Annotated in this window: 98 protein-coding genes and 2 pseudogenes (2 of these 100 cut by a window edge); 48 read left to right on the forward strand and 52 right to left on the reverse strand. The window is 38.5% G+C overall.

Annotated features, from left to right (window positions below; translation table 11 throughout):
• The 3 genes from AC1M9F_RS05705 to AC1M9F_RS05715 form a co-directional block, all read left to right on the forward strand.
• Positions 1–674: the 3' portion of an iron-containing alcohol dehydrogenase gene (locus AC1M9F_RS05705; RefSeq protein WP_180027957.1), read on the forward strand. Its footprint begins 511 nt before the window's first position; the window shows 674 of its 1,185 coding nt (coding positions 512–1,185); its start codon lies off the left edge, out of view; it ends in the stop codon at positions 672–674.
• Positions 675–941: 267 nt separating this feature from the next.
• On the forward strand, positions 942–2,336 hold the full coding sequence (locus AC1M9F_RS05710; RefSeq protein WP_481597271.1) for an APC family permease: 1,395 nt from the start codon (positions 942–944) through the stop codon (positions 2,334–2,336).
• 305 nt (positions 2,337–2,641) lie between these two features.
• Entirely contained in the window at positions 2,642–4,183 is a 1,542-nt protein-coding gene (locus tag AC1M9F_RS05715) for an outer membrane protein transport protein (protein WP_481591776.1), read from the forward strand.
• A 35-nt stretch (positions 4,184–4,218) separates the two neighbouring features.
• On the opposite strand, the gene AC1M9F_RS05720 is transcribed toward AC1M9F_RS05715, so the two are convergent.
• Positions 4,219–4,671 (reverse strand): hypothetical protein, encoded by a 453-nt coding sequence (locus AC1M9F_RS05720; protein ID WP_481597272.1) that lies wholly within the window; start codon positions 4,669–4,671, stop codon positions 4,219–4,221.
• A 167-nt stretch (positions 4,672–4,838) separates the two neighbouring features.
• Between AC1M9F_RS05720 and AC1M9F_RS05725 the strand changes: the two genes are divergently transcribed.
• Entirely contained in the window at positions 4,839–5,918 is a 1,080-nt protein-coding gene (locus AC1M9F_RS05725) for a hypothetical protein (RefSeq protein ID WP_481597273.1), read from the forward strand.
• 61 nt (positions 5,919–5,979) lie between these two features.
• On the opposite strand, the gene AC1M9F_RS05730 is transcribed toward AC1M9F_RS05725, so the two are convergent.
• The 4 genes from AC1M9F_RS05730 to cysG form a co-directional block, all read right to left on the reverse strand.
• Positions 5,980–6,954, reverse strand: a complete 975-nt coding sequence (locus AC1M9F_RS05730; RefSeq protein ID WP_035267882.1) for an isopenicillin N synthase family dioxygenase — start codon at positions 6,952–6,954, stop codon at positions 5,980–5,982.
• Between the two features lie 108 nt (positions 6,955–7,062).
• A complete protein-coding gene (locus tag AC1M9F_RS05735; protein ID WP_481597327.1) occupies positions 7,063–8,397 on the reverse strand; it encodes a solute carrier family 23 protein in 1,335 nt (444 codons plus the stop codon).
• Between the two features lie 450 nt (positions 8,398–8,847).
• Positions 8,848–9,327, reverse strand: coding sequence for a tRNA (cytidine(34)-2'-O)-methyltransferase (locus tag AC1M9F_RS05740; protein WP_035267879.1), 480 nt, complete (start codon positions 9,325–9,327; stop codon positions 8,848–8,850).
• A gap of 28 nt (positions 9,328–9,355) precedes the next feature.
• Positions 9,356–10,741 (reverse strand): siroheme synthase CysG, encoded by a 1,386-nt coding sequence (gene cysG / locus AC1M9F_RS05745; protein WP_481597274.1) that lies wholly within the window; start codon positions 10,739–10,741, stop codon positions 9,356–9,358.
• A gap of 199 nt (positions 10,742–10,940) precedes the next feature.
• Here cysG and AC1M9F_RS05750 point away from each other — a divergent pair, with 199 nt between their 5' ends.
• From AC1M9F_RS05750 to AC1M9F_RS05770, 5 genes are all read left to right on the forward strand, one after another.
• Complete coding sequence (locus AC1M9F_RS05750; protein ID WP_481595838.1) at positions 10,941–12,191, forward strand: dienelactone hydrolase family protein; 1,251 nt, start codon at positions 10,941–10,943, stop codon at positions 12,189–12,191.
• A gap of 45 nt (positions 12,192–12,236) precedes the next feature.
• Positions 12,237–12,758 (forward strand): flavin reductase family protein, encoded by a 522-nt coding sequence (locus tag AC1M9F_RS05755; protein ID WP_179997732.1) that lies wholly within the window; start codon positions 12,237–12,239, stop codon positions 12,756–12,758.
• Between the two features lie 30 nt (positions 12,759–12,788).
• Entirely contained in the window at positions 12,789–13,874 is a 1,086-nt protein-coding gene (locus tag AC1M9F_RS05760; protein WP_481597275.1) for an LLM class flavin-dependent oxidoreductase, read from the forward strand.
• A gap of 60 nt (positions 13,875–13,934) precedes the next feature.
• Positions 13,935–14,777, forward strand: coding sequence for a hypothetical protein (locus tag AC1M9F_RS05765; RefSeq protein ID WP_481597276.1), 843 nt, complete (start codon positions 13,935–13,937; stop codon positions 14,775–14,777).
• A 156-nt stretch (positions 14,778–14,933) separates the two neighbouring features.
• Positions 14,934–15,953: an AraC family transcriptional regulator gene (locus tag AC1M9F_RS05770; protein ID WP_481590631.1), complete on the forward strand. Its 1,020-nt coding sequence runs from the start codon at positions 14,934–14,936 to the stop codon at positions 15,951–15,953.
• A gap of 68 nt (positions 15,954–16,021) precedes the next feature.
• Here the strand turns inward: AC1M9F_RS05770 and serS are convergent, their stop codons facing one another.
• From serS to rplU, 5 genes are all read right to left on the reverse strand, one after another.
• Positions 16,022–17,293 (reverse strand): serine--tRNA ligase, encoded by a 1,272-nt coding sequence (gene serS, locus AC1M9F_RS05775; protein ID WP_481591769.1) that lies wholly within the window; start codon positions 17,291–17,293, stop codon positions 16,022–16,024.
• 112 nt (positions 17,294–17,405) lie between these two features.
• Entirely contained in the window at positions 17,406–18,191 is a 786-nt protein-coding gene (locus tag AC1M9F_RS05780) for an RsiV family protein (RefSeq protein WP_481597277.1), read from the reverse strand.
• Between the two features lie 110 nt (positions 18,192–18,301).
• Complete coding sequence (gene lolA / locus AC1M9F_RS05785) at positions 18,302–19,000, reverse strand: outer membrane lipoprotein periplasmic chaperone LolA (protein WP_035267863.1); 699 nt, start codon at positions 18,998–19,000, stop codon at positions 18,302–18,304.
• A gap of 217 nt (positions 19,001–19,217) precedes the next feature.
• Entirely contained in the window at positions 19,218–19,475 is a 258-nt protein-coding gene (gene rpmA / locus AC1M9F_RS05790; RefSeq protein ID WP_035267862.1) for a 50S ribosomal protein L27, read from the reverse strand.
• Between the two features lie 19 nt (positions 19,476–19,494).
• On the reverse strand, positions 19,495–19,806 hold the full coding sequence (gene rplU / locus AC1M9F_RS05795) for a 50S ribosomal protein L21 (protein ID WP_035267860.1): 312 nt from the start codon (positions 19,804–19,806) through the stop codon (positions 19,495–19,497).
• 407 nt (positions 19,807–20,213) lie between these two features.
• Between rplU and sdsA the strand changes: the two genes are divergently transcribed.
• From sdsA to AC1M9F_RS05835, 8 genes are all read left to right on the forward strand, one after another.
• Positions 20,214–21,191 carry an All-trans-nonaprenyl-diphosphate synthase gene (gene sdsA / locus AC1M9F_RS05800; RefSeq protein ID WP_035267858.1) on the forward strand — a complete coding sequence of 326 codons (978 nt, stop codon included), beginning with the start codon at positions 20,214–20,216 and terminating at the stop codon, positions 21,189–21,191.
• 23 nt (positions 21,192–21,214) lie between these two features.
• Positions 21,215–23,266 carry a site-specific recombinase gene (locus AC1M9F_RS05805; protein ID WP_180027964.1) on the forward strand — a complete coding sequence of 684 codons (2,052 nt, stop codon included), beginning with the start codon at positions 21,215–21,217 and terminating at the stop codon, positions 23,264–23,266.
• Between the two features lie 163 nt (positions 23,267–23,429).
• Entirely contained in the window at positions 23,430–24,065 is a 636-nt protein-coding gene (locus AC1M9F_RS05810) for a phosphatase PAP2 family protein (RefSeq protein ID WP_481597278.1), read from the forward strand.
• Positions 24,065–25,306 carry an efflux RND transporter periplasmic adaptor subunit gene (locus AC1M9F_RS05815; protein ID WP_035267853.1) on the forward strand — a complete coding sequence of 414 codons (1,242 nt, stop codon included), beginning with the start codon at positions 24,065–24,067 and terminating at the stop codon, positions 25,304–25,306. The genes AC1M9F_RS05810 and AC1M9F_RS05815 overlap by 1 nt, the downstream gene beginning before the upstream one ends.
• A gap of 12 nt (positions 25,307–25,318) precedes the next feature.
• Positions 25,319–28,495, forward strand: a complete 3,177-nt coding sequence (locus tag AC1M9F_RS05820; RefSeq protein ID WP_481597279.1) for an efflux RND transporter permease subunit — start codon at positions 25,319–25,321, stop codon at positions 28,493–28,495.
• Positions 28,495–29,946: a multidrug efflux RND transporter AdeIJK outer membrane channel subunit AdeK gene (gene adeK, locus AC1M9F_RS05825; RefSeq protein ID WP_035267849.1), complete on the forward strand. Its 1,452-nt coding sequence runs from the start codon at positions 28,495–28,497 to the stop codon at positions 29,944–29,946. Before AC1M9F_RS05820 ends, adeK begins: the two co-directional genes overlap by 1 nt.
• 98 nt (positions 29,947–30,044) lie before the next feature.
• On the forward strand, positions 30,045–30,395 hold the full coding sequence (locus AC1M9F_RS05830; RefSeq protein ID WP_092766864.1) for a YbjQ family protein: 351 nt from the start codon (positions 30,045–30,047) through the stop codon (positions 30,393–30,395).
• A gap of 9 nt (positions 30,396–30,404) precedes the next feature.
• Complete coding sequence (locus tag AC1M9F_RS05835) at positions 30,405–30,845, forward strand: YbjQ family protein (RefSeq protein WP_092766865.1); 441 nt, start codon at positions 30,405–30,407, stop codon at positions 30,843–30,845.
• 162 nt (positions 30,846–31,007) lie between these two features.
• Here AC1M9F_RS05835 and AC1M9F_RS05840 read toward each other — a convergent pair whose 3' ends face one another.
• On the reverse strand, positions 31,008–31,814 hold the full coding sequence (locus tag AC1M9F_RS05840) for an SDR family NAD(P)-dependent oxidoreductase (protein WP_481597280.1): 807 nt from the start codon (positions 31,812–31,814) through the stop codon (positions 31,008–31,010).
• An 18-nt stretch (positions 31,815–31,832) separates the two neighbouring features.
• Complete coding sequence (locus AC1M9F_RS05845) at positions 31,833–32,513, reverse strand: hypothetical protein (protein WP_481597281.1); 681 nt, start codon at positions 32,511–32,513, stop codon at positions 31,833–31,835.
• A gap of 187 nt (positions 32,514–32,700) precedes the next feature.
• Between AC1M9F_RS05845 and AC1M9F_RS05850 the strand changes: the two genes are divergently transcribed.
• A complete protein-coding gene (locus AC1M9F_RS05850) occupies positions 32,701–35,595 on the forward strand; it encodes a valine--tRNA ligase (protein WP_481597282.1) in 2,895 nt (964 codons plus the stop codon).
• A 78-nt stretch (positions 35,596–35,673) separates the two neighbouring features.
• Positions 35,674–36,099 (forward strand): SMI1/KNR4 family protein, encoded by a 426-nt coding sequence (locus AC1M9F_RS05855; protein ID WP_481597283.1) that lies wholly within the window; start codon positions 35,674–35,676, stop codon positions 36,097–36,099.
• 125 nt (positions 36,100–36,224) lie between these two features.
• On the opposite strand, the gene AC1M9F_RS05860 is transcribed toward AC1M9F_RS05855, so the two are convergent.
• From AC1M9F_RS05860 to AC1M9F_RS05895, 8 genes and pseudogenes are all read right to left on the reverse strand, one after another.
• Positions 36,225–37,118, reverse strand: a complete 894-nt coding sequence (locus tag AC1M9F_RS05860) for an S-4TM family putative pore-forming effector (RefSeq protein WP_481597284.1) — start codon at positions 37,116–37,118, stop codon at positions 36,225–36,227.
• A gap of 5 nt (positions 37,119–37,123) precedes the next feature.
• Entirely contained in the window at positions 37,124–38,125 is a 1,002-nt protein-coding gene (locus tag AC1M9F_RS05865; RefSeq protein WP_481597285.1) for an SMODS domain-containing nucleotidyltransferase, read from the reverse strand.
• 192 nt (positions 38,126–38,317) lie between these two features.
• Positions 38,318–38,691 (reverse strand): annotated as a pseudogene (locus AC1M9F_RS05870) (endonuclease domain-containing protein).
• A gap of 120 nt (positions 38,692–38,811) precedes the next feature.
• The gene (locus tag AC1M9F_RS05875) at positions 38,812–39,762 is read right to left on the reverse strand and encodes a hypothetical protein (RefSeq protein WP_481597286.1); all 951 of its coding nucleotides are present in this window, start codon (positions 39,760–39,762) and stop codon (positions 38,812–38,814) included.
• 315 nt (positions 39,763–40,077) lie between these two features.
• Complete coding sequence (locus AC1M9F_RS05880; RefSeq protein WP_481597287.1) at positions 40,078–40,797, reverse strand: carbonic anhydrase; 720 nt, start codon at positions 40,795–40,797, stop codon at positions 40,078–40,080.
• 359 nt (positions 40,798–41,156) lie between these two features.
• Positions 41,157–42,878 (reverse strand): thiamine pyrophosphate-dependent enzyme, encoded by a 1,722-nt coding sequence (locus AC1M9F_RS05885; protein ID WP_481597288.1) that lies wholly within the window; start codon positions 42,876–42,878, stop codon positions 41,157–41,159.
• Between the two features lie 188 nt (positions 42,879–43,066).
• Positions 43,067–44,104 (reverse strand): molecular chaperone DnaJ, encoded by a 1,038-nt coding sequence (locus tag AC1M9F_RS05890; RefSeq protein ID WP_481597289.1) that lies wholly within the window; start codon positions 44,102–44,104, stop codon positions 43,067–43,069.
• Between the two features lie 58 nt (positions 44,105–44,162).
• On the reverse strand, positions 44,163–45,824 hold the full coding sequence (locus tag AC1M9F_RS05895) for a sensor domain-containing diguanylate cyclase (RefSeq protein WP_481591947.1): 1,662 nt from the start codon (positions 45,822–45,824) through the stop codon (positions 44,163–44,165).
• Positions 45,825–46,187: 363 nt separating this feature from the next.
• Here AC1M9F_RS05895 and AC1M9F_RS05900 point away from each other — a divergent pair, with 363 nt between their 5' ends.
• The gene (locus AC1M9F_RS05900) at positions 46,188–46,811 is read left to right on the forward strand and encodes a YetF domain-containing protein (protein WP_481597328.1); all 624 of its coding nucleotides are present in this window, start codon (positions 46,188–46,190) and stop codon (positions 46,809–46,811) included.
• A gap of 82 nt (positions 46,812–46,893) precedes the next feature.
• Here the strand turns inward: AC1M9F_RS05900 and AC1M9F_RS05905 are convergent, their stop codons facing one another.
• On the reverse strand, positions 46,894–47,886 hold the full coding sequence (locus AC1M9F_RS05905) for an NAD(P)H-quinone oxidoreductase (protein WP_481597290.1): 993 nt from the start codon (positions 47,884–47,886) through the stop codon (positions 46,894–46,896).
• 131 nt (positions 47,887–48,017) lie between these two features.
• Here AC1M9F_RS05905 and AC1M9F_RS05910 point away from each other — a divergent pair, with 131 nt between their 5' ends.
• The 3 genes from AC1M9F_RS05910 (at position 48,018) to AC1M9F_RS05920 (ending at position 53,591) form a co-directional block, all read left to right on the forward strand.
• Positions 48,018–48,308 carry a hypothetical protein gene (locus AC1M9F_RS05910; RefSeq protein ID WP_092766871.1) on the forward strand — a complete coding sequence of 97 codons (291 nt, stop codon included), beginning with the start codon at positions 48,018–48,020 and terminating at the stop codon, positions 48,306–48,308.
• Between the two features lie 138 nt (positions 48,309–48,446).
• Positions 48,447–50,906 carry a glycerophosphodiester phosphodiesterase family protein gene (locus tag AC1M9F_RS05915; protein WP_092766927.1) on the forward strand — a complete coding sequence of 820 codons (2,460 nt, stop codon included), beginning with the start codon at positions 48,447–48,449 and terminating at the stop codon, positions 50,904–50,906.
• A 264-nt stretch (positions 50,907–51,170) separates the two neighbouring features.
• Positions 51,171–53,591: a glycerophosphodiester phosphodiesterase family protein gene (locus AC1M9F_RS05920; protein WP_481597291.1), complete on the forward strand. Its 2,421-nt coding sequence runs from the start codon at positions 51,171–51,173 to the stop codon at positions 53,589–53,591.
• A gap of 56 nt (positions 53,592–53,647) precedes the next feature.
• Here AC1M9F_RS05920 and AC1M9F_RS05925 read toward each other — a convergent pair whose 3' ends face one another.
• The 5 genes from AC1M9F_RS05925 to cysD form a co-directional block, all read right to left on the reverse strand.
• The gene (locus AC1M9F_RS05925; protein WP_481588891.1) at positions 53,648–54,523 is read right to left on the reverse strand and encodes an SDR family oxidoreductase; all 876 of its coding nucleotides are present in this window, start codon (positions 54,521–54,523) and stop codon (positions 53,648–53,650) included.
• A 121-nt stretch (positions 54,524–54,644) separates the two neighbouring features.
• A complete protein-coding gene (locus tag AC1M9F_RS05930; RefSeq protein WP_481595823.1) occupies positions 54,645–54,893 on the reverse strand; it encodes a DUF2798 domain-containing protein in 249 nt (82 codons plus the stop codon).
• Positions 54,894–55,189: 296 nt separating this feature from the next.
• Positions 55,190–55,366: a hypothetical protein gene (locus AC1M9F_RS05935; protein ID WP_481597292.1), complete on the reverse strand. Its 177-nt coding sequence runs from the start codon at positions 55,364–55,366 to the stop codon at positions 55,190–55,192.
• A 117-nt stretch (positions 55,367–55,483) separates the two neighbouring features.
• Positions 55,484–57,100, reverse strand: coding sequence for a sulfate adenylyltransferase subunit CysN (cysN, locus tag AC1M9F_RS05940; RefSeq protein WP_092766874.1), 1,617 nt, complete (start codon positions 57,098–57,100; stop codon positions 55,484–55,486).
• A gap of 125 nt (positions 57,101–57,225) precedes the next feature.
• The gene (gene cysD / locus AC1M9F_RS05945; protein WP_035266686.1) at positions 57,226–58,140 is read right to left on the reverse strand and encodes a sulfate adenylyltransferase subunit CysD; all 915 of its coding nucleotides are present in this window, start codon (positions 58,138–58,140) and stop codon (positions 57,226–57,228) included.
• A 141-nt stretch (positions 58,141–58,281) separates the two neighbouring features.
• On the opposite strand from cysD, the gene AC1M9F_RS05950 reads away from it, so the two are divergent.
• Together AC1M9F_RS05950 and AC1M9F_RS05955 are read left to right on the forward strand one after the other, a co-directional pair.
• A complete protein-coding gene (locus AC1M9F_RS05950; protein WP_481597293.1) occupies positions 58,282–58,725 on the forward strand; it encodes a GNAT family N-acetyltransferase in 444 nt (147 codons plus the stop codon).
• A gap of 15 nt (positions 58,726–58,740) precedes the next feature.
• Positions 58,741–59,268 (forward strand): hypothetical protein, encoded by a 528-nt coding sequence (locus tag AC1M9F_RS05955; RefSeq protein ID WP_481586517.1) that lies wholly within the window; start codon positions 58,741–58,743, stop codon positions 59,266–59,268.
• Positions 59,269–59,316: 48 nt separating this feature from the next.
• Here the strand turns inward: AC1M9F_RS05955 and AC1M9F_RS05960 are convergent, their stop codons facing one another.
• The gene (locus AC1M9F_RS05960; RefSeq protein ID WP_481597294.1) at positions 59,317–60,780 is read right to left on the reverse strand and encodes a capsule assembly Wzi family protein; all 1,464 of its coding nucleotides are present in this window, start codon (positions 60,778–60,780) and stop codon (positions 59,317–59,319) included.
• A 302-nt stretch (positions 60,781–61,082) separates the two neighbouring features.
• The gene (gene lysS / locus AC1M9F_RS05965) at positions 61,083–62,612 is read right to left on the reverse strand and encodes a lysine--tRNA ligase (protein ID WP_092766879.1); all 1,530 of its coding nucleotides are present in this window, start codon (positions 62,610–62,612) and stop codon (positions 61,083–61,085) included.
• A gap of 249 nt (positions 62,613–62,861) precedes the next feature.
• Between lysS and AC1M9F_RS05970 the strand changes: the two genes are divergently transcribed.
• Complete coding sequence (locus AC1M9F_RS05970) at positions 62,862–63,374, forward strand: YqiA/YcfP family alpha/beta fold hydrolase (protein WP_179997703.1); 513 nt, start codon at positions 62,862–62,864, stop codon at positions 63,372–63,374.
• 31 nt (positions 63,375–63,405) lie between these two features.
• Here AC1M9F_RS05970 and AC1M9F_RS05975 read toward each other — a convergent pair whose 3' ends face one another.
• Positions 63,406–63,942: an adenine phosphoribosyltransferase gene (locus AC1M9F_RS05975; protein ID WP_481594407.1), complete on the reverse strand. Its 537-nt coding sequence runs from the start codon at positions 63,940–63,942 to the stop codon at positions 63,406–63,408.
• A 490-nt stretch (positions 63,943–64,432) separates the two neighbouring features.
• Here AC1M9F_RS05975 and rubA point away from each other — a divergent pair, with 490 nt between their 5' ends.
• From rubA to oxyR, 4 genes are all read left to right on the forward strand, one after another.
• Positions 64,433–64,597, forward strand: a complete 165-nt coding sequence (gene rubA, locus AC1M9F_RS05980) for a rubredoxin RubA (protein ID WP_000760495.1) — start codon at positions 64,433–64,435, stop codon at positions 64,595–64,597.
• Positions 64,598–64,676: 79 nt separating this feature from the next.
• Positions 64,677–65,855 (forward strand): NAD(P)/FAD-dependent oxidoreductase, encoded by a 1,179-nt coding sequence (locus AC1M9F_RS05985; RefSeq protein ID WP_481597295.1) that lies wholly within the window; start codon positions 64,677–64,679, stop codon positions 65,853–65,855.
• 61 nt (positions 65,856–65,916) lie between these two features.
• Positions 65,917–66,852, forward strand: coding sequence for an alpha/beta fold hydrolase (locus AC1M9F_RS05990; protein WP_092766881.1), 936 nt, complete (start codon positions 65,917–65,919; stop codon positions 66,850–66,852).
• Between the two features lie 16 nt (positions 66,853–66,868).
• Positions 66,869–67,774 carry a LysR family transcriptional regulator OxyR gene (gene oxyR / locus AC1M9F_RS05995; RefSeq protein WP_035266662.1) on the forward strand — a complete coding sequence of 302 codons (906 nt, stop codon included), beginning with the start codon at positions 66,869–66,871 and terminating at the stop codon, positions 67,772–67,774.
• A 51-nt stretch (positions 67,775–67,825) separates the two neighbouring features.
• On the opposite strand, the gene ppk1 is transcribed toward oxyR, so the two are convergent.
• Positions 67,826–69,904 (reverse strand): polyphosphate kinase 1, encoded by a 2,079-nt coding sequence (ppk1, locus tag AC1M9F_RS06000; RefSeq protein ID WP_035266707.1) that lies wholly within the window; start codon positions 69,902–69,904, stop codon positions 67,826–67,828.
• 123 nt (positions 69,905–70,027) lie between these two features.
• A complete protein-coding gene (mtgA, locus tag AC1M9F_RS06005; RefSeq protein WP_035266660.1) occupies positions 70,028–70,702 on the reverse strand; it encodes a monofunctional biosynthetic peptidoglycan transglycosylase in 675 nt (224 codons plus the stop codon).
• 76 nt (positions 70,703–70,778) lie between these two features.
• Between mtgA and AC1M9F_RS06010 the strand changes: the two genes are divergently transcribed.
• Positions 70,779–71,591: a rhomboid family intramembrane serine protease gene (locus AC1M9F_RS06010; protein WP_481597296.1), complete on the forward strand. Its 813-nt coding sequence runs from the start codon at positions 70,779–70,781 to the stop codon at positions 71,589–71,591.
• A 31-nt stretch (positions 71,592–71,622) separates the two neighbouring features.
• Here AC1M9F_RS06010 and AC1M9F_RS06015 read toward each other — a convergent pair whose 3' ends face one another.
• Positions 71,623–74,109, reverse strand: a complete 2,487-nt coding sequence (locus tag AC1M9F_RS06015; protein ID WP_481597297.1) for an ABC transporter permease — start codon at positions 74,107–74,109, stop codon at positions 71,623–71,625.
• The gene (locus AC1M9F_RS06020; protein WP_481597329.1) at positions 74,106–74,819 is read right to left on the reverse strand and encodes an ABC transporter ATP-binding protein; all 714 of its coding nucleotides are present in this window, start codon (positions 74,817–74,819) and stop codon (positions 74,106–74,108) included. The genes AC1M9F_RS06015 and AC1M9F_RS06020 overlap by 4 nt, the downstream gene beginning before the upstream one ends.
• Positions 74,820–74,860: 41 nt before the next feature.
• Between AC1M9F_RS06020 and AC1M9F_RS06025 the strand changes: the two genes are divergently transcribed.
• Positions 74,861–75,505 carry an arylesterase gene (locus AC1M9F_RS06025; protein ID WP_481597298.1) on the forward strand — a complete coding sequence of 215 codons (645 nt, stop codon included), beginning with the start codon at positions 74,861–74,863 and terminating at the stop codon, positions 75,503–75,505.
• A 76-nt stretch (positions 75,506–75,581) separates the two neighbouring features.
• Here AC1M9F_RS06025 and AC1M9F_RS06030 read toward each other — a convergent pair whose 3' ends face one another.
• On the reverse strand, positions 75,582–76,196 hold the full coding sequence (locus AC1M9F_RS06030) for a carbonic anhydrase (RefSeq protein ID WP_481597299.1): 615 nt from the start codon (positions 76,194–76,196) through the stop codon (positions 75,582–75,584).
• Positions 76,197–76,516: 320 nt separating this feature from the next.
• Between AC1M9F_RS06030 and AC1M9F_RS06035 the strand changes: the two genes are divergently transcribed.
• Together AC1M9F_RS06035 and AC1M9F_RS06040 are read left to right on the forward strand one after the other, a co-directional pair.
• Positions 76,517–77,527 (forward strand): alpha/beta fold hydrolase, encoded by a 1,011-nt coding sequence (locus tag AC1M9F_RS06035; RefSeq protein WP_481597300.1) that lies wholly within the window; start codon positions 76,517–76,519, stop codon positions 77,525–77,527.
• Between the two features lie 17 nt (positions 77,528–77,544).
• The gene (locus AC1M9F_RS06040; protein ID WP_481597301.1) at positions 77,545–78,546 is read left to right on the forward strand and encodes a hypothetical protein; all 1,002 of its coding nucleotides are present in this window, start codon (positions 77,545–77,547) and stop codon (positions 78,544–78,546) included.
• A 28-nt stretch (positions 78,547–78,574) separates the two neighbouring features.
• Here the strand turns inward: AC1M9F_RS06040 and AC1M9F_RS06045 are convergent, their stop codons facing one another.
• The 3 genes from AC1M9F_RS06045 to nfuA form a co-directional block, all read right to left on the reverse strand.
• The gene (locus AC1M9F_RS06045) at positions 78,575–79,825 is read right to left on the reverse strand and encodes a class I SAM-dependent methyltransferase (protein WP_481597302.1); all 1,251 of its coding nucleotides are present in this window, start codon (positions 79,823–79,825) and stop codon (positions 78,575–78,577) included.
• Between the two features lie 91 nt (positions 79,826–79,916).
• Positions 79,917–82,175: a TonB-dependent receptor domain-containing protein gene (locus AC1M9F_RS06050; protein ID WP_481597303.1), complete on the reverse strand. Its 2,259-nt coding sequence runs from the start codon at positions 82,173–82,175 to the stop codon at positions 79,917–79,919.
• A 221-nt stretch (positions 82,176–82,396) separates the two neighbouring features.
• Positions 82,397–83,035, reverse strand: coding sequence for a Fe-S biogenesis protein NfuA (nfuA, locus tag AC1M9F_RS06055; protein WP_035269609.1), 639 nt, complete (start codon positions 83,033–83,035; stop codon positions 82,397–82,399).
• 159 nt (positions 83,036–83,194) lie between these two features.
• On the opposite strand from nfuA, the gene AC1M9F_RS06060 reads away from it, so the two are divergent.
• The 3 genes from AC1M9F_RS06060 to AC1M9F_RS06070 all read left to right on the forward strand — a co-directional run bounded on the left by AC1M9F_RS06060 (position 83,195) and on the right by AC1M9F_RS06070 (position 86,623).
• Positions 83,195–83,812, forward strand: a complete 618-nt coding sequence (locus tag AC1M9F_RS06060; protein ID WP_035269610.1) for a rhomboid family intramembrane serine protease — start codon at positions 83,195–83,197, stop codon at positions 83,810–83,812.
• 156 nt (positions 83,813–83,968) lie between these two features.
• Positions 83,969–84,922 carry an ABC transporter substrate-binding protein gene (locus AC1M9F_RS06065; RefSeq protein ID WP_481597304.1) on the forward strand — a complete coding sequence of 318 codons (954 nt, stop codon included), beginning with the start codon at positions 83,969–83,971 and terminating at the stop codon, positions 84,920–84,922.
• A 159-nt stretch (positions 84,923–85,081) separates the two neighbouring features.
• A complete protein-coding gene (locus AC1M9F_RS06070) occupies positions 85,082–86,623 on the forward strand; it encodes a hypothetical protein (RefSeq protein WP_481597305.1) in 1,542 nt (513 codons plus the stop codon).
• A 74-nt stretch (positions 86,624–86,697) separates the two neighbouring features.
• Here AC1M9F_RS06070 and AC1M9F_RS06075 read toward each other — a convergent pair whose 3' ends face one another.
• Positions 86,698–88,320: an inorganic phosphate transporter gene (locus AC1M9F_RS06075; RefSeq protein ID WP_035269616.1), complete on the reverse strand. Its 1,623-nt coding sequence runs from the start codon at positions 88,318–88,320 to the stop codon at positions 86,698–86,700.
• Positions 88,321–88,778: 458 nt separating this feature from the next.
• Between AC1M9F_RS06075 and metH the strand changes: the two genes are divergently transcribed.
• A complete protein-coding gene (metH, locus tag AC1M9F_RS06080; RefSeq protein WP_481597306.1) occupies positions 88,779–92,465 on the forward strand; it encodes a methionine synthase in 3,687 nt (1,228 codons plus the stop codon).
• Between the two features lie 44 nt (positions 92,466–92,509).
• On the opposite strand, the gene AC1M9F_RS06085 is transcribed toward metH, so the two are convergent.
• Together AC1M9F_RS06085 and AC1M9F_RS06090 are read right to left on the reverse strand one after the other, a co-directional pair.
• Complete coding sequence (locus tag AC1M9F_RS06085; protein ID WP_481597307.1) at positions 92,510–93,826, reverse strand: DUF6602 domain-containing protein; 1,317 nt, start codon at positions 93,824–93,826, stop codon at positions 92,510–92,512.
• Between the two features lie 76 nt (positions 93,827–93,902).
• A pseudogene (locus tag AC1M9F_RS06090) lies at positions 93,903–94,160 on the reverse strand (endonuclease domain-containing protein); the annotation flags it as partial.
• A gap of 178 nt (positions 94,161–94,338) precedes the next feature.
• On the opposite strand from AC1M9F_RS06090, the gene AC1M9F_RS06095 reads away from it, so the two are divergent.
• Both AC1M9F_RS06095 and dhaK read left to right on the forward strand, forming a co-directional pair.
• Positions 94,339–94,716 carry a hypothetical protein gene (locus AC1M9F_RS06095; protein WP_481597308.1) on the forward strand — a complete coding sequence of 126 codons (378 nt, stop codon included), beginning with the start codon at positions 94,339–94,341 and terminating at the stop codon, positions 94,714–94,716.
• A gap of 270 nt (positions 94,717–94,986) precedes the next feature.
• On the forward strand, positions 94,987–96,717 hold the full coding sequence (gene dhaK / locus AC1M9F_RS06100) for a dihydroxyacetone kinase subunit DhaK (protein WP_481597309.1): 1,731 nt from the start codon (positions 94,987–94,989) through the stop codon (positions 96,715–96,717).
• A 72-nt stretch (positions 96,718–96,789) separates the two neighbouring features.
• On the opposite strand, the gene AC1M9F_RS06105 is transcribed toward dhaK, so the two are convergent.
• The 8 genes from AC1M9F_RS06105 to pnuC all read right to left on the reverse strand — a co-directional run bounded on the left by AC1M9F_RS06105 (position 96,790) and on the right by pnuC (position 104,205).
• Complete coding sequence (locus AC1M9F_RS06105) at positions 96,790–97,083, reverse strand: cold shock domain-containing protein (RefSeq protein ID WP_481586536.1); 294 nt, start codon at positions 97,081–97,083, stop codon at positions 96,790–96,792.
• Positions 97,084–97,153: 70 nt separating this feature from the next.
• Complete coding sequence (locus tag AC1M9F_RS06110; RefSeq protein ID WP_481597310.1) at positions 97,154–98,413, reverse strand: glutaminase; 1,260 nt, start codon at positions 98,411–98,413, stop codon at positions 97,154–97,156.
• A gap of 41 nt (positions 98,414–98,454) precedes the next feature.
• Positions 98,455–99,675, reverse strand: a complete 1,221-nt coding sequence (locus AC1M9F_RS06115; protein WP_481597311.1) for a GGDEF domain-containing protein — start codon at positions 99,673–99,675, stop codon at positions 98,455–98,457.
• A gap of 223 nt (positions 99,676–99,898) precedes the next feature.
• Complete coding sequence (locus AC1M9F_RS06120; protein WP_179997681.1) at positions 99,899–101,059, reverse strand: GGDEF domain-containing protein; 1,161 nt, start codon at positions 101,057–101,059, stop codon at positions 99,899–99,901.
• 56 nt (positions 101,060–101,115) lie between these two features.
• Entirely contained in the window at positions 101,116–101,604 is a 489-nt protein-coding gene (def, locus tag AC1M9F_RS06125; protein ID WP_481597330.1) for a peptide deformylase, read from the reverse strand.
• A gap of 151 nt (positions 101,605–101,755) precedes the next feature.
• Positions 101,756–102,889, reverse strand: a complete 1,134-nt coding sequence (locus tag AC1M9F_RS06130) for a GGDEF domain-containing protein (RefSeq protein ID WP_481586539.1) — start codon at positions 102,887–102,889, stop codon at positions 101,756–101,758.
• Between the two features lie 366 nt (positions 102,890–103,255).
• Entirely contained in the window at positions 103,256–103,522 is a 267-nt protein-coding gene (locus AC1M9F_RS06135; RefSeq protein WP_481591919.1) for a hypothetical protein, read from the reverse strand.
• 101 nt (positions 103,523–103,623) lie between these two features.
• Complete coding sequence (pnuC, locus tag AC1M9F_RS06140) at positions 103,624–104,205, reverse strand: nicotinamide riboside transporter PnuC (RefSeq protein WP_481591918.1); 582 nt, start codon at positions 104,203–104,205, stop codon at positions 103,624–103,626.
• A gap of 173 nt (positions 104,206–104,378) precedes the next feature.
• Between pnuC and AC1M9F_RS06145 the strand changes: the two genes are divergently transcribed.
• Positions 104,379–105,170, forward strand: a complete 792-nt coding sequence (locus AC1M9F_RS06145) for a crotonase/enoyl-CoA hydratase family protein (RefSeq protein ID WP_481588868.1) — start codon at positions 104,379–104,381, stop codon at positions 105,168–105,170.
• A gap of 22 nt (positions 105,171–105,192) precedes the next feature.
• Complete coding sequence (locus tag AC1M9F_RS06150) at positions 105,193–106,089, forward strand: alpha/beta hydrolase family protein (protein WP_481597312.1); 897 nt, start codon at positions 105,193–105,195, stop codon at positions 106,087–106,089.
• Positions 106,090–106,097: 8 nt separating this feature from the next.
• Here AC1M9F_RS06150 and AC1M9F_RS06155 read toward each other — a convergent pair whose 3' ends face one another.
• On the reverse strand, positions 106,098–106,547 hold the full coding sequence (locus tag AC1M9F_RS06155) for a hypothetical protein (RefSeq protein WP_051586611.1): 450 nt from the start codon (positions 106,545–106,547) through the stop codon (positions 106,098–106,100).
• A gap of 353 nt (positions 106,548–106,900) precedes the next feature.
• Here AC1M9F_RS06155 and AC1M9F_RS06160 point away from each other — a divergent pair, with 353 nt between their 5' ends.
• The 3 genes from AC1M9F_RS06160 (at position 106,901) to AC1M9F_RS06170 (ending at position 109,427) form a co-directional block, all read left to right on the forward strand.
• Positions 106,901–107,101 carry a hypothetical protein gene (locus tag AC1M9F_RS06160; protein ID WP_035269110.1) on the forward strand — a complete coding sequence of 67 codons (201 nt, stop codon included), beginning with the start codon at positions 106,901–106,903 and terminating at the stop codon, positions 107,099–107,101.
• 268 nt (positions 107,102–107,369) lie between these two features.
• Complete coding sequence (locus tag AC1M9F_RS06165; RefSeq protein WP_481597313.1) at positions 107,370–108,434, forward strand: aromatic ring-hydroxylating dioxygenase subunit alpha; 1,065 nt, start codon at positions 107,370–107,372, stop codon at positions 108,432–108,434.
• A gap of 51 nt (positions 108,435–108,485) precedes the next feature.
• Positions 108,486–109,427 (forward strand): PDR/VanB family oxidoreductase, encoded by a 942-nt coding sequence (locus tag AC1M9F_RS06170; RefSeq protein ID WP_481597314.1) that lies wholly within the window; start codon positions 108,486–108,488, stop codon positions 109,425–109,427.
• 50 nt (positions 109,428–109,477) lie between these two features.
• Here AC1M9F_RS06170 and AC1M9F_RS06175 read toward each other — a convergent pair whose 3' ends face one another.
• The 3 genes from AC1M9F_RS06175 to mhpT form a co-directional block, all read right to left on the reverse strand.
• Positions 109,478–110,167 carry a GntR family transcriptional regulator gene (locus tag AC1M9F_RS06175; protein WP_035269117.1) on the reverse strand — a complete coding sequence of 230 codons (690 nt, stop codon included), beginning with the start codon at positions 110,165–110,167 and terminating at the stop codon, positions 109,478–109,480.
• Between the two features lie 126 nt (positions 110,168–110,293).
• On the reverse strand, positions 110,294–110,752 hold the full coding sequence (locus AC1M9F_RS06180; protein WP_092766907.1) for a MarR family winged helix-turn-helix transcriptional regulator: 459 nt from the start codon (positions 110,750–110,752) through the stop codon (positions 110,294–110,296).
• 64 nt (positions 110,753–110,816) lie between these two features.
• Entirely contained in the window at positions 110,817–112,049 is a 1,233-nt protein-coding gene (mhpT, locus tag AC1M9F_RS06185) for a 3-(3-hydroxy-phenyl)propionate transporter MhpT (RefSeq protein ID WP_481597315.1), read from the reverse strand.
• Positions 112,050–112,320: 271 nt separating this feature from the next.
• Between mhpT and AC1M9F_RS06190 the strand changes: the two genes are divergently transcribed.
• From AC1M9F_RS06190 to AC1M9F_RS06200, 3 genes are all read left to right on the forward strand, one after another.
• On the forward strand, positions 112,321–113,154 hold the full coding sequence (locus tag AC1M9F_RS06190) for a p-hydroxycinnamoyl CoA hydratase/lyase (RefSeq protein WP_035270071.1): 834 nt from the start codon (positions 112,321–112,323) through the stop codon (positions 113,152–113,154).
• Between the two features lie 49 nt (positions 113,155–113,203).
• Positions 113,204–114,655: an aldehyde dehydrogenase gene (locus AC1M9F_RS06195; protein WP_481597316.1), complete on the forward strand. Its 1,452-nt coding sequence runs from the start codon at positions 113,204–113,206 to the stop codon at positions 114,653–114,655.
• Between the two features lie 87 nt (positions 114,656–114,742).
• On the forward strand, positions 114,743–115,343 hold the 5' portion of the coding sequence (locus AC1M9F_RS06200) for a feruloyl-CoA synthase (protein ID WP_481597331.1). It continues 1,277 nt past the right edge of the window; 601 of the gene's 1,878 nt are visible here — the first part of the coding sequence; its start codon is at positions 114,743–114,745; its stop codon lies beyond the right edge, outside the window.

Consider the following 115,343-nt stretch of genomic DNA (forward strand, 5'->3'; position numbering starts at 1 on the left):
ATTTAATGCCTAGTGCTGCAATTTTAGATCCACGTATGACTTTAACATTACCTCCACACCTGACAGCAATGACAGGAATGGATGCAATGACACATGCAGTTGAGGCCTATACGTGTTTGGCAGCGAATCCTATCAGTGATGCTTACGCTACTGCTGCAATTAAAAAAATTAGTGAAAACTTGTTTAGAGTTTTGGAAAATCCAAAAGATGCTGATGCCCGTTTAGAACTTGCTCAAGCATCAACCATGGCTGGAATTGCATTCTCAAATGCAATGGTCGGTATTGTTCACTCCCTTGGACACGCTCTAGGTGCAGTTGCTCACTTACCACATGGTTTGTGCATGAACTTATTCCTCCCTTATGTGCTCGATTACAACAAGGATGTGAATGGCGATAAGATTGCTGACCTGTTACTACCGCTTGCAGGTACTGATATCTATGCACAGACACCAGCAAATCAACGTGCAGATAAAGCTATTGCGATTATCAACACAATGCGTGATCGCATTTATGATTTAACTAAACTGCCACGTACATTACGTGAGACAGGCAAAGTTACGCAATCTCAATTAGATGAAGTTGCCGAAAAAGCGTTAAATGACGGATCTATCATTTTCAACCCTAAAGAAGCGACATTAAAAGATTTGAAATCTATCTTAGAAAAAGCTTGGTAATTTTCTCAAAATAAGTAAAGATACGCTTAAAACTAGCCTGATGTTTTTTTAGACATCAGGCTTTTCATTTGTTAGTTGTTTTAACTCATGAGTTCAATACCTTTGGCATAAATCCTGCTAAAAAAACTCGCACAAACTACTGACAAACTGCATCAATTTGGTTTAGATTGGCGCACTTTTGAAAAAACATTAGGGGGGATCGTTCGTCTCAAACGATCCTTAATTGATTTGACTGATCCTTGATCAACGATTAAGAGGATAAAGCCGTTGACTAATATAACTGGGACTCAATCGGCAGCTAAACTGCAAAAAACGCTAGGACTCTGGCACATCATTATTATCGGTTTAGCTTATATTCAGCCAATGACGTTGTTTGATACTTTCGGTTTGGTATCAGAAGAAAGTAATTTCCACGTTCCTACATCATATATTTTTGCACTTGTTGCAATCCTACTGACTTCATTGAGTTATGGTCATATGATCCGTAGATATCCATCTTCAGGTTCAGCGTATACCTATGCTCAAAAATCTATCCACCCTAACGTTGGTTTTATGGTTGGCTGGTCATCATGGTTAGATTACCTGCTCTCCCCCATGGTCAACATCATCCTTGCGGTGATTTATCTTGAGGCTTTATTCCCTGATGTCAATCATTGGGTCTGGGTCATTGTGTTAACAGCATTTATGACAGGTATTAACCTTCGTGGTGCGCGATTTGTTGCAAATTTCAACAGCTTAATTGTATTCGTACAATTAATTGTGATCGCTGTATTTACATGGATGGTCTATACCAAGCTCCAAATGGGATATAACGCGGATGGTCCAATCTCTGCTGAACAACGCTACCAACTTTGGAGTTTAGAACCATTTTGGAATGAGTTAACTTCAGTGGGTGCCTTAATCACAGGTGCGACATTACTCTGCTTCTCATTCACAGGATTTGACTCACTCAGTTCTCTGGCTGAAGAAACTAAAGATACTGAGAAAACGCTACCAAAAGCGATTTTCTTAACTGCGTTAATTGCAGGGATTATCTTTATCGTCAGCACTTATTTCATGCAGATCTATTTCCCTAATAATCCGGGATCATACTTCCAGAATATTGCAGAAACTCAACCTGAAATTTTGTTGTTGGTTGGTGGATCTTTGTTCCAGTCTTATGTACTTGCATTTGCCATCATTACTGTTATGGCATCAGGTATTTCTGCACATGCAGGTGTATCACGCCTTATGTATGTTATGGGACGCGATGGTGTCATCAATAAGAAAATTTTTGGTCACATCAGCCCTAAAAACTTCACTCCATCATATAACATCATGATTGTAGGTGCAGTCGCATTAACCGCTGGTTTTATGGATTTAGACTTTGTCATTTCATTAATTAGCTTCGGTGCGTTAACAGCATTTAGCTTTGTGAACTTATCTGTTATCTCACGCTATGCGTTACGCGATGGTCGTACTAAAACAGCGAAAGAAATTATTAATTTCGTTATCGTACCATTACACGGCTTTATTGCAGTATTTGCATTGTGGTTAGAGGTCGATCAAGCATCGCTTAAATATGGTTTGATTTGGGCGATTGGTGGTATTTTGTATTTAGGTTATAAAACCAAAGGCTTTAAATACCCTGCTCCACAACATGATGAGTTTAATGATCGTTAAAAATTGATTTTTTAGAAAGGCGCTTAGGCGCCTTTTTTTATCATGGAAATTGACCAAAATGATCAAACATCAATCAAAATTTCTTATTTAAAAATAAACTCTACATCATAATATGCAGCTTTATTTCAAAATAATGAGACAAATAACACATTTAAACGCAAATACATGAAATTAAATAAAAAATGATTGGCAAAAAATTACATATTTGTCAGGATACTCATTGACCAAAAATTACACGATGTGTATAAAGAGCAAAATATTTGAGTAAAAGCTCTAATAATATTCATTACACAGGGAATGTAATAATGCGTTTGAATACACTTACTGGGGCGATTTTGGTCGCAATGTTTCCAACCGCGGGCGCTTATGCTGCAGCTATGGATCGTTCAGGCCAATCGATGAATGGCTTTTTACAGCCAGGAAACTATGTAGATTTTAGTTACTCAATTTTGGATGCTGATCTTTCTGGGAATATGAGGACAGGTACATCAGGTCCAGGAGGGCCTGCTGGTGATTATACAGATATTCATGATGGCGAAGCTGGTTGGAATATGCCAACTGCTGATCAAGGAAATATTGGCACAGAATTAAGTGGTTCAAAATTAAGTGATATTGCAGATACCTTTGGGTTTGCCAATATTAATTTTAAATATCAGGTAACAGATAAAGTCTCAATGGGTATTATTTTCGATCAACCCTTTGGAGCCAAAGCGTCATATAAAACTATAGATAAAAGACATGATCCAGTTCAACCAAATGTTATACAAATTCCAACAGGTGGACAATATAAAGAAGCCACAGAATATGGTTCCTTTCACAGTGAGAAATATGGTGGTACTCAAGCTGAAGTCAATACTAATAGCTTGTCTTTAGTTTTCGGCTTTCAACCGAATGAAAATATAAATCTCTATGCAGGCCCTGTCTATCAGACAGTGGAAGCTGATGTATTATTACGTGGTACAGCATATAGTCTTTTAGGAGGCTATTTATGTAATAACCAACCCGTAACCGATCCTTTACCAATATCGCAACCTAAAGCTTGTACCACATTCAATGAGAAAGGAAATTCTTCTCAACAATATGCTGGATATCAAGCGTCTATTTCTGAAGAGGGGGCATTTGGTTGGCTTGCTGGTGCAGCTTACCAAATTCCAGAAATTGCTCTAAGAGCCTCTCTAACCTACAGATCCAAAATTAATTATAAAGTTCAAGCTGAAGAGTCAATGCCTCAAGTTAGACAAGATTCCTTTGGCTCTGTAGGAGGGGCAATTTCTGATAAGGATAAAATTCCACTTCTTAGTATAGACTCAAATTTTTATACTGAAGGCAAAACTTCTGCCTCAACCCCACAATCAGTTAATCTTGATTTCCAAACAGGTATCATGGCCGATACTTTGGCGTATATTAATTTGCGTTGGGTGGATTGGTCTGAGTTTAAGATCCGCCCTCACAAATTTGGTCAACTCGTATCTGAAATTACAAAGAGTCAAGGGAAAGGAACACGTGGATTCGATCTTGTCGCATATGAAAAAGATCAAATTTCCGCGACCTTTGGTATTGCTCGTAAATTAAATGACAAACTCGCATTAACCATTATCGGTGGTTGGGATTCTGGTGCAGGTGAATATGTTTCTACCCTAGGTCCATCTGAAGGTTTTTGGAGTGCAGGTTTAGGTGGTCAATATAGCTTTAACAAAAATACCTTCGTTCAAGCGGGTGCACGATATTTTTGGTTAGGCGATGCAAAATCACAATCAGCGAGTTGGTTTGGAACAACACGTTATGATGCTGACTTTAAAGACAATACAGCTATTGGATATAGCTTTAAAATTGGTTACCGTTTCTAGAATTAATAAAGCACGGATTTTATATCCGTGCTTTTTTAAATTAAACGACAGCTAAAACCTAATTTAGTATCAATTTGATTATCTTTGAATCCTAAATACTCAATAAACCTATTTCGATCATCCACAATTTTCTGTTCATCTATAGACATACGATGGTGATTTTTTTGCGCTAAAGAATATGTTTCATCTACAGAAGCTTGATATATATAACATAATTCAAGCTGTTTCTTACTTTTTAACACCAAATTTTTTCCTGTCCGCTCGAAATCATTTCGTTTTAACGCCGCACTCCAATTTTCCAAATTTTTGAACATTTTTGCTTTCATCTGAGCTAATGCTTGATCGATTTCCTGTTGAGTCAATGGATTAATATTATTTAAATCCGCTTGTTCTTTATTTTCATTTTGTGCCATCACTTTAGAGGTCGTCATTCCTGCACAGATGATTACTATAATTCCATAGCTGTATTTTTTAATGTTTTTAATCATACATCCCCGTATCTAATTTATTTCGATAAATTTATGTTCGTATTAGACAACTGATATTTTAAAAAAGCCATTTTAATAATGTAATAGATTGAAATATTAAGGGATTAAGGCATTTTTTTTGCATTATCAATTCACTGATTTAATTATATATTTTTGGTATTGAATTTATGAAAAAAATGTTTCCATTAGGCTGTGCTGGACTAGGCATACAAACCTCATCATTTGAACATCCAGTATCTCTTGAAGAACCATCAATAATGGAAAAATTCGATCTACTTGCAGAATCGAGCGTGTGGGATTTTATCGATCACATTCCGACTCATCGTGAAATGATTGATGATTACATTAAAGGGAGTCAAAAATACAATATTCCAGTTTATTCAGGTTACGGATGCTATATTTGGGGAGAACATGAAAAAATATTCAAAGAAAATATCGAGCTATCATGTGCCGTAGGCGCCAAATACCACAACATTATGCTTGCAGCAAAAGACAGTAAATTCAACTATCTTAATGATCAACAAGTTGCTGATGCCTATTTATATTTTTATGAGTATGCTCAAAGTAAGGGTATAACCATTACCTTTGAAAATCACGTAGATAATTGGTCTGAAGATTATCGCCGGGTAGAGAAAGTTGCAGCTTTAGTCAATCATCAAGGTATTCCATTTAAAATGGCGATGGACTATAGCCACTGTATTTTCAAAATCGAAAATCCAATCGAATCTTATATCTCTTTTCAACATGACCAAGAAGCGATTAGAAAGCTTGATCCTTTCAACTGCGATAGTTTTGCAGATGATTGGTTAAATCAAAATTTGGTACATTGGGGGCAAATACGTCCTGCGGTTCCAAACGGGCCATTAAATACATGGTCCCAAGAATACAGCCCATGGGAAGGTCACGGTCTTAATCGCCCTGGAAGAGGCATTCAATACCCATTTAGGCAGCCACCAAAAAATGCGTGTCCCCATGATGAATGGCATGCATATAAATTAAGCTGCACCCAAGAGGTCATTCGCAAGATGATTGACCATTATTTGGATCATGAGGATACAAATATTGAAATCATGACTGTGGATAATATTAATTTATGGTCCTATGGTTTGGGTTGGAAATATAATATGTTTGCAGATAGCTGCGACATAGCGCGCTATATTAGACAAATATATGCGGAAAGAGCATCAATTCATTATGCTAAAAAAGGGCTAAGTTCTGAGGACTTTATCAATCAATATCGCTCATAAATCATTAGAATAATTAAAAAAAAAGCATTATATAGATAATGCTTTTTTTGTATCGCGAGATTTAAGCTACTGCATTCTCTTCCGCTTTTTTATATGAACGATTATACATTTCTTCTAAATGCTCCCCTACTGTACATGGTGCATATAAAGGTAATTCACCTTCTTTCAATGTTCCTGGAACTGGCTCAATCACAGCGTGATAGTCTGGTTCATAAAAAAATGGAATTGAGTAACGATAAGCACCATTTGAAAAACTATTTTTTACTCGATGTGGATTGGAGTGATATAGACCATTGGTCCATTTTGGAATCATATCACCTAGATTAACTACAAATGTTCCTTCAATTGGTGGTGCTGCAACCCACTCTCCGTCAGGCATGCACACTTCTAATCCGCCTATTTGATCTTGTGCCAAAATGGTGACTGACCCCCAATCTGTATGCGCGCCAACGCCATATGTTTCATCATCATCTCTAGGTGTAGGTGGATAACGCAACATACGTAAGGTTCCCATAGGATCTTTACTAGAAGCATCAAAATAGTTCGATGGCAGATTTAACGTTAATGCCAAAAGTTGCATCAGAAAATTTGCCAGTTTATACATTTCATCGATGTACTCCTGACAAATCAATTCACATTGAGGTAATTCTTCAGGCCACTGATTTGGACCATAGTTTTGATATTTAGCGATTGCAAAAGGATGATCTTGAGGATAATTACGACCACAATAAAACCCTTCTTTATAATCTGGCTTGCCGTAAGGGTCTAATTGCTGACCATTTAGTTTATCAAATCCACGGAATCCAAAAAAATTACGTACATCATATTTTTGCTTAACGTCTTCTGGAAGCGCCAATAATTCTTTTGCTAATGCAAACTGTCGCGTCATCATTTCTAAAGGAACTGTATGATTCTTCACATAGAAAAAACCTGAATGCATCGCAGCTTTTCTCAGTTCAGCAACTGCACGTTTAGTCGCCTCACTTTCTGGTTTGTTTATATCTACGCCTGCTAAATCAATTACTGGTATTCCCATTTTTATCCCCTTGTATCAGGTATACATCTTTTACGTTTTCATTATCTTGCTGAAACTTTCGACAATTTAGGATTGACTAAAATTTGTCTTAAAAGCTAAGTCTCAAACTTAAGTTTTTTCTGGTACAACCTCTGCTACTATTTGATTCTGCTTTTGCTTAGCTCGATTAAAAATCAGATTTAGAATAATTCCAGCAAATGTCGCCGTTGTAATGCCGCCGAGATCAAGTCCACCAACCATAATCGAATAGTTCCCTGCGCCCATAATCACAGTCACTGATGCCACAATAATGTTGCCGTTTTGAGTAAAATCGACTTTATTTTCGATCCAGATTTTCGCACCAGCGATTACAATTAAGCCGAAAACAATCATTGAAGTCCCTGTCAAAATTGCGACAGGTAATGTGCTAATGAGTGCTCCAAATTTTGGTGATAATCCCAGAATAATGGCGACAATACCCGCAATTACAAAAACCACTGTAGAGTAAATACGCGTTGCCGCCATGACCCCAATATTCTCTGCATATGTAGTTAATCCAGTTCCTCCTACAGCACCAGACATAGAGGTACATACCCCATCTGCCAAAAATGCTCTCCCCATATAAGGCGTAATATTTTTGCCTGTCATTTCACTTACAACTTTGAAATGCGCAAGATTTTCAGCAATAAGAATAAATGCGATAGGTAGAATCAGCAGAATTGCATTCATTTGAAATTCAGGTTGATATAAAGTTGGTAAACCAAACCATGCCGCATTTGAAACCGAGCTAAAATCGATTGGTTTACCCATTCCCATCATGTTAGCTAAAACAAAATATACAAGATACGAAACTATCAAACCCACCAATAGCAATAATCGTCTCAACATTCCACTTGTAAATACTGCGACACCACCAATACACATTGCGGTCAACAAAGCCATCCATGTATCAAACTCATTACCTGATACGGCTTTAATCGCCCCAGGTGCTAAATTTAATCCAACAATCATAATGATTGCACCAGCAACAACTGGTGGTAAAAGATTCTCCATCCATTGAGAACCCGTTTTCATTACAAGCAAACCCATCAAGGCATAGAAAATACCACATACCACTATTGCACCTAAGGCAATCCCAATATTTGGATTTAACCCTGAACCGGTATAGCCTGTTACAGCAATCACAGCACCAATAAAAGCAAAACTACCCCCAAGATAGCTTGGCACTCTCCCACCTGTGATAAGGAAAAATAATATCGTACCAATACCAGATAACAGGATCGTTAGACTAGGATCAAACCCCATGAGCAGCGGTGCCAACACTGTTGCACCAAACATGGCAAATGTATGTTGAAGTCCAAGTACAATACTTTGTCCTGCAGGCAAGTACTCGTTCATGGCAACGGGAGTTTTTTCAATATCTCCTTGAAAAGGAGTAAATTTGGAAAACCAATTCTCTTTCATCACATACCACCCCATTGGTAATGTGAGCCAATGTCGAACATCTTTAGACATTGGCTGTACAATGATAAATTCATTTCGTTTAAGTACAAATCACAGTCCGTCTATCAAATTTATCGGAACCATATATTCACTTTAACTAAGCAACAAATATACCAATTGGTCGAATTTCTAATATCTCGTTTGGATGACAGCTAGTTTAAGATCAACAAAAATAAAACCTAACACTCTGTTTTATATAAATATTAAATTCATTAACAAATAAAAAATTTGACCATTTTGTATATTTTTTAAACTTTTACTCAAAAAAAATTGGATTCCCGAAATATAAAATCAAATCGTATTTAAAATCATTATTTTAATTTTATTCTTAATGAATATTTCTTTATATTAGCCAAGTTTTACTAAACTTTTATGCATTAAAAAAGGTCACCTTTCGATGACCTTACTGACTTAAGTTAAATCTTTAAATCCTTGTTGTCGCCATGCTTCATAAACAATCACTGCCGTAGCATTAGATAAATTTAAGCTTCTAGAATTTGGTGCCATTGGCAAACGAATCCAATGTTGCTTTGGGAACATCATACGGACATGTTCAGGTAGTCCGCGCGTTTCAGGCCCCATGAGTAAAGCAACTGGCCTATTCAGATTCGAGGTATGTGGTGTTTCGGTACCTTTGGTCGTTAAAGGATAAATCGAATCTTGATCGACACCTTGACTCGCTAGATTTTCCAGACATGCTTCAATATTATCCCATATCTGCATGCGAGCCCATTCATGGTAATCTAATCCAGCACGCTTTAACTTCTTATCATCCAGCTCAAAACCTAGCGGTTTGACCAAATGTAATTGTGCTCCTGTATTTGCACATAAACGGATAATGTTTCCTGTATTTGCAGGAATTTCTGGTTCGTATAAAACAACATGAATCACAATAATTTCTCAACTTTATAGCAGACTTTTACAGTTCGTCTTGCCATTTCAACTGTTCTCTTAATTTCACCACCTCACCAATAATGGTCAAAGTTGGCGCCTGAATTTGATTTTCTAACACTTTCGAAGCGATATCTGCCAAAGTCCCCACAACAACTTTTTGTTCTGGTGTCGTACCTTTAGAAATTAAAGCAACAGGCATGTCTGCTCGTTGACCATGTTGAATAAGCTTTTCACAGATTTTTTCTAATCCAACAAGCCCCATGTACAGTACCAATGTTTGGTGTTCATACACGAGTTCATTCCATGGAAGTTCAGGAGAACCTTCCTTCAAATGTCCAGTCAAGAAGCGAACACTTTGTGCGTAATCACGATGAGTTAAAGGGATACCCCCATATGCTGAACACCCTGATGCTGCGGTAATCCCTGGAACGACCTGAAATGAAATTCCTGCCTCATAGAGTTCTTGAATTTCCTCACCACCTCGCCCAAAAATAAAAGGATCTCCTCCTTTTAAACGGCAGACACGTTTGCCTTCATTCGCATATTTCACGAGTAAAGCATTAATACCTTCTTGTGGAACAGCATGATTTGACCTTGCTTTACCCACATAGATTTTTTCAGCATCCCGGCGGCATAACTCCATAATAGCACCAGAAACTAAACGGTCATAAATCACAACATCTGCTTGTTGCATCAACCTTAAAGCTTTGAGTGTGAGAAGCTCGGGATCACCTGGACCTGCCCCAACTAAATAAACCTCACCTTTGGGTTTGTTCCATTCTATTAAAGACTGATGAATAATTTTTTCTGCTTCAGCCAGATTATTATTAAATACCCGCTCTTTGAAAGGTCCAGCATACAGCTCTTCCCAAAAGATACGGCGTTCATCAGGATTTTCAATTTTTTGTTTTACACGTTGTCGCCATTCACCAGAGATTTTAGCTAATGTTCCGATTCCATGCGGGATTACAGTCTCAAGTTGAGTTCTAATCTGTCTGGACAATACTGGGGATGTCCCATTACTCGCAATTGAAATAACAAGTGGAGAGCGATCAACAATTGCAGGGACCATAAATCGGCAATGTGGTGGATCATCAACACTATTCACCAATACATTTAAGTTTTCACATTCTTCAAAAACTTGTTGATTCACTAAAGGCTGATCTGTGGCAGCAATCACTAAACGGTAATCGTTTAATTTTAAATCGTGATCTTCAAAATGAGCTTGAATATATTGACCAGAGCTTTTCTCGACAATTTCTAAAAGTTGCGCCTCAATCTCAGGTGAAATAACCGAAATTTTTGCTCCTGATTTTTGCAGTAACAGTGCTTTGCGATATGCAATATGCCCTCCACCGACAATCAAGCAAGGTTGCTGCTGCAATTTTAATGAAATTGGAAAAATATCCACTGAATCGATCCTCATATGCCCACTCTATTTTAGCACCTTCTCCACGACTCAAGCTGCTTAAAAGTAAGCAAGTGGTAGCTTTTTTAACAGATGCATATCGATGAAGGGACCTAAAACGGATAAAACTTGAACTCTATTTGGATAGTCAAAAATCCTGCTGATGCCGATGATAAGTTCAACAGTAAAGGAGATTATCGAGATGGCTGGTTCATATATTGATGTACATTCATCAGCAGGTTCGTTTAAAGCATATCTTTCAGTACCTGAAGCAGGTAAAGGTCCTGGTCTTGTGTTATGTCAGGAAATTTTCGGTGTTAATGAAGTTATGCGTCAAAAGGCAGACTTTTTGGCTGAAGAAGGTTATACCGTTATTGTTCCTGATTTATTTTGGCGTATTCAACCTAATGTAGAACTCGGTTATACCGAAGAAGACTTTCAAAAAGCATATGACTTATATACTCAATTTAATCAAGATCTGGGTATTGAGGATATCAAATCTACAATTGAAACACTCAAATCCCTTGAAACAGTTGATCAAGATGCAGGTACTGGATTGGTCGGATACTGCCTAGGCGGTAAATTGGCATATCTCGCAGCTTGCCGCATTCCAGATTTAAAGTGTTCTGTTTCTTACTACGGTGTAGGAATCGAGCAAAACCTAGAAGAAGCAGTCAACATTCAATCCAAACTGGTTCTTCATTTTGCTGAACAAGATCAATTCTGTGATTCTAACACTCGTGAACAAATCCTACTTGCTCTGCAAAACAACTCAAAAGTCGAAACATATATTTATCCAGATGTTGATCATGCCTTTGCTCGCCCACAGAGTATGCATTATCACAAGCCTAGTGCACTCATGGCACATGAAAGAACCATTACAGCTTTACGCAAAGCAATAGGACCAAATTACGACCTTGCTGCGCTATGGGAAGAGCATGTTCGATTTGAATTTGACACTCGAAATGTTCCAGACACGATGGCCACAATGGTGGCAGAGCCTTATGTCAATCACATTCCAACATTGACAGGTGGCGTCGGCTACAAACAATTAGCTCGCTTCTATCAATACCATTTTGTTCATAACAATCCAAAAGATATGAAACTGACGCCTATTTCACGAACTGTAGGCGCAACTCAAGTCGTTGATGAATTCATTATGAGTTTTACTCATGATGAGGAAATTGATTGGTTAATTCCTGGAATTAAACCGACGGGAAAATATGTAGAGATTCCAATGCTCGGCATTATCAAGTTCCGTGGACCGAAACTATGTCATGAGCATATCTATTGGGATCAGGCAAGTTTACTGGTGCAAATTGGCGTATTAGATCCAACTGGACTACCTGTTGCAGGTGTTGAAACTGCCAAGAAACTTTTAGATGAAACTTTACCCTCAAATGAACTGATGCCAACTTGGCCATCCAGTGAAAATAAACCGATTGGCGAATAAAGGAACTCATTCTGACAATCAGAATTAAGATGAAGGATTATGATCATGTTAAATGAAATGACACCTGTAATACAGTTGGAGCAACGCTCGTTACGCCAACTCTTAGGTCAGTATGCAACTGGGATTACAGTAGTAACTGCATTAGATTCAAATCATAAAAAAATTGGAATGACAGCGAACTCATTTACTTCTGTATCGCTTGATCCACCTTTAATTTTATGGAACATCGCAAAATCTGCGACACATTTCGAAGATTTCAAACAGGCAGAATATTTTGCCATCAATATCTTGAGTGAAGATCAGTATCAAGAGTCTAAGCATTTCTCAAAATCTTCTGATGACAAATTCGAAGGCTTAGATGACGTTGATGAGTATATGGGCATCCCCATTCTAAATAAATCCTTAACCACTTTTGTTTGTCGTCAGTATGAGCTTCATGAAGCTGGAGATCACTACATTATTGTGGGACAAATTGAAGCCTGCCGTAATCAGCTTGGAAATCCATTGGTGTTCCATAACGGGCAATATAAACAAGCAAATCTTCATCAAGCATTTGCTGGTGTATAGCGAATTCACGAAATTTAAGGATTTTTTAAAATGAATCAACATCACTTTTTCAATGATAATCGCTTTCTACTCGGCTCATTTGCTTCTAACTGCTCAGGTGGAATGACCATTTCAACTCTTGAAGATCGATGGAGTGCGAGCTGGGAAAAGAATCTCGAACTTGGAAAAATGCTAGATGAAGCTGGTATCGACTTCATGTTACCGATTGCTCGCTTTACAGGCTATGGCGGTGAAACAGACTTTCAGGGAACAATTTTAGAGACCATGACTTGGGCGGCCGCATTATTGGCTTTAACCAAAGACATTACAGTTTTTGCGACAATTCAGACTGTCCCCAATCATCCAGTTGTAGTTGCCAAGCAGATTGCAACGCTATCTGAGATTAGTCAAGGTCGTATTGGACTCAACATTGTTGCAGGCTGGAATAAACCTGAATATGAAGCACTCGGTCTACATTTACCTGATGATCACGAAACTCGTTATGGTTATGCACAAGACTGGTATGACCTGATTAAAAAAGTATGGACCAGTGAAGAAAAATTTGATTTTGAAAGTAAGTTTTTCAAAACCAAAGGAACTTATGGAAAACCAAAACCACTTGTACATCCGCCTATCTTCAATGCTGCTGGTTCAAAAAATGGACGTGAATTTGCCGTTAATAATGCGGACTTTCTTTTTACACCAGCTTCAGACTTGGGCAGAAGCAAGATTGAAATTGATGAGCTTAAACAAGCAGCTCGCGACGTAAACAGAGAAGTCAATGTGATGACCTTCTCCCATGTCATTTGCAGACCTACACAAGAGGAAGCCAAAGCAGAATGGGATCGTCAATTAAACAATGCTGATACTGTTGCCGTTGACAATCTGATGAGATTAATGTTTGCACATGCTCAAAGTTTCCCAAAAGAGGTTCAACAATCGATACGTGATGCAATGAGTGTAGGCCATGGTGGCTTTCCATTAGTCGGTACACCTGAACAAGTTGCGCAAGGTATTTTAGATTTAAATGAAGCTGGTTTTAGAGGAACGACACTTTCATTCCTCGATTATAGCCGCGAATTTCCTTATTTCCGTGATCATGTTTTACCAATTTTGGAAAAGCATAATATTCGTTAATCCACCACTTAAGCCGACCGTTTCACTGTCGGCTTATTTATTTTAAGAGGGAATTTAGCTGTGAATTATATTTTAAAGGGATTATTCACTGGATCAATCTGCTTTGTATTAGGCACTGCAGTTCAAGCGGCAAATTGGAGTGATACTTCACTGGCTGTCAGTTATGGTCAAGATTTCTCAGAACCATTTAAAGACGGTGATTTTGACAAATATATTTTTAGTCTTGTACACCTAAGCGGCTATAAATATGGCACCAATTTTTTTCAACTCAATATGCATCAATCCTCAGCTGAACCAAATGCGAACAAAGCTTCTGGTCGAGGAGCTCAAGAGGCATATGCAATTTATCGTCATACTTTAGATATCCCAAGTATCACGCAACACAAACTGAATGATTCTAGTTGGTTCAAGACATATGGTTTTACAGTAGGTTTTGACTGGAATACAAAGAATGATGATTATGGTTCAAATCGACAAATGTATGTTGCTGGTCCAAGTGTTACATTAAATACACCAGGCTATCTTAATCTCAGTTTGCTAGGCTATTACGAGAGCAATGATGCTAATGTACTGAGTAAAAAATATACCTATGATCCTTACTTAGCACTTCAAGTGCTTTGGGATTTTCCTATTATGCAATCGAATTGGAATTATCAAGGCATAGGTGTTTGGATGAGTACCAAAGGGAAAGATCCTTTTGGTGAGCCTACCGCCAGTGAAATCTTTGTAGACATGTCTTTAATGTATTCTTTACTTAAAGATAAATCTGCCAATCAACCAAAATTGAAAGCTGGGATTGCTTATCAATACTGGAAAAATAAATATGGTAATGATGCATCTGGTGTTGCTGGTTCAGGAGCGACCGCGAGTAGCCCTATGTTACGTGTCGCTTACCACTTTTAAATAACATATCAAATTAATCTAATTTAGTACCAAAAGAGTATTTTTATATTCTGCTATTTTAGATTAATTTATTTATTTGAGATAAAACAAAAAAAGCAAAATCATGGATTGATTTTTGCATAAGTAATGATAAGCAAGCTAAGGATAGAGGTATTTATGTATAGCCAGCAACACAGGTCTATTTCTACGATTCAATCACATACGCAGAATATTCATGATGCCAACCATTGTCTTGATTTAATCATTGGCCCACATGATTTAGTCGATTTTAATCAATATGAACCATTGGATTTTAGTTTTAATGGATCGCAAATCGGTCGTATGATTATTGGGGATTTAACATATGGTAAAGATGTAATTTTCAAAACGCATACGCATGAAAATATGAACCACTTTTGTATAACGCGCCCTAAAAATGGGCGACCACTATTTAAAAAAGATGGTCAAACTTTTTACGCCTGTTATGATCAAGCATCCATTGTTTCACCTGAAGATAAATTTGAACTAATTATTGACAAAGACTGTGTGCAAACATTCATTTCTTTTTCAAAGACTTTTGTTGAAAAAATACTTTCAGATTTAATCTCTCAGCCAGTTACCGAACCTTTGGTATTTCAAAATGTGATGGATCAAAACAACCCGAAAATTAAAGCATGGTGGGATTTAATTGACAGTATTAAAAATTTCACAAACAATTTTACCAATACTTCATTTTTTCAAGAAATGCGCTCAGATTTTGAATATATTATTGTGAAGTCATTATTATTATCTCAACCCAATAACTATAGTGATTTAATTTATAAAAATACTTTAGATTATCCTGACTTCTTTACTCGCTTGTTAGAATTCATACAAAAAAATATACATCAAAAAATTGAAATTTCAGATTTAGAATATGCATCTGGATTAAGCAAAAAAAAGCTGAATACAATTTTCAAAAAATATTTAAAATGCAGTCCAAATGCTTATATACGCCATTACCGACTTAAATGTATTTATAATGAAATTTCACAGTCTACGCATAAAATTAATATTACTGAAATTGCTTATAAATGGGGTGTTACACATTTAGGTCGTTTTTCACTTGAGTATAAAGATGCATTTGGGGAAAAACCGAGTGAGACCTTAAAAAAAATTATTGAAAGGCAAACAGGCAGTGCTCAACTCATTCATTAAAACACGTTCATTAAAACACTCAAAAAAAAAGCTAACTCAATTGAGTTAGCTTTTTTGTGTTTTATCGATTAATCGATAAAACTTTGTCCACCCATATAAGGACGTAAGACTTCAGGAATCTCAATCGAACCATCTTCACGTTGATAGTTTTCCATTACCGCGAGCAAAGTACGACCAACTGCTAAACCTGAACCATTCAAAGTATGAACAAACTCTGTTTTCTTTTGATCAGCACGGTAACGAGCTTTCATACGACGAGCCTGGAAATCCCCCATGTTTGAACACGATGAAATTTCACGATAGGTATTTTGGCTTGGTACCCAAACTTCTAAGTCATAAGTCTTCGTTGCACCAAAGCCCATATCACCACCGCATAAGATGATTTTGCGATATGGCAATCCAAGCGCCTGTAAAATACCCTCAGCATGCCCTGTTAAATCTTCCAATGCTTGCATAGAGTCTTCAGGTTTAACAATTTGAACCATTTCAACTTTGTCAAATTGGTGCTGACGAATCAAACCGCGTGTATCACGACCATAAGAACCAGCTTCACTACGGAAACAAGGTGTATGAGCAGCATATTTTAACGGTAGACGCTCAGGATCAATAATCTCATCACGCACAAAGTTAGTCACAGGTACTTCAGCAGTTGGTATCAAGTAATATTCTTTGTCACCTTGAAGCTTGAACAAATCTTCTTCAAATTTAGGCAACTGACCAGTTCCACGTAATGAATCAGCATTTACTAAATACGGTACATAAGCTTCTGTATAGCCATTTTTCAATGTATGTGTATCTAACATGAACTGCGTTAGTGCACGTTGTAAACGTGCAAGCGGACCCTTGAGCACACTGAAACGAGTACCTGTTAACTTAGTCGCTGTTTCGAACTCGAGTCCACCCATCCACTCACCAAGATCAGTGTGATCTTTAATTTCAAAGTTGAATTCACGAGGCGTACCCCATTTTAAAATTTCAACGTTGTCATTCTCATCTTTGCCCTCTGGCACCGACTCATGAGGTAGGTTTGGAATAGAAAGTGATTTTGCTTCAATTTCAGCTTGTAGTTCTGTTAACGCAAGCTCAGCGGCTTTAATTTCATCTCCGATCGCGCTCATACGAGCCATGATTTCAGAGGCATCACCACCTGCTTTTTTGATTTGACCAACTTGTTTAGCACCCGAATTACGTTCTGCTTGTAAAGCTTCAGTCTTAGACTGAATTTCTTTACGACGAGCCTCTAAAGATGCCCATTCTTCTACGTTGAGTTGCACGCCACGTTTAGCTAAGGCTAAATTTACAGCCTCTATATTATTTCTAAGTAATTTCGGGTCGATCATGGTTAATCTTTTCAGGGAAAAAAACTGCCTATAGTGTAAGCGCTTCGTTGAAAAAAATACAGTCGAAGCGCTGACAGCTGAAGCTTATTGAATCAAATTAAAATAGAGTCAATTACTCAGCAGCGAGTTTGGGTAGGTTTGGAAGAAATTCTGACTGTATCAAACCATTCACACTCACATAAGGTAAAGTGAGTTCAGACATTCCTTCAGCATAGGACGCGAGTTCATACAGCGGATAAACAAAGACGATACCATCAACTCCGTAATAGAAATTGTCACTTAATTCGAGTTTATCTTGTTCAATATTGTGATCTGTAAGCCACATACTATTAGCACTATAAAGTGTTTCTAATAGCTTTTTATTTTGACCTTTCACAATTAAATCTTGTAGTGCTATTCTTTTTTTAGTTTTTAAATCGAAATGAACATATTCTTTGTGGTACATCCCATGTGCTGCACCAGCAGGATATACATAGCTCAGATATTCAAAACTCGCTATATTCTGATGTTGACTTAAATAACGTACCACAGTCTGACTCTGACTCAACTTCAGCGGATCCACAGTAGTTGTCTCTGTATTCTTAGTAGCCGATTGGAATGGTATAGGGTCTGCTTTTTCAATTCGATTTTTAAAATACGTATTAATCCACGGATGATTAGTTTCAACCGTTTGGAATGAATATTCTGTACACCCTGCCTCATCGCATACTTGCTTCTGTTTAGGCTTTAATTCGACGTTCTTCGATTCGATATACCAAGATTCTGATTGTTTTGCTTGCACAGCAGTCTCATTGCTTTTTTTAGTTTCTGCATCAGATTTAGGCTGACAAGCGCCTAACATGATCATTGATGCACAAATAACACTCAATTTTCCAAACCGATTCATGTGTTTTAGCATATAGCCTCCAATAAAAATGAGTGTTTAACACAGAGACTATAAATTCTAGATGACATGAATTCAGTTGAAATTTGTAGTTAAAAAAAGCAGCGATAAACGCTGCTTTTATATTATTGGTCAATAATGTCTGTGCCTTTAGGCGGTGTAAAGTTAAATGTTGAATCCGGAATACCTGCATTCACTTTCACATTACTAAATTTAACGTGTGTAGTTTGTCCTAATGAATCTTCTAAAATCATTAAGCTTGGCGCTTTATTTGCACCGAAACTAATGGTCAGACTCTGAAAGGCACCATCTTTCTGCTTAGGATATAACGTGTAATAAGTTTTAGCTTTATTTGGCTGTGTTACACGATATGACTGCATAATTTGGTTGGTATTACCAGACAATAATAATGCTGGTGTATTGGCAACTTGCTCATCCATATTTTGACGAATTGCCTGCTGTAGATCTGGGTCATAGATCCAAATCATCTTTCCAGAAGTCACAATTGTTTGTTTTGCTGGTGCTGTAGTTTCCCAATAGAACTTACCTGGACGAGCAACTTTCATCACCCCAGTAAAAGTCTGATTCATATGTTGAGCACTCAAACCTTGTTTTTGTGGTGCTTTACTAGATTTAGTTGCTTTCGTTGTTTGTTCAAAATTTGCCGTTAAACTTTTTATTCCGTTTAATTGACGAACCAAGTTTGCGGTCGCTTGTTGCTCCGAAGCAGCCACTGGCGCTGCGAAAACTTGAGTGCTTGCGACTGGTGCCATCATTGCAGCACTCATTGTAATTGCACCAATCGTTTTACGAAGCATTGTCATGATCCCACCTTTTGTTATTGATCATCATTTGATATGGAGTCATCTTAAACCAAATTTGATCGCTAATAATTGAGAAAATAAGAACTTTTGTATTGTTATTTAGCTAAATTGTTGAAAATACTTCATCATGATGAAGATTCACTTCAGTTCAAAAACTTTCTTTCAGATATAAAAAAACCCACTCAAGAGTGGGTTTTTTGGTTATGCCTGATAAAACTTATACAGTTTCAACAGATACATAACGACGGCCAAATTGACCTTTAACTTCGAATTTGATCACGCCATCAGCGGTAGCAAATAAAGTATGGTCACGACCCATACCAACGTTAGCACCAGCGTGGAACTCTGTACCACGTTGACGAACGATAATGTTACCAGCAGTCACAGCTTGACCACCGAACATTTTAACACCTAACATTTTAGGATTTGAGTCACGACCGTTACGTGTCGAACCACCGGCTTTTTTAGTTGCCATGTCTATTTACTCCTCGTAATTAGCCTGAAATAGCTGTAATTTTCAACTCAGTGAACCATTGACGGTGACCTTGTTGTTTACGATAGTGTTTACGACGACGCATTTTGATGATGCGGATTTTGTCGTGACGACCATGGCTAACTACTTCAGCAGTTACTTTAGCACCAGCAACAACTGGAGCACCAATTTGAATGCTATCACCGTTCACTAACATTAATACGTCATCAAACGTAATAGTAGAACCAGTTTCAGCTTTCAATAATTCAACTTTAAGGGTTTCACCCTCAACAACACGGTGTTGTTTACCACCGCTTTGGATTACTGCGTACATAATGTACTCCAACAGGCCCGTGTCGTCGTGCCGATAAAGGAATATATCGATCTTAAAACGAACGCCACTGGGGGTTATTCAAGGGCAAAGATTTTAAGTGATAATGAAATAAACAACAAGGTCTTTTGTCTAAAAGTTAACTTTCATCCCGAAATATCTATTTCTTACATGAAAATAACAATTTGCTGATTGATTAAACTATATTTATTCACAAAATGAACTACTTCGAATATCAAATAACGTATCAAGTTTTATTGGTATTATGAAGATTAAATCACAAACATGAATAGAAACTGAACAACATTAAGAAAATCATGCATATTCATGTGGCAAAGCGACCAAAACTTTCACTTAAATTGTTACACTAGCTGAGTAACATCTACTGTTTGTATAAGGACTTCATTGTTATGGCCATCGATTTTAAGCAAGACATTCTCGCACCTGTTGCTACAGACTTTGCTGCGATGGACCAACTTATTAATGAAGGAATCAGCTCTAAAGTTGCTTTGGTGATGTCAGTCAGCAAACATGTGGTTGAGGCAGGTGGTAAACGCATGCGTCCTATTATGTGTTTATTGGCTGCTCGCGCTTGCGGTGAAACTAACCTAGAGCATGCCCAAAAGTTAGCTGCAATTATTGAAATGCTGCATACCGCTACACTGGTACATGATGATGTCGTAGATGAGTCTGGGTTACGCCGTGGTCGTCCTACAGCGAATGCAACATGGAATAACCAAACCGCTGTCCTCGTTGGAGACTTCCTGATTTCTAGAGCTTTCGATTTGCTCGTAGATTTGAACAATATGGTGTTATTAAAAGACTTCTCAACAGGAACATGTGAAATTGCTGAAGGAGAAGTACTTCAACTGCAATCTCAACATCAACCTGAAACCACTGAAGCGACTTATTTAGATATTATTCACGGCAAAACATCTCGTTTGTTTGAATTGGCGACTGAAGGCGCTGCGATTCTTGCCAATCAACATCAATATCGTGAAGCACTCAGAAAATACGCAGGTCATTTCGGGAATGCATTTCAAATCATAGATGACATACTCGATTACACCTCTGACGCAGAAACACTTGGTAAAAATATTGGCGATGACTTAATGGAAGGTAAGCCAACACTGCCACTGATTGCTGCTCTACAAAAAACTTCTGGAGCAGAGCACGATATTATCCGTCGTAGCATCACTACAGGTGGTACTGAACATTTGGATCAAGTGATTCAGATTGTTCAAAACTCTGGTGCACTAGATTACTGTCGCGAACGTGCTGTTGAAGAAACTACAGCAGCTCGTGAGGCATTGTTACAACTGCCTGAAAGTATTTATCGTCAAGCGCTTGATAATTTGGCGCAATTAGCATTAGATCGAATCCAATAAACTTCAACTAAAAAAATTTGCGTATGCATATAAACTTTAATGATCTTTTTAAACAAATGCAGGAGCAACTTGACCATCATCAAGCTGCTCCAGACGAAAACATACTCATTGAACTCGTTAATCGCATCCGTCCATCAGACAGTTATAACCTAGAAGAAATTAATCAAAAATTTCAGGCGTTGATACAAGCGTTATTAATTACGCCGACTGCTGCCACCACTTTTCAAGCCTATATCGTTCATCTGATCAATCGCTATAAACAAACCACTATTTATGCGGACAGTGGGATTCTTTCTCTAGATGGTTTTTGGAATCAGTTGGGTCAACGAATGGGAGCGCATGTTCTTCCCCTTTTGACCGATGAAACTGATCTAAAAGATTTAGTCTTCCGTGTCTTTCATTTACGTAGCGATAAATATTGGCTAGAAAATATTGAAGATCAGCAATGGATTCAGTTTTTTCAGATTGTCAATCAAAGTAATGGCAGCTTAGATGCAAAATTTGGCATCAAACGCGACATGATTAAAGCCATTACAGTTTTATCTTACCGTATCAGCGGTATTGGACTTTATCCTGAGTTTATTAATGCACAACCAGAACTGACTGAATATGAGTCACCTTTTTTGGTGCAGAATCGTGAAATAATTGAATTTATTGAGCTATACAAAAAACATTATAGTGAAGCTGATGATCTTACTGAAATGGTCGTACCCGACGCCAACCAGGCTTTGGTGATGATCGAGCAGTGCCGCGATGTCGTTTTGAAGATTCGTCGTGCTACGAAAAGAATTGGGGTGAGTTTAAGTCTCACTTATTTATTGTCTTTGCTTGAGCAATGTTTAGATCGTATTGAACTATTACTGAACTTATTGACTGAAACTGGAAAAGTTCAATACTTAGCACTCGCTGAGTTATGTCAAGATTTAGTTGCGGCTCACTATGAGGAGCGAAGTGTTCGAGAGCTTTTAAAAACAAACAGTGAATTAATCGCATTACAAGTCACTGAAAATGCCAGTAAAACTGGCGAACATTATGTAAGTACCAATAAAGCTGGTTTCTTCAGTATGTACAAATCAGCCGCAGGTGCAGGCGTCATTATCGCTATCATGGCGACCTTGAAGATTCTCACTGCGCGCATCGCCATGGCACCTATCATGCAAGCCTTCGCGTATAGCATGAACTATGCATTAGGTTTCATGTTGATCCATGTACTCCATTTTACGGTTGCAACCAAACAACCTGCTATGACTGCAGCTGCCCTAGCCGCGACAGTTCAACAAAAGAAAGGGTCTCGAACTGCACAAATCGCAGAACTTGCTGCACTGATTATCAATATTATCCGTACGCAGTTTGTCGCTATTCTCGGCAATATTTCCATTGCAATCCCGGTTGCAGCATTGATCACCATGATGTGGCCGTTGATTTTGGGTGAACAATTACTCAATCACAGTAAAGCAACATATTTACTTCATAGTTTAAATCCTTTTACATCCCTAGCAGTCCCACATGCAGCTATTGCAGGTGTATGTCTATTTTTATCTGGTTTGATCGCAGGTTACTTCGACAACATGGCAGTGTATCGTAAAGTCGGACCTCGCTTAAAAGCACATCATCGCTTAAAAAACTGGCTAGGTGCTGACAGACTGGAAAAGTTTGCAAACTATATTGAACGTAATTTAGGAGCACTAGCCGGGAATTTCCTGTTCGGAATCATGCTAGGCAGCATGGGGACAATTGGCTTTATTCTTGGTCTGCCTTTAGATATTCGTCATATTGCCTTTGCTTCAGCAAACTTTATGCAGGGCCTATTGAGTATCAATGGCACGCCTGAAATAGGGCTCATTATTGTTTCATTCCTTGGTGTATTATTAATTGGTTTGACCAACTTATTTGTCAGCTTTAGTCTCACTATTATTGTGGCATTACGCGCAAGACGTGTTCGTTTTGAACAATGGAAACCTCTGGCAAAATTAGTATTTACTCACTTTGTTACACGACCAATGGACTTTTTCTGGCCCCCCAAACAACCTTTAGAGGTCGAAGATCCAATTTCACCAAAGAAATCTTCTCATTAGATATTAGTGTTATTTTTTGTGCTAAAAATAAGATGCACATTGTAATGAAATTACTATAAATTATGCTTTTACACTGACTTGAAAAAAAGTGTACTGGCGAGTACACTTTGACGCATTCATGCAATAAATGTATGCGACTATAATATAACTCAGGTTATTTTATATGCCTTACTTACTGATTTTAATAGGTTGTTTAGGAATAACGATAAGTAGTATAGGAATCTATATTCCAACGATACAACAGCTCGATCTCACTGCTGTTTCATGGATGAGTCAACACCGCAATCCCCTCTTAGATGGAATTGCGGTTTTATTGTCTCATGTTGGCGGTTTACCGATCATGCTGATGTGCGTGGCGATTTGGACCTTACAGCAATGGCGATTAAAACAATATGCTAACTGTCTATTTATCTCACTTGGTCTCGTTGGTGGTGCCTGTCTTGGCTGGTTACTCAAATATGCTTTCGACCGACCTCGTCCAAATGCAATTTATCAAATCGTTGAAACTTATGGAGCCGCATTTCCAAGCGCACATAGTCTCTATGCAGCAGTGATTGCTGGTTTGATGATCATGATCTTTCGAAACCATCATCAAAGTAGAATCATTTTCGTCGCTGCCTGTATATGGTTTGTTGGCATGGGTTTTTCACGGGTTTATCTCGGTGCTCATTACCCGACAGATGTTGTTGCAGGTTGGAGTATTGCGTTGATATGGCTGACTATACTGTGGTTAGTCCTATCACAACGGATAGCAAAGCAAACAATTATTTTTAGAGAAAAATCTAACGAGGTGGAATAATGATGTCGGCAAAGCTTTGGGCCCCTGCCCTCACTGCTTGTGCTCTTGCAACAAGTATTGCACTTGTGGGTTGTAGCAAAGATCCAAAAGATGCAGAGCAAGCCGCTGCACAACAGCAAATGCCGCCAACTGAAGTTGGTGTCATCGTTGCTCAACCACAAAGTGTTGAACAAACTGTCGAGCTTTCGGGTCGAACTTCAGCCTATCAAATTTCTGAAGTACGTCCGCAAGCAAGCGGTGTGATTTTAAAGCGTCTGTTTGCTGAAGGTAGTTTTGTGCGTGAAGGACAACCTCTGTACGAAATTGATGCAAATACCAACCGTGCGAACTTAGACAGTGCAAAAGCAGCCTTAGTTCGTCAAAAAGCCAATCTCAATGCGCTTCAAGTTAAAGCTGACCGTTATCGCCAACTTGTCGGTATCAATGCTGTGTCTAAGCAAGAATTTGATGATCTACAAGCACAAGTTAAATTGGCACAAGCAGATGTTGCAGCTTCAGAAGCAGCGGTGAAAAATGCGCAGATTAACTTAGGTTATTCTACTGTTCGCTCACCCATTTCAGGGCAATCAGGTCGCTCTAGTGTGACTGCAGGTGCATTGGTAACGGCTAATCAACCTGAAGCATTGGTAACAATCCAACAGCTTGATCCAATCTATGTCGATATCAACCAATCAAGTGCTGAGCTTCTTCGTTTACGTCAACAGTTGAGTCAAGGCAGCATCGACCGCAGCAACAATACTAAAGTTCGTTTAAAACTTGAAGATGGCAGCATCTACCCTATTGAAGGTAATCTTGCATTCTCTGATGCAAGTGTAAATCCAGAAACAGGGACAGTTACCCTACGTGCTGTGTTCTCAAATCCGAACCAATTATTATTGCCAGGAATGTTCACTAATGCTCAAATTGTGCAAGGTGTAATTCCTAATGCGATTTTAGTGCCTCAAGCGGCTGTGACCCGTACACCAACAGGTCAAGCGACTGCGATGATCGTGAATGCGAAAGGTGCAGTTGAAGTACGTCCAATTGAGACTGCAGGTGTGCAAGGTAAAGATTGGATTGTGACCAAAGGTCTAAATACGGGTGATAAGGTCATTGTAGATGGTGTGGCGAAAGTTAAACCCGAACAACAAGTTGTAGCTAAACCTTACCAACCTCAAGCTGCAGCACCTCAAGCCGGCAAAGATGGTCAACAAGCAAAGCCAGCAGCTCAATCTGAACAAAAAGCTACTTCAAATGCATAAGGAGTAGACTGAATGGCTCACTTTTTTATCCATCGCCCAATTTTCGCTTGGGTGATTGCATTGGTCATCATGTTGGCGGGTATTTTATCCCTCACCAAGATGCCAATTGCGCAATACCCAACGATTGCACCACCAACGGTATCGATTTCTGCAACATATCCGGGTGCATCTGCTGAAACTGTAGAAAACACAGTAACGCAAATTATTGAACAACAAATGAATGGCTTGGATGGGTTACGTTACATCTCATCTAACAGTGCTGGTAATGGACAAGCTTCCATTACTCTAAACTTTGAACAAGGTATCGATCCTGATATTGCACAGGTACAAGTTCAAAATAAACTTCAATCAGCGACTGCACTTTTGCCTGAAGACGTACAACGTCAAGGTTTAAAAGTTACCAAGTCTGGCGCAAGCTTCTTACAAGTTATTGCGTTTTATTCTGAGTCAGATGCATTAGATGCAAATGACATTAAAGACTATGTAAACTCAAATATCTCTGAACCACTTAGCCGTGTGACTGGTGTTGGTGAAGTGCAAGTATTTGGTGGTTCATATGCTATGCGAATTTGGATGGACCCATCCAAAATGGCCAACTTGCAAGTTACACCGAGTGATATTGCAAATGCATTAAGAACTCAGAATGCGCAAGTGGCGGTAGGTCAGTTAGGTGGTGCACCTTCTGTACAGGGTCAAGTTTTAAATGCGACTGTAACTGCTCAAAGTCTTTTACAAACACCTGAACAATTTTCAAATATTTTCCTTAAGAACTCACCAAATGGTGCACAAGTTCGTTTAGGTGATGTCGCTAAAATTGAATTAGGTGCAGATAATTATGCATTTGACTCTAAATTTAATGGTCAACCTGCAGGTGGTGTAGCGATTCGTTTGGCAACGGGTGCAAACGCATTAGATACAGCCCAAGCGATTGAAGATCGTTTAAAAGAATTACGTCCAAACTACCCAACAGGTATGGTGGACAAACTTGCATTTGATACAACACCATTTATTGAGCTCTCAATTAAAAGTGTTGTGAAAACCTTAATTGAAGCGATTATCCTCGTATTCTTGGTCATGTTCTTGTTCCTACAAAACTGGCGTGCAACCATTATTCCAACAATGGCTGTTCCAGTGGTTGTATTGGGTACATTTGCCGTGATCAACATGTTCGGATTCTCGATCAACACATTAACCATGTTCGCTATGGTTCTCGCCATTGGTCTTCTGGTGGATGATGCGATTGTCGTCGTAGAAAACGTTGAACGTGTGATGACAGAAGAGCATCTTGAGCCTGTGGAAGCGACTGAAAAGTCGATGGGACAGATCTCTGGTGCATTGATTGGTATTACCTCTGTCTTAACTGCAGTATTCGTACCTATGGCATTCATGGGGGGTACGACAGGTGTAATTTATCGTCAGTTCTCTATCACACTCGTTACAGCAATGATCCTTTCATTGATTGTTGCATTAACCTTTACCCCTGCATTGTGTGCGACCATGTTGAAAAAACATGATGCCAACAAACCTCAAAGCAATAACATTTTTGCCCGTTTCTTCCGTTGGTTTAACAATGGTTTTGACAAAATTTCGGTGAAATATCAAAACGGCGTAAACCGTTTAACACATGCCAAGCTATTTGCAGGATTGGTCTATGGTGTTGTGATTGCTGTGATGGGCTGGTTATTTGTCAACCTTCCTTCTTCATTCTTACCAGATGAAGACCAAGGTGTGGTGATGACTCTCGTTCAGCTACCACCAAATGCAACGCTTGAACGCACTGGTAAAACAATTGATCAAATGACAGGCTTCTTCCTCAATAACGAGAAAGAACATGTTGAATCTGTATTTAGTGTTGCTGGTTTCTCGTTCACAGGTATTGGTCAAAATGCGGGTCTTGCCTTCATTAAGTTGAAAGACTGGAAAGACCGTACCTCTCCTGAATCTCAGGTCGGTGCAATTATCCAACGTGGTATGGCACTGAATATGATTGTGAAAGATGCCAGCTATATCATGCCTCTTCAACTTCCAGCAATGCCGGAGTTGGGCGTGAGTGCAGGCTTTAACCTACAGTTAAAAGCAGCTGCAGGTCAAAGTCACGAGCAATTATTAGCAGCACGTAATGCTGTACTCGGCTTAGCTTCTCAAGATCAGCGCTTAACAGGTGTTCGTCCTAACGGACAAGAAGATACGCCTCAATATCGTGTCATCGTCGATCATGCTCAAGCAGGTGCTATGGGAGTCAGCATTGCTGAAATCAATAGTACGATGGGTATGGCATGGGGTGGTTCATACATTAATGACTTCATCGATCGTGGTCGTGTGAAAAAAGTGTATGTCCAAGGTGAAGCGAGCTCTCGTATGATGCCTGAAGACTTAGACAAGTGGTATGTCCGCAATAACCAAGGTACGATGGTTCCATTCTCAGCGTTCGCAACAGGCGAATGGACTTATGGTTCACCACGTTTAGAGCGTTATAACGGCGTTTCTTCCATGAACATCACAGGTACTCCAGCTCCAGGTGTGAGTTCGGGTGATGCAATGGCCGCGGTTGAAGAAATCATTGCAAAGCTTCCTTCAATGGGCTTACAAGGCTTCGATTACGAATGGACAGGTTTATCTCTCGAAGAACGTGAGTCTGGCGCACAAGCACCATTCCTTTATGCTCTTTCGTTATTGATTGTCTTCCTCTGCTTGGCAGCCTTATATGAAAGTTGGTCTATCCCATTCTCTGTACTCATGGTTGTGCCATTGGGTATTGTTGGTGCACTTGCCTTAACATTCTTGGGAATGATTATTTTGAAAGATCCAAACCTTTCAAATAACATCTACTTCCAAGTGGCGATTATTGCCGTGATTGGTTTGTCCGCGAAGAATGCGATCTTGATTGTAGAATTTGCGAAAGAGCTTCAAGATCAAGGTGAAGAACTCTTCGAAGCAACCTTGCATGCCGCGAAAATGCGTTTACGTCCAATCATTATGACCACATTGGCTTTCGGTTTTGGTGTTCTTCCACTAGCTCTCGCTTCTGGCGCAGGTGCAGGAAGTCAACATTCCGTGGGTTATGGTGTACTTGGTGGTGTAATCAGCTCAACACTTTTAGGGATCTTCTTTATTCCAGTGTTCTATGTATGGATCCGAAGTATCTTTAAAACAAAACCAAAACAAAATAAACAGGAGCAAATTTCGTGATGCAAAACGTATGGTCTATTACAGGTCGTAGCATTGCGGTATCTGCAATTGCGCTTGCTTTGACAGCATGTCAAAGCATGCGTGGTCCAGAACCGGTCACTCAAGCCAATATTCCAGGAAGTTATCTTGGCAATGCTTCTGGTCCATCTATTGCGGAGCAAGGTTATAAAGATTTTTTTGTAGATCAACGCTTAATCCAAGTTTTGGATTTAGCCTTGGCAAATAACCGTGATCTTCGTAAAGCGACGCTAAATATCGAATTAGCACGTCAACAATTTCAAATCAGCCAAAACAATCAATTGCCTACGATTGGTGCAAGTGGTGGTGTTTTACGACAAGACACGGTCAATTCGCCAAGCCCAGTAACAACCTATAATGTAGGTTTAGGTTTAACGGCTTATGAAATTGATTTTTGGGGTCGTGTTAGAAGCTTGAAAGACAATGCCCTAGACACTTATCTTTCAACTGCAAGCGCACGTGATGCCACTCAAATTGCCTTGATTAGCCAAACAGCTCAAGCTTGGTTGGCTTACTCATATGCGCAAGCGAATCTTAAGCTCGCTGAACAGACGCTAAAAGCTCAACTTGAATCTTACAATCTCAACAAAAAACGTTTTGATGTGGGAATCGACAGTGAAGTTCCGCTTCGTCAGGCTCAAGTTTCTGTTGAGACGGCACGTGGTGATGTTGCTGAATACAAGACTCAAATTGCACAAGCGGTTAATGCGTTAAACCTCCTTGTAGGTCAACCACTACCTGACAATTTATTGCCTAAAGAGAGAATCACACGTGTGACATCAACCACTGCTTTTGCGGCTGGTTTGCCAAGTGATCTACTCAACAACCGTCCAGATGTTAAAGCGGCTGAATATCAGCTAAGTGCGGCTGGTGCGAATATCGGTGCTGCAAAAGCGCGTTTATTCCCAACCATTAGCCTCACAGGTTCAGCAGGTTATGCATCAACAGACTTAAGTGATTTATTCAAGTCTGGCGCTTTTGTTTGGTCTGTTGGTCCTAGTCTAGATATACCAATCTTTGACTGGGGTACACGTCGTGCCAATATTAAAGTCTCTGAAACACAGCAACAGATCGCATTGTCTGATTATGAAAAATCAATTCAATCTGCGTTCCGTGAAGTGAATGATGCTTTGGCAGTGCGTCAAAATATCGGTGAACGTTTAACTGCACAACGCCGTTTAGTTGATGCGACCAATACAACCTACAAACTCTCAAATGCCCGCTTCCGCGCTGGTATTGACAGTTTCTTAACTGTATTAGATGCGCAACGTACATCGTATAGTGCTGAGCAAGGTTTATTGCTGCTTGAACAAGCGAACCTTAACAACCAAATCGAGCTCTATAAATCACTCGGTGGTGGCTTAAAAACTAATACTACGGATCAAGTGATTTATCAGCCTTCAAGCTCAGATTTAAAATACGACAAGAAGTAATTTTTTGTTTAAACAAAGCTCACCTCGGTGGGCTTTTTTATTGTCCCAAATACTGATATTTTGTCATTAATTATCCTTTTTAAAACGACTTCAATCACATGCTGTTAAGTAATTTAGAATCTGTACCTGGTCATCAAATTCAACAACAATTTGACGTGGTATATGGCAGTACCGTCAGAAGTAAACACGTCGGGCGTGATTTACTCGCAGGACTTAAGAATATCGTCGGTGGAGAACTCACCGCATACACGGAATTACTTGAAGAGTCTCGTCAAGAAGCAATGAATCGTATGATTGATAAAGCACGTGGCTTAGGGGCGAATGCGATTGTCGGAATTCGTTTCTCAACTTCCAATATTACCCAAGGTGCTTCCGAATTATTTGTTTATGGCACAGCTGTGTATGTCACACCGAATGCACCTAAAATTCCTGATCCATTCACCTCTTAAGGATTCGTTATGGATGGTATCATTTTTCAGGTGGTCATCTTTCTCATCCTATTTTGTATTGGATTTGGATTTGGTCGCTATAATGAACAAAAGCATCTTAAGCAACTTGATGAACAAGAAGCGCGCTTAGCTTATATCAAGTTAGATAGTCAGCGTTTTAAAACTTCTGAAAACCATGGACAAATGATCAGCAGTAATGTTGTGATTTCGCATGATTATTTTAAGTTTGTACTTGCGCAAATCCAAAATTTCTTTGGTGGACGCTTACGCAGTTATGAAAGTATTGTTGAACGTGCAAGACGTGAAGCTATTGTTAGACTTAAACTTGAAGCTGAAAAAATGGGCGCAACTGAAATCTTAGGGTTAAGACTCAGCACCACAGATTTAGGACTTCAAGGTGGAATGGTTGAAGTATTCGCTTACGGAACTGCTATACAAAAGAGAGACTAAAAGTCTCTCTTTTTCTTTACAGGTATGTAGTAGTCACTCAAGCCCTATACTTTATTTGAGGAGTCTTCAAACCCCTTATCGCTCGCATGATCATTGAGATAGAAAACCAGACATAGTTGATAAAATTTTTCTCATCGATACGCGGGTCACGATCATTAAAAATTACTTTACTTTCATTTTTCGGATCATTCGATACAGTATTGCTGGTGATAACCGTGAAATAAAGACGCCTAATTTTTCTTTTGCCCCACCCACGACAATATACTCATCCCCTTTCAATAATGCCTGTACGGTTTGTTTAGCAAATTCCTCTGCTTCTAAACCATTTTCAATAGCCTCATCTTGATAACCTTGGGGCTTTCCTTCACCGTTTAAAGCGTTAAAGGACACATTGGTTTTCACGAATCCCGGGAAAATCACCGAGACACCCACACCATCTTGCGCAACTTCAGCACGTAAGCTATTCGCCCACATATGAATCGCACCTTTGGCTGCCGAATAAGTCGCACGATATTGTGTACCCAATAAACCAGCGACGCTTGAGATAAAGGCAATTCGTCCTGACTTCTGTTGCTGAAAAGTCCGCAAAACCGTTTTGGTTAAAAAGACTTGAGAGAAATAGTCAACTTCCATGATCGCACGTTCAGTTTGCATGGTCGTGTCTTTAATTAATGCACGTTGTGATAGACCTGCATTATTGATTAACCAATCAATACGTCCCTTTTGTTGGAGAACTTGTTCATAAGCATGACGAACTTGTGATTCATCTGTGATATCCGCTTTAATGGAAATATGTCGTTCTGGGTGTGCCAAAGACTGTCTTACCGTTTCCAGCTCTTCAAAACGACGAGCCGTCAATATAACCTGTGCCCCTAAGCTGGCACATTCAGCAGCCAACGCTTTACCAAGACCCGATGATGCACCTGTAATCCACACCACTTTCTGATCAAGCTGTTCCAACTTTGCCATTCCCTTTATCCTTATGGTTTAAGCATTTAATTTTGCTTTTTGCTGTCCTTCATTATCAAGAAAAACCAAAAAATGGTCAAAGTACTTCACGATACTTTGTGCATCATGAATTTTGCTTAAATTTTCAAATCGCTTATACCCTAATCCTGTGGTCAAACTGATCACACCATTTAAGGTTTTATCCACCACCATATTAAATTTCAGCATTTTTTTAGGTTCACGAATTAAGCTCGTAACGCCTTGATCAACCACTTTAGTGAAGGCTTTTAAGCCGGGAGCAACATATTGATTTTGACCTTCACGCATACGTTCTGCACAGCCCAGTAACTCATTCACAATAACTTTTTCAACTGGGTATGAAATATAGTATTTTCCATCTTGTTCATACATCAAACTTTGTACATGATTCACCATAGGCGTTAAGCGATCATTACCAAAAAAAGATACTGACCAAGGCATGTATTTCAAGATTGCATCTTGCACTTGTTTCAATACTTTTGCTGAGTCTTGATCCTTTGCATTAGAATCTCTGACCAGTGTGCCAAAGGCTTGATCAATAATCTCACAAGCAATTTTGGACAGATTATCTCCAAGAATTTTAGCTTGCGCTTCACGATCTCCTGCATTGAGTTTTTGGTGAATGGTTTGATATTGCTGATAAGTTTCAGGTTGTAAGCGCAAAGAAATAGTATAGGTCATGCGATTGTTATCCTTTATTGTCAGGCCGATTCCGCGAGTTGACGCTGGCTTTAGTGTTATTCAAAATCAATTACTGTTCGATTGTGTGGGATTTGAAACGAGAATGCATTTGCTTAACGTGCCTCTCCATGCATTTTTTTTGCTACAATAGATGCAATTTTTTATCTACTTTTGATCTGTTCGAACTATGACTGATTCAGCGCAAAATATTGCTACAACCTACGATCCGACCGAGATCGAGAAAAAATGGTACCAAACTTGGGAAGAACGCGGTTACTTTAAGCCGTCTGAAAAAGGCGAGTCTTTCTGTATCATGATTCCGCCACCAAACGTCACTGGTAGCTTGCACATGGGTCATGGTTTTAACAATGCCATCATGGATGCTTTGACACGTCATAAGCGTATGTCAGGTTTTAACACGCTTTGGCAACCAGGTACTGACCATGCGGGTATCGCAACGCAAATGGTTGTAGAGCGTCAGTTAGGTGCGCAAGGCGTAAGCCGTCATGACTTGGGTCGTGATAAATTCATCGAAAAAGTATGGGAATGGAAAGAACAATCTGGCGGTAATATTACCCGTCAAATTCGTCGTTTAGGTTCTTCTGTCGACTGGTCACGTGAACGCTTTACCATGGATGAAGGTTTATCCAATGCTGTAAAAGAAGTGTTTGTAAAACTGCATGAAGATGGTTTGATCTACCGTGGTAAACGCCTTGTTAACTGGGATCCTAAATTACAAACTGCCCTTTCTGACCTTGAAGTTGAGTCTGATAAAGAAGAACAAGGTTCATTGTGGCACTTCAAATACTTCTTTGAAGATAAGTCACTTCGCACGCACGATGGTAAAGATCATATCGTTGTGGCAACGACTCGTCCTGAAACATTATTAGGTGATACAGCGGTTGCTGTTGCGCTTGATGATGAACGCTATGCTGCTTTAGTTGGTAAGAACATTATCCTACCGATTACAGGTCGTGCTGTTCCAATCGTTAAAGATGAATATGTTGACAAAGAATTCGGTACAGGCTGTGTAAAAATCACCCCTGCACATGACTTCAATGACTATGAAGTAGGTAAACGTTGCGAATTGCCAATCATCAACATCTTCAACAAAAATGCTGAAGTGTTGGCTGAGTTTGAATACATTGCGAAAGCCGGCGAGCAAATTTCTAAAACCATCCCTGCACCTGCGGACTATGTTGGTTTAGAGCGTTTTGAAGCGCGTAAAAAGTTAGTAGAGCAAGCGGAAGCTGAAGGCTGGTTAGACCAAATTCAACCGTACACATTGAAGCCACCTCGCGGTGACCGTTCAGGTGTAATCGTTGAGCCGTTATTAACAGACCAATGGTACGTGAAGATTGCACCGCTTGCTGAACCTGCAATCAAAGCCGTAAAAGATGGCGACATCAAATTTGTACCTGAGCAGTACAGCAACATGTACATGGCTTGGATGAACAACATTCAAGATTGGTGTATCTCTCGTCAATTGTGGTGGGGTCACCGTATCCCTGCTTGGTACGATGCGGAAGGTAATGTTTACGTTGGTCGCAATGAAGCTGAAGTTCGTGAGAAAAACAACATTCCTGCCGATGTTCAATTAGATCAAGACGAAGATGTATTGGATACATGGTTCTCATCGGGTCTTTGGACGTTCTCAACTTTAGGTTGGACGGGTGACGAAGCCAAAGATAAAGAAAACTACTTCTTAAATACGTTCCACCCGACTGATGTTCTTGTAACAGGTTTCGACATCATTTTCTTCTGGGTTGCTCGTATGATTATGCTTACGATGCACTTCATGAAAAATGCAGATGGTACACCTCAAGTGCCGTTTAAAACTGTGTATGTGCACGGTTTGGTTCGTGATGGCGAAGGTCAGAAGATGTCTAAATCTAAGGGCAACGTGCTTGACCCACTAGATTTGATTGACGGTGTTGATCTTGAAACTTTAGTACAAAAACGTACAACAGGTTTGATGAACCCGAAACAAGCAGCGAAGATTGAAAAATCAACCCGTAAAGAATTCCCAGAAGGTATTCAATCTTACGGTACAGACGCAGTTCGTTTCACATTCTGTGCGCTTGCAAACACGGGTCGTGACATTAAATTCGACATGAAACGTGTTGAAGGTTACCGTAACTTTGCGAATAAAATCTGGAACGCTACCCGTTTCGTGATGATGAACTGTGAAGAGCAAGTGATTGGTCAAGAGGTGCGTCAAGACCTTTGGGAATTGCCTGAACAGTGGATTGTGAGCCGTCTACAAAAAGCGGAACAAGCGGTACAAACGGCATTTGATACGTATCGTTTAGACTTGGCTGCACAAGCGATTTACGAGTTCATTTGGAATGAATACTGTGACTGGTATGTAGAACTGACTAAGCCTGTTCTCAATGATGAAAATGTATCGGTTGAGCGTAAAGCTGAAGTGCGTCGTGTTCTTCTTTCTGTGATGGAAGCATCTTTACGTTTGGCACATCCATTAATGCCTTACTTAACAGAAGAAATTTGGCAAACGCTTGCGCCGAAGTTAAACATTTCTGGCGAAACGATTATGCTGGCGCAGTACCCTGTTGCTGACCAAGCGTTAATTAATGAACAAGCTGAAGCTGATATGCAATGGCTTCAAGGTTTGATTGGTGCGGTACGTAATATCCGTGGTGAGATGGGCTTAGGTAATGCTCGCTTGTTGCCTGTTCTGCTTCAAAACACGACGGATAGCGAGAAAGCGCAAATCGCACGTATTGAACCGTTGTTTAAAGCATTGGCTAAAGTTGAAAGCATTACCTTCCTAAGCGATGCTGAACAACCGCCATTGTCATCTTCTTCTGTTGTAGGTCATGTGTCTGTATTCGTTCCAATGAAGGGTTTAATTGACCCGAAAGCGGAATTGGGTCGTCTACAAAAAGACTTAGACAAAGTTCAGAAACAGCATGACCAAATTGCCAACAAACTTTCTAACGAAGGTTTTGTGGCGAAAGCACCTGCGGCTGTGGTTGAAGGTGAGAAAGTAAAACTTGCTGAATTTGCTGATCAGTTAGCGAAGATTAAAGCGAATATGGAGCAGATTGCAGCGCTTTAATTTGAAGCTTGCGATTTAATCTTAAAAAAGGGAAGCTCTATGTAGCTTCCCTTTTTCATTAAAATAAATGAGATAACGATGAAGATGATTGAAGAATTAAAAGAACATTGTTTAAAACAAGGCTTACGAATCAATGAGCCTGCAACTCAGCTAAAGATGGATCGTTTTGAACAAACTTATCAAGTTCGATTACCTGAAATTTTAAAAGCATATTTTTTATTTTTTAATGGGACAGGAGAAGGAAATTTTGGTGATGAAGGATTTTCATTTTTTAGCTTGGAAGAATTTAAGCCTGTTCAGATTTTCAAAGGTTTAGAAGATTTCCCTTATCCTAACTATTTCGTTTTTTCTGAGTATTTACTTTGGATATCTGCCTACGCTATTCAACTCGATGAAACTGGTAATGATTTAGGGATATATGAAGTTTGTAATTCTCAACAAAAAGTATGTAATCGTTTTGAGGATTTCTTAAAAGAAGTGATGCAAAATAAAGGAATCATTTAAATTGTATTATTCGACTATAAAGTGCTGAACTCTCTGACCAAAATTAAAGCGAATATGGAGCAGATTGCAGCGCTTTAATGCTGTAATTTGATTCAAAAAAATCCCCTCTTAATGAGGGGATTTTTTTAGTTAAATAAATCTTTAATCATACGTCTAGAACTAGATTCGAGTTTGAACTTTCTCATTCGATCATAATAATTAGGAACTGAAACCCCATGCTTTCGATATACAAATATTTCTTCTTGAATATCACCTAACATTCTATTACTACAATTAATATCATCTGAATCCACTATATGTTTTTGTAAACTACTAAATTTATTATTGGCATTATTTAACAATCTAATAGTCTTATAATTACTTAAGATATTCTCTCCTAAGAAGAAATATAACGATAATAATATTACAAAAATTTCATAAAATTTCTTCCAAAGTGGATATTCACTGTAAGTGATAAACATAAATATACTTAATCCAATAAAAAATAGTAAGCTTATAAAAATTAATACATTAAAAAATATATAATCTTTACGTACAGAATCCGTCCAAAATAGATTCTGCTTTTGAGCAGCCAATACATCTTTTGGATAGGCTAAATTTTGAATCTCATCATTATACCAATTCCTAAGCCTTTCAATATTTTCATCTTTTTTATGCTTACAATATAGGCGCTCTATTTCAGTTATATCTTGTTTAATTTTCCATTCAAAAGGCAATCCAAAAATATTAGTATCAAATTTTTGCTGTATATTTGCACCTAAAACTTGGTATAAAGAGGATTTTTTCATTAAAAAACCTCCCAACAATAAAACCAATAGATCTATCAAGAAACGTATAACAGAATACTGATCTGTTGCATCAATATAAGAATTAATAACTAGGAAACTGATTAAAAATGGTACAAAGACTAAAATTCGATAACTTGATCGATAGAATTTAGCCTCATTATAACTTTGTCTTTGTGCAGCTAATAATCTTAAATTATCATCTAAATTCTGCTTATATAAAATATTAGACATCTAACTCATCCATAAGCAGGAAAAAATGAACCCAACACTTTTTCCCAATATTCAAACGCTCTTTCTTTTTCACCAATACTTTCATAGTAATTACCATATTTAATATTTTCCAAGTCATTGGTAACACGTGCATGAATTTTATTTTGAACATCGTGATCTAATCTGTTGATATTACCTTCGATGCCTTTTGGATCTTCAATCCAAGAGTAAATATTATCACGTATATAAATTAGACTTTTTTCAACTTCTTCTTGCAAAGTTCCTGCTGTTGTCAACCATCTTGATTTATAAAAATATAACAACATAACTTCCAACAGATATGATGATGGTATAGACGGCTTTCTGTCTTGTTTGTTCCAATATTTCATCAAACGAATAATTTCTAATACTTTTCCATTATGCTGTCGATTAACTTCCGTTGCTAAAGTCTGATCTTTCCTTGGATCAGTTTTCATCCAATAATTACCATTCCCACTTGGGATTAAATAAACTCCACTTTGAGTATAAAAACATGGAACTAAATCGAAGTTCCATTCATTACTGGTCATTTGAAATGTCACAGCCTGCTGACGTCTGTTTAATTGTGGATTTTGATACCCGCTCATTCCACTCAACATGCGCTTAAATCTATTCAGAACCTTAATAGGACTCAAAGTATCATCATCATTCAGAAGTTGAGACCAAATTCCTTTATCCAATGGATTTAGAATTGAAATAATAGCTTCATCATAATTGGTAGCTTCATTCCATACTAGTTTGCCACCATTTAGACCTATCATTTGATCGATATCATCAAGCGGTTTGACTTTAGTTCTTCTAGAAAATGAGCCAAATGGCAAATTATAAGTATCTGCGAAATCTAGCTTTTCCAAACTGATGTCATTAAGTCTTTTAATTTGCTCAAGCAAATGATCTCGGCTTCTTCTACCTGCATCAGTGCGACTTTTCAATAAATTAACTTTATCTTGTACTAATTCATTAAGTGCACCATTAATCGTTCTAGCCATTCTTATATCTCTTATTCCTGCATACATTTTTATATATATGGGCTTAGTACATTTTTTCAACAATAAATCATCATTTTTTTACAATATTTACTGACCTATTGTTTTTGGATTTTTAATATCTAAAACAAAGATAGTCACATAATTTTCACGTATGACCTTCGCAATAGATTTTTCTCTGCTTTCAGGAGAGGATTAGGGAGAGGTATTTTTTAATTCAGTACACCTCTGCCACAAATCTTCCAACACCACATCCGTCCGTCCCAACACATCATGATTCCAATACCGAACCACTTTCAAACCTAAAGCCTCTAAAACTTGGTTCGTTCAGCATCATATTCAATTACATCATCCATTCCATGCTGACTTCCATCCAACTCAATGATTAAACCAATTTCATGAAAGTAATAATCTACAATATAGGGTTGGATCACATGCTGACGGCGAAATTTAAGATTCATAAATCGCTTGGCGCGTAGGATTTTCCACACCAGATGCTCTGCATCGGTAGCGGTGTGTCGCATGGATTTAGCGAAGATGAGTAATTGACGATCGAGCTTCTTGTTCATGTTGGATTTAATTTTTATTATTTTCTCTAGATTATCAAATTTTAGAACCTCTCCCTAGCCCTCTCCTACAAGGAGAGAGAACTATTCATTATGATCTTAATTATTGTTGCTTGAATTAAGCTAAATCTTAAATTGAATGAAAGGATCGTTATAACCTTCATCAACTTCAAACCCTGCTTTCTTAATCTCCTGCTCTTCTTCCTTACGAGCCAATAAACATTCTTCTCTGTATTTTTCTAGTTTTATTTGTTTTTCATTAATTGATAATTCATCAAGATATAAATCATCAGCACCATAAAAACTTAAAGCACTGTATATTGATGCTAAATACCTTATCTCAAATGTGGCTGAGTAATCACGGTTATAAAAAATAGAAATTTCAAAATCCCCCACATAAAAGTAACTATCGAGAGATAAAAAGTCTTCAGATTCTAATACAGATTTAAATTCATCAAATTGAATGAGATCAGGGGCGAGACAAGTATGATCACCAGAAGCTAGAATTTTGTTGTAGTCTTCTTTTTTATAACGAATATCATCTAGACCAAAATAGTTTTGACATCCTAAATCAAATAAATCCTGCATAAAGCGTTTGTAATCTTGGAAAGCATTTTCTAATGAACTATTCGCTTTCGACCACCTTTGCTCGAACTCAATTCCTTCAATGATCTCATTGGTTTGTTTAAGGGAAAGATCATAGACATTGTCAAATTTGAAAGTTTTACCATTGAGTTCTAAATTTAGCTCAGTATTCCTTTCATAAGGATCATCATCATCACCCAAATTACAAGCATAATAACAATATCGATTATTTTTGGGTTCTTGTACGGTTTCGACACCCTTTACACGATTTTGGTTTTTAAAGCGAATGAAACTATCTTGTGCCAATGAGATGACGACTGTAGAAGCATCAGTTAAATCCACTTTAACAAAACCTGACCGACTCTTAGACTCTTGATTCTCCTGTTGAGCTTCGACAACGGTACGGTGCGTTAAATTAGAACCAAATAATTTATAAGCTGTGAATAATATTGCAACCACAATAAAAGCTAAGATGATGAAAAAACTCATTTATTCTTTTTCTCTTTTTGTATGTATATAAAAATGAATGAACATTTAATTTAGACATAAGTCTTGTCATCTTTAAAATAACGTACCTTACTGCACTTATTCAAACTAAAAATAAAAAAAACTAAAATATCCCACATTCCAACAACATCCCGATACCACTCTCTTCCGTCATAGACATCAACCGTTGCTTTTCAGATTTTAACTATTGCTCTATCCCTCATCCCCTTGCAAAGCATTGCTTATCATCCCATAGGGAGAGGAGAAAATTATTAGAGAATTCTATGCTCTATCAATATTTCCCCCACTCCCTTTTTATCAATTCTCCACAACTACACGGCCATTCAACGGCTGAATAGGTCGATTATTCGGATGTCCCAGTAATTCTGCAAAGTCCTCAATCTGCTTGGCTGAGGCTGTTTGAATCTCTTTTAAAATTAGCCAGCGAACACCCTCGGAACATGGAGGTGTGGTGAGCGACCCACTAAAACGATAATAATCCAAATTCTTTGGCAATAAATGATTAACAGACTGGGGCTGTTTTAACTCAACTGTTTGCCCTTTTTGCTTCGGTAATGAATTCCATATTCTTGCCAATTGCGGATTCTCTGCACCTTGTGCATACATCATCCCCACGACAGCCAGCTCTCCTTTGGCATTGGCATGTACAAAATGGATTTCTAGCGGATATTGTTTGCCATGGATTTTATTTTCACTTGGGGTATGCAAATGAAACTGCTTGAGTTGAAAACGATCACCATCCAGCATCAACTCTCCGCCTTCTTTAAAGTCGACTTGAACCGTATGACCATTGTTATGAATACGTTGAATCAAAGTTTGATAGCTAAACTGCAATGGTTTCAAATCCGCTTTTACAGAACGCTCAATGTTAATTGGTGACTGATTCTGACCAGAACAAGCTGCATAGTTCGGGCTTAGGTTGTTCCATTGTTCAGGGTGGTAATAATCCCAATCTGCACCTGCCCATACACTTGAAGAAAGAATAGAAAGTGAAAATACTTGAAAAAAACTTCTCATCATTAAACCTTAATACGCGAACCGTTCATTAATTTATGTGATTTTTAACATTATTATTTTGATCTATTTGATATTTTCTCATAGATCAAATGATCTCCACATCTTGATCATGACTGAATCAAAAATGGAACACAGTTATAGAAAATATGAACATTTGGAACAATGACGATATTGATCAAAATGATTTTATGAAGGGTTAGTACTTATTTTTTAAGATATTTTTTATTGTAAATTTACTGTATTCTTTATTAGAATTTTACTTAACGGTATAAAAAAGCTTCTTCAAGCCTAGCAGATATAAATATCCCGTGAGTACTTGAAGAAACTGTCATAAAAAATGATTAAAGAGACGAACGATTTTATTTTATAAAATTATTCACGATTAGATCTTTTACCTCATCTCCTCGACCAGCTAAAACCGCCTTCATCGCATACAATGAAGTCGCCTTCACTTGCTCAAATTTTGGTTCTGGTGGCATCACCAACTCTACAGGGTTGGTATGAATATCGATTAGTGCAGGACCATCATGAGCTAAAAATTTCTGAATAGCTGCTTCCAAACCATGACCATCTTTTTGAGTCATGCCATAAATCCCGATCGCTTCAGCGACTTTGCCAAAATCAGGGTTCGCTAATTTGGTAAAATTATCCAGTAAGCCATCAACTTTTTGTTCAAGCTCTACAAAATTGAGCGAATGGTTATTAAAGACAACAATTTTGATCGGCAACTTTTCCTGTACGATGGTCATGAGATCACCCAACAGCATACTCAGACCACCATCACCACATAGCGCAATCACCTGACGTTCAGGAAAGGCTTTTTTAATCCCGAGTGCTTGAGGCATCGAGTTTGCCATCGTACCGTGCAGTAAACTACATAGCAATTTACGCTTACCATTGGTATCGATGTGACGAAGCATCCATAGTTTCGATGAGCCTGCATCTCCAGTGAAAAATGCATCATCATCTGCATATTTGTTGAGAAGCGCCACCACATATTGCGGGTGGATCAAACCATCTTTACCTATACGCTCTTCTTTCAAACGAGCTGCATCTGCAACTTTCTTTAAATCTAAGCACTCTTGAATAAAGTGTTGGTTCTGCTTGTTTTCAACTAAAGGGATTAATGCACGCAGCGTTGGTGCAATATGTCCAACAGCACCAAAATCTATAGGATAGCGACGACCTAAATGAGTAGCATCGACATCGATTTGAATAATCTTCGCGTGTTTAGGATAAAACTGTGGCCACGCAAAGTCCGTTCCAAGCAGTAACAATACCTCACTATGATTAATCGCATGTAAGGCTGCTTTATTACCATACATACCATTCATCCCCATATTATGAGGATTATCATATTCAATAAAATGTTTCGCACGTGAGGTATGCACAACGGGTGCATTTAATTTTTTCGAAAGTTCAACCACTTCATCGTGAGCATACTGAGCTCCAATACCCGCATAAATCGTGACTTTTTGATGAGCATTGATGAAGTTTTTAATCTGATCAAGTTCAGCAGGATTAGGCGTAGTTTCAGGCTGCGGATGATGTACCCTGAAATCCAATGATTCCTGGATATATTGACTGCTGATATTGGTTGGCATAATGACCACCGCTACGCCACGTTTATTCAGTGCTGCCTGACAGGCCAATGTCATCACATGTCTGACTTGACTGGCTGCTTTGATCTCCTCGCAATATACAGAACAACTTTTATAAATTTCTTTAAAGTCGACATATTGGGGAAAATCTAAATAGCCTGCTTGTTCGGTTGAAAGTTGGCTTGCGATCAAAACCACAGGCGCACCATTACGGTGTGATTCGTACAGACCATTAATAAAATGCAAGCTTCCAGGACCACATGAGCCAGCACATACTGTTAAATTGCCACTCATCAATGAATCTGCACCTGCTGCAAATGCACCGACTTCTTCATGGCGAACATTGATCCATTGAATAGAACTACGCGATAAAGAATCGGTAAAGTGATTGAGCGTATCTCCAACGATGCCGTAACAGTGCTTTACGCCGACTTGTTCCAACACTTCAATCATAATGTCTGAGACTTTTTTACTTTTCATGTTATTCCTAGTTTTAGTTTTTAGAGCATTATCGTTATATTATGGTCAATACATCAAATAAATGCGACAAAATACACATTTTATATAAATTATAATATTAATTTTTTAATAATAGGACAATCAACCATTGAGAAATACGGAATGAGTAGATGTCAGTAACAGCTATTTATAGCTCGTATGTTTTAGATTCAAAGAAGTGAATGTTCAATCAAAAATGCTAACCCGGAAGCTTTTGACATTTCAATTAAACGCTGCTTTTCCAATTTGAGTTGTTGTTTTAACGATGAAACATCTTGGTCAATCTGTTGATAGAGTTTTTGAATATTTAAAGCACCTTGTGTTTTTTGTACTCCAATTTTTGCCTTGTTTGACCACACTAAGCTATTAATCAATATCTGGATTTGCTTTTCTAAAGTTAAACTCTGTGCTTGCAATACTTGTTGATAGTACTTCAATTGATCTTGCTGAATAGCTTTCTGTATACCGACTTGAAGTTGCTCAACTTCAAGTTGTAACTTCAATAGCGTGAATAAATCCTCTTGTTCATAAGCTTCATTAACACGTTGTAATAATGCCGTCTTTGCAGCCTTTTTGGATTCATCAGGTTCACGGTCTGGATGAATGATAGATGCAGTTTTGAGATATACTGTTTTCAGGGATTGATTCACTAACTTTTCTGCTTCGGCTTGTTTATCTTGCTGCCGTTTAAGTTTGGCTTGCTGCCTTGCTTGTTGATACTGCGCTTTGTCCCATAACGAATCGTCATCAATCGTTGAATCATTTTGTTCACCATGAGCATCTGGTGCTTGACTAGATTCGAAGTTGTTCTTTTTATCTTGCTTATTTCGTGGTTGAGCAAACACCTGTTCGAAATAAATATGTAATTTTTCAACTGTCTCAAGTTGAGTTTCATTGAGCATATTTGATTTGCTCAATATTTGGGTCAAGTTAAAACACTTCTCTTCTACTGCCTTTTGAGACGACTTATTTAAATCAATTTGACTTAGGCTATTCCATAGACTTTGTAATTGCTGAAACAGCACTTGATAAACATCACGATAGACAGGAATAAGTTTCTTCTGCGTGTAGGTACGAATTTCTTCTTGGGCGTGTTGCCATGCGGATAATTGTAATTTTTGCTGCTCAATCTGATTAATCAAAACCCGTAGCTTATGATCTTGAACAAGTTGTGCAGAAGAACTGGATTGAATTTCGAATGAAGTCACGTCAGGTGTTTAGTCCAATGAGAGAATACTGAGTTTAACAAAATGTGGATGCTTTATTTTAAGCATCGATCACAGTTTGATTTCGACCATTGGCTTTTGCTTGATAAAGATGTCGATCTGCTCGTTTAAGAATGGCATAAGCATCAGCATCGTTGAGATCAGTCACACTGACACCAATACTGACGGTCAAAGTTTTCTCTGCCAAAATAACAGCTTGTTCCACCAATGTACGAATTTTCTCTGCCAAAACTTGCGCACCCATCAGATGTGTTGCAGGCAATAAAATTACAAATTCTTCACCACCATAACGTGCCACAAAATCGGTTTCACGCGTTGCTTGATCAAGGATTTTTGCTACTTGTTGTAACACTTGATCCCCTTGATCATGACCATATTGATCGTTGACTTGCTTAAAATAATCGACATCCAATATAAGTGCTGCATAGCCAATTTGATTTCTTTTATGTTGACCAAACAAGTATTCAAGTTGTTCGTTTAAAGCACGGCGATTGTGTAAACCTGTTAATGCGTCATGTCGTGACAATCGAATCAACTCAAGATTAGCCAATTCAAGTGCTCGAGTGCGCTCTTGAACCTTACGCTCTAGAGATTGGTTTGCCTCAAGCAATTGTTGTTTCTGTTCCAATAAGGTTTGCGTCATGCTTTGTAGAGAATGTGATAATCCTTGGATTTCACGGATGCTGCTTTGACTATGAAATGCCGTATGCACGTCTCCCTGTTCGACCGCATAAGCCGATTTAGCTAAAGCCTCAATGGGTCTGCTCAATTTATTGGCAAGTTGATAAATCACATAAAAGATAAACAGCGAGACGAATAAACCAATCAGGAAGATTTTGAACTGCAAATCACGCATATCTGCCAAAGCAATCGCCAAAGGTTGACGAATTACCACATGCCAACCAATATCACTTTTAGTCTCGGACTCCACGGCAATATTTGCGGTTAAGAAATCCTGCCCTTCATTCCAATCATCAATATAATAAAGTGCATCGTTGACTTTAAGTTGAGGTGGCTTGACTCGTCCAATACTTTTAAATGGATACAGCAGTTCACCCTGTTTGTTTAAGATAAAGACTTCTATGCCACGCTGAGATGCTGTTTGAGATAATGCTTTATTGAGAATATGACGTGCCCACTCCCAATCTGCATGTGCAGCTAACACTCCTTTTAATTTTTGAGTATTTGGATCATAGATTGGTGTTGCGAAATCAATAAAACGCATCGGCTCATGAGGATTTAAAGCTTGAATTTTTTTTGCCAATAACACAGCTTCATGCACATCACCTAAGTATGTACCCTGTAAACCTGCCTTAAACCATGGCCGTGAAGAAACGTTTTCACCTTCAAGAATACCATCCGCAGCAATTTGAACATCACCGTTTAAATCTGTTACCCCCATCCAAGCATAATAGACATACGCATTTTTGACTTGTTCCAAGCGTATACGAACACGTGGATCATCTAGACTTGCTTCTGAAAAGAATGGAGATTGGCTGAGCAGCACCATTTCGCGCTCGCGTTCGGCAAGAGAAGCTGCCAAGGCATTACTGATATTTTTTGCTGCGACATGTAGGGTCTGTCCACTGGCTTTAGCCAAGTGCTGAGATGCGATATTTCCAATATACAGCGATACGCATATCCCAAGGATAATGGTTAATCCAGCAAATATGAACAGAACGCGATTACGGAATGAATCCAAAATACACCTTAACTCTTGGTTAAACACCGAAACATGCAACCATAAGAATATAACAGAATATTACAAATACATAACAAACATTTCGGATCATTGTAATGAATAAAAAATGCCAACCTTATCTCATATATTCAAAATCCTGATTAACATTAACAACTGTAATTCCACTCCCTATCTTTTAAACAACATGATTTAATATTCAAGTCACGCACCACATCTACATAAAGTCATAATAATTCGACAATAATTCTGTATTTCTTTTTTTTGGCGCTTGATAGCTTAAGTAGAATCACCTAGAAAATTGAGGAACAAATGGATTTTGCTTCTATCTTTTTTTAAGACACCACATGGGTATTTGTTTTCGAAATTTTAATCCGATGTGTGGTGATGTATTTACTCATCATTCTTTTTCTTCGTTTGACTGGCAAGCGAGGGGTTAGACAACTCTCCATCTTTGAAGTTGCCATTATTCTTTGTCTTGGATCGATTGCTGGAGATCCAATGTTTACGGAGGATTTACCCTTAATTCAAGCCGTAGTCGTCATGAGTGTGATCATCTTGCTTTACCGCACCACAACGTGGTTAATGATGAAATATCAGCCTTTCGAAGACTTGGTTGAAGGTAAATCCTGCTACATCGTGAAAGATGGCATGCTCGTCCTTGAAGCATTCAAACAAGGCAATATGTCGCATGATGAGTTCTTTTCGGAAATGCGTCGTCAATCTGTTGAGCATTTAGGTCAAATTCGAGTCGGTCTATTAGAGTCCGATGGGAATTTCAGTATTTTGTTTTATCCTGATGAGCAAGTTAAATATGGCTTACCAATTTTTCCAGCTCAAGCTCAATCAATATACAAGGTAAAACCTAGCGTAATATATGCGTGTACACATTGTGGATTCTGTACTGAACTTCAGCAACCACTTCAAGATTGTCCGCGCTGTTCTTGCCAAGATTGGACACAAGCAATCAACAGTCTAAGAATTGGTTAGCAGATGAATAATCTTAAGTCTGTTGAGACGAAGTAGATTATTCATCCTCAGCACTGACTGAATCGAACACATGTGGTTAAGATTAATCCAACACTTTCACCACAATTTTACCAATGTGATCACCTACATCCATTGCCAAATGAGCCGCTTGAATCTCATCAAAATTAAAAGTTTTATAGATCATCGGTAGACATTCACCTTTTGCCCATAACGGCGCAACATGTGTCTTTAAATCTTGAGCGATTTTGGCTTTTTCTGCTGTGGTACGTGCACGCATGGTTGAGCCAGTAATGGTTAAACGCTTCATCATGATTTGACCTAATTTTACGCCGTCGGCTTTAGCTCCTCCAAGAAATGCGATATAAACCAAACGTCCATCACGACGTAGTATATTCAAGTTTTGAGCTAAATAAGGCGCTCCAACCATATCTAAGACAATATCTACGCCATTTTCTTCAGTCGCTTGCTGAATGACCTGTTCAAAGTCTTCCGTTTTATAATTAATTGCATGCGTCAAATCTTGAATTGCTTTTACTTTCTCATCTGAGCCAACAGTCGCAAAAGTTTTTAAGCCAAATGCGTTACACAACATCAATGCCGTTGTTCCAATCCCACTGGTTCCGCCATGAATTAAAGCCGTTTCCCCCGCTTTAGCTTTGCCCAGTTGAAAAATATTCGCCCAAACGGTAAAAAATGTTTCTGGAATTGCAGCAGCTTGAATATGACTCACCCCTGCAGGAATATTAATCAGCTGAGATTCAGGCACCACACAGTATTCGGCATAACCACCACCATTGGTGAGTCCACACACTTGATCCCCCACCTGATAGGCGTTTACCTCAGCCCCTACTGCAACGACTTCCCCTGATACCTCTAACCCAGGTACAGGTGTGACCCCTTTAGGCATTGGATATAAACCTTGGCGCTGTAAAATATCAGGACGGTTAATGCCGAAAGCATGTACTTTCACCAAGACTTCATTGTCTTTAGGTTGCGGAATATCAACCGTTTCATAAGCCAACTTCTCAACGCCGCCTGGTTCAGTAATGATCACGTGTTGCATGCTTTGTGCCATAATCAAATCCTTTATTTACAATACTTTTCATTCATTTCAATCAATTTCATCATAGTTGATCGCATTGATAAAGTCCTGTATTACTTATGTATAAGGATGAAAACGAATCATTATTTTTTGGGGAAAATAATATGCGTTACTTGCTGCAATTTATTTTGCCATGCAGTTTTGCTGCCTTGGTCATCATCTGTTGGACTTTTTTGTTACGTTTTCCATGGGATTCAGCAGTAATTGCGATGATCTACTTCCAAATTGGGCTGGTGTTGTTATTGCTATACATTGAATACGATGCGAGCAAAGTGGATGGTGCAGCAGGTTGGACTTTTTTATTTTTCTGTTTTTTTGAAATGATATTGTTCGTCGCTTTGGGGATCATTCGTGTCATTGTTGGTGGATGGCAAGTTTTAAATCTTTTATTTTGAACCTTGCCTCAGACAAGAATATTAAAATAACTCAATAATACAAACAAAGCTTCGTATTTTTCTGATTTACAAAGGAATTTTAACCTTAATTTCATAGATTTTAAGGTCGTCATGGATCGTACACTCGAGAATTTTAAAATGAAAAAGCAGACTCTAGTTGTCACACTATCGCTCATGCTCGGTTTAGCAGGATGCTCTGGGGAAGATCAAGCTAAATCAACCTTACCAAATACTCCTGAGCCAACCATACCAATTCAGCCTGAAGATCCAGAACCATCTCTACCACCGGATCTCGAACCTGAAACACCGATCAATGTTCCACAACCAAAAACGTATTTAAATCTGGATTTTACTGAAATTTATTCAATACCTTCTGATTGGAATATCCTGCCTTCAAATCCAGGTAGCATTCAATTTAAAGAAGGTGCCTTACTGATTGATGGTCGCAAAGACTTAATCAAACCCACCACGATCATGTTAAGTTCGGATTTTCAAAAGCTTCGCAACTATAAAATTGAGTTAGAATTCGAATACCTTGAGCGTAATAACGGTACTCGTTGGGGAAGTATTATTTATAGAGCTTCAGAAGTGTTTGCTCAACCTGAATATACACCATATTACCAATTTGCTATTCGTGCAGATGCATCTGCTTATAATGGTCTAGAACTCGCACTTAGACGCTCAAATAACACATGGAATGTCATCAATACATCCAAATTTGAATCAAACATTGCTTTAAATACACCTTATAAGGCTACAGTTGTTGTTCATGATCAACGTGTTCGTCATTACTTGAATGATCAATTGGTTTTTGATGGTGAATTACCCATCAACCTAAACCAAGGTGCCATTGGACTTTCAGCATCAGGATTGCTGATGAAGGTCAACACAATACGGGTGATTGAACAACTTGATGCCCTCCCTACTCAAGATCGGATTACAGATGTCATTGATCACAAATATCCAGTTGCAATGGCGCCCGCTTTAGCACAACCAGCCGACTCATTAACAAATGATAACGCTCATACCGCCACTTATATTGCTTACCAACTTGATGAACAATTATTTTTAAAAGATTTCGACAATAAGACCACGATGCACCTTAGAAGTCTTCTTTCTGATCAAACCAAAAGAACACTTCCTCTTCTGCATATCGACTCTGAAAACACACTGGCTGAATTAAGATCTTTGTCTTCAGATTATGATTTTAGTGATGTCACGCTAGTCTCTGATGATCCATATCTATTAAGAAAAGCGCGTGTGGAGATTACAGAAATCCGTACAGCATTGGATTGGTCTGAAAAGTACAATTTGATTTCAGATCAAAATAGTGTTGTGAAAATTGCACAGGCAACCAATACAGCACTTTCTAAAATTGTGATTTTACCAGCCCATTTGGTTCAGTCTCATGTAGTTGCACACTTGCAACGTTTATTGATCACACCTTGGGCAGGTTTTACCCACAATACTTCTGGACAGACCAGTCTTAAGCTTGATGCCTATCAAGCCGCTGAGATATTAACAACAGGAGTAAATGGCATTTATACGCATCAGCCTGAATTATTTCATTCCATCATGCGCTCAATGGCGCCCAACACCCTACTTCGTAAACCACTCATTACAGGTCATCGTGGAATTCCATCTCAAGTTGATGAAAATACCCTTGAAGGTATTCTTAAGGCGATAGAAGTTGGTGCTGACGCCGTGGAATATGATGTCTATCTGACGAAAGATGACCATGTCGTTTTAATGCATGATAAATCGGTTTTACGCACAACGGGTATCGCAAAAAATATTGAGAACATGACGCTCGAAGAAGTTCGTAAACTAAAAACGACCGGGCAGCGACTTGCCATACCGACGATGGATGAAGTATTGGCTGCAGTAGTTAAAAAGTACCCACATGTCACCAATTTTATCGAGATTAAGAGTGCAAAACCCGAAATAATTTCAAAAATTAAAGATTTACTTGATAAATATGATGCATATGGTCAAGCCATTGTCATAAGTTTTGATGGGCAACAAATTCTTGAAATGAAGAACACTCTAAAAGGTGTATCAACGGGTTTATTGGTATATCCACCAAAGGAACAAACTACTTTTCTAAACATTCGAAGAATTTTGGAAACAACACGACAATTTTCTTCAACATTCAATCCAAATTATAGTGGTTTGAATCAGGATGTCATGTATCTGGCAAGTTTACGTGGGGTGACCTTCTGGCCTTGGACGTTCCGTTTAATTAAAAATGATTTCTATCGTATGTACATTCAAGGTACACATGGGTTGACCACAGATTATGCACAAGATGCATCGAATTTTGTGGTCAAAATTAAAACTCCACGACAAATAACAGCAACTGTTGGTCAACCTTTACAAATCGCTGGGCAAAAATTAACGCAACTGGGTCAATCTAGTTACCAAAGCTTCAATACGATGCTCGTACTACCAGGCTCTGCAAAATATAGTCTAAATGGTCAATCTGTGAGTTTCAGTGAACGTGGTACAGCCTATGTCATGCCAAGCTACCAATACACCATAGCACCCAATTTCACCTATACCATCTATGCAAAACCCGTGACTGTGACCATTCAATAAGCACATCACATTGATATTTGGAGACCAATTCAGTTCGCTGAGTTGGTTTTTTTCGAAAATCGCATTTCCCCTCATCTTTTCATAAGATTTCAACTGGACTTTTAATGATGTTCACCGCTTAAACACGACAGTATTTAAAACTGATGAATTTCATAAATATTTAATATGTAATATTTTTTTTACTTTATGACAAATCCATAGAATTGTCATTTTATGTACTTAGATTGTGTCTCGCTTAGGGACATACTTTTCGAGTACTTTTTAATGATGAAATTTACAACACTGACGTCAGCAATATTATTAACATTAAGCTTAACGGCTTGCTCCGATGATGATCAAAAAAATGCTGTATCAAATCCAGATCAAACGGAAAATCCTAATCCATCTCCTGAACCAGAAACACCAGACATTGAAGTACCTGTACCCGAAATACTTTTTGAAGAAAATTTCAACGCTTTAACTACTATTCCAAACAATTGGACTCAACTTCGTAGCAATCCAGGGAATATTGAAGTTAAAGATGGAGCACTACTCATCAATGGTACGGCGCACGATACACAAATGACGACCATCATGTTGCCAAACGAACTACAGCAACATCGTAATTATCGTATCGATATGGATTTTGCTTTCTTAGAAAATAACAATGGCGGGCGTTGGGGTAGCATCATCTATCGTGCCGCTGATCAATATGCTGATCCAGCTTTTACTCCATACTATCAATTCGCATTTCGTGTTGATGCAACCGCTGCAAGTGGTCTTGAACTTTCTATGCGTCAACCTAACAACACATGGAATGTTTTACAGAAATCTGCATATAAAGAGAATTTTGAGTTAAATAAGACCTACAAAGCAACAGTCATCGTACATGGCCAACGCGTACGCCATTATATTAATGATGAACTCGTACTCGATAGCACGCTACCTTACAATTTAAATCAGGGTGGCATTGGCATTTCTACAGCTGGCGCTTTGATGCGTGTAGATTCAATTAAAGTGACTGAGCAACTTGAAGCCCTACCAGAGTCTAATCGAGTTACAGATCTAATCGATCAGCAATTGCCAGTCTCTATGGCACCAGCACTCGCTCAGCCTGCTGGCGCAACTACACTGAACTCAGCTCCATTAGCAACTCATGTTGCCTATCAACTGGATGAGCAACTCAATCTTCTTAACCAAGATCAAAAGAAAATTACTCATTTAAAAGATTATTTAAATGATTCAACACGACGTCATATTCCGCTATTAACGATCAATTCAGAAAAAACAATTCGTAATCTGAAAACGTTGACAGAAAACTATGATCTCGCTGATATCACCTTGGTGTCGGATCAGCCTGAACTCTTACGTAAAGCTCGTGTTGAAATCCCTGTATTGCGTACAGCACTCGACTATTCAAAACAATCTGGTTTAACCAATAGTAAATCAGATATTGTAAAAATTGCGCATAATACCAACTCTTCTTTATCAAAAATTGTCATTTTACCGCCGCACTTAGTGCAATCAGAAGTCGTATCTCATCTACAACGCTTATTAATAACACCCTGGGCAAGCACACTTCATCCAGATCAAAAAGATGGCATTGATGCATTCAAAGCAGCTGATATTTTAAGCACTGGGATTAATGGGATCTATACTCAACAGCCAGATGTTTTCCAAAACATTATGAAGCAGATGGCACCGAATACCCTGTTAAGAAAACCCCTGATCACAGGCCACCGTGGCATTCCAGCTTTAGAGGATGAAAATACTTTAGAAGGAACAATTAAAGCTATTGAGGTGGGTGCTGACGCAGTTGAATATGATGTTTATCTATCGAAAGATGGTCATGTTTTCCTGATGCATGATGGAACATTAACTCGTACCACAGGTGATAATAGAAATACTGAAGATCTTACCTTAGCTGAAATTCGTCAGTTACGAACGATTCCCAATGGTCGCCCAGTTCCAACCATGGATGAGGTTTTGGCTGCAGTCAAAAAATACCCCCATGTGACCAATTTCATCGAAATTAAAAGTGCTAAGCCTGAAATTGTAGCGAAGATTAAAGAGCTTTTAGATAAGCATAATGCCTATGATCAATCGATTGTTATTAGTTTTAATGGTGATCAAATCTTACAGATGAAAAATACCTTACCGGGTGTTTCTACAGGCTTCTTAACGAGTACGCCGAACGCACAAAGCAATATTGTAAACACACGTCGAATATTAGACGCGACTCAAAAATATTCTTCTACATTTAACCCGTCTTTTGCAGGATTAAGCAAAGAGTTAATGTCAATGGCGAGCTTACGTGGCGTAACTTTCTGGCCTTGGACATTCCGTACCAATAAAGATGATTTTAATCGTATGTATGTACAAGGAACACATGGCTTAACCACCGATTATGCTCATGAATCTTCTGATTTAGTCGTCAAGATCAATACTCCAGGTCAAATTACTGCGAAAGTAGGACAGCCTGTTGTTTTTAGTGGAGAAAAAGTTACTCAGATAGGTAAGGCTTCAGCACAAAACTTTAATTCAATGATTGTTCTGCCTGGTTCTGCCAAATATAGTAAAAATGGTCAGTCGATTACGTTTAGTGAACAAGGCAAAGCCTATGTCATGCCGAGCTATCAATACACGATTGTGCCGAATTATAGCTACACCCTGTACGGTAAACCCGTCACAGTCACGATTCAGTAAGAAACTTTAAATTTACATGCCCAATTGTTAAGTTTAAAGCTTCAATTGGGCATTTCTTATTTTTTTAAATTTTGGATCACTTCGGGTAAAAAAGAACGGTGAAATCCATCATAGGCTTGATTATTCTCAGCCGGGCTTAATGGAAATATACGTGTGCCTTGAGAAGCTGCGCCATCAATCCGTATCGTGACACCCGATATAAATTTAGATGCTTCAGACAATAAATAGACGATCGCTGATGACACCTCAGCTTCCGTTCCCATGCGTTGCAAAGGAACTTTCTCCGCCATACTTGGAATCACTTTTTCAGCCATTTCACCAGTATATGTATCCATACCTGATGACAAAATCCATCCAGGTGCTACGGCGTTCACGCGAACTCCTGATTTCCCCCATTCGACAGCAGCTGTCTTGGTCAGATTATCGACCCCTGCACGAGCTGCGCCTGAATGTCCCATATTCGGCATACCTCCCCACATATCAGCAGTCATGTTGACAATACTTCCACCATGCTTATTCATCCACTGATTGTAAGCTTCGCGCATAAGATAGAATGTAGCGTGTAGATTGTTTCGAATGACAGCATCAAATCCATTGGCTGAGATTTTTTCTAAATGCGCTGGAAATTGTCCGCCTGCATTATTCACCAAGCCATCAACTCGTCCGAATTTTTCAATTACTTCGCTAATCATGGCTTTTACTTGTGCTTCATCACGATTATCACAAGCGATGCCATAGGCTCTGCCACCATCTTCCATGATTTCAGCAACAACTTTATCGAGTTTTTCTTGGGTACGCCCTGTAATAATCACTTGTGCATCCAATGATGCAAGCTCATGAGCTGTACAACGTCCAATACCAGAACCACCTCCTGTCACAATGATGACCTGATTCTGAAATAAGTTTTCCTTGAACACTGAGTTATATGTCATGCCAATCCTTAGGTTGTAATTTTTATCGACTTGCAAAATTATCCCGATTTTTTAACAGTTGCAAGATCATAGAATTTTATAATTGTTGTTTTAAATGCTAATCAAACCTTTCATTCAAGGGCTATGGCATAGTTTTTACAAAATGCATTAAGATTTTTCTTACCACAGGTAAAAATATTAAGATCAATGGAAATGCGATTAACCAAGACATTGCCCACGTCTTTATCCAGACCACCCAGATCCCATCAAAAAATCCACGATTCATTACAATATTAATTAAAGAAATTGAACCACTCATCAAACATGACAAAATTAACGGCATCAGCCAATTGAGATGTTTGGGGTGAAATTTTGGGAGTGCTTTATTCATTGTAGCGCCTAATCATTTCATCTCATTTAATTTAGCACCAATGCAATCACTATTCCTATATTTTTCAAGTTTCAAGCACACAAAACTAATCCAATATCGTTAAAATTTTGAACCTTGAGGCATGGTTTAATAATTTTTCTTAGTAAATGAATATTAAATAGAATGGATTAGTTTCCTTCTTAATCAAGACTCATGAGCAATAAAAAAATATTTAACTTTAAACGATGATTTTATTTTTTAGCTTTTCTACTCTACGAAAATGTTTTAAGTTTTTAGTTCAATTTTACCGTTAATCTCTATTCTTTAGATTCGAAGCATTTTTTTTGCAGTTTTTGCATAGCTTCTCTAGGCATAGGCGCTGTCATCATCTGTTGGTATTCTAAACAGGCTTTACTGGGTTGTTTTTGTTGTATCGGAGCATTAACACATGCCGTTAAGAGCATCAAAAGCAAATACGCTACTATTTTCATCATATCTCGAATTTATCGTTAATGTTTACCCTATCTTAGCTCATTAAGACTAGTGTGGTCGTTATTAACTTTTAAATAAAAAAACCCGCCATCAGGCGGGTTTTTTTAAATCAGTCAATCTTAAAGACGAACCAATTCCACAATCTTCTCAGCCAATTCTTCAGCAGCTTCTACTTCAAAACTTGCATCCGTACCTGTTGCAGTATCAGTAATGACCACCACTCCAGTTTCACGTAATAATGCAACTTGCTCAGCAGTTAAACCAGCTTTAGCAATCGCGACAACACCTTGTTGGATCAATAAGCTTTCTAATACTTGTGCATTCACAATTGCAGCATTTGATACAGTTACCGCAGCAGGCTTTTGACCCAAACGCGCCGCACGTGCTTCTGATGTTACAGGCTCATTATGTGCAGTCCACTCAACTGCCTCTTCAACCATACCTGCACCAACTGTAACGTTGCTTAAGCGGTCAATAAAGATAAATGAACCTGTGTAACGGCTATCTTGATAACGGTCAAATACGACTGGTGCATCAAATTCAATCGTTACATTCGCAATCGCATTCAGCTCTAAGTTTTCAACTTGAACTTTTTCAAGCGTATTTACGTTTGTACGGAAGTTAATTGCTGTTACCTTAGCAGGAACAGTTTGCGTACCAATCTTCACGTTATATAACTTACCAATCGCAAGCGGTTGGTCAGCCATCCATACAACAGTCGCTTGAACAGAACGAGAAATTGCCGGTACTTCTTGGTCTGCACGTACAAGTACGTTACCACGAGAAATATCAATCTCGTCGTTTAACGTTAATGTCACTGCTTGACCAGCAACTGCACGTTCTAAGTTACCATCAAAAGTAACGATTTCTTTAACTGTAGATGATTTACCTGATGGCAACGCAGTAATTGTATCTCCAACGTTGATATCACCTAGTGCGATCGTACCGCAGAAACCACGGAAATCGAGGTTAGGACGGTTCACATACTGTACAGGGAAGCGGAAGTCAGCTTTAGCTGAAGTACGATTAATCTCTACAGATTCAAGCGTACCCATCAAAGTTTCGCCTGTGTACCAAGGTGTATTTGGTGATTTGTTTACAACGTTATCACCATTTAACGCAGAAATCGGCGTAAAGATGATGTTAGATGGTTTACGGTCACCCAATTGTGCAATAAAGCCTGCGTATTCTGTTTGAATCTCATTAAAGCGTGCTTCAGAGAACTCAACCAAGTCCATTTTGTTGATCGCAACAATAATGTTCTTAATACCAAGTAAGCTTGCAATATACGTATGACGACGTGTTTGTGTCTGAACACCGTAACGCGCATCAATTAAAATGATCGCAAGGTCACACGTAGACGCACCTGTAGCCATGTTACGTGTGTATTGTTCATGCCCCGGAGTGTCGGCAATAATGAACTTACGTTTTTCTGTAGAGAAATAACGGTAAGCTACATCAATCGTAATACCTTGTTCACGCTCTGCTTGTAAACCATCTACAAGTAACGCTAAGTCAGGTGCATCACCTGTTGTACCGACTTTTTTAGAATCACGTGTCACTGCTTGCAATTGATCTTCATAAATCAATTTTGAATCGTAAAGTAAACGACCAATTAAAGTTGATTTACCATCATCTACGTTACCGCAAGTCAAAAAGCGTAATAAGTCTTTATTTTCGTGTTGTTTTAAATAACCCAAGATATCTTGGCTAATCAAATCTGATTGATGAGACATGGCTCATAGCTCCACAAATATGTTGAAATCGGTGTATTTGAATCCCCCTCGTTCCCCCTTTGAAAAAGGAGGATGACTCCTCTCTTTTACAAAGAGAGGAGCAACGCTGCTGCGCAAGAGAGATTCTAGAAGTAACCTTCTTGCTTTTTCTTTTCCATCGAGCCCGCTTCATCATGGTCAATCATTCGACCTTGGCGCTCAGAACTGGTTGCAAGCAACATTTCTTGGATAATTTCTGGCAAGGTGTTAGCAGTCGACTCCACCGCACCTGTCAATGGGTAACACCCCAAAGTACGGAAACGAACCGATTTCATTTGTGGAACTTCACCTTCTTTTAAAGGCATACGCTCATCATCCACCATAATTAATGTACCACTACGCTCAACAACAGGTCGTTCTGCCGCTAAGTACAATGGAACAAGTGGAATACTTTCTAAGTAAATATATTGCCAAATATCAAGCTCAGTCCAGTTCGACAATGGGAACACACGGATACTTTCGCCTTTGTTCACTTTACCATTGTAAAGATTCCAAAGTTCTGGACGTTGGTTTTTAGGATCCCAACGATGTTTATCATCACGGAATGAATACACACGTTCTTTGGCACGTGATTTTTCTTCATCACGGCGAGCACCACCAAATGCAGCATCGAACTTGTATTTATCTAATGCCTGTTTTAAACCCTGAGTTTTCATGATATCAGTATATTTCGAACTACCATGATCAAATGGGTTAATCCCAGCATCCTTACCTTCTTTATTTTGGTGGACGATAAGATCGAAACCGTGTTGCTTAGCCATATTGTCGCGGAAAGCAATCATGTCCTTAAATTTCCAACCTGTATCTACATGTAACAGTGGAAAAGGGAGTTTTGCAGGATAGAATGCTTTAAGCGCTAAATGCAGCATAACTGCCGAGTCCTTACCAATCGAATAAAGCATGACTGGATTTTCGAATTCTGCAGCAACTTCGCGAATGATATGAATACTCTCAGCTTCAAGCTGTTTAAGATGAGTAAGTCTTTCCTCATTTAATGACATGGACAACACCAGCTAGAATATGTGTACTTATGACACTTTTGAAAATTTATATTCATTATAGTGATTTAGACAACGGAGCTTTATCTCGTTTTTTTATATTGATATACTCAAATAGAATATAAGCAAAGTGACAATCTAATTATGATAATAATTACAGGCCTTTCAAATATAAAATACCAAGAATGGTTAGCCCTTTGGTCAGCTTACCTTGAATTCTACAAGACCAAATTGAATCCTCAACAAGCGGCTCTGACTTTCAAACGATTATCTGATGCGTCGCAAACCGATATGTTTGGCTATGCCATTATAAAAAATCAAAACGTCGTCGGAATTGTACATCTCATTTCTCACGCAAGCACTTGGACTAAACTCCCTTATTGTTATCTCCAAGATTTGTTTATTGATGCAAATTATAGAAATCAGGGCTTAGCCAGGAAATTAATAGAATTTAGCTATGACGAATGTAAAAATAATTATGATAGAGTGTATTGGTTAACCCATAAAAGCAATGATAATGCTAGACTTTTGTATAATCGTGTTGCAACCGAAACGGGATTCATTCAATATAAAAAATCTCTAAATTAGTTATTTTTATCTCCCATGCTTAGCCTTGAATCTCTTAAACAACATTTAGAGCGAGCTCAAATTGCTGGTCATATTTATCAGCATCATCAAATTCTAGTGTTACAAGAACCGTTTACTGAAAATGGTTCTGCTTTAAATATTTTTGTTCAGCACGAGTTAACTGCTGATCAAATTGGCTTACAGTTTGCTGTTGAACATACTGATCAAAAACTAAAGTTCTTGATTGGCGTTACACATAGCAATCAAGATCATAGAAGTGAAATTAGTATTGGTCATTTAAAAGGCAATCAAAAAGCTTTTAATTTGTGCTACGCCTTTTACAATTACCCAAAACACTTTTTTGTAGTTGAAACAGATTTATATGCGAACGCTGAGCAATTTAAAGACTGCTTAGAAAAGCAATTATTCAGTCAACCTGAGCTTAGTTTTTTAGACACAGCCACTAAAGTAAATCCAATGGGACAGAATTACCCATGGATGAAGGATTATATCGCGCAACTTAGCTTAGAAATGAAAGTTCGGATACAAACAAGTCTCATGTAAAAAAAGCCACCTTTTCAGGTGGCTTTTTCAATTGCTAATCTAAGAATATTAACGTCCCAGTTTTTTGACATCTAAAGGTATTTCAATACCAACAGAAGCACCTGCATCATTACCATGACGATCTGAATCTGCAATCCAACCATTAATCTTTAATGGCAAATTCGGCTTCACAAAATGCGTCCAAGTTAAATCTAATGCTTGGATATCATCTTCTTCGGAAAATGCAACATTGGTATCTCGATTTGATTGATTTACTTTTGAAAATAATACGCGACCTGAAAGTCTATTCATGGCATCAAAACGAATATTTCCACCCAAAGAAATCATCTCACCATCTCCCCCAATCGCATGTGCAAGAGGATAGCCATGTTGATAATATCCATCTGTGTAAATATGATGATTATAAGATATCCCTCGAGCCTTACCATTTGTAGTGGTGTCTACCCACTCTGCATAAATCTGATAAGGCATTTTTTTTAAAGATGAAGAATAATCCACGCCGGCTTGATACATTTTCTTAGCAGGTAAACCACCAGCTTCATCTTCACCCACGTATTGAGCATAAAGGCCTATTGGTTGGTTCGATAAATAGCTTAGATTCAAACGTGCATCGAGTCCAGCAATTTGATTTGATGCATTACCCTCACCACTACAATTATTATTTTCACACTCATTATCTTTTCCAATGAAAGCGTTCCAATAAGATTTAACAGAATTTGGTTGACCTTTACCAGCAATTTGAAAAATTCGTGATAATCCCAATTCTAGATAAGGTAGAGGCTGAGCTGTAAAACGTAAGCCAATTAACTGGGTACCTGACACAGCTTTATAATCATCCAATTGACCGCCAAAAGCTTGGTATTGCCAAGGCCCGATCCATGAGAGCCATTTATGATCAAAAGCAGCCTGTTCGGCACGCTGTAGAGTGAAACCATATACTGGTCGACTTGCATCTCCACGTATCAAACTACCATCATGTGCAGGCCCCCAGTAGGTTGGAATCTGACCAGCAATGAGCCATTGATTCCAAAGTTTACCCGCAAGATATGAGCCTTCTAGGTTAACGTCTTGCCCATTGTCTATCTGATGTTCTTTTTCACCTCTAACTTTGAGCTTCGCATCCCAATTTTGCCCCCCAAGATTTAACTCTGCACCAAGCGCATATTGTGCTTTTTGATGATCGGCAAAAGATTGTGGGATTTTCTTTTGATCACTCTCAGCGAAAGCATCAACTTTTAATGTTTCATTTTGCTGCTGAATCGCTCTTTCGACTTCCTGAATAACCTTTTGTTGTTCAATGGAGTTAATTTTAGCATTGGTGAGGGCACGTTGGACTTCATCACCACTTAGCGGCCATGTCGAGGTGCTTATTTGAATCACACCTTGTTGATTCAGCCAATTTAAATCATCTCTCAGGTTTTCATCGTTGAGGAGAATACCATTGGCAAACACCAGTGGACTAGAAAATAGTAAGCTCGATGATAGGATTTTTATAAGTCTATTCGGGTTCATCACAAATCAATTTAGGATTATATCTTATTGATTATTTGAATTTTTAATTTATAAATCCATTAACTTTACATTAAGTATTTAATTAGATACATTTAATAACATTGTATAAATATTTTAATAAACATACAGCTGGTTAAACAGATTAGCTTTAATGATAATTTTCTATATTTTTTTATCACCTTAATTAAATATTTTGTGATTAAAACCTCAAAATACACTCACACTAAAAAACATTTAAATTTAATTTTATGTTAAGAAAAATTAAAACAGCCCTTCAAAGAAGGGCTGTTTTAATTTCATTATTACGCATTTTTGTGACGCATATGTGGGAATAAGATCACATCGCGAATACTTGGCGCATTGGCAAATAGCATTACCAGACGATCAATACCAATCCCTTCACCTGCTGTAGGAGGTAAACCATATTCAAGCGCCTCAACGAAGTCGGCATCATAGTGCATTGCTTCATCATCACCCGCATCTTTTTCAGCTACCTGTGCTTGGAAACGCTCAGCCTGGTCAATTGGGTCATTTAACTCTGAGAAGCCATTTGCAAGCTCACGACCACCAATGAAGAATTCAAAACGGTCAGTAATGTGCGGGTTGTCATCGTTACGACGTGCCAATGGAGAGGTTTCCGCAGGATATTCAGTAATGAAGGTCGGTTGACGAAGTTTCGTTTCAACAGTTTCCTCAAATACAATCGTTTGAAGCTTACCTAGACCAAAACCTGGCTTCACTTGCTCTTTAAGTTCATTCTTAACAAACTCAGCTAAGAACTCGCGATCATTTACATTTTCAGGTGTAAATTGTGGGTTATGTTCAAGAATTGCATCAAACATTGAGATTTTCTTGAATGGACCTTTGAAGCTATACACTTCTTCGCCATAAGGTACATCTGTCGAACCTAAGATATCAATTGCTAGTTTTTCTAGCATTTGCTCTGTCAGTTCCATCAAGTCTTTGTAGTCTGCATAAGCTTGGTAGAATTCGATCATGGTGAATTCTGGGTTGTGACGTGTAGACACACCTTCATTACGAAAGTTACGGTTAATCTCAAACACACGTTCAAAACCACCTACAACCAAACGCTTTAAGTAAAGTTCTGGTGCAATACGTAAGAATAATGGCATGTCTAAGGCATTGTGATGCGTTTCAAATGGACGCGCAGAAGCACCACCTGGAATCACATGCATCATTGGCGTTTCAACTTCCATATAACGTTTTTCAGTCAAGAAGTTACGAATACCAGCAACTACTTTTGCTCGAATTTCAAAAGTCTTACGCGTTTCTTCGTTCACGATCAAATCAAGATAACGTTTACGATATTTTACTTCTGTATCTGTTAAACCGTGGAACTTGTCTGGAAGAGGACGGAGTGATTTAGTGAGGAGTTCAAAATGTTCAATATGCACATAAAGATCACCTTTGCCTGAACGTCCAATGTAACCTTCAACGGCAATAATATCACCTAGGTCTAAACCTTTAATGGTGTCAAGTGTTTCAGCAGAAAGTTCTTTACGCGCCACATAAAGCTGAATACGGCCGGTCATGTCTTGGATCACCATGAACGAACCGCGGTTCAACATCACCCGACCCGCAACTTTGACATAAACTTTTTCACTGCCTTCAATTTCTTCTTTTGATTTATCAGCAAACTGATCCTGAAGGTCTTGTGCATAATGTTCACGCTTAAACGTGTTTGGCCAAGGGCTCGTACCCTGCTCTTGAGCCTTATCTTGAATCTGTTTTAACTTGGCATGACGCTGTGCGATTAAATCGTTTTCGGAAATGGCTTGTTCAGAAGTCGATTGAGCGTTTTGTTGCGTCATCTCTGCCTCGTAATTTTATTTAAAAAAGAAGTTGCATAGCATAGCAGAATTCAAAGTACTTGAGCATTAGAAAAAATAATCAGCCATTTGAAAAACGCTTAATTTCATCCACTAAAGTCTAGGTCTGAACATTTCTTAGACCAAAAGCTAAGTTGTACTTTGAATACAGCACTCTACAATCATCCTATAAATTGTGGAAAAGTATACTTTCAACAATCATAAAAAATAGAATGGATTTAATGATGACTTATGAACACTCAAGAGCCTAAAGTATTGTTTATGCATGGATTAGATTCTTCAAGAGAATCTACCAAGTTTCAGGCAATTCTTTCTAAAAATAAATATTGCATTAATGTTGATTATCGAAATTTAAAATACGCTGCTGTTGAACGTTTTTATATCGATATGATCGAGAAAATTAAACCAGACATTTTAGTAGGACATAGTCTAGGTGGTTACTGGGCATTAAAGATGTCAAATCGATTTCAACTTCCTGCTGTGATTGCAAATCCGAGCCTAATGCCATCTTTCGATCCAGATTATCCAGCGATTACAATTGAGGAGCTTCAATCCAAAACCTCATCTCAAATCGCTTATATCGAACTTGGTGATGAACTGATTGATATGCATAGTACCTCTGACTTATTAGAGCCATACATGTACGTTGAAAGTATTATTGGTGGCCGTCATCAACTGGAAAACCCTGATCGCCTGAATTACCTGATCGGATTAGTCAGCCACTCAAATCATCAATCACATTAAAAAAGCCTTGTGAATCACAAGGCTTTTCGACTTAAATTTGAGGTTTTGATTTATCGTCCAAAACTGACCAAATATTCATTCCTAAATCCGCGTGTAAGTCTGGTAAATCAAGGAAAATACTCGCCCCTAAAACAGTGTGCTGACATTTATCCATCAATTGCTTAACTGCTTTTAATGTACCACCTGTGGCCAATACATCATCAACAATAATCACTTTTTGAGCCTGTACATCCGCAGACATTTCTAAACGGTCCATGCCATACTCAAGGCTATAACCCACACCAATCACTGGTGGTGGTAATTTTCCAGCTTTACGAACCAACAACAAACCCTTGCCAGTACGTTGCGCCAACAAACTCGCCAAAACAAACCCACGTGCTTCAACAGCAACGAAACTCTCTACTTCTGCCAATTGTTCCGCAGGAATACTTTCGATTAAGGCATCAGTTAAAGGTGCAATGCTCTGCATGAACAAAGGAGTTAAATCAAAGAAACAAATTCCTGGTTTGGGAAAATCTTGGACCGTACGAATGTGTGACCACAATGATGTAGACAAAGAATTAGACATAGGAGATAAAAATTAGACAAAAGAATGCGTAAATTTTAACGAATTATTGACAAAAAATATAGCAAACATGAGCTAAAAAAAAATACCAACCAATATAACTTATTGATTTTTAATAAACCATTTTTTAATTAAATGACAAGTATAAAACACAAACAGTATAAATTTTATATGAATAGCTGGTAAATCAATACGCGACAAAAGTCTGACAATTTTTTTAAATCATAATACATATAATTTTGTCAAATATTTCAAAGATTTAATGCTCAGCCCTATCATGCATTAGCATAATTAGCATGCGTTTTGTCCTAATCTGCCATTCAGCTTCTCTTTTAGTCAGCTAAACTCCGTTATTTACTTTACTTTCCACCTCGAACTGCGTAAAAATTTGCTTGAATATGAACGATAAAAATTCATATCAATTGAGTCTAGGTGTGAGAAAGATTTTGGCTGACACCAATAAATGGAATTGTCAGTATTTTTGGAGAATCAAATGAAAAAATATCAATGCATCGTTTGTGGATGGATTTATGACGAAGCAGAAGGCTGGCCACAAGATGGCATTGCTGCAGGCACTAAATGGGAAGATATTCCAGATGATTGGACTTGCCCAGATTGCGGCGTATCAAAAGCAGATTTTGAAATGATTGAAATCTAATACAGATTTCCTTTAAAGACCATTTTGATATGGTCTTTTTTCTTATTTACTAAAAAAATTATCAGTATTGGAGAGTACTATGCAACCGATCATCATTGTTGGCTCTGGCATGGCAGGTTACACATTAGCGCGAGAGTTTCGCAAACTGAATGCTGAACAAGCACTTGTTATGATTTGCTCAGATGATGCGGTGAACTATGCAAAACCAACTTTATCTAATGCACTTGTAGGTAAAAAAGCGCCAGAGCAAATTGCCTTAGGTGATGCTGAGAAAATGTCTGCGCAATTGAATATGCAAATTATTCATCATGCGACTGTAACTTCAATTTCTGCAGATCAACATCAATTGACCTACACAAAAGATGGACAAGCTGAAAACCTTATATACAGCAAATTAATATTAGCTGTAGGTGCTAACCCTATTCGTTTAGCCATTTCAGGTGATGGCGCTGATGATATTCATGTAGTTAACTCACTGATTGATTATCGTGAATTTCGCTCTAAGCTCGACCTTAAACAAGACAAGCGTGTTGTCATTTTAGGTGCAGGCCTCATTGGCTGTGAGTTTGCCAACGATTTACAGAACACTGGTCATCAAGCGACTGTGATTGATCTTGCCCCACAACCTTTGGGTCGCCTTCTACCAGAACACGTTGCACATGCTTTCCAGCAAAATCTTGAAGAAACAGGTATTCAGTTTGCATTAAGTACCACCGTAGATCGGGTAAGTAAAAACTCAGACGAAAGCTATACCGTAACGCTTGCAAATGGACAGAGCTTTACAGCTGACGTTGTTCTTTCTGCTGTTGGCCTGCAACCCAATACATCAGTTGCACAAGAAGCAGGAATCCATATCAGCCGTGGGATTGAGACTAACACTTTAATGGAAACCAATAAAACCGATATTTATGCATTAGGTGATTGTGCAGAAGTAAATGGTTTACTGCTTCCGTATGTCATGCCAATTATGCAACAAGCACGTGCTTTAGCTAAAACATTGTCTGGTGAAAATACACAAGTTCATTATCCAGCGATGCCAGTTGCAGTGAAAACTCCTGCTGCACCACTGACTGTATTACCTGTACCTCAAGGTGTAGAGGCAACTTGGGAAACTGAAGAACTCGATGACGGAATGATTGCTAAAGCACTTGACCAAGAAACAACGCTTCGTGGATTTGTGCTACTTGGACCAACAGCAGCGAAGCAACGTTTAACATTGACCAAACTGGTCCCAGATTTAATTCCAGCTGCCGTTTAATTATTCAAAGATTTAGGGTATTTTCAAATGAAAGTACCCTTTTAGTTTGGACACAATAAAAATGAATAACGCACTAGAATATCAAGTTTCACCTTATGCTCCATTCATGCAAGAAAGTAAAGTGAGCCTAGGCAATGGGATCGACCTTCATATTGAAGTTGGAGGCAAGGCTGAACATCCTACGATTATTCTCATCATGGGACTGGGTGCGCAGATGCTTTTTTGGCCAGATTTTTTTTGCAAATCTTTAATAGACCAAGGTTTCAGAGTCATTCGTTTCGATAACCGAGATATTGGCCTCTCAACAAAAATTAAGCACAAGGGACCTCGCCTCAATACATTTAAACTTATGGGTCGATTTGCTTTTGGTCTAGGAAATCAAGGCTCTCCTTACAATTTATATGATATGGCTGAAGATGTAGCGTTACTCATTGAACGATTAGGTCTTGAAAAAGCGCATATTATTGGTGCATCAATGGGGGGAATGATCGCTCAGATATTAGCAGCAAAATATCCAGAAAAAGTGGATAAACTAGGATTATTATTTACCAGTAATAATCAGCCATTTCTTCCGCCACCATTTCCAAAACAATTATTTAGTCTTATTGGTCGCCCTGCATCGAATGATGAAGATGGTATTGTAAATCATAGTATTAAAGTCATTCAGACGATTGGTTCACCTGGTTACGTCAATCAATTGGAAGTTATTCAAAACGCGCGTAAATTATATAAGCGTAGTTATCATCCAGCGGGTGTACTTCAACAGTTTTTAGCAATATTATGTACAGGCTCATTAGTTTCTATCGATAAGCAAATTCAAAAGCCAACACTGGTTGTACATGGCTCAAAGGATCGTCTACTCCCTTTTAGCCACGGCAAGGCAGTATCAAAAGCAATATCAGGCGCAAAGTTTGAATTAATCGAAGGAATGGGGCATGATATTCCTGCGCATTTCATCCCACAACTGAGTGGTTTGTTTGCAAAACATTTTAAATGATAAACACTAGGACACTATGGCTGCATTACCATCCCTAAGACAGCTGTCATATCTCGTGACTCTGTCTGAGACGTTGCATTTTACAGAAGCAGCACGTCGCTCATTCGTTACTCAGTCTACGCTTTCTGGCGGGATTATGGAGCTCGAGCGTTTATTGGGTGGCGTTCTCGTTGAACGTGATCGCCAAAATGTACGTTTAACCCCTCTCGGTGAGCAAGTGGTTGCACGAGCACGTGTCCTTCTTGCTGATGCTCAAGATCTCATGCGACTGAGCCGTGAGATGAGCGAACCACTTACTGGTGATCTTCATTTAGGAATTATTCCAACGATTGCACCATTTATTTTGTCGCAATTGTTAGAAGAAGTTCATAAAGAGCTACCTAAAATTCAACTACATCTTCATGAAGCTCAGAGTGAACATTTGGTTGAAAAGCTAGAACATGGCAATTTAGACATGATCATGTTAGCGCTCCCATTCGATACACGTGGCTTAAAAGTCGCTGAAGTTGCGAAAGAGAGTTTGTACTTAGTTGCAAACAAAGCTGACCACAAAACGGCGCAAGCTAAATCTCTAGAAGACCTTGATTTGACACACCTCATGTTGCTTGAAGAAGGTCATTGCTTAAGAGACCATACTTTAAGTGTATGCCCTATCGGTGAACGCAAGAATGATCATCGCCTTAAAGCGAGCTCATTACCAACCTTGGTTGAAATGGTGAGTTCTAATCTGGGCTTTACATTACTACCTCAGATTGCGGTAAATACACATATGCTGAAAAATAATGATCAATTGGTGATCCGACCAATTGAGAATGCCCCTTCACGCATTCTGTCATTAGTGACGCGTAAAAGTACGCCATTGCAAAGCGAATTTGATGTCCTTTTACAAATTCTACAGCGCATTACTGCTGATATTTGCTAATAAGTCATCACAAAAAAGGAGCCATTTGGCTCCTTTTTTTATAAAAAACATTTAAGATTTAAAGAGTTCAAGCAATTTATGTTGCGCATTATGAGGAGTCTCACCTTCATCGCATTGCGCACGTGACCAAGTTCCATCACCATTTAACAACCAAGCTTGTTGATTATCTTTCATATAATTCAATAAACCATGTTGATAAATGTGCTTTCTCAAAGTTGGATCCTCAACAGGGAAACAAACTTCAACACGATTAAATAAATTACGATCCATCCAGTCTGCGCTTGAACAATACAGTCGTGGTTGCCCTGCATTTCCAAAATAATACACACGTGTGTGCTCTAAGAATCGTCCAACGATAGAGCGCACACGGATATTCTCAGAAAGCCCTGGCAAACCTGGTCTTAAACAACAAATTGAACGTATGATTAAATCAATCTGCACACCAGCTTGTGATGCTTCATAAAGTTTATTAATCAGTTGCACTTCAGTCAGCGCATTCACTTTCACAATAATCTGAGCTGGCTTACCCGCTTTGGCGTGAGCAATCTCTTCATCAATATAACTAATTAACTGTGTATGCAACGTAAATGGCGCATGAAGTAATTTCTTCAATTTTGCCATTTTGCCCATTCCAGTCAACTCTTGGAATATACGATGCACATCTTCACAAAGCTCTTTGTCCGTTGTCATCAATCCGTAATCGGTATAGATCCGGGCATTGGTTGCATGATAATTCCCTGTACCTAAGTGCACATAACGAACCAATTTATTATTTTCACGGCGCACAACGAGAATCATTTTTGCATGTGTTTTATAGCCTACGATGCCATAAACCACCACAGCACCAGCCTCTTGCAAAACATTTGCTACCGCAATATTTGACTCTTCATCGAATCGCGCTCGAAGTTCAATGACAGCTGTGACTTCTTTACCATTGCGTGCAGCTTCAGCCAACACTTGAACAATCTCAGAATCAGGCCCACTTCGATATAATGTTTGCTTAATCGCTAAAACTTGTGGATCTCGTGCTGCCTCACGTAATAAATTAATAACTGGAGCAAATGATTCGAATGGATGATGTAAAAGAATGTCCTGTTTCTTCATCGCAGAAAAAACATTTTCAGACTTCTTTAATACTTTAGGAATGACCGGCGTATGTGAGTCATATCTCAAATGCGGACGTTTAAAATTAGACACTAAACGTGCCAAGTTCACAGGTCCATCAACTTTATATAATTGTTCTTCATGCAAGTCGAATTCGTTGAGAAGGTAATCATAAATATGTTTTGGGCAATTTTCTGTCACTTCTAAACGGACAGCACGTCCAAATCGACGAGAGTTTAACTCCCCTTTTAATGCTTTTGCCAAATCTTCGACATCTTCATTAAGGGCTAAATCCGCATTTCGCGTCACACGGAATTGATAGCAACCTGTCGCAGTCATTCCTGGGAATAAATCAGAGACATGCTCATGAATAATCGCTGACAGCATCACGTGGTGTTCTTTACCATCGGTTAACTCGTCAGGTAAACGAACCACACGTGGTAAAGAACGTGGCGCAGGGACAACGGCTAAATCAATCTGTCGTCCAAAAGCATCTTTGCCTTCTAGCGTGACGATAAAGTTGAGTGATTTGTTGACTAAACGCGGGAATGGATGTGCTGGATCTAAACTAATTGGAGTAAGTACTGGCGCAACTTGTTCCTGAAAATATTTTTTAATCCATTGGGATTGAGCAGGTGTCAACTCTCCTCGACGTAAGAAGCAAATATCTTCTTCACGTAATTTTGGAAAAATTTCATCATTCAAAATACGATATTGACGCTCTATTGCAGCATGCGCAGTCTGTGAAATTTTCTCAAGAACTTGCTTTGGTGTTAAACCATCTGGACTACGGCTTTCATTACCGAGCTCCAATTGCTCCATGACACCCGCAACACGAATTTCAAAGAATTCGTCCATATTTCTTGAAAAAATCAATAAGAAATTCATTCGCTCAAGCAATGGATGCAATGGATCAACCGCTTGTTCTAAAACACGAAGATGAAAGTCTAAAATCGAAAGTTCACGATTGATATATCGTTCATTATAAGTATATTCAGTTGGAGTATTTGTCATCGCGGTATTCATACCACAAACCTGCATGCTAAAGATCTGTCTTAAGTATGCTTCAAATTTATGACAATTTCATAAAAAATGCACATGATCACTGTGCATTTTTGATCTCACGAGAGTTTTTTAAACAAGTCCATCTCACGGAATTCTTGAAGCATTCATGTAACGCAAAATAATTCGCTGTTTATTTTTGAGTTTACGATCTTGACGGTGGTGTTGATAATAACGCGGATTCGGCAAGATCGCTGCCAAAAATGCGGCTTGCTCACGTGTTAGACTGCTTGCAGATTTTCCAAAATAATGACGTGCTGCAGCTTCCACACCAAAGATATGATCTCCAAATTCAATGGAGTTCATGTATACCTCAAGAATGCGTTGTTTTGACCACATACGCTCCATCATGACTGTGGCGACGGCCTCTTGTCCTTTACGTAAAAAAGAACGCTTATTAAATAAAAATAGATTTTTGGATAATTGTTGGGAAATGGTAGATCCACCCGCAACCACTTGTTCTTTTTCTTTATTTCTTTCCAAAGCATGTTTTATGCCGTCAAAATCAAAACCATGATGTTGCATAAATTTAGCATCTTCAGCTGCAATAATCGCACGTTTCAGATGATCACTGATATTCTCATAATCACGCCATTGATGCTGAATGGGCTTCGAACTGTCGGTCCAATATGTCCAACGCATGAGCATCGTTGTATCAACAGCATTGGTTCTCCACCATGCAAGACTTGAAAAAATCCATAGTTGAATTACAAGGATGATACTGACAATGACCAATAAAGTTCGAACAATAAATGCTTTCATGTCAGTGTGTTGCTCCTTTTGTTAGCGTAGTACATGCTTGACCTTAATCCATATCACTATCACAGAATACAATGACATGACTGAAATGCAACCACCCCAATTTCAAAGCCAATCACGTCTACCGTTAAGTCAGATTACGTTTTTACTCATTACACTGAATGTTGGACTTTTTATCTGGCAAATCTTTAGCGGGGTGGATGTATCAAACCCAGCAACAATAGATGCTTTGCGCTGGGGTGCTGATTATGCACCGCTGACTTATTTAGAGGAACCCCTCCGAATCTTCAGCAGTACATTTTTTCATTTTGGTCTTATTCATTTAATGCTCAATATGTGGGCATTGTATATCTTTGGCAATGTCGCTGAGAAAACATTTGGGCATATTTATTTTCTAGGCTTGTACCTATTAGCAGGCATTATGGGAAGCTTGGTCAGTGGGCTGATTGATATTCGGAATAGTTACGAGTTATTGGAGCATGTCAACCATGATTTATTTCCACGTGTATCCGCAGGTGCATCAGGTGCCGTTATGGGTTTAGGTGGTGCTTTAACGCTCTTATCTCTTTTTCCCCCTTTACCACAACAACAATTTCTCTTTGATCGTAAATCGCTGCTGATCATCTTGGCATTAAATATTGGTATGGGATTCATGATCCCTGGAATAAATAATGCAGCGCATATTGGTGGAATGTTGATGGGTGCAGTCATGGCTTTATGTTGGTACATCGGTCAACGATTTAGACTAGGCTTCACCACTACCATCGTGGTACTTCCTCTAGGCATCTTCTTATGTTGGCTCATGTATCAATATAACTTAGGCTTAGTGAGCGGAATACAACCCATTTGGGCTGAAATGTTGCAGCAAATGAAAATGCAATTGGCATACTAATTCCAATTGCATTTTTTAGACCTCATAAATTTTATGATTGATTGAGTTCACGCAAGCTTTTTAATGGAGGAATCTCAGTTAAGTAGCTTAAACGATAACGACCAATCAGCGCACATAAAATCATCATGCTCATGGGTAGAATCACCCAGATTTCCCAATGCGGTTGTATAGCGAGATCCATTTTATAACTGGCGATCGCACTGATGACCTCAGCAAAAAAACACGATACTAAGCCAGCCATAAAGCCGATAAATCCAATTTCTAAACTCAGCATATTTTTCAAATTGGATTTTGAGCTGCCAAATGATCTTAAAATCGCGACTTCTCGCTTTCGCTCATCCATCAATAAATTAATGCAAGCAATCAACACCAAAAAACCTGAAACACTGACGAGAAGCGCAAGAATGGTAATAATTTGAACTAGAACAGATACTAAATTCTTAATTTCATCTAAAATTAAGGAAACATCGATAAATACAGTATTTGAGAACTGCTGAATCAGATTGACCAACTTGGATTTTTCATCTTGAGGTACAAAAAAACTTCCTAAATAACTTCCAGCATTTTCATCCATCGTATTCGGTGCAAAAATGAAGAAAAAATTTGGACTGAAGCTTTCCCACTCGACTGTTCTTAAATTTACAACATTGGCTTGAAGTTCGCCTTCTGGCAAGCTAAAACTGAGTTGATCACCCACTTTTATCCCTAACTCTTCAGCAAGATTTGCTTCAACAGAAACATCTCCCACCTGCTGCAATTGTGGCTGCCCACTGACAATGACATTATCTTCTGGATAGCCTTGAGCTTGAGTCAAATTCAACTCTCGTCTGAGTGAGTTATTTTGCGCTCTTAATGATTCCGAAAATGGCTGACCATTATGTTTAATTAGGCGTCCGCGGATATTCGGATACAAGGGTGTACTTGGCCAACCTTCTTTTTCGATCTGAGCTTTAAATTGCTCAACTTCAAATGGAGGAAGACCATAAATAAATTGATTTGGCGTACCTTCAGGTAACTGTTGCTGCCAACGATCTAATAGATCCGTCCTTAATACTACAAGAACTGTAATCAGGCTCAGACCTAATGCAAGTGCAGTAATTTGAAATGCTGTTTGATTAGGTACACGTACATAGGCTGACCATCTATTTTTCAAAGATTTGATCATCTTTAATAGCAACCAAACTATGCTGAACATACTTGCACACAATGCGAGGATCGTACCGATAACGAGCAATGAGAACTGTATATTTTGAGTGAGCAAAATACAAAATAAAATAAGACTTACAGCTCCCGCTCCCAATAAGGTCAAGAGAGAACGCGTAGATTTAACATCCTCACGGATAACACGAATTGGAGGCGTATTTAAGAGCTGCATCAAACTTGGGACAATAAATCCAAACATCACAATGACACTGGTGAATATTGCAATCGGCAAAGGACCCAAAACCAAATCAAACAAGCTAAATTGGATGTCTAAATGCGGAATTAGTTGCAACATAAACTGCAATAAAATATAGCCTAGACCAATCCCTAACCCAGTACCGATGAACATCGCAATTGCGACGGCAATCATAAGCAATGCAATATAGTTCTTAAGAATTTGGAACTTTGCAGCCCCCATACATCTCATTAAAGCAACATGATCTTGATTTTGTTGAACGTACCGTTGACTGGTCAACGCAATTGCAATACCGCACAGTAAAATTGTAAGAATGTTTGCAAGCTGTAAAAAAGTATCTAGATTTTCAATTGGACGCATCAAGCGGGTATTCGCCTCATCCGCAGTTCTCAAGCGAATTGAGCTTTGGGTTTCCATTGCTTGCTGATCATCTGCATTTGGTTCAATCATTTTTTTAGGATAGAGCTGATCAAAATAAGCCGTAAACTCATTAAGTCTATTTGGCTCACCAGACATAAGCAGACGATATTCGATACGACTTCCAGGCTGAATCGCATTGGTTGCCGCAACATCAGATTGTGAAATGATCACTGTAGGTGAAAAGGCTGAAAATCCGAGTTCTTGGTTAGAATCCTTTTCAATGACTCCTGTGACTGTAAAACTCGCATCTGCGATTTGAACCCTCTCCCCTATTTTGACATTTAATAAATCTAAAGCACGTTGACTCAGCCATACCTCTTCTGACCGAATAGCAGTCTGATCAGGTTGAATAATGAGTTCACCACGTAGCGGAAAATTGGACTCAATCGCTTTGACATTCACCATGACAAATTGTTCATCAGTATGTGCCATTGAACCAAAAACCGTCACTTGGGACTGTTGTAGATTGAGTTGGTTCGCCTTCTGTTTAAATTTTTCATTGAGCGGATATTGATCACTCAACACTAGATCAGCAGCTTGAAGCTTAGCAGCCTGCAATGAAACAGCTTGTTGAATCTGATCATTACTGAACTTTAAAGCGGTTGTCGCACTAATCGCGAGACTCAATGCAAAAATGAGCAAATAAATCCCTGTGCTAGCAAAACTTTGCTTCAACAAAGGTTTGAATAGCGCACTCATACACGCGCTCCAGAAGCTGAAGCGCCTTGCACTTTTTCTAATTGACCATCGATCAATTCATAATGCGTCTCACATTTTTGTGCTAGCTTTTGATCATGGGTGACTAAAACCAATGTAGTGCCCAGCTCCCGATTCAAATCAAATAAAAGCTGTTCAATCTCCTGGGCTGTCGTCCCATCTAAATTTCCCGTTGGTTCATCCGCAAATACAATTTTGGGCTCAGCAATTAAAGCGCGTGCAATTGCTACGCGTTGTTGTTCTCCCCCAGACAGTACTTTAGGTGTTTGAGTACTTTGACGATCTAAACCCACTTTGTTCAACCAATAAAGGGCTTGTTGTTCTGCTTTGGCATAATCAAAATTCTTTTGAATTCTCAGCGGTAACATGACATTTTCAAGCGCAGATAAAGAAGGTAAAAGCTGAAAGGATTGAAATACAAAACCAATATTTTCAAGTCTAATTTGAGCGCGTTGCTCTTCGCTTAATTGCTCAACTGCTATACCATTAATCGACAATGTTCCTGAACTTGGCTGATCTAATGTCGCCAGAATTCCCAAGAGTGTAGATTTTCCAGAACCCGATCTGCCTGTGATTGCGACTTGCTCGCCAGGATAAATTTGTAGATTTAGTTTCTCAAAAATCGTCAACTTTTTTTGTTGGATCTGTATCGTTTGTGTCAATTGCTGTGCAGAAATTAACGCTTGTGGCATGATTGAAGAAGTTGAGTCATTACGAACCATAGAAAGCCTTTATGCAAATCAGTCAAAGTTTAAATATTGTTACGTTGAGAAAAACTGCCTTTTTATTTATCTGCAGTTGTCTGTTTCTTTTACCGATCAATAGCTTTGCAAAAACTATCCTTATTCTTGGTGATAGTTTAAGTGCTGGTTACGGCGTACCCACCGAGAAAGGTTGGGTCAATCTTTTGCAAAAACGTCTTGATCAACAGTATCCGAAACAACATCGAGTGGTCAATGCAAGTGTCAGTGGTGAAACAAGCAGTGGTGCATTAGCACGTTTGCCCAAATTGCTACAAACACACAAACCAGATATTGTCGTAATTGAATTGGGAGGTAATGACGGTTTACGAGGTCAACCTCCAAAAATGATTCAACAAAACCTAACTCGATTAGTTCAATTGAGCCAAAAATCTAATGCCAAAGTACTCATATTTGGCATGAAGATTCCTCCAAACTATGGCTCAGCGTATAGCAAAGCCTTTGAAAATAATTATAAAGTTGTGAGCCAGCAATTTAATGTGAAGTTGCTCCCTTTTTTTCTAGAAGGTGTTGCTGGAAATAATAAACTCATGCAAAAAGATCTGATTCATCCTAATGAACAAGCTCAACCTAAACTCTTAAATAATGCATATTCTTATATTAAAGGCGCTCTATAAAGTTATAGACATATAGATCCATAAATCCCAATCAATAAAAAAGCCAGCTTAAGCTGGCTTTTTTAAAATGCTGATATTAGAAGTCAAAGAATGTAACTTCACCTGTTTCAAGTGAGTATTCTGCACCTACAACTTTTAATTTACCTTGTGCAATCAAGTTTTCCAACACCGCAGAACCATGGCGCAACTGGTTAACTGAAGCAAAAACATTTGAGCGAACCGCGTGTACTGAAAGCTTTTTCAAATCATCTTTTAACTCAGTTTGCATTAAAATTTCGACTGATGGACGTACGCGATTGACAATAGACATCAAATTAACTGATGGCGGTTGTTGAGGATTACGTAATGCTTCAATCGTTGAGTCGATCGCGCCGCAATGTGTATGACCCAATACAATCACTAAAGGACAATTAAAACTTTCGGCTGCAAACTCCACACTTCCAACTTGAGATGGAGCTACGATATTGCCTGCTACACGAATAACAAATAAATCACCTAAGCCCTGATCAAAAACCATTTCAGCTGGAACACGTGAATCAGAACATCCTAATACAATCGCAAATGGCTCTTGAGTTTCAGCCATCTGAGCACGCTCTTGATGCGTCAATAATCGCTGATGCTTGGTTTGACCTTCAACAAAACGTTGATTACCAATTTTTAAACGTTCTAAAGCTTCTTGTGCAGTTAGCATCTTGTATCCATGGTTTATCAAGGTTTGAGGTAATTTTAATACTGTGCTTTTTGATTGTCACTGACAAAATTTAAACTCTGTTACAATTTTTGTTAATTGCTAAAAATATCTTCAATTTCTTCAAATCTGATGATTATGATCATTCCTTACTAAACACTTTAGCAGCTGATTCAGCGCTTAAATTTATGTTTATGAAGTAAAACTTATTTAAATCGAGAACCAATTATCACAAAAATAGGATTTATTTTTTTACTTTTAACTACTACTTTATAAAAGTCACTTGATTATAATGTCGCCCTGTTTTAAGGGATTTCACCTGCATGTTTGTTCATCTTCCTTTACCCATATTAAAGCATCAACATTTATTTTCCATTTTACTCGCGTTAATGCTCAGCCTCGGTATCTCATCTACCCGAGCAGATACTGTTGAATGTATCGACTATCAAAAAGTTTTAAATGAAGAACGTGCTTGGGCAGGACTATCCAATAAAACGATTCGCGTCGGAGATGTTGTGTGGTCTTATAGCGAAGGTGGTCCTGCTGATCGACCTGCCTTATTGCTCATTCATGGTATAGGCATGAATCGAGACAGTTGGAATCATGTAGCTCGGAATCTCACACAGCAATATCGCGTCATTATCGTTGACTTGCCTGGAGGTGGACAAACGCTAACACCGAAGGGATTTGACTTATCACTTCCTCATCTGACTGAACAGTTACGTCGTTTTGCAGAAGCATTACGCATTGAAAACCAGCTTAATCTAGCGGGTCACTCTGTCGGTGGATCAATCGGACTGATGTATGCTGCTAAATATCCTCAAGAAATGAAAAGTTTATTTCTGATCAGTGCCGGTGGATTATTCAGAAGCAACAAAACATTCTTCCTCAATAACCCAATTTATTTAAAGCAGCTTTTAATCTCACAACCTGGTGACTTGAATTATGTTTCTAGGAGAGTCATGCATAAAGCTCCCTTCGTACCCAGTTTAATCAAGAAACAACAAGAGCAAGCACTTATTCAACGCGCGGCGGATACATCTGAGTTGATTCATCAGCTTGTTAAACTCAATCAACAGTACACCGTTGAATCATTTGCTCAATTGTTAAAAAATATTGAGGTTGAAACATTGATTTTGTGGGGAAAACAAGATCAGATAGTCAATGTTGAAGTTGCACATGAATTAGGGACCGCCTTAAAAAAAGCACATCCCCCTATTCTATTAGATCAAATTGGTCATACACCTATCGTAGAAACACCTGATCTTGTGGCGCAACATTACTTAAGTTTTTTAAATAAGATGAATACCGTTAAAACGTCATCATCAAATTAAGGATATTGAGAATTTTCATGGAAAAAAATCCTAAAATCGAACAGTTGATTGAGGCACATTTGGCATTTCTTGATCATGAATTTTCTCAAGATGACACTATTGAAAATGAATTTTTATATTTTTATCAATGGTTTAGAAAACAACCTTTAAAGAAAATTTGGTCTTTCGAGGCGATTAATGCGCTGCTTCAAAAACAAATTCTAAATACGCCTGCAACTGATTCTCTCATTCAACAGATTGCGGAGCATATTCGATTTGCGTTGGTTCACCCGCTTAACGAAACGACTCAAATCGAAGATATTATCTCGGTTCACACCATTGATCGAATTGCACTTTATATTTCATCTAAAAGCGCTCACCGCCAAGCCCTGATTAAACGTATCGTGAACAATCCCGCATTTTCGAGTATGCTCACCGAGTTAATCCATCATTCTATTCAGGATTATATTGATAATTCAGTGATGAATAAAAAAGTACCCGGTGTCGGCCGCTTTATGAAAATGGGGAAATCAGTTCTTGAAAGTGTCACTGATTCCAATCTTGATGATACGGTCAAACATTATCTTCAAAAAAATATTATCAAGATCAGTCAAATTAGCGAACAAGTGATTAACCAACACTTTGATGACAATAAGCTATACCACTTCCAAGCCAATCTTTGGCACAAAATAAAGCAAGTCCCACTCTCTGCTGTTAAAAACTATGTTGAAATCAATGATCTACCAAATACTGTGGCAATGGGACATGATATTTGGGACAACCTCCGTCAAACTGAATATTTAAAGCAACAAGTACACGATGGTATTTACACGTGGTATTGCCATAATCAAGACCGCTCTTTTGATCTGATCATGCAAGATATCAATATCAACGAAAGCCTTGTTCAAAATGAATTAAGTGCTCTACTCTGCCCCGTAATTAAGCATATGATTTCTAGTGAACACCTTAAACAACGTGCACGTGTATATCTTGAAAAATTCTACTATTCTGAACCAGCACTAAGTATTCTCACATCTTAATTATAAAACCGCTCCTTAGAGCGGTTTATTAGAAATATGTCGTCGGTATTTGAATCTGAATTTGATGCTCACTCAGCCATGAATTGAGACGTTCTATTTTACGTACGTCCTTTGATTCTCTATGCTCGCTTATAGGATAGATATAATGGCAATTCATCAATAAAAATATACTCTCAACAAGTAGTTTTAAATTTTGCTGAAAACAAGGAAGGTGATGTAACTGTTGAAAAGTTTTAGAACCAGTTCTTAAACTTTCAATAATGGCACTGATCACCTCCTTCGGAGCTTGAATTGGGCCAATTGATGTTTTTAAATTAATATTATCCAATCGCTGATTGTTAAGAATAAGATCTAATCTAATCTTATGTAAAATTCCTAAATGGTCTTCAAAACGGTAATTCACTGATTTTTTTTGAAACAAATCCATACGTTGCTTTGAATCCCGAGCAATATCTTTTAGATACTCTTTTGTATTCGAAATATTCACATCTGATATCAACTGTTGCAAGTCGATTGGAATGCTAAGCGAATCTAAGTTTTCAGTTGGAACTGCACTCCCAATATATGATAGATCAGCTTCGATCTTTAAAATCTCATGTACATCTACACTATAAAGGGGTTGCCAATAATCAGTTAAAAGTTCGTGAGCGAGATAATTGGTATCATTTTTTAATGTATTCACAATTCCTTGTATTTTGTCATATCCAATAAAAGCGCCTCTCCGATTTAATTCACTCACTAGTGCTGTAGACAATTCAATACTTTGAGCAGATTGCTGAGACGTATTTTTATCAACCAAGTTAAAGATTTTTTGAATAGGCTGTAAAGTAGCGGATCCAGGAAAGCACATATAGTGTAAATAGAATAATCCTTGGTCCTTTAAAGATTTATCTAGAATCTGCCTAATAAAATATTGATTGTGTTCAGAAACCCAAGAATACACTCCATGACAGACAATGAAATCAAACACTTCATTATTATTTTTGTTAAATTTTTCAAAGTCTATATTTAAGAATCTTATATTGCTTAACTGTAAGAATTGAGTAAGCTCTGTAGCTCGTTGTATGTGTTTGTCATTAAAATCCACTCCGACAAACTCAGCGTGCGGATTTGCAATTGCTGCCACAATCAAGTTAAGACCACAACCACAACCTAACTCTAAATATCGAAAATTTTGAGATATATCTGGCGCTATATAACCTTGAAATTGGCTGATTGTACTCAACCAAATTGGCTGCATCTCTGGATAAAAAAACATAGGATAGATAGTGTCAACCACATAGCCATCGACGCGCTTCATTATTTTCCTTCTAAACTCGACTATTCAAAGCTTGGAGTGAGATTCTCGCTCTCACTCCAAGCACAAGTCATTAAAACTTATAATTCAAGGCAAAGCTGTAACGTCGACCATCAAGCACCCAATCATTTCCATCTTTCAGTACATTTTTGTTTGCAACATTATATACACCAGTAGATAGCTGGAATTGGTCACTATACTTATACACAGCTCCAACATCTACAAATGTATAAGCTGGTGTTTTATCTCCATCGGTATCACCCACTGTTTTGCCACGATAATTCAATTGAGTCCATAAATACAATTGATCATTAAAGTCCCAATCTAAGCCTGCATTAAACATATGTTTAGGCAAATTATTCAATGGTTTACCTTCATACTGTCCAGATTTTTGCTCACTATCTGTGAATGTATAAGAGTGTCTATATTTTAAGTAATCTGTAATGTTGTAATCTGTGGTCAGTTCAAGCCCTCTAATTTCGGCCTTATCAATGTTATAGTTGAGTGTATAACCATTTGCGTTATATGGCAGATTAGGGTTGGACTGATAGAAAGCACTGCTATTAACGAAATCATTAATTTCAGATTGAGTGTAAGGCGGCTCACCGTCATTTTTTGGGGGAAGTCGACTACCATCTAAACGACCAGATCGAGTAATTTTATCGTTAAAGTCAGTTTGATAGACCATAAGACTTGCAGATAAACCCAATTCAGGATGAGTGAATGCAAAACCTGTTTCATACGTTAAACTGGTTTCTGGCTTTAAATTTGGGTTTGGCATAATTGCCCCGCCCATTGAGTTCAGCATGTAATCTGGAGAAGAATTACGTAAGCTCGGCGCTTTATAGCCTGAAATTACACCTCCTTTTAAAGTCACGTTGTCTGTAGCTTTATAAACTGCATATGCCTTTGGACTGAAATTATCACCAAAAAACTCATTTTCATCGAAACGACCACTTAAGGTTAGTGCTAACTTATCACTGACATTCCAAGTATCTTCTGCAAAAATAGACCATTGATATCGATCCATTTTAGTGACTTTACCAGCCATCGCTGCATTTTGGTTACTTGTACCATCCTCAAGATTTTCTTTTAAATATCGCCCGCCAATGGTCAGACTATGATCTTCGAAAAAGTACGTTCCTTGGGTATTGGCTGTGATAGTCTCAAATAAAATCCCCCCTGGATTTTGAACTTTACCCACAGTACGCCCTGTAATTGCATTATTTTTATCTTTATCATATTGCAAGTAAGAAGTGAGTTTTAGATTGTCGTACTCACCATCATGAGTAAGGCTAAAATTATTTTTTTCTAATTCTGAGTAAGTCCCTGTATTCGGTACGACATCTGAACGATAGATTAGCTCACCATCATCATTACGATTATTCGTATTATATGCTGGATAATAATTTCCATTAGATAGAACGAAATCTTTACCATCAATATCAACTTTAGGACCCGTTACTGAAACATACTGGGTATAACTTTTACCTGGGTTGTGTGTACGCTCTTGTTGAGTTCTTACATATTCAGCAGTGAGTGTGTTTTTTTCATCTGGTGTAAAAACAAACTTTGTACCTAGATTTGTTTTTTGAAAATCTGGTTCACTCTCACCTGTTTCGGCTGTATTTTTTTGTAATGAACTTTCTTCAATCTTTTGAAGACCAGCTGTAACTTGAACCGAAAGAAGCTTATCAATTAATGGTGCATTTACATACAAGCTGGTATTGGTTGCGTCGTTGTTAACGTCATTCGATTTACCAGCTTTGATATATTCTGTTCGAATACTTGCAGTCAAACGATCTTGATGCTTTTTAGTAATGATGTTAATTACACCACCCATTGCATCAGAACCATATAGAGAGGATGACGGGCCTCGAATCACTTCAATACGTTCAATCGATTCTATTGGCGGTAAGAAGTTTACTGATGCTCCTTGAACCCCCCCATTTGTTGTTAAAAGACTACCATCATTCATTGGACGTCCATCTACTAAAAATAGGGTATAAGCTGATCCCATACCCCGAATGGAGATCGTCTGGTTCGTTCCACCGCCTTGTACAAATACACCTGGAACATTTTTCAATGCATCAGTTACATCACTATAAGATTTTTTTTCTAATTCTTCGGCAGTAATCACTGAAATAGTAGCAGCAGCATCCGCTATATTTTGCTCATAACCACTCGCTGAAGTTACGACAATTGTTTTTAACTTAGTTGTATCTTGTTTTGCATTAGTATCTTGACCAATTTGCTCTTGTGCAAAACTTGAAACCGACATGGTGGTTAAGACAGCAAACGCTAACTTAGATTTTAAAAATGTCTTTTGCATTGTGTAATTACCAAAGAATGTGTGGAGAGATCTTGTTCGAATTGTGTCGCATTGTAACAAATGATAATCACTTTGCAATAGATTATGATAACTATTCTCATTTATAGTTTTGTTTTTACATTTCAATTTTATTGATATTACTCATTTTGTTCAGTTTTCATAAAAAAAGCCCCCTTTTAATGGGAGCTTTTCAAATCAACTTTTGTAAATTTAAAGGCAACTTATTTCATATAAGCGCCTTCTGATTGGCTGTGGTCTGTCTGGTCCACAACACGTTGTAACTCTGGGATATGCTGTTTTAGCGTAACTTCAACACCTTGTTTAAGTGTCACATCAATTGCTGAACACCCTTGACAGCCACCACCAAATTTCAAGACCGCTGTTAAACCATGCTCAGCATCTTCAACCACTTCAACCAATGCACAGTTTCCACCATGCCCTGCTAAACCAGGGTTAATTTCTGACTGTAATACATAGGTTATACGTTCTTCAATCGATGCATCTGGACCTACACGTGGCACTTTCGAGTTAGGTGCACGGAAAGTCAACTGACCACCAAAGCGATCTTTGTTGTAATCAATCACTGCATCCAATAAGTATGGGATTGATGGTGTATCAATATATGCAGCAAATTTTGGATATTCTTGTTTATAGTCGGTTGGAACGACTTCATCTGGTGCACTATACGCCATGCAGCATTCAGCACGTGGTGTACCCGGATGTTCTACGAAAACACGTACCGCGATACCAGGAGTATTTTGCTTCTCTAAAAGTTCAAACAAATACTCTTGCGCAGTTGGTGTAATTAATAAATTTGGAATTTCTTCAGCAACTGCAGTGCTGGTGTTCTCAGTCGACATAACAATTTTTCCTCAAGCTGAAGACTCTATTTTAACTGAAGATCGGGGATAATATTTAAAATTCAACTAAATTTGTCAGAATTATTATATTAATAACAATTAAATTTAAAAAAATGGCATGATGAATAGAATTAAAGCAATTTATTCAATCTTATCCATATGCTTGATTTACCTTTTAATCATACTGTCACCATCGTTTTAATTACGGTTGCCATTTCACTGGTTGCATTTTCCAATCAAAATATTATGAATCGTTTGATTTTTTGGCCTCCAGCCATGCAGAAAGGTCAATACGATCGATTTATCACGCATGGTTTTATACATGCAGATGGAACACATCTACTGTTCAATATGATCACACTCTTTTTCTTTGGAAGTGTAATTGAGAGTTTTTATCGACAATACTTATATGAACTCGGATTTGTTCTGTTCTATTTAGGCGGTTTAATCGCGGCAATTATTCCAAGCTATTTAAAACATAAAAATGATCACCGCTGGGCAAGTCTAGGTGCCTCTGGAGCAGTATCAGCAGTCTTGTTTGCTTATATTTTATTTCAACCATGGAAACTGATATTTGTCTTCTTTATTCCAGTTCCAGCCATTATTTTTGCCGTGCTTTATGTTGCTTATAGTATTTGGTCAGGTAAACGTGGAAACAGTAACATCAACCACAGTGCACATTTATGGGGTGCAGCCTACGGTGTCGTGGTTACGATATTGATTGAACCTCAAATTATTCCACATTTCTTCAGCAAGTTGCTTCAACTACCGCTCTAATTCTTTGATCATTGCGGGGGCTTAAAACACTCCGCACAAATACCCTTAAATTCAAAGTTGATGCTGGTAAATAAATCAAAAACACAAATTCAACAATGATAATGATTATCATTTATATGTTCATGTTAAGCTTTTATCAAACCTCGAGGTATTGATATGACTTACATTAAACTTCCATTGGCACTCATTCTTTCATTCAGCGCCTTTGTTTCATATGCTCAACCTGTTCAATTCACTTATCAAGATCAAACTATTCAACTTCAAAATACGCCACAGAAGCTGGCTGTTTACGAACTATCCGCGTTGGATACACTGAATGCTTTAGGTATTCAAGCATCAATCGTACCCGAAACTACTTTTGTTGGTGCTTTGAAAAAATTTAATGACAAACAATATGTAAAAGCTGGATCTTTATTTGAACCCAACCAAACCTTATTAAAAGAACAAAAGCCAGATCTCATCATTGTCGGCGGGCGTTCTGCTGCAAAATTAAATGAGGTCAAAAAAATTGCACCTGCAATCAACCTCTGGCCTGATACTCAAAACTTCAATCAAGACCTGAAAAATCGCACACTTTTTTTAGCAAAAATGTTTAATAAGGAACAACTCGCACAATCTAAATTAGATCATGTCTATGCCCTTCAAGCACAACTTAAACAACTCACTAAAGGCAAATCCGGCCTGATGCTTTTTGCCATGGGTGATAATTTTATACCGCATGCAAAGAATGAAAGATTTGGATTTGCCTATGATATTTCTGGCTTAAAGTCAGTGGTGCCGTCTGCAGCACCTCAAGCCTCAAGTGCTCGACCTGCTCCAAACTCACCAGAAGCTCTTGCTGCCGCGCAACGCAATTTAGAGCATCTAGCACATGCAATAAAACAAAATCCTGATTTCATCATTGTGTTAGACCGTGGTGCTGTAAACACGCAAAACTATGCTGCGAAACAACATATTCAATCACATCCATTACTCAAGAATAGTCAAGCAGTCAAAGAGAATCGTGTCATCTTTGTTGATGCCGATGCCTGGTATTTAACGGGCGCTGGCTTAGATAACACTGCATTTATGTTAGAAGAATTGATCAATGGTATAAAAAATACTAAATAATTGATTTTGTTTATAAAGGAAGTCTTCGGCTTCCTTTTTTTAGAAATATCTCGTAATAATTCAATCAATATCTGGTAATTAATGCCACCTAGATCATTAATTTTGTCAGGATAATGTAGGCATCCGCGAATTTATTCATTTTTTTTTGAGATTTTTTGCATGTCTAATCAACCTGATGGTTTACAATTTTCCTCTAACACGTCCTCTAAACCCAGCAGTTCAAAATCAGGCCAACGCATCGTCAGTGCGGCATTACAACAGATTCAGCCAGAATACGCTGATGCAGTTATCAATGAAAAGAATTGGCGAAAATCCTATCCGATTCATTTTAAACGGTTGGTAGAATGTGGGCTCTCATCACCTGAAGCTGCGCTGCGCATCGCTCAAGATGGACTTCAACAAGCTTATGAAGAGTTTAGTTTTCAACGTGATCAACATACACATGCATTGAATGAAGTGATGAATCTTAAATCAAAAGATTTAAATACCTACACACTTCAAGGAAACTCTAATGCTGAGCCGCAATGGTTTGTACCTTATCAGGGTAAAAATTTAGAAGGTCAAGCCCTACTCGACCAAATTCAACTTTGGTTAGACCGAGGTATTATAGAAGCATCACATGCACAGGCACTACAAGCGTGTGTGCAGCATCCAGAGTGGTTTGACCTTTCGGATCGAACAATGGTGCTGTTTGGTGCAGCTTCTGAAGCAGGACCTTTACCTTGGCTGGCGAAATGGAAAGCCAATATCATGGCGCTTGATTTAAATCATGAGCGAGTATGGACAAAGATTTTGAATACTGTTCTGCAAGGCAATGCGACCTTATACGCTCCAAGTGTCGAATCAATAGATTCATCTGCATCTATACGTGAAGCTGCAGAGCGTTTAGGCGTTAACTTATTAACAGATACCCCTGAGATTGCACATTGGCTCACCCAGTTTGATCGAGACTTAGATCTTGCCGCGATTGCGTATTTAGATGGCGAAAAGCACGTTCGTGTTTCTATGGCGATGGATGCCATTATGCAACATGTCAGCCAACAAAAATCCAATACCAGTTTAATGTATATGTGTACGCCCACTGACGTCTACGCTGTACCACAGGAAGTTATTCAAGGTGGATTAGATAAGTTTAAATCACGCTCTAAACTTGAAAATATTCTGTCCAAGAGTATTTCGACTGTCTCTCGTGATTATTTTTTCAAACAAAATGAAGAACGCTTATTCCAATGTCATGATAAACAGTATGGGATCTGCGACTGTCTTGTGGTTGAACAAGGTCCAAATTATGCGTTGGCGAAAAGGATTCAACAATGGCGCGCTACGTTAGCACGGTCACAAGGTCAACGTGTCAGCATTAATATTGCTCCATCGACCACTACACATTCGGTAACCAAAAACCCATTATTAAAAGCTGCTTTCAATGGTGCCAATTTGTTTGATGTTGAAGCATTTGAACCCGCGACGACCAATGCGATTATGGCTGCGTTGTGGATTCATGATTTGAGAAACCCACAGTCGGTTGCCAATCCTGACATCGCCCTCAATCATCCATTAGACTTAATCATGCATGGTGCTAATCATGGTGGATTATGGCGTGTAGCATATCTCGCACGCACCGCCCTACCATTTGCCGCATTATATGGTTTTGCTGAGGAAAAACTCCCCTTGAAAAAACTTTGGTCTAAATTCCAAAAATAAGCGTCATAAACAATTGATCATAAAAAAAGCGCTGATTGTTCAGCGCTTTTTTAGTCTTTAAGTATTGAATTCAATCAGGTGAACTGAAGGAACAACCAGAATAAACCACCTGATAAACAGATTGTTGCTGGCAGTGTGAAAATCCACGCTGATAAGATTGTGCGAACCATTTGGAAGTTTAAGCCCGACTTATTCGCAACCATCGTACCTGCTACAGCAGAGTTTAAAACGTGTGTTGTTGACACTGGCATACCAAAGCCATCAGCAGCAGCAATCGTTGACATTGCAACTAACTCTGCAGACATCCCCTGACCATAAGTCATGTGTTGTTTACCAATACGCTCACCAACGGTAACAACAATACGTTTCCAGCCTACCATCGTCCCTAGACCTAATGCCAATGCAGTCGCAACTTTCACCCATGTTGGAATGTATTGAAGGAATGAATCTAAGTTATCACGGTAGTTGTCCACTGTTTTTTCTTGCGCTTCAGTCATGGCAGGTAAAGCTTCTGCTTTATCTAAACGCTTGAATGCAGTCGTGCTGAGGTACATATCATTACGGAATTCAGCCACTTGATCTTCAGGAACATCTTTAATGGATGTGTAGCTTCCTACTTTTTCACCTAAATGATCCGTTAAACTTGCCAAAGCTGGCACAACTTCAGGCGTGATTTCTTTGGTTTGGATATATGACGTGATAATTTCACGCGCTTTTTCATCTGGAATATCTTGGTGATTTGGATAAATCAAATCAGCAGTTTGAGCAGATAACTGACCAAACGTTTGGATATGTTGTTGATCTAGACTCTTGTTTAAAGAGTATGCCAATGGCACGATCCCGATCAGAATCAACATAATCAGACCCATACCTTTTTGACCATCATTTGAGCCGTGTGCAAAACTTACACCGGTACACGTGAAAATCAAAATGGCACGAATAAGTGGCGGCGGCGGTTTATTCCCTTCTGGTGGTTGGAATAATTCCACTTGTTTCTTAAAGATTTTTTTAACCAATAAGAACAATACAGCCGCAAATGCAAAACCGATTAATGGTGAGAATAAAAGTGCTTTACCCACTTTCATCACCTGTTCCATGTCTACACCTGACGCACCATTACCTGCGTTTAAGATGTAGTTCATGATGCCCACACCTAAAATCGAACCGATCAGTGTATGAGAGCTAGAAGCAGGGATACCGAGGAACCAAGTTCCTAAGTTCCATACGATTGCGGCAATCAACATGGCAAAGACCATGGCAAAACCAGCACCTGAACCGACGTTCATAATCAATTCAACAGGCAATAGCGCGATAATACCGTAGGCAACTGCACCACTTGCGACCATTACGCCAAGGAAGTTACAGAAGCCTGCCCACATTACAGCGACAGGTGCAGATAAAGCGTTGGTATAAATGACCGTTGCCACAGCATTGGCCGTGTCATGGAAACCGTTAACGAACTCGAAACCCAATGCGATAAACAATGCCGTGGCCAACATGATCACAGCATAAAGATTTAAAGCAGGCACATGAGATAAATCAGCAGCCAACTGAAAACCAATGTAAATCAAGGTTGAAACAATCAGTGTAAGGAACACTGGCATAAAGAATTTCGGCGTTGGCACGTGAACATTCGTCGACTGCATAGGCGTTGACGATTGTGCTGAATCTGAAACTGGAGTTTGATTAGAATTCATGCAAGCAGAGAAAGAGGATAAATATCCACTCTATTGTTCAATTTAATTATTACAATTATATGACAAAGAGCTGTCATATAAGTCATCCAAACGACACTTATTTAAGAAAATTAAACTTTAAAAACAACCAGTATTCAAAATTTATCAATAATAATCAGATAGTTAATACAAAAGCCTCGTCTTTAATCTTTATTTCAATCGGTAATTAAATAGATGAAATAAAGATGACATCACTGTCACATTTGTTACAACGGCAGTTATTATTACATTAGATTATGACAACATGATGAAATATAGACAGTTTCAGTTTTGATAGGTTGATCATCGTAGTCGATGGATGAAATTCATCCTTAATTTTTTGGGAATAGGTTCATAAATTTTTATTTATCAGAAAAGTGGACGTAACTCTGCTAAAATATTGCACCATTATTTGTGCAGATTTTTGTGAGAGTCATTTGATGTCTACCCTCGCCACCTTAAAAGCGCTTCTTGCCAAACGTATCCTGATTATTGATGGTGCAATGGGTACCATGATCCAACGCCACAAATTGGAAGAAGCTGATTACCGTGGTGAACGTTTTGAGGATTGGGCCTACGACCTTAAGGGTAATAACGACTTATTGGTTCTAACTCAGCCACAGATTATTCAAGGCATTCATGAAGCTTATCTTGAAGCTGGTGCAGATATTATTGAAACTAACTCGTTCAATGGAACCCGTGTTTCAATGTCTGACTACCATATGGAAGATTTGGTTCCTGAGATTAACCGTGAAGCAGCTCGAATTGCCAAAGAAGCATGTAAAAAATACTCAACACCTGAAAAACCACGTTTTGTCGCGGGCGTATTAGGACCAACGTCACGTACCACTTCAATTTCACCAAATGTAAATGATCCGGCATTCCGTAACATCACCTTTGATGAGTTAAAAGTTAACTACATTGAAGCGACTAAGGCATTGATTGAAGGTGGTGCAGACATCATCTTGATTGAAACGGTCTTCGATACCCTAAATGCCAAAGCTGCGATCTTTGCAGTGAAAGAAGTGTTTAAAGAAATTGGTTACGAACTGCCAATTATGATTTCGGGCACCATTACCGATGCATCTGGCCGTACACTCACAGGTCAAACCGCAGAAGCATTCTGGAACTCAATGCGCCATGCAGAGCCTTTATCGATTGGCTTTAACTGTGCACTGGGTGCAGATGCGATGCGTCCACACGTCAAAACCGTGTCTGACGTTGCGGATACTTTTGTTTCAGCGCATCCAAACGCAGGCTTACCAAATGCCTTCGGTGGTTATGATGAAACTCCTGAAGAAACTGCAGCATTTATTAAAGAATTTGCTGAAAGTGGCTTAATTAACATTACGGGTGGTTGTTGTGGTACGACGCCGGATCATATTCGTGCGATTGCGCAAGCGGTTGAAGGTATTGCACCGCGTCAAATCCCTGAAATTGAACCTGCATGTCGTTTAAGTGGTTTAGAGCCATTCAACATCACCAAAGATTCATTGTTTGTGAACGTCGGTGAACGTACCAACGTGACAGGTTCTAAAAAATTCTTACGCCTGATTAAAGAAGGTAACTTCACTGAAGCTTTAGATGTGGCACGTCAACAAGTTGAAGCCGGTGCGCAAATCATCGACATCAACATGGATGAAGGTATGCTCGATTCGCAAGAAGCGATGGTGCATTTCCTGAATCTGATCGCGTCTGAGCCTGATATTTCACGTGTGCCAATCATGCTGGATTCTTCTAAATGGGAGATCATTGAAGCAGGTTTGAAATGCGTCCAAGGTAAAGCGGTTGTAAACTCAATTTCCTTAAAAGAAGGTTATGACGAGTTTGTAGAACGTGCTCGCCTATGCCGTCAATACGGTGCGGCAGTGATTGTCATGGCGTTTGATGAAAACGGTCAGGCGGATACTGCTGAACGTAAAAAAGAAATCTGTAAGCGCTCTTATGATGTCTTAGTCAACGAAGTGGGTTTCCCATCTGAAGATATTATTTTTGACCCGAACGTGTTTGCGGTCGCAACAGGTATTGAAGAACACAACAACTACGGTGTGGACTTCATTGAAGCAACCGGTTGGATTAAACAAAACCTTCCAAACGCGATGGTGTCAGGCGGGATCTCAAACGTATCGTTCTCATTCCGTGGTAACGAACCTGTTCGTGAAGCGATCCATGCGGTGTTCTTATATCACGGCATTCAACAAGGTTTAACCATGGGGATCGTCAACGCAGGTCAGCTTGCGATTTATGATGACATTGATGCCGAATTAAAAGAAGCGGTTGAAGATGTGGTGTTAAACCGCAACCAAGGTGCAAGCGGTCAAGAAGCAACAGAAAAACTCCTTGCAGTGGCTGAAAAATACCGTGGTCAAGCAGGCGCGCAAAAAGCTGAAGAAAACCTTGAATGGCGTAATGAACCTGTTGAAAAACGTCTTGAATACGCGCTTGTAAAAGGTATTACGACTTATATTGATGAAGATACCGAAGAAGCACGTTTAAAATCAGCTCGTCCACTTGATGTGATCGAAGGTCCACTCATGGCAGGGATGAACGTGGTTGGCGACTTGTTCGGTGCCGGCAAAATGTTCCTACCTCAGGTGGTGAAATCTGCACGTGTGATGAAACAAGCCGTGGCTTGGTTGAACCCATTTATTGAAGCAGAAAAAACCCAAGGTGAAGCCAAAGGTAAAATCTTGCTTGCTACTGTTAAAGGCGACGTACACGACATCGGTAAAAACATCGTGGGTGTGGTACTTGGCTGTAACGGTTATGACATCGTTGACCTTGGCGTGATGGTACCTTGTGAGAAAATCTTACAAACTGCGATTGATGAAAAAGTTGACATCATCGGTTTATCAGGTTTGATCACACCGTCATTGGATGAAATGGTATTTGTTGCCAAAGAAATGCAACGTAAAGGTTTTAACATTCCACTCATGATTGGTGGTGCGACCACGTCTAAAGCACATACCGCTGTGAAGATTGCACCGCAATATCACAATGATGGTGTGTACTACACTGCCGATGCATCTCGTGCAGTCGGTGTTGCAACACAACTTTTATCTGCTGATATGAAGCCACAATTGGCAGCGGATTATGCGGCGGATTATGAAAAAATCCGTACGCGTCTTGCCAACAAACAACCGAAAGCAGCAAAACTTTCTTATGCTGAATCGGTTGAAAATGGCTTCAAAATTGACTTTGAAAAGCATGCGCCAGTAAAACCAAACTTCATTGGTTCTGAAACTTTCACCAACTATCCATTAGAAACTTTGGTTGAGTATTTTGACTGGACACCATTCTTTATTTCTTGGAGTTTGGCGGGTAAATTCCCGAAAATCCTTGAAGATGAAGTCGTCGGTGAAGCCGCACGTGATTTGTTTGAACAAGCACAAGCAATGCTCAAAGACATTATCGAAAATAAACGTTTCGATGCGCGCGCTACTTTTAGTCTTTACCCTGCCAACCGTGTTGCAGCGGATACTGTTGCGGTAACGGATGAAAATGGCAATGTGACGCATACCTTTGAGCATATTCGTCAGCAGTCTGACAAAGTCACAGGTAAAGCGAATTTCTCACTGGCTGACTTTGTAGCGCCGAAAGACGTGGCGCAAGATTATTTGGGTGGTTTCACTGTATCGATCTTTGGTGCGGAAGAACTTTCGCAAGAATACAAAGCCAAAGGTGATGACTATAACGCGATTATGGTTCAAGCCTTGGGTGACCGTTTTGCAGAAGCATTTGCTGAACACTTGCACCAACGTATTCGTAAAGAGTTCTGGGGCTACCAAGCGGATGAACAGCTTTCAAATGAAGAGTTGATCAAAGAGAAGTATGTGGGTATTCGTCCTGCACCGGGCTACCCTGCTTGTCCTGAACATTCTGAAAAAGCGCCGCTGTTTGATTGGTTAGGTACGACTGATAAGATCGGAACTTACTTAACCAGTAGCTTTGCAATGTGGCCACCTTCATCAGTCAGCGGTTTCTACTACGCCAACCCTGAAACAGAATACTTTAACGTGGGTAAAATCTCTGGCGATCAGTTGGAAGATTATGCGAAGCGTAAAGGTTGGACCTTGGATGAGGCAAAACGTTGGTTAGCGCCGAATTTGGATGATTCTGTGGTTTAATAATCTCGTAGTTTATAAAAGCCCCCCCTCACATGAGGGGGTTTTTACATATAGATATTCATATAATACGGTTTATATTCTATTTGATTTGATTGCAACCAATTTTGAAATCTAATTAAATCATTACTTATGAGATATTTTCCATCAACTTCAATGCATCTCCAACTAGAGATCACAGATACAAAATCATTTGTAACCCCCAAACAAGAATACGTTTGTAAAAGATAAATAAATTCATCTATCGAAAGACTCATTTCCTCAAGATCAGACTTAATGTTTTCAATTTCAACACCACCTTTAAATGTAATAAAATTGAATAAATCTGCTAATTCCTTTTTAATAATCTGAGGCTTAAATATCAAATCATTAGCTTTCGCTATGGATTTCAAGCGAGGATCATTTTTGTTAATAAATCTACCATCAGGTATATTCCCAAAAGTACTTACTATAAAAAATGGTAAAATATTCTCAGATATAAGGTCATCTTCAAAATCAAAACTAATATTTAGATGTAAACTAATTTTAGCCCACAATAACTCTAGAAAAATAATTGCAGAGTTCGCATTATATGAAGCTAAATAACTCCACCATTTTCCAACATTTTCTTCATATAAATCAGCCCAATAAGGCATTCCAATTGCTTTTAACATTCCTATTTGATTGTTAGTTATCAGCGTTGGAAAATCTAAAACCCTCACACCTCTTTGTGAGTTATGATCATCTATCATGTAGAAGGTTTCTTGAATAGCATTTCTTAAATCCCCTACACGGCTATAACCTTCATAAGAGTGAACTATGGTAAAAGGCATTAACATTTCAACTAATAAAGTACGTGCTATATATTGCTGCGCTTTATTTAGTCTCGCCAGCTCATCAATTGCTTCAATTCTGTAACCAATTAGATAACTTAAGTGCAAAGAAAATAAAGATAAATTTATACCTACATCATTTCTATTTATTTTATCATCTAAGTACTCATAAAATTCTGCTTTAATTTCACTTAAATGAGCTAAAGCATCTACCAATTGTTCCTTTGTTAAATTTTTTTTAACTTCAAATATAGCCAATACATTTGAAACATCATAGATATATTTATCTGTTAAACCATATTGAACTCCATCACCATGTACTAACATACAATCAATTTGCTGTGGTAATTGTTTTTTTCCAATTCTTATGAACCCTTTTACCACCTTCAAATCACACATATCGGGTAAAATATATTTTTTATTTAACCCTTGAATCGTGATTTCTTCATAGGCTTCACCCAATGTTGGCATGTGCGGCATATCAAAAGATTCAACCCTTTCCTTTTCATATTTAAAAAACTCTTCCAATAATTTAGCAATATCTCTAACCATTGGCTCTCCCCGCATATTGTCTCTAAATTTAATTGTATGAAATTTTGAATGATTATAATTGATTTAATAATTACATTGCCAAAACCTCATCTCGAATTCGATCTCCTTCTAGAACTTCAGCCTTATAGTGCTGACTACCATCATACTCAATCACTAAACAGACTGAAGGACAGTAAAAATCCACAATGTGATTCAAAATTGGTTTCTGCCGATAAAACTACAAACCTAAAATTTGCTTATGGCACAGTCGCGACCATAACAACTTTTCAGCATCAGTCATGTTATTGCGTAAATCACGTGAGGCTTGTTTTAAGTTTTTATTGTAGGGTTTCATTTTTTATTCTACTAATTTTTTATTAATCCCTCCCAACCTCCCTTTAATAAAGGGAGGAGCTAAAACAATTCTAGATGAGCAAACATTTTTGAAATATTTATTAATTGCTTAGATATTAATCACTATAAACATTGTAAATTAAGAAATAATATGTTAATCAAAGTAGTAAAGATAGGTTATGAGATTATATGAAATGAGGCGTTTAAAAAAAATTAAAAATGGGTTTTACACTCTAAAGCTTGAAGTACTTTCCAATCCCGACATCATCAGAGGGCTTGGAGCTTTCTGTGCTATAGCTATGCTGATCTTATTCTTTTTTACTGTACCTTCATTGCAAAACACGCTGATTGACGGTAGTTACTCTAGTCATGTTGATGTTATAAAAATTATCTTAAAAGTTGGAATTATTTCTGTGTACTTTTTACAAGGTATAATTTTAACCGTCCAACCAAAATTTCTAACATCCTGCGATATCACTCTATTAAGTAACTCCACTCACACATTCATTCAAAAAATTAAAAAACCGGTTCAAGTATTCAAGCTTTTCAGTCACTAAATTATTTTTTTGGGGGGGAGGGATAATATTATTCCGAGCCTCCCTAGATTTCTTGAATTTCAGCTCATCAACATTAATAATCACTCAAGTCAATACATCATATAGGAATATTTTATTCATCTAGGCTCAAGTGGATATAAATCAAAAATGCCCCTTTTCTAACCACCCAACCCCAAATCATCCGTTTTAACATTTTTAGATCAGCAAATATTTCAAGTTTAGTGAATAATTAATACTTATTAATGAAATTACCAAAAGTTTGATATTTCCATGAAAAAACTCATCAACCACCCTGAAAACTTGGTTGTCGACATGTGCAAAGGCTTTGTCCTTGCACACCCAGAACTCGCATTTACCGAGTCACACAAAATCATTTCAAAAAAAGAAAAACATAACAATGTTGCTCTCATCAGTGGTGGTGGTAGCGGGCACGAACCTGCACATGCGGGCTTTGTCGGTCAAGGCATGTTAGACGCTGCCGTATGTGGCGATGTCTTTGCATCACCTTCACAAATTCAGGTCTATAAAGCACTGCAACACGTCGCAACTGATAAAGGCGTGCTAATGATCATCAAAAACTATTCTGGCGATATGATGAATTTCCAGAATGGTGCAGCCTTAGCCGCTGAAGACGGAATTCAAGTCGACTTTGTGAAAGTTGCAGATGATATAGCGGTTAAAGACAGCCTCTATACCGTCGGTCGTCGTGGTGTCGCAGGCACAATCTTTGTTCATAAGATTGCAGGCGCAGCAGCATCTAAAGGCTTAGAATTAGGTGAAGTTAAAACAGTCGCTCAAAAAGCGGCTGACAATGTCATCAGTTTAGGTTTTGCCTATAGCTCATGTACAGTTCCTGCTAAAGGTACACCAACTTTTACCCTTGCCGATGATGAAATGGAATACGGCGTGGGTATCCATGGTGAACCGGGGATCCGTCGTGAAAAAATCTTGCCAGCAAAAGAACTGGCACAACGTATGGTCGATGATCTATTTTTAGATCGCCCAGACATGAAAGAAGTCGCAGTATTGATCAATGGCTTTGGCTCAACCCCAATGCAAGAACTGTATCTGTTTAATCATGATGTATGCGAATACCTTGCACATAAAGGCATCAAAATTTACCGTACTTTTGTCGGCAACTACATGACCAGTATCGACATGAATGGCGCATCCATTTCATTACTTGAATTGGATGATGAACTCAAAACATACTTAGATGCAGAAGCCAACACCCCTGCCTTTAAACTTGATGGTTCACCTGCTTTAGCCATTGAGTTTGCGATAAAAGATACGGCTACCCAACATCAAGGCAACAGCCAAGTTGAAACTGCAGCAGAACATGCTGAAATTCAAAATGAGCAATTCACCATTGAAAATATGCGCTATGTGGTCGATGTGATGGCAGCGTGTATTATTAAAAATGAAGTGCCATTTTGTGAGTTAGACGCGCACGCAGGTGACGGCGACTTCGGCATGAGTGTGGCTAAAGGCTTTAAACAACTCAAGAAAGAATGGCAAAGCTTGATCCAAGCACAGCAGATGGATGAATTCTTGCTCAATAGCTCCATGATCATTATGGAACATTGTGGCGGTGCTTCGGGTCCCATCTGGGGTTCTGCATTCCGCGCTGCAAGTAAAGCCATTCAAGGTAAAACCACGTTGAGCGTGGCAGATTTTGCCGATATGCTGCAAGCCGCAGTAAAAGGTATTCAAACCACAGGCGAACGTTCATTTGGACGTGGCGCTGTTGTCGGTGATAAAACGTTGATCGATGCTTTAGTGCCATGCGCAGATTCATGGTCAAACAACACCGACAAAAGCTTTAAGGAAAACTTTATCTTAGGTGCTCAAGCTGCTGTTCAAGGCGCACAATCGACCAAAGAGATTGTTGCACGTATGGGTCGTGCAGGTACTGTCGGGGATCGTAGCTTAGGCTATCCTGATGCAGGTGCATATGGTTTAGGCGTGATTTTTACCGATATTGCTGATCATCTAAAATAACATCTAAACATGACATAAATGATTGATTAGTTATGTAAAAAAGCCCTGATGATTCAGGGCTTTTTTTGCTTTTTATTTTTTAAAACTTGATAATAATGCGCTGGTAATCGCCTGATTATGTGATGCCACACGAGACTTCTTCGCTTTCGCTGACTGGTCAGCTACACGTTGAATTTTGACTGCTTTTAATTTACCTTGATTTTCAACAACCTGAAATTTGACTCGGTCATTGCGTTTTGGCTCACCTTCATCTGCAGGAAAGTCAGAAATGTGGAAAAAAATATCCTCACCTGCACCACCAATAAAACCAAAACCTTTATCGGCATGATAAATTTTAATTTTTCCTTGCTGGACTTCAGACTTCATAACATTCCCAAAAAACGGTATACAATTTTCAATATTATACACGCATCTTAAAGTGCATCATCTTTGCTGATCACTTTAAATAATCATGCAAGTGCTGTTGGACAATGACGCGTTTGAGTCCTTTACTTTGTTGTTCCGATAACAATGATTCCGCATCTAAAACCACCACTTTGTGACCATCATCCTGTAGACGTTTCACACCTTCAAATAACATTCGAGCACCGACATCATGGATTAAAGTCAGATGTGTAAGATCAAGCACTACTTTATTTTTACCTACAGGCTCATTCTGTAACTCACGCAAGAACATTTCAGTCTCTGTAAATTGCAAGACACCACGTAGCTCATACACCACCATGCCATCATCATACTCACGGCGACTTTGGATAATGGTTTGTGCTGAAGGGGTTCCCTCCATTAAATGTAATCCCATATCACTTGATAGACGTTCAAAGATTTCCACACCTCGAACACTGTTGCCATGGCTGTCTAATTTAGGCGAAAAAACCGCAATTCCGACCTGACCTGGTAAGACACCAATGATCCCCCCTGCCACACCACTTTTGGCAGGAATACCTACGGTGGTCAACCAGTCTCCAGCTGCATCGTACATACCACACGTCATCATGACGCTAAGTACCTGACGACATACCTGACGATCTAAAATACATTTTCCCGTAACAGGGTCTTTTCCGCCATTCGCCAAAACACTGCCCATTCGCGCTAAATCTTTCACGGTGACTTTAATCGCACACTGTTGAATATAACCATGAACAATATGCTCTGGGTCTTCTTCTAGCACGCCGACGGTACGCAACATATATCCAATCGAAAGATTACGAAATGCTGTTTTGAGTTCAGATTGATAGACTTGCTCATCAAAGGTTAATTCACGCCCACACAGTTCACTCAAGAAACGTCGTAAATGTTCTGCACGAGAAACAGTCTTTTTATGAGGTAATAAAGAATGTGTCGTAATCGCACCCGAGTTAATCATTGGGTTCTTGGGAATCGATCGTTCTTTTTCTAATGAGATTTGATTAAATGCTTCCCCCGACGGCTCAACGCCAACTTTTTCTAATACTTTAGCTAAACCATGTTCTTGAATCGCTAATGCATAAGCAAATGGTTTAGACATTGATTGAATCGTGAACTCAACTTCATCATCCCCTGAAGAATAAATCGTACCATCAATGGTTGAAATTGCTAAAGCGATACGATTTGGATTGGCAGCTGCCAGTTCTGGAATATAGTCAGCCAATGCTCCTTCGGTATTCGCATGACATTGGTCCAATACATGGGCAAGATAATCAGGTACAGGTGTCTTCATTTTTATTCTCTTGGTGATCAATGGAGACCCAAAATAAGATCTCAAATGTTAAATTCAGCTGTCGATATCGTGTCACATCTGACTTGATTACGACCATTCTGCTTTGCAAGATATAGTGCTTTATCCGCTGCACTATAAATCCTTTGCTTTACTTCGTCTGTGTATAGATGTGGTAAATTTTGTGACATCGCCACGCCAAAGCTTGCGGTCACTTGAATAAAAGTCGCTGGGCTAATCTCAATTTTTTCACTTTCGATCGTTCGACGGCAGCGTTCTGCGATGATTAATGCTTCGTCGATATCACCATCTTTAAGTACTAGAACAAACTCTTCACCACCGAGTCGTCCCACTATATCCTCTTCTCGTGTTTGCTGTTTTAAAATGAGAGCAATACGTTTAAGTACAAGATCACCAACATCATGACCATAATTGTCATTAATCTGCTTGAAGAAATCGAGATCTAAGATGATGAAAGCAAAGCTGCGATTTTGTTGAATTAACTTACTAATAAACTGATTGATGTAACGACGGTTATAGAGGTTGGTTAACGCATCTTTCTGACTTAGTATTTCAATCTTACGCTCACGTCGTCTCCACTGCGACAAGATCAACTCAAAAAAAACTGCTGAGCACAACAGTATGGGTAAATATAGTACCGCCATACTTTTCAGCCAAAAAGGATTGGCATACAAATTAGATTGATTCAGTGCATCACTAAATAATGGTGCATAAGTCAGTTGACCATTGGCCGTCAGTACTGCCAACCACACGATAATACAAGCAATAATAAAAGAGACGCTATAGATGATGCGCTGTTCATATAACACAAAACCAATTAATACAATATTGACCGTTCCCGCCATCACCGCAGGACTATAAATCCCAACCGTGTATCCTGAAAAAATGACAATCAATCCATAAAATAAGGGGATTAAATAGCCCAAGATTCGGCGAGCAGTAGCATTTTTACGAAGCACTAAAGCGATCGTCAGAAAACACGTGGTCAAAATCACTTGTAAACATGTGGTCAATGTCCGATGAGGATAATATTCTGAATCTAACCAAATTTGATATTCTGAATGGAAAGTTAGGTAGTACCACAACCAATGACCGATGAGCATCAACAGCCCAAATATAAGTAACAGAATCCCTTTATTAAAGTTGGACCAGTTAATAATAGAACGATCAGATTCTAACAAGACATATTTGATAGCTTGCAATAAACTGCGCTGTTGTTGTACTTCATTCTCTCGAGTCATCATTTAATTGTATTATCAAATATTCATATTTATTTTATTAAAATTTGGATGTATTCAGCGATCATGTCAATGCGCTTTAAGCATTAAAAAGACTGCTTTATCGTTCAGATCAATTTATGGTATGAATTTGATGATCACTGACCAAAACAAAAGCATTGCTATAAAAAAACCTAAACGTATGTTTCTCTATAGTTAGTAGTACCAAAACCGAAATTTAATCATTGAATTAAGCTGACTGATATAACTGTACCTGATTTCGTCCGCTTTCTTTGGCAATATATAAAGCGTGATCTGCACAATGCGTAATGACATCTTGATCAGATAACTCATGGGATAGTGCAATACCAAAGCTTGCCGTCACATTTAACGAGGTTCCATCATCCAGCACAATTGGCTGCTGTGCAATCGCGTTACGGCAACGTTCTGCGATATCAACCGCTTGATCACGACTGAGATTGTCCAGAATTAATATAAATTCTTCACCGCCATAACGTCCAACCGTATCACCAATACGAACATGATATTCCAAACGCGTCGCCACCTGTTTCAGGACTTCATCTCCTGCTGCATGACCATATTGATCATTAATTTGTTTGAAATGATCCAAATCCAATAAGATCACAGCATAATCAGCACGATCCTGCTGAAAATGTGATAACACTTCATTGATCTGACGACGGTTATAAACGTTCGTCAGCGCATCAAATTTACTGCTGGTTTCGAATTGTTTTTCACGACTGCGCCATTGGGTGAGTAAAATCTCAAAGAATAAAACACTCATAAGTAAAATAGGCACGTAGAGCTGTACCATGCTCATGACCCAAAAATCATTTTGGTAAACGATACTTTTATTCAACTCATCACTAAACATAGGTGCATAACGAATTCGATCGATATGCGTCAAGTAACACGTTAATAACGTGTATATCGTAATTGGAATTGCAATCCCATAAATAATTTTACGGCTATAAAATACCAACCCGACCAATACAATACTAATGAACCCTGCCATTGTTGCAGGACTATAAATTCCAATCGAATACCCTGAATAAATCATGGTCATTCCAAAGAAACTAGGGGCAAAGTAAGCAATGAAGGTTTGAAACTTAGCGATATGCTGAAACTTGAAACAACTCCAAAACAGGACAAGATAAATCACGGAGGTCACCAACAATTGGGTAACACGTAATTCAAAATAGTCAGGATTTAACCACTGTGCTTTTTCAGGGGTATAAAAAGCCACAATTAACCAGCGAGCGACCTCAAGTTGGCTTAGAATTCCAAAAAAGAGGATAAGCCGTCCCTTTTTAAAATCACTCCAATTGATCAGCATATTTTGAGGATCAAGGATGTACGTATTGGCCATACGATACAATCGCTTAATCATATGTTGAATCTTCCTGATTAACTTCATTCTGTCCTTTTATCTTTTATATTGTCTTTTTAAGCAGCGTGAACTCGCTCTACAAACAAGATCCCATCAAGATGGTCAATTTCGTGTTGAATGATTCGTGCAGGGAATCCTGAAAAAGTCTCAGTAATTTCCTGTCCTTGCATATTACGATAACGGACACGGATTGATGAAGCTCGAGCTACTTCCGCACGTCGATTCTCTACACTTAAACATCCCTCTTCTCCTAAAACAACATGATCAGAACGCTCCAATATTTCAGGATTAATCATGTAAATAGGCTCCATCTCAGGCGCATCGGGATACCGTATATTGGGTTTTGAAGCGACGATAATAATCCTTTTAGAGACATAAACTTGTGGTGCAGCAATACCGACACCATTGCGCTGTTGCATCGTAAAATTCATTGCTTCAACCAGATGCGTTAACCAGCTACTACTAAACTCAAGTTCACTTACCGGCGATGCAACCAATTCAAGGATCACTTCACCTTTTTGAGCAATGGGTAGTATCGTCATAATACGTTCATCTCAATTATGATAAGAATTTGATCTTCATAATTTTTTAAATTTTAAATCAAATATTTGATTAATAGTCAACCAATCTTAAAGCATTTCAAGATGAAGTAAAACTGATTTAAATGACGAATTTGTGACCTGATAATTTTACGGCTCAAGTTTCACTTTTTTGTATGACATCAGCATCCTGAAGTTCGTAGTAGTGTCTAACCTGATTACGACCACGTTTTTTTGCTAGATATAATGCTTGATCTGCATGACGAATCACCGCTTCTTTATTTAAATTAAATTCAGAAATGGCTATACCAAAGCTTGCTGTCACTCTGATCGTCGTACGTTCATCGATATAAAAGAGCTCATTTTCAATTTCTTTGCGACACCGCTCTGCGACCTCCATCGCAGCTCTGAGGTTTTTATTCTGCAACAGCATCACAAACTCTTCACCACCAAATCGCCCGACAATATCTGTATCACGTATATTTTGACGTAGTACATTGGCAACACGCTTTAAGACGTTGTCTCCGATATCATGACCATAGTTATCATTAATACTCTTAAAATGATCAAGATCTAACAGAATGAGAGCAAATTTTCGTTCTTGTAATTGAATTTCATTGAGTTCTAAACCTATTTTTCGACGGTTATAAATCCCCGTAAGCGGGTCCATTTGACTCATTAAATTAATTTGTTTTTCTCGATTTCTCCATTGCGTCAACAAAATCTCAAACAATACAAAAGTCGCAAAAAAAATAGGCACGTAAAAATAAAGTTGTGAATAAACCCAGAATTCATTAAATACCATGACTGAATAATTGAGCTGATCACTAAAGACCGGTGCGTAGGTCATATAACCCAATGCACTACTGACAATTGCAATGAGCATATATACAGTGACTGGTAAAAAAAGCAGATATACAATCTTGCGTTCAAATAAAACCAGACCAACTGTTAAAATACTGATAAATCCCGCAACGGTAGCAGGACTACTGATACCAACCGAATAGCCACCATAAATAAAGCTTACGGAAAATACCAAAATAATAAAGTAAGGTAAATATTGTCTCACCCATTCTTTATGACGCCATATGACACAAGGAATAATCAGTAAGAACTGTAATACACAGCACAGCAACATCCGTGATAGGTGAAAATAATAATAATCAGGATTGAGCCAATGATGTAATGCAGGATGATGAAATGAAAATAAATACCATGTAATCCAGGTGATATGTGCAAGCCCGCCCAATACCATGACCAGAATACATTTATTTAAGTTACTCCAATTCATCAACACACTTTGATTCATAAATGAATGAAGTGTATAGGGGCGAAAAATTCGATTGAATAGTCTTAACATAATGAACTAACTCAATTGAAACAGCTCATCAAAATAAACTATATTTTCATTTAACTGTGTAATCATTAAATCTATTTCACCCCTACAAAATATAGTGAATAAAATCACATATTTTTTATTATAATTGCACTTATTATCACAATCTAACCTTAAGATTAGGATTTATCAAGGTTTTTTTACCATTTATTCTATTTTTTTTTAAAGCTTTTTTTGCTTAAATCCAGCTAGCGATACGCTCAAGCATTTTGATTTGACTCAGCTAAAAATTGCTAAGTACACTCCTAACTCTTAGAACTCTTAGAGATCGAGTTCTCGATAAATAACTTTAATTTCTTGTGCAATGTGAATACTGACTCGATGATGCAAATATTGAATCAAAATATCAAACTGCTCTGCACCATCGTCTAATCCAGTACAAAAATATTCAGTATGAGGAGGAAGCGTTTTTAACCACTGACTTTGATAAAAATCGGCAACGGATTCAAAGTTAAGATAACGATGAGGATGCTGTTGTAATGATTTTACAAATTGCAGAAATCGAGCTTCCCAAAAGTGGATAATCATACATTTAAAGTCTACTGGTTAAATTCAATTTCATTGTTACGTCGATCTGCTTTATTTTGCAGATCGAATCATTCAAATCAATGTCCAAGGATGTAAATTTTTCAGAGTGAGTAGACGGTTTGCTGTTGAACTTGATATTTTTTCTTCCACTGAAGATAACCTAATAAGGCTAAAACAATAAATGCGCCATAAAGACCAGCCGTCAAGTATAGATCTTTATACATAAACATCATCACATAGATGATATCCACCACGATCCAAGCAGGCCAAATTTCCAAATATCGTTTTGACGTCCAATATGTAATGAGCAGACTTAAACTTGCCAATTGAGCATCTAAATAAGGAATGGAAGCATCCGTAAAATAATCCAAACCTAAACCAAAAATAAATCCTGCCAACATTGTAAAAAACACATGTTTGATAATTCTCAACCCTTGAATACGATTGATGGCAAGTTGCTCTTGCTGTTTAAACTGAGCTTTCCATATCCACCACCCATACACACCTAAACCGATAAACACGCATTGCAATATCGTTTCACCATAGAGTTGATAGTCATAAAATAACTTTGCATATAAGCCATAAGCCACGAGATTCACAGGCCAACACCATATATTACGACGAATCGTGAGGGTTACACCCAATACACTCATCAATACTGAAATAATTTCTAAAAGGCTCATACACTACTTAAAATGATCGTGGTTTATTTGATACGCCTATCCTAACGTATATTGAATGGCACCATACATGATTCTTAACGAACACGACTTAGCGATGTTCAATTTGAACTGCACAGTTTTGACCTAACCATTAAACTCCTCTAAAAATAGAATGTCCTCAATGGAAAATAATAATGATGAATACAACTCAAACGACCAGAATAACCATTGAAATTCGCAATCATCTGATGTTGATTGGTTTAAACCGTGCTGCGAAGCGCAATGCATTCGACAGTCATATGATTGATGAACTTTCACAAGCACTTACCACCTATGAAGACCAGTCCGATTTACGCTGTGCTGTGATTTATGCACATGGAGAGCACTTCACGGCAGGATTAGATCTGCTTGAGCTTCAGCCGCGTATGTCAGATGGTATATTTTCGGAAGATATGAATCTGATTAACCCATGGGGCACGACTGGTCGTAAACGAAAAAAACCAGTCGTTGTCGCTGTGAAGGGGTATTGTTTTACTGCTGGAATAGAATTGATGTTGAATGCCGATATCTGTATTGCCCATCAAAATACCCAATTTACTCAACTTGAAGTGCAACGTGGCATCCTCCCCTTTGGCGGAGCAACTTCACGCTTCGTTAAAACTGCAGGTTGGTCTAATGCAATGCGCTACTTATTGACGGGGGATTTTTTTGATGCTGCAACTGCATATCGACTTCATTTAATTACCGAAGTAACAGAACAAGATCCGCTTGACCGTGCCATTGAACTCGCCGAATCCATCGCTTCAGCTGCTCCACTCGCTGTTCAGGCCACATTGACGGCTGCTCATGAAGCAATTTCACATGATGAACAGTACGCTTTTAATCAGTTAAAGACTCATCTTCTTCCACTAATACAATCTGAAGATGCAGTCGAAGGTATGCGAGCAATGAGCGAAAAACGTCAACCTCGCTTTAAAGGTCAATAGTTCAATATCGGGAAATATAGACATGCAAGCTATTCCAAATGTGAACCAGATGCCGAGCATCAATAAAACTCAAGTTCAGTTTCCTGCCTTAGATAACTATATGCTCACCGGCACTCGCTACCTATCATCTGGTGTGAAGACTGTTGCACGTATTATTGTGGCTTCAGCGACAGCGGTTCCCCAACCTTTTTATCGCAGATTTGCAGAGTATGCTGCAGAACGTGGTTTTGAAGTGCTAACCTTTGATTATCGTGGTGTGGGGGCATCATCTCCAGCACAACTCAAAGGTTTTAAAATGAGTTATTTGGATTGGGGGAAACTTGATCTCGCTGGTGCCATTGAATACTTTTCTAGCGATACTTTCCCCTTATTTGTGACTGCACACTCTTATGGTGGTCAAGCCTTGGGACTTACCCCTAATCATCATCAAGTCAGTGCCATGTGTTGCTACGGTACAGGTGCAGGTTGGGCAGGATATATGCCGTTCAAAGAAAGATTCAAAGTATCCGTGATGTGGAGTATTGTGTTTCCACCCATTGTCGCAGTCACAGGTTATTTACCTTGGAGTAAATTCAATATGGGCTCTGATCTGCCTTTAGGGGTATATCAACAGTGGCGTCGTTGGTGCAAAAATCCGTTATACTTTTTCGCTGACCCCGAGCAACAAGATTTAAAAGCACAATATGCAAGTGTTAAAACCAAAATTTATGCTGTTTCAGCATTAGATGATGATTGGGCTCTCCCAAATTCGAGGCAAGCCTTTATGCAACATTATCGTTCTGCTGATATGCGCTACATTGATATCACAGCCAAACAGTATCAAATGCCTGCAATTGGACACATGGGATATTTCAAAAAAGGCGCAGAAAAAATTTGGGATGACATGCTCCAAAATTATCTCAATTTAGTTAATGATTAAATTCTAAATTACTGAATAAAGTCAGATTGATGTTCTACCCCTTGTGCGTCAGTATGTCGATACATGATGCCATATTGACTCACATAGTATTCAAGGGATTGATTACGATATTCCCATAAAATCGACCACTCACCTAAATCAAATTGATTGATCTGACATAAAGTTCGTGATGGCATCTTGTTCAAAAACTCATATTGAATTTGCTGAGCAAACTTGATATCACGATGATTTACACGTTTCTCAAACAGTAATTTTGCAACCTCATCAAACATACGAATATCTTCGACAGAATCCGTATCATACACCAAGCGCGCCGGCTGGCTGAGATCAGTAGGCTTGAGGAGTTTTGTTAAATCAAAGTGCCTCTGCGTATTCCCCATAATCAATTTAGGTTGTAATAATAGTCGCCATACGGCATAGCAACTGACCAAAGCAAAACACACCACGATTAGCATCATATTTTTTACTCATTCCGATGATTATTCATTGAATCGTTCATTACAGAAATGATTATTTCTTTATTTTTATTGTTAATTTTCTTGGTGTTATTAAGTTTTAACTTTTAAAATATTAACTTAAAAACCAGTAGAGGGATGGCACGAAACGTAACAACTCATTTCAAAATCCACATGTTATGTAAACCGTGTAAATCTAGGTAATTTTATTCAATTAATATGACTTAAAAGTACGTTGAAAGATTCTCATTAAAATAGGGTTTAAAATCTTAGTGTTCTAAATCATTACGACATTTTTTGTCGTTTAACTTGATACGCATCTACACTATTCTTTTCTCAAATTTTATAATTTAACCATGAACTATTCCCGTAAACGCAAACCCATTACCAGTGCATGGCCAGTTGAGCATGATTGCTTCCTCATTGAAAACAGTCATCTTCAACTCGAAGCATTGCAACAGACGCTTCCTTATTCTGCTCAAGAAATTCAAGATCGCCAAGAAATCTTGGGGCTCACGAGACGTCGTCGTCAAATGAAAAAATTAGGTCAATTTTAATTTTCTAATGAAGCTAAAAATAAAATCCCAATAATCCATCAAGTTTAAGTATTTTTTGTTTAATAAATTAACCCCTCGTGCCCTCTCTGACAATGAATCAATTTCGCCATATTCTTGGATGGTGATTTGCCATCATTTTTGCTCAAAAATAATTATTATTTAAATGCTCTCTCAAAAATGGATCCAAAATATTTAGTTTTAAAGATTATTATTGACTTTTTATCTAAAAAATAGAATTATTGGATCCAATTGATAAGGAGATCAACTCATGTTTGTAAAAAATGCTTGGTATGTGGCGGCACGACCTGAAGAAGTACAAGATAAGCCTCTAGGAAGACAAATTTGCGGTGAAAAAATGGTTTTTTATCGTGGAAAAGACAACCAAATACATGCCGTTGAAGATTTTTGCCCACATCGCGGTGCACCTTTGTCATTAGGCTTTGTTGAAGATGGTCAACTGGTCTGTGGTTATCATGGGTTAGTGATGGGATGTGACGGCAAAACGGTTTCAATGCCTGGGCAACGTGTACGTGGCTTTCCTTGCAATAAAAGCTATCGCGCAATTGAAAAATTTGGCTTTATTTGGGTATGGCCAGGAGACCAATCGCTTGCAAGTGAAGATCAACTCCCAACTTTAGAGTGGGCTGAAAATCCAGAATGGGCCTATGGTGGTGGACTATTCCACATCAACTGTGATTACCGCTTGATGATTGATAACTTAATGGATCTCACCCATGAAACATATGTTCATGCAAACAGCATTGGTCAAAAAGAAATCGATGAAGCTGCACCAACCACTCGTGTTGATGGTGACCACGTTGTGACTGAACGTCATATGGAAAACATTTATGCACCTCCATTTTGGCAAATGGCTCTAAAAGGTAATAATCTCGCTGCAGATGTCCTAGTAGACCGTTGGCAAATTTGTCACTTTCATGCACCTAGCAATGTTCATATTGAAGTTGGTGTTGCCCACGCAGGCCATGGTGGTTACAACGCACCGGAAAATAAAAAAGTGTCTTCAATCGTTGTGGATTTTATTACCCCCGAAACGGAAACGTCTCACTGGTATTTCTGGGGAATGGCTCGACACTTCCAACCCGACAACATCGAATTAACTAACCAAATTCGTGAGGGACAGGGCAAAATTTTCTCGGAAGATTTAGATATGCTTGAACAACAGCAACAGAATTTATTGAGACATCCTGATCGTAAATTGCTAATGCTGAATATTGATGCAGGCGGTGTTCAATCTCGAAAAGTAATTGACCGCTTGATCAGCTTAGAGCAAACGAATGATGAGCAGAAAATTACAACTTTGAATGTTGTTTAAAGTAAACCCACATTTTATCAGTTTTTCATTTTACCAAGGAGCGATACTCACATGGATGTGACTATTCAGAAGATTTATCGTCATAATGAACACATTTTATCTTTCGAACTGGTAAACACCCATGGTGAATTATTACCAGCTTTTCAAGCCGGTGCACATATTGATGTGCACTTAGGTAATCAATTAATTAGACAGTATTCTTTGGCAAATTGTAGTTCAGAGCAGCACCGTTACGTCATTGGTGTCCTGAATGATCCTTTATCACGTGGTGGTTCTAAATTTATTCATGAACAACTTCGTGAGGGTCAGCAGCTCAAGATTAGTGAACCACGAAATTTGTTTGCCTTGGTTCCTGAGACAGAATATGCATATTTGTGTGCAGGTGGAATCGGTATCACTCCTATCTTAGCAATGGCTAAAGAGCTTAAACGCAATAATCATCCCTTCCAATTACTGTATTTTGTGAAAACGAGAGCTTCTATTGCATTCCAACAAGATTTAGAGGCTCTAGGAGATTCCGTCCACATCCATATTGATGATGAACCTGAAACACATATTCTTTTGAATACAGTCTTTGCTTCTCCTCATATCGATCATCATATTTATGTATGTGGCCCAGATGGTTTTATGAACTATGTGATCCATACCGCAGATACGCTCTCTTGGCCTAGTCATCAAGTACATAAAGAGCATTTCAGCGCACAAGCTATTGATACCAGTCAAGATGGCAGTTTTGAAATTGAGATTTTAAAAACAGGGCAACGTATTCATGTCGCAGCTGATCAATCTGCAGCACAAGCTTTAGAACATGCTGGAATCTGTATCCCTTTATCTTGTGAACAAGGTATTTGTGGCACTTGCTTAGTAAATGTAGTTGAGGGTGAAATTGATCACAGAGATATGTATTTAACTGAAGAGGAACAAGCTGCAAATGATCAATTCACACCTTGTTGCTCAAGAGCCAAATCTCAACGAATTATCATTGATGTTTAATTTGGATCGATAGATTTTCAAGTGTAGCCCTTCATTAATTGAAGGGTTTTTTATATAGACCCATCTGTATGAAATATTGAACGCATAGTCTCCCCTAAAGTAACCACATGACTATGCTCACGCATTAAACTTTCAGCGCGTGCTGAGTCTTGTTGCTTTAATGCATTGAATATTGAGCAGTGTTGGATATGCGCATATTGCAAACGACGAATTTCAGACAGCGCATTATTTTTATCATAAGTCAGTGCTTGTGCAGATGCCATAGGTAACTGATTGTTTTTACTGAGTGCTTGCACAATTGCGACATTATCCGAGCCTTGAATAATAGTATTGTGAAAAATAGTGTTGTAATGATGGTAGGTTTCTAAATCATCGCTTGTTAATTCTGGTTTATTGAATATGGAATCAATTTGCGTAATACAATTCAAAAGTGTTTGATGTTGATCTAACGTCATGCCTTTTTCAGCAAGCGTTTTTGCAGCAAGACCTTCTAAAACGCCACGTACATGCAACGCATCATGAACTAATTTGGATGAAATTTCTCGAACAGTATAGCCTCGAGTTGGATTTTTAACGAGTAAGCCTTCTTGCTCTAAAAGCCGAAAAGCCATTCGAATAGGTTGACGCGATACACCTAGCATTTCAGCAGTCGGAATTTCAGCCAAACGAGAACCTCCTGCAATCTCCCCAGAAATAATCATTTTTCGAAGTTCAATTAACACTTGCTGCCCTGAAGACATATAACTACTCAATTTTTTTGATCATGATTGATCCTAACGAGTCAGATTTGGAATATCAATCTCTGTTGACTTAAAGGACTCTTTTAGGCCGGAAATTCACTATTCTATTTTTGATAACTGAGGTGATTATGAGTTCGTATCATCAATATTTATTTTTTGAAGATTGGTTGCCATTAACTCTAGATTGTTTCGAATTAAATAAGCTAAATGGATATCTACCCCATCTAACATTTTTTGTTCTATCTCATTAACAATGTTTCGACATTGTTCGAGTTTTTCAAATCCTTTAGGCGTTACATTAATTAAAATTCTTCGTCCATGTGAGGGATCTGAAGCTCTACTGATCCAATCCTGGTTTTGTAAATCTTGTAGAATTTTATTGGTAGATTGCGGTTTAATAAATGAACGTTCTGCAAGTTTTGCATTAGATAGATTGCCTTTCGCAGCGATAACTGACAATGCTGTAAACTGAGATAAGGTGATATCTAAGTCTTTTAAACGTTCAGTTAAAAGTTTACTCACAATACGATCAACCCTTGCAATTATATAGCTCAGTGTCGGAATCGAATGATTAACTTCTGACATTTTATATTCCTTAATAGATGAACAAAAGTATGACTACTGTCGTAATCATACTTTTAACATATGTTTAACGTGTAGTTATATTTAGAACAGCATCAGACTGCTCTGCTCGTGGCTTGCGTACAAGCATTAATGCCGCAATAGCTGCAAATAAAATCAGTGGAATACTTGCACCAATGACCATTGCTGAACTAGAACCTAACGACAGTAGCATGCCAGCAAATAGTGGCCCAGCAAAAGATCCTATACGCCCTACTGCGACTGCAGCGCCTACGCCCGTCCCACGCATTTCTGTTGGATAGAATATCGCTGCCAATCCATAGAGCGCTGATTGGCCACCTACAATAAATAGACCACAACCCACAGCAGACAATACAAGTAAAGCAACAGTTGGTGAGATTGCAAGACAGCACAGTGATAACAAGATGCCAATATATATAAATTTAATTACAGTACTCATGCGAATCTTATCAAGTAAAGTTCCCATGAGAATCGACCCGAAGATACCACCGATGTTGTAACCAATTTGAACATAGTTCGCTTCTGTTTTTCCTAAACCTTGTGCACCCATCAATAGTGGCAACCAGTTGAGTAAAAAATATAAAACAACTAACGTAAAGAAAAAACTGATCCAAATTTGAATCGTGGAAAAACGCCGTTCTTTTGCAAACAACACTTCAAAGAATGGGGTAGAAGTTTTATTCTTCGTCGCTGTTAAATAGTCTTTAGACTCTGGCAAATATTTCATTAGCAAAGGGATTAAAAGAATTGGAGCGAAGCCACCAATGTAGAAGATATGTCTCCATTGCGCATCACCAGCTAAACCCATTGCCACGAATGATGTCAACATTCCACCAAATGGAATACCGCTATACATAATACTGACTGCAATGCCTTTATGTTTCTCTGACACTGCCTCAGATGCCATGGTGATCATCATTGGTAAAGCACCACCCATCCCTAAGCCAGTTAAGAAACGAATGATTAAAAGCAGTGTATAATCAGAAGCATATGCCGTTAGAACTGACATCACTCCAAAAATTAAAATACTGGTCAATAGAACTGCCTTACGCCCAATTTTATCAGCGTAACGACCTCCTAATAATGCACCAGGTAAAGTACCCAAGATTGCCGCGCTAAATGCCCATGCCATTTGAGTATTATTTAAGCCAAACTCTGCTCGCATCCGTGGTGCTGCTACGCCCATTGATTGAAGATCGAAACCTTCAAATACAGCGATAGCGAAACACAGTACGAGTGTAAGCGTAGCTTTAGTCTTACTACTTACACTTTGTTCCATTTTTATTGTCCCTTTTAGAGCTTTTAAAATACTTTTAAAAAAATACACATCCTATGTATTGCCTCCGTCCAGGCAACTCAAAAAATATCACCTAAACTTATAAAATAATCAATATTTTTTTTTTAAATAAAATTCATTTAAAATATTATTTTCTTAAATATCAATATATTATAAAAATTCTATAAAAAATTCAAAAAAACACTTGTATGTAAGTTTAACTGATATTATCTTAATTCCAACAGGACATAAAACAAACACTAAGGAGCTTATCATGTCTTATCAAAATCGCTGGTCCACTGTTGATGTAAAAGTTGAAGCTGGCATTGCTTGGGTCACTTTAAATCGCCCAGAAAAGAAAAATGCGATGAGTCCAACCTTAAATAAAGAAATGATTGATGTACTTGAAACGCTTGAACTCGATCCAGAAGCAGGTGTTTTGGTACTCACTGGTGCTGGGGATTCTTGGACAGCAGGTATGGACTTGAAAGAGTACTTCCGTGAGGTTGACAGCCAGCCAGAAATTTTCCAAGAACGAATTCGTCGTGATGCATCACGTTGGCAATGGCATTTACTTCGTTTTTATTCAAAACCAACGATTGCAATGGTAAACGGCTGGTGCTTCGGTGGTGGATTCTCACCACTAGTCGCATGTGATCTAGCCATTGCAGCAGATGAAGCTACATTTGGCTTGTCTGAAGTGAATTGGGGAATTCCTCCAGGTAACTTAGTGAGCAAAGCTATGGCTGATACAGTTGGCCATCGTGCTTCTATGTACTACATCATGACAGGCAAAACCTTCTCTGGTGTTGAAGCTGCGAATATGGGCTTAGTAAACAAGAGCGTTCCACTTGCACAATTACGTGCAGAAGTAACTGAATTGGCAAATAATTTGCTTGAAAAGAATCCAGTTGTACTGCGTACTGCGAAGAATGGTTTTAAACGCTGTCGTGAGCTGACTTGGGAGCAAAACGAAGATTACTTATACGCCAAACTGGATCAATGCAACTACCGTGATGATGAAGGTGGTCGTGCACAAGGTATGAAGCAATTCTTGGATGACAAAACAATCAAACCAGGTCTTCAAACTTATAAACGTCCTGCTTAAGCAGAATCTACTTTTTTCGTCATGATGGACATGTAAGGAAACATTCACCATGCAAAACGTACAGTTACTTATTCACGGCCAATCTGTTGCAGCAAGTTCAGGACAAACTTTTGAAAGAATCAGTCCAATTAATGGCTCAATCGCATCAACGAGTGCAGCAGCGACTTTAAGCGATGTTGATCGTGCAATTGAGTCAGCGCATGAAGCATTCAAAACTTGGTCTGTTCTATCACCAACAGACCGACGTTTAAAATTGCTTAAAGCTGCAGATTTGATGGATCAAAAAACTGAACAGTTTATTCAAACTGCAATACATGAAATAGGTTCAACTGCGACGTGGTATGGCTTTAATGTCCATCTTGCTGCCAATATGCTGAGAGAAGCGGCAGCCATGACTACACAAATTGATGGAAATATTATTCCATCAGATGTTCCTGGCAATATCGCTATGGGTGTTCGCGTTCCATGTGGTGTCATCGTTGGTATGGCGCCGTGGAATGCTCCTGTTATCTTAGCCACTCGTGCCTTAGCGATGCCTCTGGCTTGTGGGAATACAGTCGTACTTAAAGCATCTGAAGCTTGCCCTGCAACACATCGATTAATTGGGGAAGTACTTCATAAAGCAGGTATTGGCGACGGTGTTGTCAATGTCATTACTCATGCCCCGCAAGATGCTCCACAGATTGTAGAGCGTTTGATCAGTCATCCATTGACTAAAAGAATTAATTTTACAGGTTCAACGCATGTAGGACGAATAATTGCAGAAACTGCAGCGAAATACCTCAAACCAGTGTTGCTGGAACTTGGTGGCAAAGCACCGGTCATTGTATTGGAGCAAGCGGACCTGGACGAAGCCGTTAATGCCATCAGTTTCGGCGCTTTTTTCAACCAGGGACAGATCTGTATGTCGACAGAGCGTGTTCTTGTGGATGAAAAAATTGCAGACCAATTCATCGAAAAATTGATCAATAAAGTTCAGAATATCAGAGCAGGAAATCCACTTAAGAGTCAAGAACCCCTGGGCGTTCTAGAAAGTTTAAAAGCTGCAACAAGAATCAAAAATTTAATTGAAGATGCACGTGAAAAAGGTGCATATTTACCACTGGGTTTAAGCATTGATGGTGCTATGATGCAACCTACTATCGTAGTTGACGTCACTAAAGATATGCAGATTTATGCCGAAGAATCTTTTGGTCCTGTGTGCACCGTTCAACGTTTTAAAACTGTTGATGAAGCAATCGATTTAGCAAATGACTCAGAATTTGGATTATCTGCAGCAGTTTTTAGTCAAGATTTATCCCTAGCTCTAGATGTTGCTAAACGTATCGAATCAGGTATTTGTCATATTAATGGTGCAACCGTTCATGATGAAGCGCAAATGCCTTTTGGTGGTGTGAAACAAAGTGGTTATGGACGATTTGGGAGTAAAGTCTCAGTTGCAGAGTTCACTGAGCTGCGTTGGATCACCATGCAAACCAAAACTCGTCACTACCCTATTTAACGAACATTTCAAAGAGTTGACATGAAGTCAGCTCTTTTCGTTGGAAAAGAATAGCTAAAAATACATGGAGTGAAAACAATGTCGAATATGACGGTTCATACGCATAAATATCCTGAGCGATTTGTTAAATTAGGCAGTCACGAGATTGAGTTTCAATCTAAAAATGGCACTTTGTATATTTCCCCAAAAGAACAACTTAAACCATACCCACAAAAAATTACTGACCGTTTAATTCAATATGCTCAAACTCATCCCGATCGTGTATTCGCAGCAAGACGTGGTCATGATGATGAATGGATTAAGCTTACATACGCAGAAACATTAGATCGAGCATGGCGTATTGCACAAAGTTTGAAACAGTATTCACATCTTTCAACTGAACGTCCTATTGTCATTCTATCTGGAAATGATCTAGAGCATCTTACTTTGTCAATGGGAGCAATGCTTGCAGGGATTCCATTCTCCGCAATTTCTCCTGCCTATTCACTTATTTCTAAAGATTTTGGCAAGCTCAAACATGTGTTTGATGTTCTAACACCAGGTTTGGTTTTTGCTAATGATGGTCAAGCTTTTGCTAAAGCGATTGAACATTGCTGCGATACAGATGATATTGTGATAGTTACGAATTCTGGAAAATTTGGTGAGAAAAATTGCCTTGCTTTCTCTTCATTCCTCTCCTCTGAAATTA

The organism is Acinetobacter sp. ANC_7504 (assembly GCF_056779995.1).

What these genes read in the sequence shown, in the direction of transcription:
- AC1M9F_RS05720 (WP_481597272.1), bottom strand. Translation starts at nt 4,671, where the DNA reads ATGATTAAAAACATTAAAAAATACAGCTATGGAATTATAGTAATCATC.
- serS (WP_481591769.1), bottom strand. Translation starts at nt 17,293, where the DNA reads ATGATCGACCCGAAATTACTTAGAAATAATATAGAGGCTGTAAATTTA.
- AC1M9F_RS06110 (WP_481597310.1), bottom strand. Translation starts at nt 98,413, where the DNA reads ATGAAGACACCTGTACCTGATTATCTTGCCCATGTATTGGACCAATGT.
- AC1M9F_RS06010 (WP_481597296.1), top strand. Translation starts at nt 70,779, where the DNA reads ATGACTGAAATGCAACCACCCCAATTTCAAAGCCAATCACGTCTACCG.
- AC1M9F_RS05985 (WP_481597295.1), top strand. Translation starts at nt 64,677, where the DNA reads ATGCAACCGATCATCATTGTTGGCTCTGGCATGGCAGGTTACACATTA.
- AC1M9F_RS06115 (WP_481597311.1), bottom strand. Translation starts at nt 99,675, where the DNA reads ATGATGACTCGAGAGAATGAAGTACAACAACAGCGCAGTTTATTGCAA.
- AC1M9F_RS05770 (WP_481590631.1), top strand. Translation starts at nt 14,934, where the DNA reads ATGTATAGCCAGCAACACAGGTCTATTTCTACGATTCAATCACATACG.
- AC1M9F_RS06085 (WP_481597307.1), bottom strand. Translation starts at nt 93,826, where the DNA reads ATGGTTAGAGATATTGCTAAATTATTGGAAGAGTTTTTTAAATATGAA.
- AC1M9F_RS06130 (WP_481586539.1), bottom strand. Translation starts at nt 102,889, where the DNA reads ATGAATTGGAGTAACTTAAATAAATGTATTCTGGTCATGGTATTGGGC.
- AC1M9F_RS06190 (WP_035270071.1), top strand. Translation starts at nt 112,321, where the DNA reads ATGTCTTATCAAAATCGCTGGTCCACTGTTGATGTAAAAGTTGAAGCT.
- AC1M9F_RS05725 (WP_481597273.1), top strand. Translation starts at nt 4,839, where the DNA reads ATGAAAAAAATGTTTCCATTAGGCTGTGCTGGACTAGGCATACAAACC.
- AC1M9F_RS06035 (WP_481597300.1), top strand. Translation starts at nt 76,517, where the DNA reads ATGTTTGTTCATCTTCCTTTACCCATATTAAAGCATCAACATTTATTT.
- AC1M9F_RS05875 (WP_481597286.1), bottom strand. Translation starts at nt 39,762, where the DNA reads ATGAGTTTTTTCATCATCTTAGCTTTTATTGTGGTTGCAATATTATTC.
- AC1M9F_RS05760 (WP_481597275.1), top strand. Translation starts at nt 12,789, where the DNA reads ATGAATCAACATCACTTTTTCAATGATAATCGCTTTCTACTCGGCTCA.
- AC1M9F_RS05830 (WP_092766864.1), top strand. Translation starts at nt 30,045, where the DNA reads ATGCTGTTAAGTAATTTAGAATCTGTACCTGGTCATCAAATTCAACAA.
- AC1M9F_RS06015 (WP_481597297.1), bottom strand. Translation starts at nt 74,109, where the DNA reads ATGAGTGCGCTATTCAAACCTTTGTTGAAGCAAAGTTTTGCTAGCACA.
- pnuC (WP_481591918.1), bottom strand. Translation starts at nt 104,205, where the DNA reads ATGAGCCTTTTAGAAATTATTTCAGTATTGATGAGTGTATTGGGTGTA.
- ppk1 (WP_035266707.1), bottom strand. Translation starts at nt 69,904, where the DNA reads ATGAATACCGCGATGACAAATACTCCAACTGAATATACTTATAATGAA.
- AC1M9F_RS06095 (WP_481597308.1), top strand. Translation starts at nt 94,339, where the DNA reads ATGAGATTATATGAAATGAGGCGTTTAAAAAAAATTAAAAATGGGTTT.
- AC1M9F_RS05935 (WP_481597292.1), bottom strand. Translation starts at nt 55,366, where the DNA reads ATGATGAAAATAGTAGCGTATTTGCTTTTGATGCTCTTAACGGCATGT.
- AC1M9F_RS05925 (WP_481588891.1), bottom strand. Translation starts at nt 54,523, where the DNA reads ATGACATATAACTCAGTGTTCAAGGAAAACTTATTTCAGAATCAGGTC.
- AC1M9F_RS06105 (WP_481586536.1), bottom strand. Translation starts at nt 97,083, where the DNA reads ATGAAGTCTGAAGTCCAGCAAGGAAAAATTAAAATTTATCATGCCGAT.
- AC1M9F_RS06040 (WP_481597301.1), top strand. Translation starts at nt 77,545, where the DNA reads ATGGAAAAAAATCCTAAAATCGAACAGTTGATTGAGGCACATTTGGCA.
- AC1M9F_RS05810 (WP_481597278.1), top strand. Translation starts at nt 23,430, where the DNA reads ATGCCTTACTTACTGATTTTAATAGGTTGTTTAGGAATAACGATAAGT.
- rubA (WP_000760495.1), top strand. Translation starts at nt 64,433, where the DNA reads ATGAAAAAATATCAATGCATCGTTTGTGGATGGATTTATGACGAAGCA.
- AC1M9F_RS05845 (WP_481597281.1), bottom strand. Translation starts at nt 32,513, where the DNA reads ATGACCTATACTATTTCTTTGCGCTTACAACCTGAAACTTATCAGCAA.
- rplU (WP_035267860.1), bottom strand. Translation starts at nt 19,806, where the DNA reads ATGTACGCAGTAATCCAAAGCGGTGGTAAACAACACCGTGTTGTTGAG.
- AC1M9F_RS05820 (WP_481597279.1), top strand. Translation starts at nt 25,319, where the DNA reads ATGGCTCACTTTTTTATCCATCGCCCAATTTTCGCTTGGGTGATTGCA.
- AC1M9F_RS05755 (WP_179997732.1), top strand. Translation starts at nt 12,237, where the DNA reads ATGTTAAATGAAATGACACCTGTAATACAGTTGGAGCAACGCTCGTTA.
- AC1M9F_RS05910 (WP_092766871.1), top strand. Translation starts at nt 48,018, where the DNA reads ATGCGTTACTTGCTGCAATTTATTTTGCCATGCAGTTTTGCTGCCTTG.
- AC1M9F_RS05840 (WP_481597280.1), bottom strand. Translation starts at nt 31,814, where the DNA reads ATGGCAAAGTTGGAACAGCTTGATCAGAAAGTGGTGTGGATTACAGGT.
- AC1M9F_RS05885 (WP_481597288.1), bottom strand. Translation starts at nt 42,878, where the DNA reads ATGAAAAGTAAAAAAGTCTCAGACATTATGATTGAAGTGTTGGAACAA.
- cysN (WP_092766874.1), bottom strand. Translation starts at nt 57,100, where the DNA reads ATGTCTCATCAATCAGATTTGATTAGCCAAGATATCTTGGGTTATTTA.
- AC1M9F_RS05975 (WP_481594407.1), bottom strand. Translation starts at nt 63,942, where the DNA reads ATGTCTAATTCTTTGTCTACATCATTGTGGTCACACATTCGTACGGTC.
- AC1M9F_RS05970 (WP_179997703.1), top strand. Translation starts at nt 62,862, where the DNA reads ATGAACACTCAAGAGCCTAAAGTATTGTTTATGCATGGATTAGATTCT.
- AC1M9F_RS06120 (WP_179997681.1), bottom strand. Translation starts at nt 101,059, where the DNA reads ATGATTAAGCGATTGTATCGTATGGCCAATACGTACATCCTTGATCCT.
- AC1M9F_RS05730 (WP_035267882.1), bottom strand. Translation starts at nt 6,954, where the DNA reads ATGGGAATACCAGTAATTGATTTAGCAGGCGTAGATATAAACAAACCA.
- AC1M9F_RS05905 (WP_481597290.1), bottom strand. Translation starts at nt 47,886, where the DNA reads ATGGCACAAAGCATGCAACACGTGATCATTACTGAACCAGGCGGCGTT.
- AC1M9F_RS06025 (WP_481597298.1), top strand. Translation starts at nt 74,861, where the DNA reads ATGCAAATCAGTCAAAGTTTAAATATTGTTACGTTGAGAAAAACTGCC.
- AC1M9F_RS05850 (WP_481597282.1), top strand. Translation starts at nt 32,701, where the DNA reads ATGACTGATTCAGCGCAAAATATTGCTACAACCTACGATCCGACCGAG.
- AC1M9F_RS06160 (WP_035269110.1), top strand. Translation starts at nt 106,901, where the DNA reads ATGAACTATTCCCGTAAACGCAAACCCATTACCAGTGCATGGCCAGTT.
- oxyR (WP_035266662.1), top strand. Translation starts at nt 66,869, where the DNA reads ATGGCTGCATTACCATCCCTAAGACAGCTGTCATATCTCGTGACTCTG.
- AC1M9F_RS06175 (WP_035269117.1), bottom strand. Translation starts at nt 110,167, where the DNA reads ATGTCTTCAGGGCAGCAAGTGTTAATTGAACTTCGAAAAATGATTATT.
- AC1M9F_RS05715 (WP_481591776.1), top strand. Translation starts at nt 2,642, where the DNA reads ATGCGTTTGAATACACTTACTGGGGCGATTTTGGTCGCAATGTTTCCA.
- rpmA (WP_035267862.1), bottom strand. Translation starts at nt 19,475, where the DNA reads ATGGCAACTAAAAAAGCCGGTGGTTCGACACGTAACGGTCGTGACTCA.
- AC1M9F_RS06060 (WP_035269610.1), top strand. Translation starts at nt 83,195, where the DNA reads ATGCTTGATTTACCTTTTAATCATACTGTCACCATCGTTTTAATTACG.
- AC1M9F_RS05750 (WP_481595838.1), top strand. Translation starts at nt 10,941, where the DNA reads ATGGCTGGTTCATATATTGATGTACATTCATCAGCAGGTTCGTTTAAA.
- AC1M9F_RS06135 (WP_481591919.1), bottom strand. Translation starts at nt 103,522, where the DNA reads ATGATTATCCACTTTTGGGAAGCTCGATTTCTGCAATTTGTAAAATCA.
- AC1M9F_RS05915 (WP_092766927.1), top strand. Translation starts at nt 48,447, where the DNA reads ATGAAAAAGCAGACTCTAGTTGTCACACTATCGCTCATGCTCGGTTTA.
- adeK (WP_035267849.1), top strand. Translation starts at nt 28,495, where the DNA reads ATGCAAAACGTATGGTCTATTACAGGTCGTAGCATTGCGGTATCTGCA.
- cysD (WP_035266686.1), bottom strand. Translation starts at nt 58,140, where the DNA reads ATGTCATTAAATGAGGAAAGACTTACTCATCTTAAACAGCTTGAAGCT.
- AC1M9F_RS05880 (WP_481597287.1), bottom strand. Translation starts at nt 40,797, where the DNA reads ATGAGAAGTTTTTTTCAAGTATTTTCACTTTCTATTCTTTCTTCAAGT.
- AC1M9F_RS06075 (WP_035269616.1), bottom strand. Translation starts at nt 88,320, where the DNA reads ATGAATTCTAATCAAACTCCAGTTTCAGATTCAGCACAATCGTCAACG.
- AC1M9F_RS06165 (WP_481597313.1), top strand. Translation starts at nt 107,370, where the DNA reads ATGTTTGTAAAAAATGCTTGGTATGTGGCGGCACGACCTGAAGAAGTA.
- AC1M9F_RS05930 (WP_481595823.1), bottom strand. Translation starts at nt 54,893, where the DNA reads ATGAATAAAGCACTCCCAAAATTTCACCCCAAACATCTCAATTGGCTG.
- AC1M9F_RS05835 (WP_092766865.1), top strand. Translation starts at nt 30,405, where the DNA reads ATGGATGGTATCATTTTTCAGGTGGTCATCTTTCTCATCCTATTTTGT.
- lolA (WP_035267863.1), bottom strand. Translation starts at nt 19,000, where the DNA reads ATGACAATGCTTCGTAAAACGATTGGTGCAATTACAATGAGTGCTGCA.
- AC1M9F_RS05805 (WP_180027964.1), top strand. Translation starts at nt 21,215, where the DNA reads ATGCATATAAACTTTAATGATCTTTTTAAACAAATGCAGGAGCAACTT.
- mhpT (WP_481597315.1), bottom strand. Translation starts at nt 112,049, where the DNA reads ATGGAACAAAGTGTAAGTAGTAAGACTAAAGCTACGCTTACACTCGTA.
- sdsA (WP_035267858.1), top strand. Translation starts at nt 20,214, where the DNA reads ATGGCCATCGATTTTAAGCAAGACATTCTCGCACCTGTTGCTACAGAC.
- mtgA (WP_035266660.1), bottom strand. Translation starts at nt 70,702, where the DNA reads ATGAAAGCATTTATTGTTCGAACTTTATTGGTCATTGTCAGTATCATC.
- AC1M9F_RS05990 (WP_092766881.1), top strand. Translation starts at nt 65,917, where the DNA reads ATGAATAACGCACTAGAATATCAAGTTTCACCTTATGCTCCATTCATG.
- AC1M9F_RS05950 (WP_481597293.1), top strand. Translation starts at nt 58,282, where the DNA reads ATGATAATAATTACAGGCCTTTCAAATATAAAATACCAAGAATGGTTA.
- AC1M9F_RS05860 (WP_481597284.1), bottom strand. Translation starts at nt 37,118, where the DNA reads ATGTCTAATATTTTATATAAGCAGAATTTAGATGATAATTTAAGATTA.
- AC1M9F_RS06170 (WP_481597314.1), top strand. Translation starts at nt 108,486, where the DNA reads ATGGATGTGACTATTCAGAAGATTTATCGTCATAATGAACACATTTTA.
- metH (WP_481597306.1), top strand. Translation starts at nt 88,779, where the DNA reads ATGTCTACCCTCGCCACCTTAAAAGCGCTTCTTGCCAAACGTATCCTG.
- lysS (WP_092766879.1), bottom strand. Translation starts at nt 62,612, where the DNA reads ATGACGCAACAAAACGCTCAATCGACTTCTGAACAAGCCATTTCCGAA.
- AC1M9F_RS06065 (WP_481597304.1), top strand. Translation starts at nt 83,969, where the DNA reads ATGACTTACATTAAACTTCCATTGGCACTCATTCTTTCATTCAGCGCC.
- AC1M9F_RS06050 (WP_481597303.1), bottom strand. Translation starts at nt 82,175, where the DNA reads ATGCAAAAGACATTTTTAAAATCTAAGTTAGCGTTTGCTGTCTTAACC.
- AC1M9F_RS05815 (WP_035267853.1), top strand. Translation starts at nt 24,065, where the DNA reads ATGATGTCGGCAAAGCTTTGGGCCCCTGCCCTCACTGCTTGTGCTCTT.
- nfuA (WP_035269609.1), bottom strand. Translation starts at nt 83,035, where the DNA reads ATGTCGACTGAGAACACCAGCACTGCAGTTGCTGAAGAAATTCCAAAT.
- dhaK (WP_481597309.1), top strand. Translation starts at nt 94,987, where the DNA reads ATGAAAAAACTCATCAACCACCCTGAAAACTTGGTTGTCGACATGTGC.
- AC1M9F_RS05920 (WP_481597291.1), top strand. Translation starts at nt 51,171, where the DNA reads ATGATGAAATTTACAACACTGACGTCAGCAATATTATTAACATTAAGC.
- AC1M9F_RS06070 (WP_481597305.1), top strand. Translation starts at nt 85,082, where the DNA reads ATGTCTAATCAACCTGATGGTTTACAATTTTCCTCTAACACGTCCTCT.
- AC1M9F_RS06180 (WP_092766907.1), bottom strand. Translation starts at nt 110,752, where the DNA reads ATGTCAGAAGTTAATCATTCGATTCCGACACTGAGCTATATAATTGCA.
- AC1M9F_RS06145 (WP_481588868.1), top strand. Translation starts at nt 104,379, where the DNA reads ATGATGAATACAACTCAAACGACCAGAATAACCATTGAAATTCGCAAT.
- AC1M9F_RS05955 (WP_481586517.1), top strand. Translation starts at nt 58,741, where the DNA reads ATGCTTAGCCTTGAATCTCTTAAACAACATTTAGAGCGAGCTCAAATT.
- AC1M9F_RS05780 (WP_481597277.1), bottom strand. Translation starts at nt 18,191, where the DNA reads ATGCTAAAACACATGAATCGGTTTGGAAAATTGAGTGTTATTTGTGCA.
- AC1M9F_RS06150 (WP_481597312.1), top strand. Translation starts at nt 105,193, where the DNA reads ATGCAAGCTATTCCAAATGTGAACCAGATGCCGAGCATCAATAAAACT.
- AC1M9F_RS06020 (WP_481597329.1), bottom strand. Translation starts at nt 74,819, where the DNA reads ATGCCACAAGCGTTAATTTCTGCACAGCAATTGACACAAACGATACAG.
- AC1M9F_RS05855 (WP_481597283.1), top strand. Translation starts at nt 35,674, where the DNA reads ATGAAGATGATTGAAGAATTAAAAGAACATTGTTTAAAACAAGGCTTA.
- AC1M9F_RS05960 (WP_481597294.1), bottom strand. Translation starts at nt 60,780, where the DNA reads ATGAACCCGAATAGACTTATAAAAATCCTATCATCGAGCTTACTATTT.
- AC1M9F_RS06030 (WP_481597299.1), bottom strand. Translation starts at nt 76,196, where the DNA reads ATGCTAACTGCACAAGAAGCTTTAGAACGTTTAAAAATTGGTAATCAA.
- AC1M9F_RS05735 (WP_481597327.1), bottom strand. Translation starts at nt 8,397, where the DNA reads ATGAAAGAGAATTGGTTTTCCAAATTTACTCCTTTTCAAGGAGATATT.
- AC1M9F_RS06195 (WP_481597316.1), top strand. Translation starts at nt 113,204, where the DNA reads ATGCAAAACGTACAGTTACTTATTCACGGCCAATCTGTTGCAGCAAGT.
- AC1M9F_RS05865 (WP_481597285.1), bottom strand. Translation starts at nt 38,125, where the DNA reads ATGGCTAGAACGATTAATGGTGCACTTAATGAATTAGTACAAGATAAA.
- AC1M9F_RS06155 (WP_051586611.1), bottom strand. Translation starts at nt 106,547, where the DNA reads ATGATGCTAATCGTGGTGTGTTTTGCTTTGGTCAGTTGCTATGCCGTA.